Source organism: Corallococcus sp. M7 (genome assembly GCF_054512695.1).
The window spans coordinates 5,298,796-5,414,138 of record NZ_CM137252.1; the positions used below are offsets into that span (position 1 = coordinate 5,298,796).

Here is a 115,343-nt window from a genome sequence, read left to right on the forward strand (position 1 = left end):
TGGAACCGTCGTCATCCACGGGGGAGTGGCATCCGAGCGCCAGGAGCGCGGACAGCGACATCAGGTGGGCGCAGGTGTGGAGCTTCACATCGTCCTCCAGTGCGGGGACGCGCGCTCGCGCACCGCATCAGGCGTGAGAGGGGGCGAGCATGCCCCACCCCTTCGCCGGACGCGAGACTTCTGGGCCGTTACATAGAGGAGCGTCGTACAGCCGACGAGGCACGGAAATAACGCACATCGCGTTTGCCATGTCCCGTTTGGTTGTTACGTTGGTTCATCCGCCGCAGAAAACAACCGGATGGTTCACCGGCCCGGCCGCTTGCTGACCGGGTTCAAGCAAGGAAGAGGCCGAACTCCTATGTCTGACGAGAAGAAGAAGGGCACCGCGGCCAGCGCCATGCCCACCGCGATGGCCCCTCCGGGGCTCATCAACAAGGAAGACATCCCGCAGGTGCTGCCCATCCTGCCGCTGCGCAACAGTGTCTTCTTCCCCGGCGGTGTGCTGCCCCTGGCCGTCGGCCGCCAGAAGACGATCGCGCTGATCAAGGACGCCGTCCGTGACGACCAGGTCATCGGCGTCGTGACGCAGCGCCGCGCCGAGGAAGAGGATCCGGGCGCGTCCGACCTGTACACGATGGGCACCGTCGCCCGCATCGTGAAGCTCCTTAAGATGGGCGAGGACAACTACTCGCTCGTGGTCCAGGGCCTCGCGCGCTTCCGCGTGATGGAGCTGGTCCAGGAAGCCCCCTACCTCAAGGCCCGCGTCGACGCGGTGGAGGACAAGACCTCCAGCGAGAACGTCGAAGTGGAGGCCCTGGGCATCAACCTGAAGAAGCTGGCGCGCGAGGTCATCGAGCTGATGCCCGAGCTGCCGGCCGCCGCCACCGAGCTGGTGGAGAGCATCACGCATCCGGGCCACCTGGCGGACCTCATCGCCGCCAACGTGGACGTGCCCATCGAGGAGAAGCAGGCCGTGCTGGAGACGGTCGACCTCAAGGCGCGCATGAAGCTCGTCCTGGAGCTGCTCAACCGCAAGCGCGAGATCCTCAAGCTCTCCAACAAGATCGACTCCGCCGTGAAGGGCGAGATGTCGAAGACCCAGCGCGAGTACTACCTGCGCCAGCAGCTCAAGGCGATCAAGGAAGAGCTCGGCGAGATGGGCGAGGAGGAGGAGGAGCTTGACGAGCTGCAGGAGCGCCTGAAGAAGGCCGCCCTGCCCCCCGAGGTGGAGAAGGTCGCCCAGAAGGAGCTCAACCGCCTGAAGACGATCCCGGCGGCCTCCAGCGAGTACACCGTCGCGCGCACCTACCTGGACTGGATCGCGGACCTGCCGTGGTCGAAGGTGTCCGAGGACAACCTCGACATCGAGAACGCGCGCCAGCAGCTGGACAAGGATCACTTCGGCATCAAGAAGGTGAAGAAGCGCATCCTGGAGTACCTGGCCGTCCGCAAGCTCAAGAACGACATGCGCGGGCCCATCCTGTGCCTCGTCGGTCCCCCGGGCGTCGGCAAGACGTCGCTGGGCCAGAGCGTGGCCAAGGCCACCGGCCGCAAGTTCGTGCGCCTGTCCCTGGGCGGCGTGCGTGACGAGGCGGAAATCCGTGGCCACCGCCGCACGTACGTGGGCGCGCTGCCGGGCCGCTTCATCCAGAGCATGAAGAAGGCCGGGACGAAGAACCCGGTCATGATGCTGGACGAAATCGACAAGCTGGGCGCGGACTTCCGCGGCGACCCGAGCGCGGCGCTGCTGGAGGTGCTGGACCCGGAGCAGAACAGCACGTTCAGCGACCACTACCTGGACGTGGCGTTCGACCTGTCGAAGGTCATGTTCGTCGCCACGGCGAACCAGCTGGATCCCATTCCCGGGCCGCTCCGCGACCGCATGGAGATCATCGAGCTGACGGGCTACACGTTCGAGGAGAAGCAGGCCATCGCCCGCATCCACCTCGTGCCGAAGCAGCTCAAGGAGCACGGCCTCAACGGGGACCACATCGAGGTCCAGGACGACGCGCTGCTCATCCTCACCACGTCGTACACCCGCGAGGCGGGCGTGCGTAACCTGGAGCGCCGCATCGCGGACATCTGCCGCGCGGTGGCGGTGGAAGTGGCCGGTGGCAAGACGGAGAAGCAGACCATCGGCGCGGAGCGCGTGAAGGAGATCCTCGGGCCCGAGACGTTCTACTCGGAGGTCGCGGAGCGCACGGAGGTTCCCGGTGTGGCGACGGGCCTCGCGTGGACCGCGGCGGGCGGCGATCTGCTCTTCATCGAAGCGACCAAGATGGCGGGCAAGGGCGGCATGACGCTCACCGGCCAGCTGGGCGACGTGATGAAGGAGTCCGCCACGGCGGCCCTGAGCTACCTGCGCAGCAAGGCGGAGGCGCTGGGCATCAACCCGAACTTCCTCGAGAAGACGGACATCCACCTGCACTTCCCCGCGGGCTCCATCCCCAAGGATGGTCCTTCGGCCGGCGTCACCATCCTGACCGCGCTCACCAGCCTGCTGACGGGCATCCGGGTGCGGCACGACACGGCGATGACGGGCGAGGCCACGCTGCGTGGCCTGGTGCTGCCGGTGGGCGGCATCAAGGAGAAGGTCCTGGCGGCGCACCGCGCGGGCATCAAGCGGGTCATCCTGCCCGAGCGTTGCCGCAAGGACCTGATCGACGTGCCGGATCAGGCGAAGAACGAGCTGGAGTTCATCTTCGCCACGAAGATGGACGAGGTCCTCGCCGCCGCGCTGGAGACGTCTCCGTTCAAGGAGGGCGCCGCGATCCCGGCGACCACCACGGACACGCCCCCGGCGGAAGTCCGGGCGTAAGGTCCCAGACGTGAAGCAGTGACGCGGGCAGGTTCCCTTCATCGGGGACCTGCCCGTCGTCTTTGCGGGGCTAATGCGGGTGCAGCACGAGCGGCAGCGTGGCGGGCCCGCGCACCACCAGCGTGCGGTGCCACGTCATGGGCTCCGGGCCGGCCTGCAGGTGGCGGAAGGCGTCCAGCATGGCCTCCAGCGCCAGGCGGCCCTCCAAGCGCGCCAGTTGCGCGCCCAGGCAGAAGTGGACGCCGTGGCCGAAGGGCAGGTTCTGCGGGCCGGGGCGGGACAGGTTGAAGCGGTCGCCGTCCGGGAAGTGCGCGTCGTCGTGCGCGGCGGAGCCCAGGAGCACCAGCACCGGGGCGCCCTTGGGCAGGCTCACCCCACCCAGCTCCACCGCCTCCGTGGTGAGGCGCGGCGCGGCCTGGGCGGGCGGCTCGTAGCGCAGCACCTCGTCGATGAAGGCCGGGATGCGCGAGCGGTCCGAGCGCAGCTGGGCCCAGATCTCCGGGTGCTCCCGCAGCACGACGAGCGACGCGCCCAACAGGTGCACCACCGTCTCGATGCCGCCCACCAGCAGGAGCGCCATGAAGGCGATGAGCTCGTCCTTCGACAGGGCCTCGCCGTCCACGCGGGCCTGTTGCAGCTCGCTGACCAGGTCCGTGCCGGGCTCGCGGGCGCGGGCGTCCAGCACCTCGCCGAAGTACTGGCGCAGCTCCGCCACCGCGTCGCGGGCCTTCTGCTTGCGGTCCTCCTCCTCCGGGCGGACGGTGGTGACGCCGCCCGTGATCAGGTCCGCCCACTGCTTCAGGCGCGTGGCGCGCGAGGGGTCCAGGCCCAACAGCTCGCTGATGACGGCGGCCGGGATGCGCAGCGCGTACGGCGGCATCAGGTCCACGGGCACGCCCCGGGGCAGCTCCGCCACCGCCTGCCGGCAGATGTCGCGCACGCGGGGCTCCAGCCGGGCCATGGCGCCAGCGCCGAACGCCTTCTGCACCAGCACCCGCAGGCGGCCGTGCTGGGGCGGGTCCATGGTGAGCATGGACTCGGAGAAGGGATTGCCGCCCAGCCAGGGCGGGTTGGTGGCCACGCGGAAGCCCTGCGAGGAGAAGCGCTGGGGGTCCTTGAGGACGCGCAGCACGTCCTCATGGCGCGACACGGCCCACATGCCACCGGGCTCCACCTGACACACGGGGGCCTCGCGGCGCATGCGGGCGTAGGTGGGATAGGGGTTGGCCTTCACTTCCGGCGACAGGAGGTTGAAGCGCTCGCTCATGCCGGGCAATACGCAAGCAACGAACGTCTCTGGCACTCAAGACGAAGGAGCGGACCGATGAAGTACGCCAACCTGGGACACACGGGCCTGCGGGTCTCCCGCATCTGCCTGGGCTGCATGAGCTACGGCACCCCGAAGTGGCGCCCGTGGGTGCTGGACGAGGAGGCGGCGCAGCCCTTCTTCCGCCGCGCGGTGGAGCTGGGCGTCACCTTCTTCGACACCGCGAACATGTACTCGGACGGCGTCAGCGAGGAGGTGACGGGCCGCGCGCTGCGCAAGTACGCGAAGATGGATGAGGTGGTGCTGGCCACGAAGGTCTACTTCCCCACGGGCAGCGGCCAGAACGAGCGCGGCCTGTCGCGCAAGGCCATCACGCAGGCGTGCGAGGCGAGCCTCAAGCGGCTGGGCGTGGAGACCATCGACCTCTATCAAATCCACCGGATGGACCCGAACACGCCCATCGAGGAGACGCTGTCCGCGTTGGATCAGCTCGTGCGCCAGGGCAAGGTGCGCTACCTGGGCGCGAGCTCCGCGTACGCGTGGCAGTTCATGCGCGCGCTCAGCGTGTCCGAGCGCAACGGCTGGGCGCGCTTCGTGTCCATGCAGAACCACTACAACCTCGTCTACCGCGAGGAGGAGCGGGAGATGCTGCCCCTCTGCGAGGCGGAGGGCGTGGGCGTCATCCCGTGGTCGCCGCTGGCGCGAGGCCTGCTCGCGGGCTCGCGCAAGTCGCTGGACGACAAGGAGGCCACGACGCGCGCGGGCTCCGACACGCTGTCGCCGGTGCTCTACAACCAGCCCGGGGACTGGGACGTGGTGGAGGCGGTGAAGCAGGTGGCGGAGGCGCGCAAGGCCCCGCCCGCGCAGGTGGCCCTGGCGTGGCTGCTGTCCAAGCCCGTCGTCACCGCGCCCATCATCGGCGCGACGAAGCCCGAGCACCTGGAGGACGCGGTGAAGGCCGTGAGCCTCAAGCTGGCGCCCGAAGAGGTGAAGGCGCTGGAGGCCCCCTACAAGCCGCACGCGGTGCGCGGCATGTAGAGCGGCACCAGGGTGGACGCGTCTCAGCGCTCCTTCACGAGCGCGTCCACCTTCTTCTCCAGCGGCTTCACGTCCTCGAAGAACGAGTCCATGGAGTGCGCCGGGGCCACGCGCAGCACCGGCGGCAGCAGCGAGCGGGGGAACTCCAGCTCCTCGCTGAAGGGCTCATTGCCCAGGAGCTCCGACACGTTGGTCAGCGCCAGCACGCCCAGCGACGCGATGACGAGCCCGCGCACCAGCCGCTTCGAGCTCCAGCGCGTCACGTAGCGCAGGTGCCAGTAGATCCCCCACCCCACCAGCCCCAGCACCGCCAGCGTGCGCACGAAGCCCAGCCACGCGCCCAGCGAGAAGCTGAAGCTCAGGAGCGCGAACAGGGGCGGCGCCACCGCGAAGCCCAGGAGCAGCAGCGAGCCGATGGTGGCGTGCACCCGGAAGTGGAAGCTGCGCCGGGCGATGCGGCTCGCCAGCGACCAGCCTCCAGCCCACAGGAGCGCCAGTCCCAGCGGCAGCACGCTGGACAGGAGCAGGTCGCCCCAGTCCGTCTTCCCGAACTGGGTCGCCCTCTCGGAGATGAAGGAGATGACCACCAGCGCCTGCATCGCCAGCGCGAAGGCGCGGGGACGCTCGAAGAGGCGCTCCCGAGGCGAGGCCGGGGCTTCGTTGACGACGGTGTCCTCCACCACGAAGGAGCGCGGCCGGAAGCGCAGCACCGTGTCCCCCACGGATACGCGCGCGTCCGGGGTGAGGACCAGATCCTTCAGCGCCGCCCACGGCTCCACGCTGAAGGTGCCGTTGACGCTGCCCACGTCGTGCAGCACCACCGCGCCGTCCTCGCGCCGCTCCAGGCGCAGGTGCTCGGCGGAGACCTTCGGGTCATCCAGGATGATGTCGTTGGCGTAGCCGCGCCCCACCGTCACCGGCAGCTTGTCCAGCCGGTGGCGCGACTGGACGGCGTCCCCTTCCAGCACCTCCAGGAAGATCACTTCGTCCACGACAGCCCCTCCAGGTAGCGGCGCGCCAGCTTGCGAGCGTTCTCCGCGGAGAAGCCGCCCAGCGTGAGGCTGGTGTCCACGCCGTGCGTGGACGCGTTCAGCGTGGCCGCGCGCAGCACCAGGTCGTAGAGGCCCGGGAAGCGGCGGTAGGCGCGCAGGCAGATGGCGGCGCGCACCGTGAGGCCGTTCACGTCCACGAACTCCGACTTGCAGCGGAAGTTGGTGACGTCCTCGCGCGTGGCGGCCACCGCGTCCGGGTCCTGGGAGAAGAGCGTGCTGTAGAGCGCGGAGAAGCGCATGGCGCCCAGCTTCTGGCTCTCGACGTGCTGGTGCAGGTAGGCCACCACGCCCGTGCGGTGGCTGGAGGACAGGAAGATGTCCTCCTCGGAGGAGCACTGGTAGCTCGTCACCGTATAGGGCGTCTCCGGATCATGCGGCGTGTCGCCCCAGCACTTGAGGAAGGGGCTCCAGCGGCCGGGGACGCGGTAGCCGCCCAGCGACTGCTTCGGCAGGTCCGTGGCCATCAGCCGGTCGGTGATGCGCTGCTGGTTGGCCATCAACTGCTCGTTCACGGACGTCATCAGCGCGGCCGGCTCCGGCGGAGCGCCCTGCTCCAGCGCCTTGTCCAGCAGCGCCCGCGCGCGGGCCACCGGCACCAGGAAGCCCACCTGGTTGCCCATGGTGGCCACGTTGACGCCCACGACGCCGCCCTCGCCGCTGAGCGTGGGCCCGCCGCTCATGCCGGGGTTGATGGCGCCGGTGAAGTGCACGCGCTCGTAGAGGGCGTCGCGCACCAGGCCGTTGTAGGTGCCCTCCACGATGGTGGTGCCCAGGTCGCGCGGGTTGCCCATGGCGAACAGGCGCGTGCCCTGCGGCGGCTCGTGCTCCTCCAGCTTGAAGTAGTCGCTGACGGGCGCGTCCACCTGGATGACGGCCAGGTCGCTCGCCACGTCCACCGCGAGCAGGCGCACCGGCACCGTCGCGTCGCCGCGGTCCAGCTCCGCGGTGTAGTCCTCCGGGTGGAGCACCAGGTCGGAGACGACGTGGTAGTTCGTGAGGGCGTGGCCCTTCGCGCTCACGAAGAACGCGGAGCCGATGGAGGACTTCGTCCCGGAGCGGCGCTCGATGATGCGCACCTGGGAGACGCGGCCCTGGATGCGGCGGAACAGCTCGTGCGTGGCCGGAGGCAGCGACGCCACCGGCAGGGGCGGCACCACCGCGTCCGCGACGCCAGCGTCCGGCGCCGGAAGGACCGGCGGAGGGGCCGGGGACGCCGAAGGCTCCAGAGGAGCCGAGGGCCCCTGCGCGAGCACGGCGACAAGGAGAAGGGAGAACATGGGCGGCGGCACCGTATCCCACCGCGAGCCCCACCGGGGGACGCCTTGGCGCCCCTGTCAGCCTCCACTACGGAGCGGCCGGTCCCTCCCCCTGCCGGCGGCGGCGCCAGGCCGCGTACGACACCAGCAAGGCCCCGGCCAGGGTGCCCGCCAGCGCCCCCGCGAGCCGCCGGGAGACGACGCCCGCCACCGGGGCCTCCATGCGGAAGGTCTCCAGCGAGGCGCGCACCCCGGGAGCCAGGGCGTCCCAGCGGGCGGCGGGCGCGCTGACCGTCACCACGGCGTGGCGGCCCTCGGAGGCCAGCCCCGTCACCAGCACCGTGCGCACCTGCCCTGCCTCGCGCAGCGTCCCCAGCACCTCCACCCGGGGCACGGGCCCGCCCACGCGGTCCACCCGCTCCGGCGTCAGCGCCACGCCCAGCTCCCGCTGGAAGTGCTGGACCACTGCGGTGGAGAAGGAATCGCGCTCGGAAGGACTGGCGGAGAAGCCCCCGTCCACCACGGCGATGAGGAACGTGGCCGCGTCCGGGCCCTCCCCATCCGCCAGCGCCGCGGACAGGTTGCGCGTGCGCACGCCGTCCTCCGACACCGCGCCCACCTGCGAGCCGGTGTAGCGCTCCCAGCGCGCCATCCGGAACGTGTCTGGAGGCCGGAAGCTGTAGCCGTCCCGCCGCAGCTCCGTGCCGAGCGCACCGGACAGCGACAGCCAGACACCGGTGAGGACGGACAAGAACATGCTCCCATCCTAGCGCGTCTCATGTTGCCGCGGAGTCCACATCCCGCCGTCAGCGCCCGCCCCGGCAATATGAACAATGATTACCGCCGTGGCGCGCACGTAACAGCGATGTTCTCGGATTATTTCATATTCCCAGTCTCCTGTTTTTACTTGACCCGATATGGATGAAGAAGTCACTGTCGGTGCGGGGAATGCAGCATGAGCTTGCAGGTGACACCTCTCACGGTGAGCCTGCGAATGGGGATGCTCGGATGCTTGGGACCGACACGGCTGTGTCTCGATGGCCGCTGACCGCAGCACAACGTGGCGTGTGGGTCGCCCAGAAGCTGGATCCCTCGAATCCCCGTTACAACTGCGGCGCCTGGCTTGAAATCCATGGACCCGTGGATGTCTCGCTTCTGAGGCAGGCGGTCCAGGAGACTGTCTGGGAAAGCGAAACCCTGCGGGTTTGTTTCACCGAGACGGATGACGGTCCCTGGCAGGTGCTGTCACCGCTCGGAGACGTCCCCATGGACGTGGTGGACGTGAGCGCGGAGGCCGATCCCCGGCAGGCCGCCGAGTCGTGGATGCGGGCCGACCTCTTGCGTCCGGTGGACCTGACCCGCGCTCCCCTCTTCAACCATGCGTTCTTCCAGGCGGGGCCGGCGCGCGGCTTCTTCTACGTCCGCTACCACCACATCCTGATGGACGGCTTCGGCCAGACGCTCCACTGGCGGCGGGTGGCCCAGCGCTACTCCGCGCTCGCGGGCCTGCCGGAGGAGGAGCTGCCCGCGTTCGCGCCGCTGTCCACGCTGCTGGACGAGGAGGCCTCCTATCTCGCCTCGCCGCAGGCCGGCCGCGACCGGAGCTACTGGCTGGACGCGTTCGCCTCGCCTCCGGAGCCGGGCCGCCTGACGACGCCCGCGACGCTGGCATCCCGGGGGCTCTTGCGCCGGACCGCGCACCTGTCCCCGGGCACGCTGGAGGCCCTGCGCGCGGCGGCCACGCGCGAGCAGACGCGCTGGTCGGTGATCGCCATCGCGGCGACGGCGGCGTACCTGCACCGGATGACGGGCGCGGAGGACGTGGTGCTCGCGCTGCCCGTCACCAGCCGGCTCACGGCCGCGTCGCGCGCCACGCCCTGCATGCTCGCCAACGAGCTGCCCCTGCGCCTGACGGTGCCCGCCGGCTCCAGCCTCCAGGCCCTGGTGCGGCAGGTGTCCTCCCAGGTGGGCCGGCTGCTGCTGCACCAGCGCTATCGGGGAGAGGACCTCCAGCACGCGCTGCGGATGAAGGGCCACGAGGCCAGCGCCACGGGCCCGGTGGTCAACGTGGTGTCCTTCGACCACGCGGTGCGCTTCGGCCCGCACGCCACGACCGCGCACTACCTGTCCTCCGGGCCGGTGAAGGACCTGCTGCTCGGGTTCTACGGCCGCACGGACGGCTCCGACGTGCAGCTCTACCTGGACGCCAACCCGGAGCTGTACAGCGCGGACGACATCGCCGGGCACCAGCGCCGCTTCCTCGCCTTCCTGGAGCGGTTCGCGCTCGCGGAGCCCTCCCAGCCCGTGGACCGCCTGGACCTGCTGCTCGACGGTGAGCGCCAGCACCTGGTGGAGGGCCTCAACGCCACGAAGCGCCCGCACGACCTGACGCGTCCGCTGCACGAGCTCATCGACGCGCAGGCCCGCCGGACTCCCGACGCGGTGGCCGCCGCAGTGGCCGGGAGCGCCCTGACGTACCGGGAGCTGATTGCGCGGGCGGACCGGCTGGCCGCGCACCTGCGCGAGCGCGGCGTCACGGGCGGCCAGCACGTGGGCGTGTTCGAAGAGCGCTCGCTGGAGCTGATGGTGGGCCTGCTGGCCATCCTCAAGGCCGGTGGCGCCTACGTGCCGTTGGATCCGGACCTGCCGCGCGCCCGCCTGGAGTTCCAGGTGGAGGACGCGGGCCTGCGCGTGGTGCTCACCCGCTCCACGCTGGCGGCCCGGCTGGACGGCCTGCGCGTCGCGGCCCTGGCCGTGGACACGCTCTTGCCCACGCTGCCGCCTCCCTCCGCGCCGCTGGCCCGGACGGCCGGCCCGGAGGACACGGCCTACGTCATCTACACGTCCGGCTCCACGGGGCAGCCCAAGGGCGTCGCGGTGCCGCACCGGGGTGTCGTCAACCGGCTGCTGTGGATGCAGGACACCTACGGGCTGGGCCCGGACGACACGGTGTTGCAGAAGACGCCGTTCACGTTCGACGTGTCGGTGTGGGAGTTCTTCTGGCCGCTGCTCGTGGGCAGCCGGCTGTTCCTCGCGGCCCCCGGCGGCCACAAGGATCCGCGCTACCTGGCGAGGACGATCCGTGACGAGGCCGTCACCACGCTGCACTTCGTCCCACCCATGCTGGACCTGTTCCTGGCGGAGCCCGAAGCCGCCACCGTCACGGGCCTGCGGCGGGTGATGTGCAGCGGCGAGGCGCTCAAGCCGGAGACGGTCCGCGCCTTCTTCGACACCTTCCCTCGCGAGCGGTGCGGCATCGGGCTGCACAACCTGTACGGCCCCACGGAGGCGTCCATCGACGTGACGGCCTGGGCCTGCTCGCCCGAGGACGCCGCGGGGCCCATCCCCATCGGGCGCCCGGTGGACAACACGGCCATCTACCTGCTCGACCGGAGCGGCCAGCTCACGCCGCCCGGCGTGCCCGGCGAGCTGTACATCGGCGGCGTCCAGGTGGCGCGCGGCTACGTCAACCGCCCGGAGCTGACGCGCGAGCGCTTCGTCCCCGACCCCTTCTCCTCCGTGCCCGGCGCGCGCATGTACCGGACGGGGGACCTGGCGCGGCACCGTCCCGACGGCGCCATCGACTACCTGGGCCGGCTGGACTTCCAGGTGAAGCTGCGCGGCTTCCGCATCGAGCTGGGGGAGATTGAATCCGTCCTGCTGGCGCATCCGGCGCTGGAGCAGGCGGTCGTCACCACCTGGGAGCGCACGCGGGGAGATCGCCGGCTGGTGGCGCACGTGGTGGCGAAGCCGGGCGTCCACGTCCCCGCGCCCCGCGAGCTGACGGACTTCGTGGCCGGGCGGCTCCCGGAGTACATGGTGCCCGCGCACCTGCTCGTGCTGGACGCGCTGCCCCTGTCCTCGAACGGGAAGATCGACCGGCGCGCCCTGCCCGCTCCCGTCCTGGAGTCCTCCGGCCCCGGCGAGGCGCCCACCACGCCGCACGAGGTGCGGCTGCACGCCGTCTGGAAGGCCGTGCTGGGACGCGAGCAGGTGGGCCTGGACGACTCCTTCTTCGCGCTGGGCGGCGACTCCATGCTCAGCATCCGCGTGCGCGCGGCGCTGGAGAAGGAGGGGCTGACCTTCCACGTCCAGGACCTGTTCCGCCACCCGACGCTGCGCGAGCTGGCGAAGCAGCTCCATCCGCTGGACGGCACAGGCTACCGGCGCGAGCACGCGGCCCCCTTCTCCCTGCTGCGCGACGCGGACCGCGTCCGCCTGCAGCAGGGCCTGGAGGACGCCTACCCGCTGAGCGCGATGCAGGCGGGCATGCTCTTCCACGCGGAGTTCGACGACTCGACGGCCGTCTACCGCGTGGTGACCAGCCTCCACGTCGGCGCGCGGTTCGACGAGGCGGCCCTGCGCGGCGCGCTGACGGACACCTTCCGCCGCCACCCCGCGCTGCGAAGCTCGTTCGACCTGTCCACGTACTCGGAGCCGCTCCAGTTGGTGCACCCGGAGGTCGCGGTGCCGCTGCGCGTGGCGGAGGACTGGAGCGGGCTGGACGCGGAAGGACTGCGCGCGACGCTCCAGGCGTGGATCGACCGGGAGAAGTTCCGCCGCTTCGACCCCGCCTCGCCCCCACTGCTCGCGTTCACCGTGCACCCGCGCGGCGCGAACGGCTTCCAGCTCTCCGTCGTGGAGCACCACGTCGTGCTGGACGGATGGAGCGACGGGGCGATGCTGGAGGAGATCGTCACCCGCTACCGCGCCCGGCTCGCGGGCGAGGAGCTGTGGCTGCCCGCGGTGGCGTCGCGCTATCGGGACTTCGTGGCGGAGGAGCGCCGCACCGTCGCGAACCCCGAGTCCCGCCGCTTCTGGACGGACATGCTCCAGGGCGTCGAGCCCTGCCTGCTGCCCCGCCTGCCCACGCCCCCGGGCGCGGCGCCCGCCCCCAGGCAGCGGGCCCATGAAGTCCCGCTCCCGCCCCAGCTCGCGGAGCGGCTGCGCCTGCGCGCGGTGGCGGAGGCCCTTCCGCTCAAGTCGCTCCTGGCCACGGCGCATGTGGCGGTGCTGCGGCGCGTGTGCGGGGTGGACGAGGTCGTCACCGGCGTGGTGTCCAACGGCCGCCTGGAGGAGGAAGGCGGCGACGAGGCCATCGGCGTGTTCCTCAACACGCTCCCGCTGCGCGTCGACACGCGCACGGCCACCCTGCGCGACGCGGCCCACGCCGTCTTCGCCCACGAGCGCGAGTCCGCGCCGCACCGCCGCTACCCGTACATGCGGATGCAGCGGGACCTGGGGGACGCGCTGTCACTGGACAGCTACGTCAACTTCATGGACTTCCGGCGCCAGTGGAAGGTCGCCGGTCCCACGGGCGCGCTCATCCTGGACGGCGTGGGCGTGGCGGAGACGAACTACCCGCTCGCGGTGAACTTCCTCTACGACCCGGTGCAGGGCGGCCTGCGCCTGTGGCTGGACTGCGACGAGTCCCGCCTGGACGCGGACCTGTGCGCGCGGCTCACCGGCTACTACCAGCGCGCGCTGGAGGCCGTCGCGGACATGCCCGGAGCGGGCTTCGCGGACGTGACGCTCGTGGACGCGGCGGAGCGTGCGCGGGTGGCGCGCTGGAACGACACGTCGGTGACGTATGACCGCGAGCAGACGGTCCACGCGCTCATCGAGCACCAGGCCCGTGTGGGCGGTCAGCGCGTCGCGCTCGTTCACCGTGGAGAGAGCGTGCGGTACGCGCAGTTGGAGGCGCGCGCGAACCAACTGGCCTCGCTCCTGAAGGACCGGGGCGTGCGCCGTGGGGGCCGCGTGGGCGTGAGCCTGCCGCGCGGGCCGGACCTGGTCATCGCCCTGCTCGCGGTGATGAAGGCGGGCGCCGCGTACGTGCCGCTCGACCCCGGCTATCCGCAGCAGCGCCTGGAGTTCATCGCGTCCGACGCGGACCTGGATGCGCTGGTCAGCCTGAGCACCGGGCCCGCGGGCCTTCCCGCGCGCGCGGTGGTGCACCTGGACACGGCCGACGTCGCGTCGCGGCCCACGGTCCCGGTGCGGGTGGGCTCAGACGGCCACGACACGGCCTACGTGCTCTACACGTCTGGCTCCACGGGCCGGCCCAAGGGCACCGGGGTGCGCCACCACAACGTGGTGAACTTCTTCCTGGGCATGGACGCGCGCATCGGCTGCGGGCCCGAGGACTCGGTGCTCGCGCTCACCAGCGTGTCCTTCGACATCTCCGTGCTGGAGCTGCTCTGGCCGCTCACCCACGGCGCGCGCGTGGTCATCGCCAACGAGGGGCTGATCAACAACCTGGTCCGTGCACCCGGCGCGGATGGGCCGGAGGGCGACGACGCCTTCTCGGAGCTGTGCCGCCGTCATGCCGTGACGCTCACCCAGAGCACCCCGTCCTTCCTCGCCGCCGTGGCCGCCGAGCCCGCGGCGCTGGCCGCGCTGGAGGGAGCACGCGCCGTGCTCGTCGGCGGCGAAATCCTTCCCGCGGGCCTCGTGGAGCGCGTGTGCTCGCGGCTTCCCCGGGTGCGGCTGTTCAACATGTACGGCCCCACGGAGACGACCGTGTGGTCCACCGTGCACGAGGTGGACGCGGCGAAGGATCCGCGCCAGGGCGTCATCCCCATTGGCCGGCCCATCGCGAACACGGACGTGCTGGTGCTGGATGCCGCGCGCGAGCCCACCCCCATTGGCGTGGCGGGCGAGCTGTGGATCGGCGGCGAGGGCGTCAGCCTGGGCTACCACCGCCGCCCGGAGCTGACGGCGGAGCGCTTCGTGCCGCACCCCACGCGGCCGGGGCGCATGTACCGCACCGGAGACCGCGCGCGCTGGCGCTCGGACGGCGTGCTGGAGTTCCTGGGCCGCGTGGACCGTCAGGTGAAGATCCGCGGCCACCGCATCGAACCCGACGAGGTGGAGGGCGTGCTGTCGCGCCATCCCCAGGTGGCGTCCGTCGCCGTGGTGGCGGCGGCTCGCGCCAACGGCGGCGCGGAGCTGGTCGCCTTCGTGTCGCCGGGTCCGGGCCTGCTGGACAAGGGCGCGGAGGACGCGCACGTGCGGCGATGGGGCGAGGTCTGGGAGGACGCGTACACCGACCCGGAGACGGGCGCGCGCGGACAGGACCTGGACCGGGACTTCTCCGGCTGGCTCAGCAGCTACACCGGAGAGCCCATCCCCCCGGCGCAGATGCGCGAGTGGCTGGGCCACACCGTGGAGCGCGTCCGCGCGCTGCATCCGCGCACGCTGGTGGACGTGGGCGTGGGCGTGGGCCTGGTGCTGCGCCACCTGGCGCCCCACGTGGAGCGCTACCTGGGCCTGGACGTGTCCGCCGCCGCGCTGCGCACCGCGGCCGCGTCGCTGGGCAGCGGCCCCCTCCCCTCGCACGTCACCCTGGTCCACGGCGACGCGGGCCACCTGTCCACGCTGCCGGCGGACGCGGGCCACACCGTGGTCATCAACTCCGTCATCCAATACTTCCCGGGCACGGACTACCTCACGCGCGTCCTGGATGAAGCCGCGCGCGTGTCCGGCACCACCGGCGCGGTCTTCGTGGGTGACGTGCGGGACCTGGATCTGCTGGAGGCCTTCCACGCCTCCGTGCAGCTGCACAAGGCCCCTGCGCTGATGCCCGCGCGAGACCTGGCCGCGGCGGTGGCCCGGCAGGTCGCCGCCGAACGCGAGCTGTGCCTGTCACCGTCCTTCTTCCGCGAACACGCGGCGCGGCTCCACCGGCCGGTGCGGCTGGAGCTCAAGCGCGGCCACGCCGTGAACGAGCTCACCTGCTTCCGTTACGACGTGACGCTGGCCCACGGCGTCCAGGACAACGTGCCCGCAGGCGGGTCCGTGGCCTGGGACACGCTCGAAGGGCTCGCGGCGCTGCTCCAGGCGCGGCGAGGAGCATTCCGCGTCACGGGCATTCCCAACCGGAGGCTCGTCAAGCCGCTGGCGCTCGTGAAGCTCTTGCACGAGGCCACGCCGGCCCAGACCGCCTGGGACGTGGAGCGCGCCCTCTGGGACGCGGATGAGACGCGGGCCGTGGATCCGGAGGCACTGGTCTCCCTGGCTGAAGCCCATGGCCTCACGGTGCGCCTGGAGGTGCCCTCCTCCGCGCGCACGGGAACGTTCGACGCGGTGTTCGAGCCGAAGGAGCAGACGCGATGAGTGACACACCCTCCCGCGCGGCGAACGCGCCGCTCCAGTCCACGTCCGTGGCCAGCCTGCGCGCCTCCCTGGGGACCTTCGCCCGGGAGCACCTGCCCGAGGCGATGGTGCCCACGCGCTTCGTCATCCTGGACACGCTGCCCAAGCTGCCCAACGGCAAGGTGGACCGAAGCCGCCTGCCGCTGGGCGATGGCTCCGAGTCCACCGCCGCCGCCGCGTACGTGGCGCCAGGGACACCCGACGAGGCCCGGATCGCCCTGCTCTGGCAGGAGGTCCTGGGCGCGGCGCGCGTCGGCGTGACGGACAGCTTCTTCGACCTGGGCGGAGACTCCGTGGCCGCCGCGCAGATGGCCGCGCGGGTGAAGGAGGCGTTCGGCGTCGCCCCCAACATGCGCCGCTTCTTCGAGCACCCCACCGTCTCTGAGCTGGCGCGGATGATCGGCGCGAAGACCGGAGGCGCGTCCACGAGCGGCCCCGCGTCACGCAGCCTGTCCCCGGAGGACCTGCTCACCGAGGCGACGCTCCCGGACGATGTCCGTCCCGCTCCGGATGCCCTGCCCGCGGCGACCGCGCCCTACCGCACGGTGCTGCTCACCGGAGGTACCGGCTACACCGGCGCGTACCTGGTGCGCGAGCTGCTCGACCGCTCCGACGCGCGCCTCTTCGTGCTGGCCCGCGCACGGGACGCCGCCCAGGCGCTGGAGCGCGTGCGCGACAACCTGCGCGGCTACGGGCTGTGGCGCGACGCGGACGCGGCCCGTCTCATCGGCGTGGCGGGCGACCTGGGCCGGCCCTACTTCGGCCTGTCTCGCGAGGACTACCTGACGCTGGCCCGTGAGGCGGAGGTCATCGTCCACAACGGCGCGCACTCCAGCTACGCGCTGCCGTACCACCGCCTCAAGGCCGTCAACGTGCTGGGCACCCTGGAGGTGCTGCGCCTGGCGTGCCGCTTCCGCGTGAAGCCCGTGCACTTCGTGTCGTCGCTGGCCGTCTTCCCCGGCCACCCGGGGCCCCAGAACTTCATGGAGGTGGAGCTCACGGATCCCTCCCACGTCATGGGGGGCTACCGGCAGACGAAGTGGGTGGGCGACAAGCTGGTGTCGCTGGCCGGGCACCGGGGGCTGCCGGTGTGCATCTACCGGCCGGGCCTCATCACCGGCTCGCAGGACACGGGCGCCTGCTCCACCGACACCTTCCTCAACGAGACGATGAAGGGCTGCATCCAGTTGGGCGCCGCGCTGGACTTCAACGTCCTGCTGGAGATGGTCCCGGTGGACTTCTGCGCGCGCGTCGTCGCGCACGTCGCGCTGGGCGGCAAGCACGCGGGCTCCGTGTTCAACCTGCCCGGGGGCCGCACGGTGCGCTGGAGCGAGCTGGTCCAGATGCTGGAGACGCTGGGCTATCCGCTTCGGCGCGTGCCGTACAGCGAGTGGTACCGCGAGCTGACCGCGGCGGTGGAGCGCGGCGACGACAACGCGCTCACCCGATTCCATCCCCTCTTCACCGAGGACACGCCGTCCGAGGACGTGGGCTATCCGGACAGCCTGCCGCGCTTCGACACCACCCGGCTGCACGCGGCCCTGGCGGGTTCGGGCATCGCGTGCCGCGAGGTGGACCTCGCGTTCCTGCGTCTCTACCTCGACTACTTCGTCTCCATTGGCTACCTGCCTCCGCCGAGCGCGGAGAGGAGCGGTTCCCATGCCCGCGTTTGAGCACGCCCCCCACATCACCGAGCTGCTGCGCGAGCACGCGCGCACGCGTCCGGACCAGGAGGCGGTGAGCCTGGTGCGCGACCTGGACCGCGCGGACGGCACCACCACGCTCACCTACCAGCGCCTGGACGCGGAGGCCCGCCGCATCGCCGTGTGGCTCCAGGAGCGCTTCGCTCCGGGCGAACGCGTGCTGATGCTCTACCCGGTGGGCGTGGACTTCGTGGCGGCCTTCTTCGGCTGCCTCTACGCCGGGATGATCACCGTCCCCGCGCCGCTGCCCGGGCAGTACCCGCACCAGCGGCGCCGCGTCCGCGCCATCGCCCGGGACGCGGGCGTGCGCGCCATCTTCACGGACAGCACCCACGCCGCGGCCGTCACGGAGTGGGCCGCCGCCGAAGGGCTGGAGGGCGTGACGGTCCTCGCCACGGACACTCAGGGCGAGGGAGACCCGGAGACGTGGCGGATGCCTCCCACGTCCCGCGACACGCTGCTGCTCCTGCAATACACGTCCGGGTCCACGGGCGATCCCAAGGGGGTGATGGTCTCCCATCACAACCTGCTGCACAACGTGGCCAGCTTCCAGCGCGCGCTCGGGTTCACGGACCGCACCCGCTTCGGTGGATGGATCCCGCTGTACCACGACATGGGGTTGATGGCGCAGCTGCTGCCCGCGCTGTTCCTGGGCAGCTCGTGCGTGTTGATGACGCCCAACGCCTTCGTCATGCGGCCGCACCTGTGGCTGCGGATGATCGACAAGCACGACATCGGGTACTCGGCGGCGCCGAACTTCGCGTTCGAGCTGTGCCGCCGCCGCGTGAGTGACGCGCAGCTGGCGGGCCTGGACCTGTCGCGGTGGGAGTTCGCGGCCAACGGCTCGGAGCCGGTCCAGGCCTCCACCCTGCGCGCCTTCGCGCAGCGCTTCGCCGCCGCGGGCTTCCGCGAGTCCGCCCTGTGCCCCTGCTACGGCATGGCGGAGGCGACGGTGTTCGTCTCCGGCCGGGCCCACCGTCCGCCCGTCGTGCACCGCGTGGTGGCGGAGGCGCTGGAGCAGCACGAGTACCGCCTGGCCACCGAGGGCCAGCAGGCCCGCGAGCTGGTGAGCTGCGGCGTCCCGGAGGGCTACGACGTGCGCGTGGTGGATCCGGCGACGCACGCGACGCTGCGGCCGGGTATGGTGGGCGAGCTGTGGCTGCGCGGTGACAGCGTGTCGCGCGGCTACTGGAACAACCCGCGCGCCACGTCCGCGAACTTCGGCGCGGCCACCGCCGAGGGCGAGCAGGGCTTCCTGCGCACGGGCGACCTGGGCCTGGTGCTGGATGGCGAGGTCTACGTCACCGGCCGCATCAAGGAGATGCTCATCACCCACGGCCGCAATCTCTATCCGCAGGACATCGAGCACGAGGTCCGCGCGCAGCATCCGGAGCTGGCCACGCGCTTCGGCGCGGTGTTCACGGTGTCGCCGCCGGACGAGGAGGAGACGGTCGTCGTCACCCACGAGGTGAAGGGCCGCTTCGACACGGAGGGCTACCGCCAGCTCGTCGCGCGCATCAAGGTCACCGTTTCGCGCGAGTTCGGCATCCGCGTGGGCGGCGTGGTGCTGCTCAAGCCCGGCTCCGTGCAGCGCACCACGAGCGGGAAGATCCAGCGCGCCGCCATGCGCACGCTGTTCCTGGCGAACGCGCTCCCCGTGCTGCACGAGGAGCTGGACGCCCAGGTGCTCCACGCGCGTCAGGCGCAGCCACAGGAACTCCCGCCCTCGCTCGTCGGTGCGGCACAGGGCTCGGAGGACTTCCCGGGATGACGCCCATGACCTCACCGGCCGCGGCGCTCGACGCGCGGCTGCGGCAACTGGACACGGGGGATGGCCCGTTCGCGCCCGCGAAGGTCGCGGAGATGGATCGCAAGGAAGCCTTCCCGGAAGCCGCCGTCGCGGCCCTGGACGACTTCGGCCTGTCGGCGCACTACGTGCCCGTGAAGCACGGAGGACGGCTCGCGCATTTCCCCGACCTCGTGGCGCTCTGGCGCACGGTGGCCCGCAGGGACCTGACCGCGGCCATCGGCCATGGGAAGACCTTCCTCGGCGGCGCTTGCACCTGGGTGGAGGGCAACGCATCGCAGGCCGCCGCCCTGGGCGCGGCGATGCTCAACGGCGCGCGCGTGTCCTGGGGCCTGACGGAGCGCCACCACGGCAGCGACCTGCTGGCCGGTGAGCTGTCCGCCACGCGCAACATCGCCGGAGGCTGGAAGCTCCACGGGGAGAAGTGGCTCATCAACAACGCCACCCGGGGCCAGCTGGTGAGCGTGCTCGCGCGCACCGACCCGGCGGGCGGTCCCCGGGGCTTCAGCGTGTTCATGGTGGACAAGCGCACCCTGCCGCCCACCGCCTTCCACTCCCTGCCCAAGGAGCGCACCCACGGCATCCGGGGCGCGGACATCAGCGGCATCGCCTTCACCGGCGCGGACGTGCCGGACACCGCGCTGGTGGGCCGTCAGGGCGGCGGCATCGAGCTGGTGCTCAAGGCCCTGCAACTGACCCGCACCGTCGCGGTCGCCATGTCGCTGGGCGCCGCGGACCACGCGCTGCGCCTGACGGTGGACTTCGCGAAGGCGCACCAGCTCTATGAACGCCGGCTGGTGGACCTGCCCCGGGCGCGCCGCCCTCTGGGCCAGGCCGCCACGCAACTGCTGCTCGCGGAGGCGGTGACGTGCGTGGGCAGCCGCTCCCTTCACGCGCTCACGAACGAGGCGAGCCTCACCTCCGCGCTCACCAAGGCGTTCGTCCCCTCCGCCATCAACGACATGATCGCGCAGCTGGCGGACCTGATGGGCGCGCGCTCGTTCCTCTCCGACGTGTACGCGCACGGCATGTTCCAGAAGCTGGAGCGTGACCACCGCATCATCGCCATCTTCGACGGCAGCACCCTGGTCAACCGCAACGCGGTCATCAACCAGTTCCCCGTGCTGGTCCGGGCCTGGCGCCAGGAGCGCCGCGACGCGGAGGGGCTCGCGACGGCGACGACGCTCACCGCTCCGCTCCCTGAACCCGACCTGTCTCGGCTGGCGCTGATAGCCCTGGGCGGGTGCAGCGTCGTGCAGGGGCTGCCCGCCGCGATCCAGCGGCTCCAGGCCCTGAACGAAGGCGGCGGCGTTCCGAAGAACATCGCGTACCTCGCGCGGGCCCTGGGTGCCGCCACCGCCGCCGTCCACGAGCGCATGGCCGCGCATCCGCCCTCCCCGCGCGACGTGCCTCCGGAGGCGTTCCACCTGGCCGAGCACTACGAGGCCTGCTTCGCGGGCGCGGCGTGCCTGCACCTCTGGCTGAACCATCAGGACCGGGCCACTGGCCCGCTCTGGAATGACGCGCTCTGGCTGGAGGCGTGTCTGGTGAACGTGCTGTCGCGTCTGGGCGTACAGACCGTGCCGGACGCGGCGGACGTCTTCGACCGGCTGGCCGCGGTCGTGGTGGACGCGCCCGGCCTCGTGTCCCTGCTGGACGCCGCGCGACAGGAAGGCACGCCATGACGAACCCCCACTCCGAGGAGGCGCTGGAGCAGCAACTCGGCGACCCGTGGGATGACTCCCAACCGGTGGGCTTCTCCCAGGTCCTCGCCGCGGACGAGCGCGGGGAGCTGCTGGACGCGGGAGAGCGGCTGCTGGACACCTTCGGCCTGAGCGCGGAGTTCGTGCCGGTGTCGGAGGGCGGCCGGCTCACCGGGTTGGACCGGTTGATCCGCATCATGCGCACGGTGTTCCGCCGCGACCCGTGCCTGGGCCTGGGCTACGGCGCCAGCTCGCTCATCGCCGCGGTCAACGTGTGGACCGCGGGCACGCCGGAGCAACGGCGCACGGTGGCGGACCTGCTCCTGCGCAAGCGCAAGCTCGCGTGCGGTTACTACGAGCTGGCGCACGGCAACGACCTGGCGCACGCGGAGTTCGAGGCGCTTCCCTCCGGCGACGGCCTGAGCCTGAACGGCACGAAGCAGGTCATCTCCAACATCCACCGCGCGGACGCGGTGGTCCTCTTCGCGCGCACCCAGGCGGGCATCGGCAGCCGCAACCACTCGCAGGTGCTGGTGGACCTGACGCGGCTTCCCCGCGAGCGCGTGACGCAACTGCCCCGCTTCCGCACCGTGGGCATGCGCGGCGTGCCTCTGGGTGGCGTGACGTTCCAGGACTGCCCCGTGCCTTCGGACGGCATCCTCGGCACGCCGGGCCAGGGGCTGGAGACGGCGCTCAAGTCCTTCCAGGTGACCCGCGTCGCGCTGCCCGGGATGTTCCTGGGCATCGTCGACACGGACCTGCGCGCGACGATCCGCGCGTCGCTGGACCGCACGGTGTATGGGCGCGCCGTCACCGACCTGCCCCAGACGCGCTCGGTGCTCGCGGACACCTTCGCGGACCTGCTGCTGTGTGACGCCTTCGCCACCGTGGCCGCGCGAGGCGTGCACCTGCTGCCGCGCGAGGCCAGTGTCACGACCGCCGCGGTGAAGTTCCTGGTGCCACGCGTGTTGATGGACGCCATGGGCCGGCTGTCCACGGTGCTGGGCGCCCGCTTCTACCTGCGCGGGGGCGACGCCGCCGTCTTCCAGAAGCTGATGCGGGACCTGCAACCCGTGGGCTTCGGACACCTGGCCCGCGTCGCCGGACAGATGACGCTGCTGCCCCAGCTCCCGCTGCTCGCGCGGCGCGGTTGGGCGAAGCCCACCCCGGCCCCCGCGGAGCTGTTCCGCCTGGACGCGCCCCTGCCCGCCCTGCCCTTCGAGTCCCTGGCCATCAGCGGCGGTGGACAGGACGGGCTCATGGGCTCGCTGCGGGACGGGCTGGAGTCCCTGGGCGACGCCGCGTCCGGACCGCTGCGCGAGGTGCGCCAGCGCATGGAGGCCTACGGGATGGACCTGGATGCCCTGCGAACCGCGGCCTCCCTGCTCCCGCCCCGCGAGCTGACCGTCACCGCCTCCCCGGCGTCCTACGAGCTGACGACGCAGGCCATCTCGCTCCAGGCCGCGAGCGCCTGCTTCAACGTGTGGCGGCAGCAGTCGGGAGATCCCTTCCTGGGAGATCCGGCGTGGCTCCTCGCCGCGCTCCACCGGCTGGACGTCTGGCGGGGCCGGGCCCAGGGCCCGCTTCCGGAAACCGTCCGCACCCGCCTCTTCACCGAGCTGATGGCGCGCCACGAGGACGTGCGCGCCTTCGACCTGAGCCGTTCACCCCTGACGGGCTGGCGTCCACCGCCGGCCTGATTGAAAGGAACCCTGATCATGCCATCCATCCCTTCCGCGGAGTCCCTCAGCGGCTGGCTGTCCTCGCGGATCGCCGCCTACGTGCAGCGCGAGCCCGATGAAATCCGCGCCGACGTGCCGCTGGCCGAGTACGGCCTGGACTCCGTCTACGCGCTCACCCTGGCCGGAGACCTGGAGGACCACCTGGGGCTGTCGCTGGACCCCACGCTCATGTGGGACCACCCGACCATCGCCGGCCTCACCCAGGCGCTGATCCAGGTGCTCTCGGCCGCCGCCTGAGCCCCGCCGCGTTCGTCTTCCACCGCCACCCCCGCTGGAACCCAACATGACCGCCCTTCCACCGCTGCCCACCGCACGGACCTGTCCCTTCGATCCGCCTCCCGAATACCGCCGCCTTCGCGTGGAGCAACCCATCAGCCGCGTCGTCACGCCGCGAGGCGACCCCGCCTGGCTGGTGACGCGCCATGAGGACATCCGCGCCGTCCTCACCGACCGTCGCTTCAGCTCCAACCCGCTGGCCCGCGGCTATCCGTCCTACGTCACGGGCGACGTGCCGCCTCCGCCGGGCTTCTTCATGCAGATGGACGCGCCGGACCACACGCGCCTGCGCGCGCTCGTCACGCGCGAGTTCATGGCCCGGCACATCGAATCCCTGCGCCCCCGGATGCAGGCCATCGTGGACCGCCGCGTGGACGCGCTCCTCCATGAGCCGCAGCCCGCGGACCTCATCAAGGCCTTCGCCCTGCCCACCGCGTCCGCCGTCATCTGCGAGCTCTTGGGTGTGCCCTTCGAGGACGCGGGCTTCGTGCAGAGCCGGACCGACGGCGTGCTGGACCGCAGCCGCACGGCGAAGGAGTCGGAGACGTCCGCCATCGAGCTGATGGGCTACTTCGACCGGCTGGTGAGCACGAAGGAGCAGGCCCCCGGGGACGACATCCTGGGCCGCCTCATCTCCGACAAGACGCGCAGCGAGCAGGTCACCCACGCGGAGCTGGTGGGCATCGCCGCGCTGCTGATGCTGGGCGGCTACGACACCATGGCGCAGGTGATTGGCCTGGGCACCGTCACGCTGCTCCAGCACCCGGAGCAGCTGGCGGACTTCCTGCGCGACCCCTCGCTGGCGGACGGCCTGGTGGAGGAGCTGGTGCGCTACCTCACGGTGAACCACGCGGGCCTGCCGCGCGCGGCCACCGCCGACGTGGAGGTGGGCGGCCAGCTCATCCGCGAGGGCGAGGGGCTCATCGTCATGCTCAGCTCCGGCAACCGCGACGAGCAGGCCTTCCCCAACGCGGACGCCTTCGACATCCGCCGCGACTGCCGGCACCAGGTGGGCTTCGGACACGGACTGCACCGCTGCATTGGCGCGACGTTCGCGCGCGCGGAGCTGGCCATCGTCTTCCGTTCGCTCTTCGAGCGCATCCCCTCGCTGCGCGTCGCCGTGCCCGTCGAGGAGTTGGCCTTCCGCCACGAGATGGTCCTGTATGGCCTGAAGCAACTGCCCGTGGCATGGTCCGCGGCTTCCCCGTCCGCCGGCCCGCAGGAGGCCGCCTGAGCACGCCATGAAGATCCTCGCCATTTCAGGAAGCCTTCGGAAGGTCTCCTCCAACACCCAGTTGCTGAGGGCCTGCCTGCGTCTGACGCCGCCGGGCGTGGAGATGACGCTCTATGACGCGCTGGGGGACGTCCCGCCCTTCAACCCGGACATCGACGACCTGGACAACGGCATCGCGCCCCCGGGCGTGCTGGCGTTGCGCGAGGCGCTCCGGGCCACCGACGCGCTGCTCATCTCCAGCCCGGAGTACGCGCACGGCGTCTCCGGCGTGATGAAGAACGCGCTGGACTGGCTGGTGGGCAGCGGGGAGATGTCCTCGCGGCCCACCGCGCTCATCAACGCCTCGCCGCGCTCCCTGCACGCGCACGGGCAGCTGATGGAGGTGCTGCGCACCGTCACCTTCGTCGACGTGATTGAAGGGCTGCTCACGGTGCCCCTGGCCGGCCGCAAGACGGACGAGGTGTCACTTGCGGCGGACCCGGACGTGGCGCCCGTGCTCGTGAAGACCATCGAGGCGCTGGTCCAGGCGGTGCGGAACACCGCGCCGCCGGAGCCCCTCACGCTGTCCCCGATTGGCGTCCGGTAGGCAGCGTGTCGAGCGGGCCCCGGAGCTGACTCCGGAGCCCGCTTCCCTGCCCCGCCGCTAGCCGATCTTCTTCTTCAGATCGTCCACCGGCGTCGTGTGCGTGACGATGCGGGACTGGAGCTCCCGCGCCACGTTGGTGATCAGCGGCTTGCGCATCATCGTCATGTGCGTGCCCGGCATGTCCACGATCTCCACGCCGCCGGTGACGAGGTCCTCCCAGCCGGTGTGCTCACGCGTGTCCGGACGCTGGCTGGCACGCAAGAGCACGAGCTTCCCGTCGAGCGGCTTCGCGTCGTACTGCGTGAAGGCGCGCGAGGTGGACTCGAACACCCGGTACAGGTTGCGCACGCGCTCCACGCCCACGTCGGCGATCTGCGTGTCACCCTGGCTGCCCACTTCGTAGAAGTAGTTCACGCGCTCCGCCTGCGTCATCTGGCTGATGCGCTCGCGCAGCTCCATGGGGTCGCGGCCGGTGGTGGCCGCCAGCATCATGGTGAGCTCGGACGTGAGCATGTCCTCCAGGACCTGCTCCGGCGTCTTGTCCGGCACCATGTGCTGCACGGTGTACGCGTCGATGCTCGCCAGCAGCGCCACCTCTTCGCCCACGGCGCGCAGCTGCCGCGCCATCTCGAAGGCGATGATGCCGCCCAGCGACCAGCCCGCCAGGTGGTAGGGCCCGTGCGGCTGCACCTCGCGCATGGCCGTCAGGTACAGCGCGGCCATCTCCGCCACGGTGCCCAGGGGCTCCTCGCCCTCGGTGCCCCGGGCCTGCAGGCCGTAGCACGGCTGATCCGCGTCCAGCTCACGCGCCAGGTCCACGTAGCAGAGGACGCCGCCGCCCGCCGGGTGGATGGCGAAGAGCGGAGGCTTCGTGCCCTCCGGCTTCAGCGCCACCAGCGGCGACCAGGCGCGGGAGCCGGCCTCCAGCAGCGCGGCCAGCTGCTCCACCGTCGACGCCTGGAACAGCGACGCCAGGGGCAGGTTCTTGCCGGTGAGCTGCTGGATGCGGCCCATGAGCTGCACCGCCAGCATGGAGTGGCCGCCCAGGTCGAAGAAGTCGTCGCGGATGCCAATGGGCGACATCCCCAGCGTCTCCTCCCAGACGCGGACCAGCTGCAGCTGGAGCGGCGTGCGAGCCACCACCAGCGTGGAGCCTTCCGCGCGCGTCGTGTCCGGAGCGGGCAGCGCGCGTCGGTCCACCTTGCCGTTGGACGTGAGCGGCAGCGAGTCCATCACCATGAAGGCGGACGGCACCATGTACTCCGGCAGCGTGCGCCGCAGCTGCTCGCGCAGTTCCTGAGGGCCCGCCACTGTCTGGCCCGGCGCGCCCACCAGGTACGCCACCAGGCGCTTGTCGCCCGGCGCGTCCTCGCGCACCAGCACCACGGCCTCGCGCACGCTCGGGTGCGAGAGCAGGCCCGCTTCGATTTCGCCCAGCTCGATGCGGAAGCCGCGCACCTTCACCTGGAAGTCCGCACGGCCCAGGTACTCCAGCGTGCCGTCGGGACGCCACCGCGCCAGGTCGCCGGAGCGGTAGAGCCGCGCGCCCGGAACGGTGCTGAACGGATCCGGGATGAAGCGCTGCGCGGTCAGCTCCGGGCGGCCCAGGTAGCCACGGCTGAGGCCGTCGCCGCCCACGTACATCTCACCCGTGACGCCCGGAGGCACCGGCTGTCCGTGCGCATCCAGCACGTACACCTGGAGGTCCGGGATCGCGAAGCCCACTTCGCTGCCGCGCCCGCCCTCCGCGTCCGCCGCCTTGAGTGCGCGGTAGGTCACGTGGACGGTCGTCTCGGTGATGCCGTACATGTTGACGAGCACCGGCGCGTTGTCCGCGTGGCGCGCGTACCAGGGACGCAGGCTGCCGAACTCCAGCGCCTCGCCGCCGAACACCACCGTGCGCAGGGACAGGCCCTCGTGGTCGCCCGTGCGCTCCTCGTGCTGGATGAGCTGACGGAACGCGGACGGCGTCTGGTTGAGCACCGTGACGCCCTCGCGCTTGAGCAGCGCGTGGAAGTCCGCGGGCGTGCGGCTGACCTCGTACGGCACCACCACCAGCTTGCCGCCGTACAGCAGCGCGCCCCACATCTCCCAGACGGAGAAGTCGAAGGCGTACGAGTGGAACAGCGTCCACACGTCCTTCGCGCCGAAGTTGAACCAGTGCTTCGTGCCGTCGAAGAGGCGCACCACCTGGGCGTGCTCGATCTGCGCGCCCTTGGGCCGGCCCGTGGAGCCGGACGTGTAGATGACGTACGCCAGGTGATGCGGCGCCACGCCGCTGTCCGGCGTCGTCGTGGGCGCGGAGGCCCAGGCGGCGGCATCCGAGTCCAGGCACAGGCGCTTCGCCGCGCCCGACGGCACCACGTCCAGCAGGTGCTGCTGCGTGAGCACCACCGGCACGCGAGCGTCCTCCACCATGAACTCCAGACGCTCCCGCGGGTACGCCGGATCCATGGGCAGGTACGCGCCGCCGGCCTTGAGGATGGCCAGCAGGCCCACCATCAGCTCCAGCGAGCGCTCCACCGCGAGGCCCACCAGCACCTCCGGCCCCACGCCCAGCGTGCGCAGGTGATGCGCCAACTGGTTCGCCCGCGTGTCCAGCTCGCGGTACGTGAGGCGCTGCTCGGCGTAGGTGACCGCGATGGCATCCGGGGTACGCGCCGCCTGACGCTCGAACAGCGTGTGCAGGCACGCGTCCACCGGGAAGCGGAAGGACGTGTTCCAGTCCGTCACCACCTGCGCGCGGTCGTCCTCCGTGAGCAGCGGCAACTGGTGCAGCCGCGCGTCGGGGTTCGTCCCGATGCCCGCCAGCAACACGCCCAGGTGACGGGCGAGCCGCTCGGCGGTGCTCGCGTCGAACAGGTCGGTGTTGAACTCCAGCCCGCCCTCGATGCCGTTCGCCGTCTCCGTGAGGCCCAGCGACAGGTCGAACTTCGCGGTGCGGTGCTCCACCTCCACGCCTTCCAGGGTGAGGCCGGTCAGGTTGAACGACCCTTCCGGCGCGTTCTGCAGCGTCATGGACACCTGGAACAGCGGCGTGCGGCTGGTATCGCGCGTGGGCGCCAGCTCCTCCACCAGCTTCTCGAACGGCACCTCCTGGTGCGCGTAGGCGCCCAGCGTCGTCTCCCGCACGCGGCCCAGCAGCTCGCGGAACGTGGGGTCGCCGCCCAGCTTCGTGCGCAGCACCAGCGTGTTGACGAAGAAGCCGATGAGGCCCTCCGTCTCCGCGCGCTGGCGGCCCGCGATGGGCGTGCCCACGCTGATGTCATCCTGTCCGGAGTAGCGCGACAGCAGCGTCTGCCACGCGGCCAAGAGGACCATGAAGGGCGTGGTGCCCTCCTTCAGCGCCAGGGCCTTGAGCGTCTCCGTCAGCTCGCGGCTGACCTTCACCGGGACGCTGGAGCCGTTGGACGTCTGCACCGCCGGACGCGGACGGTCCGTGGGCAGCTCCAGCGCGGAGGGCGCGCCGGTCAGCTGCTGCTTCCAGTAGCCGAGCTGCTTCTCCAGCACCTCGCCCTGGAGCCAGCCGCGCTGCCAGCCAGCGTAGTCCGCGTACTGCACCGGCAGCTCCGGCAGGGACGGCGTGCCGCCGTTGGAGAAGGCCTCGTAGGACGCGGCCATCTCGCGCACCAGCACGCCCATGGACCAACCGTCGGAGACGATGTGGTGCATGACGAGCAGGAGGATGTGCTCCTCCTCGTCCAGCTTGAGCAGCTTCACGCGCAAGAGCGGACCGGTGGCCAGCTGGAACGGGTGCACCGCTTCTTCATCCGCGAGCCGGCGGGCCTCGTCATGGCGCTCGGGGTCCGGGATGTCGGAGAGGTCCACCACCGGGAGCGGCAGCGACACCGCCGGGTGGATGACCTGCGTGGCCTGGCCGTTGTCCAGGTGGAACGACGTGCGCAGCGATTCGTGCCGGCGCACCAGCTCCGTGAAGCTCTGCTCCAGCGCCGTCACGTCCAGCGAGCCCTTCAGGCGAAGGACCATGGGCACGTTGTAGGCCGGGCTGGACGCGTCCAGCTGGTGCAGGAACCACAGGCGCTGCTGGGCGAACGACAGCGGCAGGCGGCCTTCGCGCGGCAGCGGGACGATGGCGGGCGCCTGGGTGCCCGCGCCGGCCTGGAGCGCCTGGTCGATGAGGACGGACAGCTTCTGCACCGTGGGCGCGTTGAAGACGTCCCGCAGCTGCAGGTCGATCCGGAAGATGCTCCGGACGCGCGACAGCACCTGCGTGGCCAGCAGCGAGTGTCCGCCCAGCTCGAAGAAGTCGTCCGTCGAGCCCACGCGGTCCACGTTGAGCAGCTCGCTCCACGCACCGGCGAGCAGCTGCTCCGTCGGGGTGCGCGGCGCGATGAACGCTTCGTCCTGCGCGCGCTCGTCGCTGGGGACGGGCAGCGCCTTGCGGTCCACCTTGCCGTTGGAGGTGACAGGCAGCGCCTCCATCACCACGAAGGCGGACGGCACCATGTACTCCGGCAGCGTGCGCTCCAGGTGCTCGCGCAGGCCCTTGCGATCCAGGACCTCCACGTCACCCGCGACGTAGGCCACCAGCCGCTTGTCCCCGGCCACGTCCTCGCGGACGACGACGACGGACTCGCGGACACCGTAGGCGCCCATGAGGGCGGATTCGATCTCCCCCAGCTCGATGCGGTAGCCGCGCACCTTCACCTGGTGGTCGACGCGGCCCATGTACTCCAGCGTGCCGTCGGCGCGCCAACGGGCCAGGTCGCCGGAGCGGTACAGCCGCGCGCCAGCGTCGGTGCTGAACGCATCCGGCACGAACTTCTCCGCCGTGAGCTCCGGGCGGCCCAGGTAGCCGCGGCCCACCTGCACGCCGCCGATGTACAGCTCACCCGGCACGCCCACCGGCACGGGCTGGAGCTGCGCATCCAGCACGTACATCCGCGTGTTGGGCAGCGGCTTGCCGATGCGCACCGCGCCGGAGGCGGAATCCTCCGGGGCCACGACGTGCACCGAGCAGCCCACCACCGTCTCCGTGGGACCGTACTCGTTGATGAGCCGCGTGGCCGGCGCGTGCTTGCGCCAGAACGCCAGCTCTTCCGAGAAGAGCGCCTCGCCGCCGATGACGAAGGCGCCCGTGCGCCCCGCCGCCGCGTCCGCGCCCAGCAGGTCCGACAACAGCCGCAGGTGGCTGGGCGTCAGCTTCACCAAGCTGAAGCCCGTGCCCTCACGCAGCACGTCCGCCAGGCCCTCCACGCCCCGCGTCTCCGACACCATCACCACGCCCCGGCCCGCGACGAGCGGCGCCAGCATGCTGGTGACCGTGAGGTCGAACGCGAGCGACGAGTGCACCGGCGCGCCCGCGCCCGTGTCCAGCCCGTACGCGGACAAGCACCACGTCAGGTAGTTGGACACGCCGCGGTGTTCGATGGCCACGCCCTTGGGCTTGCCCGTCGATCCGGACGTGTAGATGACGTAGGCCAGGTTGCCGGCAGACACCGCCGTCACGGGCGCGTCCTCGCGCTCGCGGGAGATGCTGCGCTTCCAGTCGCCATCCAGGCTGATGAGCTGCTGGGTGGTGACGGGCAGCTCGTCCGCCAGCGAGTCCTGCGTCAGCACCACCGGCACCTGCGTGTCCTCCAGCATGAAGGACAGGCGGTCCAGCGGGTACTTCGGGTCGAGCGGCACGTAGGCGCCGCCGGCCTTGAGCACGCCCATCACGGCGATGACCATCTCCAGCGAGCGCTCCAGGCACAGGGCGACCTTCACCTCGGGCCCCACGCCCAGCCGGCGCAGGTGGTGCGCAAGCTGATTCGCCTTCGCGTCCAACTGCCGGTACGTGAGCGTCTCACCCTCGAAGGTCGCGGCGATGGCGTCCGGGGTGCGGGCCACCTGCTCCTCGAAGCGCTGGTGGATGCAGGCGTCGCGCGGGAAGTCGGCCCGCGTGTCGTTCCACGTCGTGAGCAGCTGCGTCTTCTCACCGTCGGTGAGCAGCGGCAGGCGCTGCACGGGCACGTCCGGCTGGGACGCCACGCCCTCCAGCAGGATGCGGAGGTGCTCCAGCATCCGTGTCGCGGTGCCGGCGTCGAACAGGTCGGAGTTGTACTCCATGGCTCCGCGCAGCTCGCCGTCCACCTCCGACAGCGTCATGTTCAGGTCGAACTGCGCGGTGGCATGCTCCAGCGGCACGGCGCGCAGCGTGAGGCCCTTGACCTCCAGCTCCGGCACCGGCGCGTTCTGGAACGACAGCAGCACCTGGAACAGCGGCGTGCGGCTGGTGTCGCGCGTGGGCGCCAGTTCCTCGACCAGCTTCTCGAACGGGACCTCCTGGTGCGCGTACGCGCCCAGCGTCGTCTCCTTCACCTGGGCCAGCAGCGCGCGGAAGGACGGGTTGCCTTCCAGCTTCGTGCGCAGCACCAGCGTGTTGACGAAGAAGCCGATGAGGCCTTCCGTCTCCGTGCGGCCACGGCCCGCGATGGGCGTGCCCACGCTCACGTCATCCTGACCGGAGTAGCGCGCGAGCAGCACCTGCCACGCGGCCAGCAGCACCATGAAGGGCGTGGCGCCTTCCTTCAGGGCCAGGGCCTTCAGCGTGTCCGTCACCGGCTTGCCCACGCGCAGGTTCACGCTGGCGCCCCGGTACGTCTGCACCGCCGGACGCGGACGGTCCGTGGGCAGCTCCAGCGCGGCGGGCGCGCCGGACAGCTGCTGCTTCCAGTACGCCATCTGCTGGGCCAGCACGTCACCCTGGAGCCAGCCGCGCTGCCAGCCCGCGTAGTCCGCGTACTGCACCGGCAGCTCCGGCAGGGTCGGCGCGCGGCCGGAGGCGTAGGCCTCGTAGAGGGCCGCCATCTCCCGCACCAGCACGCCCATGGACCAGCCGTCGGAGACGATGTGGTGCATCGTCGCGAGCAGCACGTGCCGCTGGGCCTCCAGCTTGAGCAACTTCACGCGCAAGAGCGGGCCGTTCGCCAGGTGGAACGGACGCTGCGCCTCTTCGTTGGCCCGGCGCTGGGCCTCGGCCTCGCGGACGTCCTCGGGCTGACCGGACAGGTCCACCACCGGCAGCGCCACCGTCGTGGCAGGGTGGACGACCTGCGCGGGCTGGCCGTCACGCATGGGGAACGTGGTGCGCAGCGATTCGTGGCGGCGCACCAGCTCCGTGAAGGCGCGCTCCAGCGCGGACACGTCCAGCGTGCCCTCCAGCCGCACCGGCAGCGGGAGGTTGTAGAAGGCGCTGTCCGGCTCCAGCTGGTTGAGGAACCACAGGCGCTGCTGGGCGAACGACAACGGCATCCGCTCCGCGCGCGGCAGCGCCACGAGCGGCGGCGCCTTCACGCCCCTGCCCTGCGCCACGAGCGCGTCCACGCGCCGGGCCAGGTCCGTCACCGTGGGCGCCTCGAAGAGCGTGCGCAGCGGCAGCTCCACGTCGAAGGCCTCGCGGATGCGCGACGCCAGGCGCGTGGCCATGAGCGAGTGGCCGCCCATCTCGAAGAAGTGGTCCTCCACGCCCACGCGCTCCACGCCCAACAACTGCGCGAAGAGGGCCGCGAGCAGCTCCTCCGTCGGCGTGCGCGCGGCCACGAAGGCGCGCGTGCGCGAGACCTCGCCCGTCGGTGCGGGCAGGGCCTTGCGGTCGATCTTGCCCGCGGGCGTCAGCGGCAGGGCCTCCAGCACCACGAAGGCCGAGGGCACCATGTACTCCGGCACCTCCGTCTTCAGGTGGCGGCGCAGCTCCACCGCGTCCAGCGTGCCCACGGCCTGGGGCACGACGTACGCCACCAGGCGCTTGTCGCCCGGCGCGTCCTCGCGCACCACCACCGCCGCCTCACGCACCTCCGCGTGGTGCAGCAGCACGGACTCGACCTCGCCCAGCTCGATGCGGAAGCCGCGCACCTTCACCTGCGAGTCGATGCGGCCCAGGTACTCGAGCTCGGCCGAGGACGTCCACCGCACGCGGTCGCCGGTGCGGTACAGCCGCGCGCCCGGCTCCTGGCTGAACGGGTTCGGGATGAACCGCTCCGCCGTCAGGTCCGGCCGGCCCTGGTAGCCACGCGCCAGGCCCACGCCCGCCACGTACAGCTCGCCCGGGACGCCCGCCGGCTGCGGCCGGAGCGCGTCATCCAGCACGTACACCTGCACGTTCGCCCACGGCTTGCCGATGGTGAGCCGCTCCGGGTTCGCGCCGTTCTCGGTCAGCGTCGCGCAGACGGTGGCCTCCGTGGGGCCGTAGGCGTTGATCATCAAGCGCCCTTCGCCCCACTTGCGCGCCAGCTCCACGCTCAGCGCCTCGCCCGCGGAGATGACGGTGCGCAGGCCCTCCAGCCCTTCCGTGCCCAGCTGCGCGAGCACCGACGGCGTCAGGGTGATGGCGGTGATGCGCTGCTGCTGGAGCAGCGTGCGCAGCGGCTCATCCGGCAGCAGCCGGTCGCGCGGCGCGAGCACCAGCGTGGCCCCGGCGACGAGCGTGCCGAAGACTTCGCACACGCTCGCGTCGAAGCTGGACGCCGCGTACTGGAGCACGCGGCTGCCCGGCGCGTAGCGGTGCGCGCGGCCCGCCTGGATGGCCGTGTTCACCAGGCCCTGGTGCTGGAGCAGCGTGCCCTTGGGGCGGCCCGTGGAGCCGGACGTGTAGATGACGTACGCCAGGTTGGCGGAGGTCATGTTCACGGACGGCGCCGTGGTGGGCAGGGCCTGGAGGACGTCCCGGACGTCGTCCAGGTGCAGCCCCACGCGGTCCTCCGCGTGCAGGCCCGGCATGGGCTCGCCGCGCGTCACGAGCACCGTGGCGCCGCTGTCCTCCAGCATGTAGTCGAGCCGGTCGATGGGGTACGCCGGGTCGAGCGGCACGAACGCGCCGCCCGCCTTGAGCACGCCCAGCATGCCGACCACCAGGTCCAGCGAGCGGTCCAGGCAGAGCGCCACGCGGACTTCCGGCGCGACGCCCAGGGTGCGCAGGTGGTGCGCCAGCTGGTTCGCCTTCGCGTCCAGCTGCGCGAACGTGAGCGACGTGTCCTCGTAGACGAGCGCCACGGCGTCCGGCGTGAAGCGGGCATGCGCCTCGATGAACGACTGGATGCAGGCCTCACGCGGGAAGTCCACGCGGGTGTCGTTCCACACCACCAGCTCCTGCCGCGCCTCGTCCTCCGTCATGAGCGGCAGCGCCATCACGCGCTGGTCCATGTCCGCGGCGATGCCTTCCAGCATCATCACGAAGTGCTGCACCAGCCGCTCGGCGGTGACGCGGGAGTACAGGTCGGAGTTGTACGCGAGCCGGCCCAGGAAGCCCTCGGACGCGTCCGCCAGCGACAGGGACATGTCGAACTTCGCCGTGCGCGCCTCGGCCTCGAACGTCTTCAGCGTGAGGCCGGCCACGGACACCTGACCGGACAGCTCCTCCGCCTGGAGCACGAACATGGCCTGGAAGAGCGGCGAGCGGCTGGTGTCGCGCACCGGGTGCAGCTCCTCCACCAGCTTCTCGAAAGGCACCTCCTGGTGGACGTGCGCGGACAGCACCGTGTCACGCACCTGGGTGAGCACGTCGCGGAAGGACGGGTTGCCCTCCAGCTTCGCGCGCAGCACCAGCGTGTTGACGAAGAAGCCGATGATGCCCTCCGTCGACGAGTGCCCGCGGCCCGCGGCCGGCGAGCCCACGCTGATGTCGTCCTGGCCCGCGTGGCGCGCCAGGAGCACCTGCCACGCCGCCAGCAGGAACATGAACGGCGTCACGGCCTTCTCGCGGCACAGCGCCTTGATCCGCTGCGACAGCGCCTGCGGCACCTCCACCGCCACGCCGCCGCCCGAGTACGTCATCACCGCCGGGCGCGGGAAGTCCGTGGGCAGCTCCAGCGCGGAGGGCGCGCCGGCCAGCTGCTGCCGCCAGTACTCCACGTGCTTGCCCATCACGTCGCTGCGCAGCCAGTCGCGCTGCCAGCCCGCGTAGTCCGCGTACTGCACCGGCAGCTCCGGCAGGGGCGACGGCTTGTCCTCGCGGAAGGCCGCGTAGATGGCGGCGATCTCCCGGACGAGCAGGCTCATGGACCAGCCGTCCGTGATGATGTGGTGCAGCGACAGGAGCAGCACGTGCTCCGTCTGGGACATGCGCAGGATGAGGGCGCGCATGAGCGGCCCCGTGGCCAGCTTGAAGCCCCGGTTGGTCTCCGCGTCGGCCAGGCGCTTCGCCTCGGCCTCGCGCTCCGCGTCCGGCAGGCCGCTCAGGTCCACGACGTTGAGCGACGCCGGTGCGGGCGCGTGGATGCGCTGCACGGGCTGGTCGCCTTCCGCGTGGAAGGTGGTGCGCAGCGATTCGTGCCGCCGCACCAGCTCCGTGAAGGTCCGCTCCAGCACGCCCAGGTCCAGCTCACCCTCCAGACGGACGGGCAGCACGATGTTGTAGAACGCGCTGTCCGGCTCCATCTGGTCCAGGAACCACAGGCGCTGCTGGGCCAGCCCCAGGGGCAGCGAGCCCTCGCGCGGCAGCGGCACGATGGGCGGCGCCTGGAGTCCCTGCTCCGAACGCACGGACTGATCCACGCGCTGGGCCAGGTCCGCGATGGTGGGCGCCTCGAAGAGCGCGCGCAGCGGCAGCTCCACGCCGAACGCCTCGCGGATGCGCGAGGCGACCTGCGTGGCCAGCAGCGAGTGCCCGCCCAAATCGAAGAAGTTGTCGCGCACCCCCACCCGCTTCACGTCCAGGACCTCCGTCCAGACCGTGGCGAGCATCTCCTCCGTCGGCGTGCGCGGCGCGGCGAACTCCGCCTCGCTGCGCTCCGTGCGGGCGTCGGACGGCGCGGGCAGCGCCTTGCGGTCCACCTTGCCCGCGGGCGTCATCGGCAGCGCCTCCAGCACCACGAAGGCGGACGGCACCATGTACTCCGGCACCTCGCCCTTCAGGTGGCGCCGCAGCTCCGCGACATCCAGCTCGGTGTCCTCCTGCGCGACGACGTAGGCCACCAGGCGCTTGTCGCCCGGCACGTCCTCGCGCACGACCACCGCGGCCTCACGGATGTCCGTGTGGTGCAGCAGCACGGACTCGACCTCGCCCAGCTCGATGCGGAAGCCGCGCACCTTCACCTGGAAGTCGATGCGGCCCAGGTACTCCAGCTCGCCCGTGGCCAGCCAGCGCACGCGGTCACCCGTGCGGTACACGCGGGCGCCCGGCTCCTGGCTGAACGGATGCGGCACGAACTTCTCCGCCGTCAGGTCCGGCCGGCCCTGGTAGCCGCGCGCCAGCGCCACGCCGCCGATGTACAGCTCACCGGCCACGCCCACCGGCACCGGCCGCTGCGACGCGTCCAGCACGTACACCTGCGCGTTCGCCCACGGCTTGCCGATGGTGATGCGCTCCGGGTTCACGCCGCCTTCGGTCAGCGTCGCGCAGACCGTGGCCTCCGTGGGGCCGTAGGCGTTGATCATGAGGCGCCCGGCGCCCCACTTGCGCGCCAGCTCCACGCTCAGCGCCTCACCGGCGGACACCACGCTGCGCAGGCCCTCCAGCCCTTCCGTGCTCAGCTGCGCGAGCACCGACGGCGTCAGGGTGGCGGTGGTGATGCCCTGCTCCTTCAGCAGCGCGCGCAGCGGCTCGTCCGGCATCAGCCGGTCGCGCGGCGCGAGCACCAGCGTGGCGCCCGCGGCCAGGGTGCTGAAGATCTCCCAGACGCTGGCATCGAAGCTGGACGCCGCGTACTGGAGCACGCGGCTGCCCGGCGCCACCCGCTTCGCCGCGGCGGCGCGCAGGGCCGTGTTCACCAGGCCCTCGTGCTGCAAGAGCGTGCCCTTGGGACGGCCCGTGGAGCCGGACGTGTAGATGACGTACGCCAGGCTGTGGGCGGACACGCCCGTGCGCGGCGCCTCCTCCGGCATCCGCTCGATGGCGTCCACGTCCATGTCCAGCTGGATGGTCAGGCGGCCGTCGGTGGGCAGCGAGTCCATCAGCGACTCCTGCGTCACCAGCACCGGCGCGCCCGAGTCCGACAGCATGTAGTCGAGCCGCTCCACCGGGTACGACGGATCCAACGGGATGAACGCGCCGCCGGCCTTGAGGATGCCGAGCATGCCCACCACGAGATCCAGCGAGCGCTCCAGGCAGAGCGCCACGCGCACTTCGGGTCCGACGTAGCGGCGGCGCAGGTGGTGCGCCAGCTGGTTCGCCTTCGTGTCCAGCTCCGCGTACGTGAGCGACTGATCCTCGTACACGAGGGCCACCGCGTCCGGCGTGGCCTCCGCGTGCGCCGCGATGAGCGAGTGGATGGTCGCCTCGCGCGGCAGCTCCGCGCGCACGCTGTTCCAGCCCACCAGCACCTGGTGCCGCTCCTCGGCGGACAGCAGGGGCAGCCCGCCCACGGCCGACTCGGGCTTCGCCACGATGCCCGCGAGCAGCACGTGCAGGCGCGCCATCATCCGCTCCGCGGTCGCGCGGGCGAACAGGTCGGAGTTGTACTCCAGGCGGCCCACGAAGCCGTCCGCCGCGTCCAGCATGGACAGGGCCAGGTCGAACTTCGCGGTGCGCGCCTCCGCCTCGTAGGCGCTCAGGGTGAGGCCCGGCACGGACAGCTTCGCCGCCAGCTCCTGGTGCAGCACGAACCACACCTGGAAGAGCGGCGAGCGGCTGGTGTCGCGCACCGGCTGCAGCTCCTCCACCAGCTTCTCGAAGGGCACTTCCTGGTGCGCGTGCGCGCCCAGCACCGACTCCCGCACCCGCGCGAGCACCTGGCGGAACGAGGGGTCCCCTTCCAGCCGCGTGCGCAGCACGAGCGTGTTGATGAAGAAGCCGATGAGGCCTTCGGTCTCCATGCGGCCACGGCCCGCCACGGGCGATCCCACCGTGACGTCGTCCTGGCCCGCGTGGCGCGCCAGCAGCACCTGCCACGCGGTGAGCAGCAGCATGTACGGCGTGACGCCTTCCTTCAGCGCCAGGGCGCGCAGGGCGTCCGACAGCTCGCGCGGCAGCGTGAAGGGCAGCGTCTCACCGCGGTACGTCTGCACCGCCGGGCGCGGGAAGTCCGTGGGCAGCTCCAGCGCGGAGGGCGCGCCGGAGAGCTGCTGCTTCCAGTAACCGACCTGCTTCTTCAGCACGTCGCCCTGGAGCCAGCCGCGCTGCCAGCCCGAGTAGTCCGCGTACTGCACCGGCAGCTCCGGCAGCGGCGACGGCTTGCCCTGACGGAAGGCCTCGTAGAGCGCGGCCACTTCGCGAACGAGCACGCCGCGCGACCAGCCGTCGGACACGATGTGGTGCACCGTGAGCAACAGCATGTGGCGCACGTCGGAGATGCGCACCAGCGTGGCGCGCAGCAGCGGGCCCGTGGCCAGGTTGAACGGCCTGCCCGCGTCCTCGTCCGCCAGACGCTGCGCCTTCGCCTCGCGCTCGGCCTCCGGCAGGTGGGTGAGGTCCACGAGCGGCAGCGGCATGGGAGCCGCCGGGTGGACGACCTGCACCGGGTTGCCACCCTCCGCGCGGAAGGTGGTGCGCAGCACTTCGTGACGGCGCACCAGCTCCGTGAAGGCCTGCTCCAGCGGGGCCACTTCCAGCGAGCCGTCCAGCATCACCGGCGCGGCGATGTTGTAGAACGCGCTGTCCGGCTCCAGCTGATCCAGGAACCACAGGCGCTGCTGCGCGAACGACAGAGGCAGCGTGTGCTCACGCGACAGCGGCACGATGGCCGGCGCCTCCAGGCCGAAGCCCTGGCGGACCGCCTCGTCCACGCGGGCGGAGAGCGTCTCCACCGTGGTCGCCTCGAAGAGCGCGCGCAGGGGCAGCTCCACGCGGAACGCGCTCCGGATGCGGGAGATCATCTGCGTCGCCAGCAGCGAGTGGCCGCCGAGCGCGAAGAAGTCGTCCTTCACGCCCACGCGCTCCACGCCCAGCAGCTTGGACCACAGGCCCGCGATGAGCTCCTCGGTGGGAGTGCGCGGGGCCACGTGGGCGCGGCCGGCTTCGGTCTCCTTCTCCGGCGCGGGCAGCGCGCGGCGGTCCACCTTGCCGTTGGACGTGAGCGGCAGCGCGTCCAGCATGACGAAGGCGGACGGCACCATGTAGTCCGGCAGCCGCGACTTCAGGCCCTGGCGAAGCGCCCCGGCCTCCAGCGTGTGGCCGGGCACCGCGACGACGTAGGCCACCAGGCGCTTGTCGCCCGGCACGTCCTCGCGCGCCAGCACGACGACTTCCGCGACACCGGGCAGGCCGCTCATCGCGGCTTCAATCTCCGGCAACTCGATGCGGAAGCCGCGCACCTTCACCTGGAAGTCGACGCGGCCCAGGAACTCCAGCGCGCCGTCCGGCAGGTAGCGGACGCGATCGCCCGTGCGGTACACGCGCGCGCCCGGCTCCGCGTGGAACGGATCCGCGAGGAAGCGCTCCATCGTCAGGTCCGGCCGGCCCAGGTAGCCCCGGGCCACGCCCGCGCCGCCGATGAAGAGCTCGCCGGGCACCCCCACGGGGACGGGTTGCAGCGCCGCGTCCAGCACGTACATCCGGGCGTTGGGCAGCGGCCGGCCCAGCGGCACGGAGGCCGTGGCGGACAACTGCGTGCCGCGCTCCACCTTCCACGTGAGCACGCCGACCGTGGTCTCGGTGGGGCCGTAGTGGTTGAAGACTTCGAGCCCGGGCACGAGCGCATGCACGCGCGCCACGAGCGCCGGATCGGACGCCTCACCGCCCAGCACCAGCCGCTTGCGAGGCAGGACGCGCTCGGGCGACGGCGACGACAGGAGCGCCGTCAGGTGCGAGGGGACGATCTTCAAGCAGTCCACCGCGTGGCGCTGGAAGTAGTCGCCCAACGCGGCCGGATCGGACGCCCGGTCGCGGGAGATGAGGTGCAGCGTGCCGCCGCCGCTCAGCGTCGGGAAGACGGCGGTGTGGCCCAGGTCCGCGGCCAGCGTGGACACCGACGCGAAGCTCGCCGCCGGGGGCAGCTCCAGGCGCAGCGTCACGCCCTCCACGTAGTGGTTGAGCTGACGGTGCTCGATGGCCACGCCTTTGGGCCGGCCCGTGGAGCCGGACGTGAAGATGACGTAGGCCAGCGAGCTCGCGTCACCCAGGCGCTGCGGGTCGTCCTCACGCTCGCGCGAGAGCAGCCCGGCGTCGGAGTCCAGGCACACGTGTCCCCTGGAGGCGTCCGCCACGTTCGCGGCGAGCGAGGCCTGCGTCACGACGAGTGAAGCCGACGCGTCCTCCAGCACCGTGCGCAGGCGCTCCGGCGGATGCGACGGATCCAGCGGCACGTACGCGCCGCCGGCCTTGAGGATGCCCATCATGCCGACGATGGCATCCGGGGTGCGCTCGGTGAGCAGGCCCACGCGCGCATCCGGGCCCACGCCGCGCGCGCGCAGCCAGTGCGCGAGCTGGTTGGCCCGGCGGTTCAGCTCGCCGTAGGTGAGCTGGCCGTCGTCGCAGACCACCGCCACGGCGTCCGGCGTGCGGGCCGCGTGGACGGCGAAGCGCTCGTGGACGCAGGTGTCACCCGCGGGCTGCGTGCCCGTGGCGTTCCACTCCACCAGCAGCTTCTGGCGCTCCGCGTCCGGCAGCAGCCGTGCGTGCTCGTGACGCGCGTGCGGGTTGGCGGCCATCGCTTCGAGGGCGCGGAAGTAGTAGCCCGCCAGCGCCTCCGTCTGGTCCGCGTCGCGCTGCGTGCCGTTGGTGCGCAGCACGAGCATCAGCGCGCCGGTGTCCGGGCGCTGGAGGAACAGCGTGCTCAGCGGCAGCTCCATCCACGCGGTGGACGGCGTCTCCTCCAAGAGGCGCACGCCTTCGAGCTGCGACAGGCCTCCGGCCACGTGGAAGTGGACGAAGTTGAAGATGGTCTCGAACAGCCGCTGGCCGCCCAGCTGCTGCTGCAACCGGCCCATGGGGTAGCGGCGGTGCGGCCAGATGTCGCCGTCCGCCTTCGACACCTGGCGCACCAGGTCCAGCCACGTGCCGTCCTCCAGCGTCACCGGGAACGGGATGCTGTTGAGGAACAGGCCCACCATGCGCTCACTGTCGGCCGTCTCCGGACGGCCGTTGGAGACCACGCCCGTCACCACCGAGCGCTGTCCCTCCATGAGCGCGCGCACGCGCAGGTGCGCCGCCAGCAGCACGGTCTTCAGCGGCACGTTGGCCGCCTGCGCCACGCGCTGGAGGCCTTCCTGGAGCGCGGCGGGCACGTCCACCTGCCGCATGCTCAGCACCGGCTCCTGGCCCGCGGGCAGCGGCGCGCGGGGAGCAGGACGGTCCACTTCCGACAGGCGCGACTTCCAGAACCGCTCGCCCTCGCCGGAGGTGAGCGACTGGTGCTCCAGCGCGACGAACTGGCGGTAGGTGACGGCCAGCGGCGCCGCCTCCGGGGCCGGCGTGCCGCGCAGCAGGTTCACGTAGCCGCGGAACAGCTCGGACAGCAGCGTCGCGAGGCTCCAGCCATCCAGGATGGCGTGGTGGAAGATGAGCGAGAACTGGAGCGTCTTCTCCGTGCGCCGGTAGATCGCGAAGCGCAGGAGCGGCGCGCGGCTCCAGTCGAACGGACGGCAGCGGTCCTCTTCCACGAGCTTGCGCAAGAGCGCGTCCTGCTCCGAGGCAGGGACGTGGCGCACGTCGTGGAGCTCCAGCGGCACCTGGGCCTCGCGGTGCACGAGCTGCAACGGCTGCTCGTAACCGGTGAGGTCGAACGATGTGCGCAGGATGGCGTGGCGGCGGGCCAGCTCGGCCAGCAGCTGGCGCATCTTCGCCTCATCCAGCGCCATCTCCAGGTGGTAGCTGGTGGCGTCGTGGTACATGCCGGACGCCTGGTCCAGCTCGCTCTGGAAGAGCATGCCGGCCTGGAGCACGGCGACCGGGTACGCGTCCTCCACGTCCGAGGGCAGGCGCGCGCGGTCCGCGTCGGACAGCAGGCTGAACGGCTCCGAGCCCGGGACGGCCTGAGCCGCGGCCTTCGACGGGGCCGCGTGCACCAGGTTCCCCAGCGCGCGGATGGTGGGCTGACGCAGCAGCTCCACCATGGGCAGATCCAAGCCGCGCTCACGCAGCTTCGCGATGAGCTGGATGCTGCGGATGGAGTCACCGCCCAGGTCGTAGAAGCTGTCGTCGATACCGACGCGCTCCACGCCCAGGACCTCCGCCCAGACCTCGCACAGCGCGGTCTCTTCCGGCGTGCGGGGCGCGGCGTACGCGGTGGACATCTGCGGACGCTCGCTGCCGGGCACGGGCAGCGCGCGGCGGTCCACCTTGCCGTTGGGCGTGAGCGGCAGCGCGTCCAGCGCCATCAGCGCCGTGGGCACCATGTACGCGGGCAGCTTGTCGTGGAGGAACGAGCGCATCGTGTCCACGCCCAGCGGCTCCGCGCCCTCCTCCGTGACGACGTAGGCCACCAGGGCCTTCTCGCCCGCGACCTCCTGCACGGCGACGGTGACGTCGAGCACGGACGGGTGTCCGCGCAGCGCCGTCTCGATCTCTCCCGGCTCGATGCGGAAGCCGCGCACCTTCACCTGCTGGTCGATGCGGCCCAGGAACTCCAGCGCGCCGTCCGCGCGGAAGCGGACCTGGTCGCCGGTGCGGTACAGCCGCGCGCCCGGCACGGTGCTGAACGGATCCGGGATGAACTTCTCCGCCGTCAGCTCCGGCTGGTTCAGGTAGCCGTGCGCCAGGCCGTCGCCGCCCGCGAACAGCTCGCCGGGAGCCCCCAGGGGCACGGGCTCCAGGGACGCGTTGAGGACATGCACGCGCGTGCCGTTGATGGGACGGCCGATGGGCACGGAGATGCCCAGCGCGCCCGCGTCCTCCACCGGGTAGCACGCGGTGAACGTCGTGTTCTCCGTGGGGCCGTAGCCGTTGATGACGCGGCAGCCCGGCAGTTGCTCCATCACGCGCAGCACGTGCGCGGGAGACAGCACGTCACCACCCGCCAGGAGCTGGCGCACGGGACGCAGTCCGTCCAGGTTGCCGTCCACCATCTGGTGGAACAGACCGGCGGTGAGCCACAGCGTGCTCACGCCCTCCCGGGTGATGACCTGGCCCAGCTCGTCCAGGGTGGGCGCGCGCGGCGGGAACACGGCGAGCTTCGCGCCGTTGAGCATCGCGCCCCACAGCTCGAAGGTGGACGCGTCGAACGCGAGCGGCGCCAGTTGGAGGAAGACCTCCTTCGACGACAGGCTCACCCACTCCGGACCGCACACCAGGCGCACCACGGCGCGGTGGGGCACGGACACGCCCTTGGGCCGGCCCGTGGAGCCGGAGGTGTAGAGGACGTACAGCTCGTCCTCGCCCGTGGGCGCGGTGTCGAGGTTGGACTCCGGACGCTTCGCGAGCGCGGCCGCGTCGTCATCCAGGCAGACCACCTGGAGCCACTGCGCGGGCAGCTCGTCCGCGATGGCGGAGACGCTCACGAGCGCGGACAGGCCCGCGTCCTCGATGAGCATCGAGAGGCGCTCGGTGGGGAAGCTGGGGTCGAGCGGCACGTACGCGCCGCCCGCCTTGGCGATGCCCAGCACCGCCACGACGAGCTCCAGCGAGCGCTCCAGGGACACGCCCACGCGCTTGCCGGGCCTGACGCCCAGGGCACGCAGGTGGTGCGCGAGCTGGTTGGCGCGCGCGTTGAGCTGGCCGGCGGTGAGCGTCTCACCCTCGAAGCTCACGGCGACCGCGTCCGGGGCGCGAGCGGCCTGCGCCTCGAAGACGCGCGACACGGGCTGACCGTGCGGGTACGTCCGCGGGCGGTCGTTCCACGCGGCGAGCGTGGTGCGCTCCTCCGGCGTGAGCAGCGGCAGCGTGCCGATGCGCTGCTCGGGGTCGTCCACGACGACGCGCAGCAGCGTCTCGAAGTGGGCGAACAGGCGCTCCACCGACGCGCGGTCGAGCACGTCCGTGTTGTGCTCCACCGTGACGGTGAGCCCGCCCTGCCACGGGAACACGACGACGAGCAGGTCCCACTTCGCGGTCCCGTTCGTCTCCGCGTCCAGGAGGCTGAGCTCCAGGCCGGGGAGCTGGAGCGGCGGCAGCGGCGCGTTCTCCAGCACGAACTTCACGTTGAAGAGCTGGCCACCCGGCTCGCGCGGCGGCTTGAGCGCCTGCACCAGGGTGCCGAAGGGCAGGTCCTGGTGCTCGTAGGCGTCCAGGGTCCCCTTGCGCACGCGATCCAACAGCGAGCGGAAGGACAGGTCGCCCGACACCTGCGTGCGCAGGACGAGCTGGTTGGTGAAGAAGCCGACCAGCGACTCCAGCTCCTCGCGGGCGCGGTTCGCGATGTCCGTGCCCACGACGATGTCGTCCTGGCCCGTGCGGCGGTGCAGGAGCGCGTCGAACGCGGCGAGCAGCACCATGAACAGCGTGGCGCCCTCCCCTCGCCCCAGCGCCTCGATGCGGGACGTGAGGTCCGGGGACAGGTGGAAGCGGCGGCTGTCACCGTGGAAGCGGTCGCCCGCGGGGCGTGGCGCGTCCGTGCGCAGCGCGATGCGGGGCGCTCCGGCGAGCTGCTTCTTCCACCAGGAAATCTGCTGCTCCAGCACGTCGCCGCTCAGCCACTGGCGGTGCCAGAGGGTGTAGTCCGCGTACTGCACGGGCAGCACGGGCAGCGGCGAGGACTCTCCGCGCGAGAACGCGGTGTAGAGCGCCTGGAGCTCGTGCATGAACACGCCCACGGCCCAGCCATCCACCACGATGTGGTGCATGGCGAGGCACAGCACGTGCTCACGCGCGCTCAGCTTCAGGAGCTGGGCGCGCAGGAGCGGGCCCTGCACCAGGTCGAACGGCCGGGCGGCCTCCGCGTTCAGGTGCTTGCGGGCCTCGGCCTCCGACTGGTCGGCGGGCAGCGAGGACAGGTCCACCACGGGCAGCACGAACGGCTTCGCCGGCAGGACGACCTGCACGGGCGCGCCGGACGCGTCCTGCTGGAAGACGGTGCGCAGCGCCTCGTGGCGCCGGACGATCTCCTCCAGGCCGCGGCGGAGCACGTCGACGTCCAGGTCGCCGCTCAAACGCGCCGCGCTGGGCACGTTGTAGATGGGCGTGCCCGGCGTGAGCTGCTCGAAGAGCCAGAGGCGCTCCTGGTCGAAGGACAGCGGCAGCGAGCCCTCGCGCGACGCGGGCTTGAGCGGCGGCGTCTTGAACTTCCGCTCGGCGCCCGTGGCCTCATCCACGCGGGCGGCCAGGGCGGCCACCGTCGGGGACTCGAAGAGCGCGCGCAGGGGCAGCTCCACCTGGAACTCGCCGCGCAGGCGCGACACCAACTGCGTGGCCATCAGCGAGTGGCCGCCCAGTTCGAAGAACGAATCCTCCGCGCCCACGCGCTCCACGGTGAGCACGCGCGCGAAGAGGGCCGCCACGCGCGTCTCCGTCGGCGTGCGCGGGGCCACGTAGGCGTCCGGACGCGTGAGCGCGCCGGTGGGGGCCGGCAGGGCCTTGCGGTCCACCTTGCCGGCAGGGGTCATCGGCAGCGCGTCCAGCACCACGAAGGCCGACGGCACCATGTATTCCGGCACGCCGTCCTTCAGGTGCTTGCGCAGCGAGGCCGCGTCCACCGTCCGGCCCGGCTGCGACACGACGTAGCCGACCAGCCGCTTGTCGCCCGGGACGTCCTCGCGAACCACGACCGCCGCCTCACGCACGTCCGCGTGGCGCAGCAGCACGGCCTCGATCTCACCCAGCTCGATGCGGAAGCCGCGCACCTTCACCTGGTGGTCGATGCGGCCCAGGTATTCGATCTCGCCCTCGGCCAGCCAGCGCACGCGGTCGCCGGTGCGGTACAGCCGCGCGCCAGGCTCGTTGCTGAACGGGTTGGGGACGAACTTCTCGGCCGTCATGTCCGGCCGGCCCTGGTAGCCACGCGCCAGTCCTTCGCCCGCGACGTACAGCTCACCGGCCACGCCCACGGGCACCGGGTGGTGCAGGGCATCCAGCACGTACACCTGCACGTTCGCCAGCGGCTTGCCGATGGTCAGGCGCTCCGCGCGGACGCCGCCGTGCGTGAGGGTCGCGCAGACCGTGGTCTCGGTGGGGCCGTACGCGTTGATCAGCGTCCTCCCCTGCCCCCACTTGCGAGCCATCTCAACGCTCAGCGCCTCACCGGCGGAGACGATGGTGGACAGGCCATCCAGCCCGTCCGTGCTCAGTTGCGCGAGCACCGACGGCGTCAGCGTCACGGTGGTGATGCGCTGCTGCTGAAGCAGCGTGCGCAGCGGTTCATCCGGCAGCAGCCGGTCGCGAGGCGCGAGCACCAGCGTGGCCCCGGACACGAGCGTGCTGAACACCTCCCACACGCTGGCGTCGAAGCTGGACGCCGCGTACTGCAACGCGCGGCGGCCCGAGCCCAGGCCCTTCGCCGCGGCGGCCTGCCGGGCGGTGTTGTTGAGGCCGCGGTGCGGCAGCAGCGTGCCCTTGGGACGGCCCGTGGAGCCGGACGTGTAGATGACGTACGCCAGGGTGTCCGCGTTGGCGCTGGAGGCCGGAGCGGACTCCGGCAGCGTCCGGAGGTGCGCCGCCTCCACGTCCATGCGCACCACGCGCAGGCCGTCGGTGGGCAGTTGCTGGCTCAGCGACTCCTGCGTCACCAGCACGGGCGCGCCGCTGTCCTCCAGCATGAAGGACAGGCGCTCACGCGGGTAGGACGGATCCAGCGGCACGAAGGCGCCACTGGCCTTCTGGATGCCGAGCATCGCGACCGCGAGTTCCAGCGAGCGCTCCACGCAGAGCGCCACGCGCACCTCGGGCCCAACGCCCAGCGTACGCAGGTGGTGCGCCAACTGGTTCGCCCGCGCGTCCAGCTGCGCGTACGTCAGCGAGGCATCCTCGAACACCAGCGCCTGCGAGTCCGGCGCGCGACGCACCTGGGCCTCGAAGAGCGTCGGGAACGTCACGTCACCCGCGACATCGCCGCGCGTGTCGTTCCACGCCACCAGCACCTGGTGACGCTCCTGCTCGCCCATCAGCGCGAGCTGGGACAGCTTCGCCATGGGCCGCACCGCCACGGACTCCAGCAGTACGCGCAGATGCTCCGTCATCCGGCGAGCCGTCGCCGCCGTGAACAGGTCGGTGTTGTACTCGAGCGTGCCTTCCAGCCCGCCCGCCGTCTCCGTCAGCGACAGCGTCAGGTCGAACTTCGCGGACTTCGACTCCACGTCGTACGGCGACAGCTCCACGCCCGACAGCTTCAGGTGCGGCAGCACGTCCTGCTGGAGTGCGAACATCACCTGGAACAGCGGCGCATGGCTCAGGCTGCGCTGCGGCTGGAGCTCCTCCACCAGCTTCTCGAACGGCACGTCCTGGTGCGCGTACGCGCCCAGCGTCGTCTCCTTCACCTGCTTGAGCACCTGCTGGAAGCTCGGGTTGCCCGACAGCTTCGTGCGCAGCACCAGCGTGTTGACGAAGAAGCCGATGAGCCCTTCCGTCTCCGCCTGCGTGCGGCCCGCGATGGGCGAGCCCACCGAGATGTCGTCCTGGCCGCTGTAGCGGGACAGCAGCACCTGGAACGCAGCCAGCAGCAGTTGGTACGGCGTCACGCCTTCCTGCTTCGCCAGCGCGTTGAGCGTGCGGCTCAGGTCCGCGCCCAGCTTCACCGGCACCGTGGCGCCGCGATACGTCTGCACGGCAGGACGCGCGAAGTCCGTCGGCAGCTCCAGGACGGCAGGCGCCCCGGCCAGCTGCTGCTTCCAGTAGCCGACCTGCTTCTCCAGCACCCCGCCCAGCAGCCATTCACGCTGCCACTGCGCGAAGTCCGCGTACTGCACCGTCAGCTCCGGCAGCGGGGACTTCTGGTTGAGGACCTGGGCCTCGTAGAGCGCGGCGACCTCGCGCACGAGGACGCCCAGGGACCAACCGTCGGAGACGATGTGGTGCATCGTCACCAGCAGCACGTGCTTCGCTTCACCTAGCTTCAGCAGCTTCGCGCGGAAGAGCGGACCCGTGCCCAGGTCGAACGGGCGCGCGGCTTCTTCCTCCGCCAGCCGCCGCGCTTCCGTGTCCTGCGCACCGGAGACGTCCACCACCGGCAGCTCGAAGGCCTTCGCCGGGTGGATGACCTGCACGGCCTGACCGTTCTCATCGCGGAAGGTCGTGCGCAGCGACTCATGCCGCCGGACGATCTCTTCCAGGGCCCGCCGCATGGCTTCCACATGCAGCGTGCCCTCCAGCTTCACGCCGCCCGCCACGTTGTAGAAGGCGCTGCCCTGCTCCAACTGGTCCAGGAACCACAGACGCTGCTGCGCGAACGACAGCGACTCCGTGGCGCTCCGGGGCCGAGGCGTGATCGCCGGGGCCTTGGACGCATCACGGCCCGAAACGGCCGCATCCACGAACGCCGCGAGCGAAGCCACCGTGCTCAGCTCGAAGAGCGAACGCAGCGGGACCTCGGCGCCGAAGGCCGTGCGCAGCCGGGAGACCAGCTGCATCGCCAGCAGCGAGTGGCCGCCCAGCTCGAAGAACGAGTCCTCCGCGCCCACGCGCTCCACGCGCAACAACTGCGCGAAGAGCATCGCGACCTGCTCTTCCGTCGCCGTGCGCGGCGCCACGTACTGGCCCTGCGAGGACTGGGCCTCCGGCACCGGCAACGCCTTGCGGTCCACCTTGCCGTTCGGGTTGAGCGGCAGCGCGTTCAGCACCACGAACGCCGACGGCACCATGTACTCCGGCAGCCGCGCCTTCAGCCCCTTGCGCAGCTCCGCCACGTCCAGCGACGCGCCCGCCACGTACGCCACCAGGCGCTTGTCGCCCGGGACGTCCTCACGCACCACCACCACGGACTCGCGCACACCGGGCTGCGTGGACAGCACCGACTGCACTTCACCCAGCTCGATGCGGAAACCACGCACCTTCACCTGGAAGTCGAAGCGGCCGAAGTACTCCAGCTCGCCATTCGGCAGCCACCGCACGCGGTCGCCCGTGCGGTACATCCGCGCGCCGGGCTCGTCGCTGAAGGGATTGGGAACGTAGCGCTCCGCCGTCAGCGCCGGCTTGCCCAGGTAGCCTCGCGAGAGGCCCGCACCCGCGATGTACAGCTCGCCCGGCACGCCCTGCGGCACCGGACGCAGCCACGCATCCAGCACGTATCCGCGCGAGCCCGTCAGGAGACGGCCCACCGTCGGCTCCCGCGTCGCGCCCTTCTCCACTCGCAAGTACGTCGAGTACGTCGTGTCTTCCGTCGGGCCGTAGAAGTTGTAGACGGCCTCCACATTCTTGAGCCCGTACGCCGCCTGCGCCAGCCGGTTCAGCAGCGGCTCGCCCGCGAGGTTCACCGTGCGCACCGTCTCCGGCACACCCTGGCTGCGCAGCAACTCCGCCATCGCGGAGGGCACCGTGTTCACCAGTGTCACCCGGGCCGCGTCCTTCATCGTCGGGAGCGCCAGTGCGTTCTCCGCGACGATGACGGCGCCACCGACGCTCAGCGGCGCGAAGACCTCGAACACCGAGATGTCGAAGTTCAGCGACGTCGAGGCCAACATGCCCGACAACTGCTGTGGCGTGAAGAACGCCGTCGCCCAGTGCAGGAACGCAATCACGCTGCGCTGCTCGATGGCCACGCCCTTCGGACGGCCCGTCGAACCCGACGTGTACAGCACGTACGCCAGGTTCCTCAGGCCCGTGCGCGCATCGACGCGCGAAACAGGGTTCTTGGAGATGGTCTCCCAATCCGTATCCAGGAACACGTTGCGCGCCGAGTGCTCGGGCAACACGCCCAGCAGCTTCTGCTGCGTCAGCACCACCGGTGCCTGCGCGTCCTCCAACATCCAGCCCAGGCGATCACGCGGGTACGCCGGATCCAGCGGCACGTACGCGCCACCGGCCTTCAGCACGCCCAGCAGCGCCACCACCATCCGTGCGGAGCGCTCCAGGCTCACGCCCACCAGCGTGTCCGGGCCCACGCCCATTCCGCGCAGGTGGTGCGCCAGCTGGTTCGCCTGCGCCTCCAGCTGCGCGTACGTCAGCACCTGACCGTCGAAGTAGACGGCCGCCGCGTCCGGCGTGCGCGCGACCTGCGCCTCGAAGAGCGCCTGCATCGTCCCGGTCACCGGGGCCGGCAGGTCCGTCCCCGACACGTCCATCAGCAGCGTCTGCTTCTCCTGCGCGCTCATCAGCGCAAGGTCAAACACCTTCGCCATGGGCCGCACCGCCACGGACTCCAGCAGCACCCGCAGGTGCTCCGTCATCCGCCGCGCCGTATGCGCAGTGAACAGGTCGGTGTTGTACTCGAGCGTTCCTTCCAGCCCGTTCGCCGTCTCCGTCAGGAAGAGTGTCAGGTCGAACTTCGCGGACTTCGACTCCACCTCGTACGGCGACAGCTCCATGCCCGACAGCTTCAGGTGCGGCAGCACGTCCTGCTGGAGTGCGAACATCACCTGGAACAGCGGCGCATGGCTCAGGCTGCGCTGCGGCTGGAGCTCCTCCACCAGCTTCTCGAACGGCACGTCCTGGTGCGCGTACGCGCCCAGCGTCGTCTCCTTCACCTGCTTGAGCACCTGCTGGAAGCTCGGGTTGCCCGACAGCTTCGTGCGCAGCACCAGCGTGTTGACGAAGAAGCCGATGAGCCCTTCCGTCTCCGCCTGCGTGCGGCCCGCGATGGGCGAGCCCACCGAGATGTCGTCCTGGCCGCTGTAGCGGGACAGCAGCACCTGGAACGCAGCCAGCAGCAGTTGGTACGGCGTCACGCCTTCCTGCTTCGCCAGCGCGTTGAGCGTGCGGCTCAGGTCCGTGCCCAGCTTCACCGGCACCGTGGCGCCGCGATACGTCTGCACGGCAGGACGCGCGAAGTCCGTCGGCAGCTCCAGGACGGCAGGCGCTCCGGCCAACTGCTGCTTCCAGTAGCCGACCTGCTTCTCCAGCGCTCCGCCCAGCAGCCATTCACGCTGCCACTGCGCGAAGTCCGCGTACTGCACCGCCAGCTCCGGCATGGGCATGGCGCGGCCCTGCGAGTGCGCCTCGTAGAGCGCGGCCATCTCGCGCACGAGGACACCCAGGGACCAACCGTCGGAGACGATGTGGTGCATCGTCACCAGCAGCACGTGCTTCGCTTCACCCAGCTTCAGCAGCTTCGCGCGGAAGAGCGGACCCGTGCCCAGGTCGAAGGGCCGCACGGCCTCCTCGTTGACCACGCGCTGGGTCTCCGCTTCGGCCACGGCCGACAGATCCACCACGGGCAGGTCCATCCGGCCCGCGGCGTGGATGAGCTGCACGGCCTCGCCGTTCTCCTCACGGAACGTCGTGCGCAGCGACTCGTGCCGCGCGACGATCTCCTGGAGCGTCAGCCGCAGGGCCTCCACATCCAGCGCGCCCTCCAGCCGCACCGCGCCCGGGATGTTGTAGAGCGCGCTCCCCTGCTCCAACCGGTCCAGGAACCACAGGCGCTGCTGCGCGAACGACAGCGGCAACGCGCCCTCGCGCGACACCCGCTTCAGCGGCGGCAGGTTCGCGCCTTCCGCCTGCTGCTTCCTCCCGTCGATGAACGCCGCGAGCGAAGCCACCGTGCTCAGCTCGAAGAGCGAACGCAGCGGGACCTCAATGCTGAAGGCCGTGCGCAGCCGGGAGACCAGCTGCATCGCCAGCAGCGAGTGGCCACCCAGCTCGAAGAACGAGTCCTCCGCGCCCACGCGCTCGACACGCAGCAACTGCGCGAAGAGCGTCGCGACCTGCTCTTCCGTCGCCGTGCGCGGCGCCACGTACCGGGCCTGGGCCTGCGTCTCCGGAACCGGCAGCGCCTTGCGGTCCACCTTCCCGTTCGGCGTCAGCGGCAGCGCGTTCAGCACCACGAACGCCGACGGCACCATGTACTCCGGCAGCCGCGCCTTCAGGCCCTTGCGCAGCTCCGCCACGTCCAGCGACGCGCCTGCCACGTACGCCACCAGGCGCTTGTCTCCCGGCACGTCCTCACGCACCACGACCACGGACTCGCGCACGCCGGGCTGAGACGCCAGCGCCGACTCCACCTCGCCCAGTTCGATGCGGAAGCCGCGCACCTTCACCTGGAAGTCGATGCGGCCCAGGTACTCCAACTCGCCCGTCGCCAGCCACCGGACGCGGTCGCCCGTGCGGTACATCCTCGCGCCCGGCTCCACCGAGAACGGGTTGGGCACGAAGCGCTCCGCCGTCAGCGACGGCTTGCCCAGGTAGCCGCGAGCGAGACCCGCGCCCGCCAGGTACAGCTCGCCCGGCACGCCCTGCGGCACCGGACGCAGCCACGCATCCAGCACGTACGCACGCGAGCCCGTCAGCGGACGGCCAATCGTCGGCTCTCGCGCGCCGTCCTTCTCCACGCGCGTGTACGTCGAATACGTCGTGTCTTCCGTCGGGCCGTAGAGGTTGTAGACGCCCTCCACGTTCTTCAGGCCGTAGAGCGCCTGGGCCAGCCGGTTCAGCAACGGCTCACCGGCGAGGTTCACCGTGCGCACCGACTCCGGCACGCCCTGGCTGCGCACCAGTTCCGCCATCGCGGAGGGCACCGTGTTCACCAGCGTCACGCGGCCCGCGTCCTTCAGCGTCGGCAACGCCAGCGCGTTCTCCGCGACGATGACGGCACCACCGCTGGTGAGCGGCGCGAAGACCTCGAACACGGACAGGTCGAAGTTCAGCGACGTCGCCGCCAGCACACCCGCGAGCTGCTGCGAAGTGAAGGCCGCCGTGGCCCAATGCAGGAAGGCCACCACGCTGCGCTGCTCGATGGCCACGCCCTTCGGACGACCCGTGGAGCCCGACGTGTAAAGCACGTACGCCAGGTTCCCCACGCCCGTGCTCGTCACGACAGGCGTCGTCGGCTGCCGCGAGATCACGGCCCAGTCCGCGTCCACGCAGACGGCCTTCGCGGAGTGCTCGGGCAGCACGCCCAGCAGGTTCTGCTGCGTCAGCAGCACCGGCGCCTGCGCGTCCTCCAGCATCCAGCCCAGACGCTCACGCGGGTACGCCGGATCCAGCGGCACGTACGCGCCACCGGCCTTCAGCACGCCCAGCAGCGCCACGACCATGCGCGCCGAACGCTCCAGGCTCACGCCCACCAGCGTGTCCGGGCCCACGCCCATGCCACGCAGGTGATGCGCCAACTGGTTCGCCTGCGCGTCCAACTGCGCGTACGTCAGCGTCTGCCCGTCGAAGTGGACTGCGGGCGCGTCCGGCGTGCGCGCCGCCTGCGCCTCGAAGAGCGCCTGCATCGTCCCGCGCACCGGGGCCGACAGGTCCGTCCCCGACGTGTCCTTCAGCAGCGACTGCTTCTCCTGCGCGCCCATCAGCGACAGGTCGGACAGCTTCGCGCCCGGATCCGTGAGCAGCGACTCCAGCAGCACCCGCAGGTGCTCCATCATCCGCCGCGCCGTCGCCGCCGCGAACAGGTCGGTGTTGTACTCCAGCGTTCCTTCCAGTCCGCCCGCCGTCTCCGTCAGGTAGAGCGTCAGGTCGAACTTCGCCGTCTTCGACTCCACGTCGTACGGCGACAGCTCCACGCCCGGCAGGCGGAAGTGCGGCAGCACGTCCTGCTGCAACACGAACATCACCTGGAACAACGGCGCGTGGCTCAGGCTGCGCTGCGGCTGGAGTTCCTCCACCAGCTTCTCGAACGGCACGTCCTGGTGCGCGTACGCCCCCAGCGTCGTCTCCTTCACCTGGGCCAGCAGCGCGCGGAAGGACGGGTTGCCTTCCAGCTTCGTGCGCAGCACCAGCGTGTTGACGAAGAAGCCGATGAGGCCCTCCGTCTCCGCGCGCGAGCGGCCCGTGATGGGCGAGCCGACCGAGATGTCCTCCTGCCCCGAGTAGCGCCCCAGCAGCACCTGGAACGCCGCCAGCAGCAGCATGTACGGCGTGACGCCTTCCTTCTTCGCCAGCGCGCCCAGCGCCTTGCTCAACTCCGCGCCCAGCTTCACCGGCACCGTCGCGCCGCGGTACGTCTGCGACGCCGGACGCGCGAAGTCCGTCGGCAGCTCCAGCACCGCCGGAGCCCCCGCCAGCCGCTGCTTCCAGTAGCCGACCTGCTTCTCCAACACGCCGCCCAGCAGCCACTCCCGCTGCCACTGCGCGAAGTCCGCGTACTGCACGCGCAGCGCCGGCAGCGGAGAGCCCCGTCCGCCACGGAACGCGTCGTAGAGCGCGGCGACCTCGCGCACGAGCACGCCCATGGACCAGCCGTCGGAGACGATGTGGTGCATCGTCACCAGCAGCACGTGCTTCGCGTCACCCAGCTTGAGCAACCGCGCGCGCATCAGCGGACCCGTGCCCAGGTCGAACGGACGCACGGCCTCTTCATCCACGCACCGCCGCGCCTCCGCCTCGCGCGACGCCTCCGGGAAGCCCGTCAGGTCCACCACCGGCAGCTCGAAGGCCTTCGCCGGGTGGATGATCTGCACCGCCTCGCCGTTCTCCTCGCGGAACGTCGTGCGCAGCGACTCGTGCCGGCGGACGATCTCCTCCAGGCTCCGCCGCAGCGATTCGGCATCCAGCGCGCCGTCCAGCCGCACCGCGCCCGGGATGCTGTAGAGCGCGCTTCCCTGCTCCAGCCGGTCCAGGAACCACAGGCGCTGCTGCGCGAACGACAAGGGCTGCGTGGCCCCACGCGGCCGGGGCGCGAGCACCGCCGCCTTCGGCTCCTGCTTCGACGCCGTGATGCGCTTCGCCAGCTCCACCAGGCTCGGGCCCTGGAGCAGCAGCTCCATGGGCAGCGCGATCCCCAGCCCCTTCTCCACCGCGTGCGCCAGCTCCACCGCGCTCAGCGAATCCAGGCCGTAGCGCGTGATGGGCTCACGCACGTCCACCGTCTTCGCCGGCACCTTCAACTGCTCCGCCACGCGCTCCACCAGCCACGTCAGCGTGGCCCGCGCGGCCTCCGGCACGTCCTCACGCACCGGCGCCTGGGCGGGCTCCGAGGACTCGGCGGCTTCCGTCTCCTCCGCCTCCTCGAACCCCGGCTCGCGCCACACCAGCACCGTGCGCAGCTCGTCCGCGAGGAACTGCGCCTTGCTCGCGTGCCGCTGGATCTTCCCGCTGGAGGTCTTCGGGATGCTGCCGGGCTCGATCAGCGCCACGGCGTGCACCTGCACCTCATGCCGCTCGGCGACGCGCTGGCGGATCTCCTTCACCGCCGCCTCCGCCATGTCCACCTGCTTGCGCAGGTTGCCCGCCTTGCGCAGGTCGATCTCCTGCACCACCACCAGGCGCTCCTCGCCCGCCACCTCCAGCGACACCGCCGCCACGCTGCCGGCGCGCAGCGCGGGGTGGCTCTCCTCCACCGTCTGCTCGATGTCCTGCGGGTAGTGGTTGCGGCCACGGATGATGATCAGGTCCTTGGCCCGGCCGGTGACGAACAGCTCACCGTCCCGCATGAAGCCCAGGTCGCCCGTGCGCAGGAACGGCCCTTCGTCCGTGCCCTTCACTCGCGCATGGAACGCCTCCGCCGTCGCCTCCGGCTTGTTCCAGTAGCCCAGCGCCACGCTGGGGCCGCGCACCCAGATCTCACCCACGCCGCCGGGCGCGCACGCCTCGCGCGTCTGCGGATCCACGATGACCACCGGGTGCCCCGGGCGCTCCTCGCCGCATCCCACCAGCAGGCGCGCCTCCGGCTTCGACGCGTCCACCAGCACCGCGCGGCGCTGCTCCAGCGCCTGGGCATCCAGCGCGGTGCGCACCGGCGGCGCCTCCACGCGCCCGCCCGACACCAGCAGCGTCGCCTCCGCCAGGCCGTAGCACGGGAAGAAGAACTCACGCGTGAAGCCGTGCGGCCCGAACGCCTGCTCGAAGCGGTCCAGCGTCGCCGTACGGATGGGCTCCGCGCCGGTGAACGCCACCTTCCACGAGCTCAGGTCCAGCGACTGCCGCTCCTCCGCCGGGATGCGCCGGATGCACAGGTCGAACGCGAAGTTCGGCCCGCCGCTGATGGTGGCCTTGTAGCGGGTGATGGCCTCCAGCCACACGCGCGGGTTCTTCAGCATCGTCAGCGGCGACATCAGCGCCGCGTGGAACGTCGCGTACAGCGGCGTGAGGATGCCGCCGATGAGCCCCATGTCGTGGTACGGCGGCAGCCAGATGACGGCCGAGCTGCTGGGGACCAGCTCGAACGCGTCGGTGATCAGCGCCAGGTTGTGCGCCAGGTTGCCGTGGCTCAGCATCACGCCCTTGGGCGAGCCCGTGGACCCGGACGTGTACTGGAGGAACGCCAGCGTGGACGCGTCCACGTCCGGCGGCGTCCAGTCCGCTTCCCCACCCGCCGGGATCTCGTCCGTCCCCACCCAGTGCAGCGAACGCAGGTCCGGCGCCTGCTCGAAGACGAACTCCGTCATGGACAGGATGCCGGACGTGGTGAGCACCACCGTCGCGTTCGCGTCCTGGATGATCGCGCGCAGGCGCGGCAGCGTGCGCTCCAGCCGCATCGGATCCGGCGGGTACGCCGGCACCGCGATGAGCCCCGCGTAGAGGCACCCGAAGAACCCCGCCACGTACTCCAGGCCGGGCGGATACAGCAGCATCACGCGCTCGCCCGGCTTCGCTACCTTCCGCAGCGCCACCGCGATCCGCCGCGCCCGCGCGTCCAGCCCCGCGTAGCTCAGCGTTCCGTCTTCCTGACCCGCGTCATCCAGGAAGGTGTACAGCGGCTGATCGGGCCGCGATTGGGCCCGGCTCCGCAAGATTTCGACGAGGGTGGAATTCGAAGGCGTCAGCTCAGGGGAACGCGACAAGGAAGAACCCATGTGGAAGGCCGGAGAACGCAGCAAGGGCTTCAGTGGGCCGACTTCCTGTGGGACGCACGCACACGATGTGCGTGGCACAGGCGCCCTTGCAATGAGTCCGGCGGAGCAGAACTGGATACGAGAATACCACTAGGACTGGGTTCTACCGAACTTGAACAATTTGCTCGAATCGCTCACATTCGCTCGTCAGCCCTGCTTCCTGGTCTTCAGCTCTCACCCCGCCCTCCCTTGACTCCGCGAGTTCCCTTCCGGGAACCGCCGTGAATCGAGTCCGGGTGCGGGGGTCTTCTCGATCGCACACCCCATGACTGCTCCTCTGTATCGCCTCGCGGATGCCACCCTCGTCGAACCGCTCGTCCAGGACTTCCAGGCCTGGTGGATGACGGTGGCGCCCATGCCCGCGAGCCTGCATCTGCAGGCCTACCTGCTGCCGCTGCTGAAGGCCTACCTGCAGACGCCGGACTTCCACGCGAAGGCGGCGAAGGATCCGGAGCTCAGCGGCAGCTCCTTCGTAGGCATCGCGCCGGAGCGCGCGGAAGAGGTGCGGGCGCTCATGACGCGGATGACCACCGCGCAGGAGGACAACATCAAGCTGGCGGAGGCGTTCGACGAGTTCCAGACGCAGCTCTTGGCGGAGGCCAAGGGGCAGTCCCTGGAGCCGCTGTACGCGCGGCTGCCGGAGCCGCTCAAGGGCGTGGTGGAGCTGGTGTACGACTACGTGAACCGCCCGTCGATGCGCGTGCACGAAGGCCTGCTGTACCGCGGCCGTCACTACAAGTCGGACCTCCAATCGATGCGGCTGCGCCGGCTGAAGGCGGACGCGGAGCGCGACTCGCTGCTCACCACGCCGCGCCTGATGGAGGCGGGGCAGCTGGACTGGAAGGTGCCCTTCCACGACGAGCGCCTGGACAAGCTGTTCAGCCTGGACCTGGAGCCCAAGCCGCTGGAGTGGATCCGCGACGTGCTGGGCGACGCGGTGAAGTCCGACGCGGACCTGATGCCCCTGCTCACGGAGGCGCCGCAGACCCTTCCCGAGACGTGGAACGGGCCGGGGGTGCGCATCCGCTACGTGGGCCACGCGTGCGTGCTGGTGGAGTGGAAGGGCACCTCCATCCTCATCGACGCGGTGGTGCCGGTGCGGCCGGAGAAGATGGGCCCGCTGGCGCGCATGTCCTTCGCGGACCTGCCGCGCCGCATTGACTACGTGGTCATCACCCACAGCCACCCGGATCACCTGGACATCGAGACGCTGCTGCGTCTGCGCCACCGCGTCGGCACGCTGATGGTGCCGCGCGCGAGCGGCGCCCTGGCGGGTGACTACTCGCCGCGGCTGTTGGGCAAGGCGCTCGGCTTCAAGAACGTGCTGGAGCCCTACTTCTACGAGTCCCTGCCCATCCCGGACGGCGAGATCATCGCCGCGCCGTTCATGGGCGAGCACGGCGACGTGGCCCACGCCAAGACGGCGTGGATCATCCGCACGGGCGAGGAGCGGCTCTTCTTCGCCGCCGACTCCATGTGCGTGGACGAGACGACGTACCGCGACCTGCGCAGCACCGTGGGCGACCTGCACACGGTCTTCATGAACACGGAGATCGTCGGCGCGCCGCACACGTGGATGCTGGAGGGCTTCTTCCCCAAGAAGCGCGACCGCAAGCTGGAGAAGAACCGCCGCTGCCGCGGCAGCAACTCCACCGAGGGCCTGCGCCTGCTGGAGCTCGTGGGCGCGAAGCGGCTCTTCAACTACGCCATGGGCCTGGAGCCCTGGATGGAGCACATCATCGGGCCGGCCGCCACGCCGGAGACGCCCCGCATGAAGGAGTCGGATCTGCTGCTCAACACCGCCCGTGAGCGCGGCATGCAGGCCGAGCGGCTCGAGGGTGCGCGCGAGGTCCAGCTCAAGAGCTGAAGTGCACACGGGCGCAGGGCGGCCTGTCCGCCCTCCCCTCGTACGTCGGGCTCGACGGGACGGGTCCAACCGGTATGCTCCGGAACATGAGGAATCCCCGGAAAGAAACCCTCACGTTCATCGCGGTGACGCTCGCCGTGAGCTGGACGATGGCCGTCCTGTTCATCACGGGCGGCGAGACGCGCGAGTCCGTGTGGCTGATGCGCTGGATGATGTGCGTGCCCGGCATCGTGGGACTGGCGTGCTCGTGGTTCTTCCGTCGCGAGGCCCCGTCCGCGGTGGGCTTCTCCTTCCCCGGCTGGAAGTGGTGGTTCCTGGGACTGGCGCTGCCCCTGGCCTACGCCGCCGTCATCACGCCGCTGGCCTATGCCATCCGGTTCGTCACCGGAGACGCGTCCTTCATCACGTACCAGCCGGAGCTGCTCAAGGGCCCGTTCGGAGTGACGGGCGTGGCGACGGTGCCGGTGATGATCCTCCTGTTCTGGGCGATGACGGTGACGTGGTGGCTGGCCGCCGCGTCCGTGCGCTGGCGCTGGGTGGAGAAGCTGGGCGCGAAGCTGCCCGAGCGCTGGCGCTGGCTGCGCCATGGCTTGTTCGCGCTGGTGTGGTCGCCCGTCGTGGGCTTCGGTGTCCCCAGCGAGCTGGGTGAGGAGGTGGGCTGGCGCGGGACGCTGACGCGCTGGTGGATGCACCGGCCGGCGCTGGCCGCGGCCATCACCATGCCGGTGTGGGCCGCGTTCCACCTGCCCCTCATCTTCTCCAAGGCGCAGCGCGGGAACGTGGGGCAGAACGTGACGTTCCTGCTGTCCATCGCCGTGGCCGCGGTGGTGTTCGCGCAGCTCTACATGGCGTCGCGCTCCATCTGGCCGCCCGCCCTCTTCCACATCAGCTGGAACCTCATCAACCCGCAGCTCTTCGGCAGCGTCTACAACGGCCGGCCGGGGCTCTTCGGCGGTCAGGTCTGGGTCTTCAACGGCGAGGGCGTCTTCGGCGTGCTGCTCCACGGGGTGGTGGCCGTGTGGCTCTTCCGCCATTGGAGGCGGAGCGCCCGGGCCGAGGAAAACGCGGTATTGCCGGAGTCGTCCGCCACGCCCGCCTGAGAGGCCTTGCGGCCTGCCGAGCGCAGGCTTTTCCGCATGTGACATCCCGGGTGGGCAACAGTTACTCTGCCGCGCGAGATGACCCCTGCCGCCCGGGCCGACATGGAAGCACGTGCCGACCGCGCCCTACGCCGGGGTGAGCTGGCGGAGGCGTTCGAGCTCTTCGAGCACCTGCTCGCCGCCTTTCCGCGCGAGGAGGCCCTGGCCGCGAAGCTGGCCCACCTGCGCGACAGCCTCCAGCCGGAGGAGCTTCAGCTCCTGAAGAACCGCGTGCGCGAGCCCCAGCGGCTGCCGCTGGGCCCGCCCTCGCCCATGCAGGAGGGCGAGCGGCTCTTCACGTTGGGTGACTACGTGGGCGCCGCCGCCGCCTACCGCCGGGCCCTCCAGGAGCGCCCCGGCAACGAGCTGGTGCTGGAGCGGCTGGAGGAGCTGTACCGGATGGCCCGCGAGATGCCCGTGCAGTCCCCCACGGACCGGGCTCTTCCCGCGCAGAAGGAGGATCGCCTCCAGGCCCTCCTGGACCGGCTGGCCTCCCGGCGTCGCCTCAAGCGCGACTGAGGGGCCGCCCCCGCGTCCCTGCGAGCGCGGATCCGACGTCAGCGCTGATTCGCGCGTTGCACCCCCCTGGGGTGGCACCTACAATCCGCACCGACGTTGCTGTCATAGTGTCGCCCGTTCCCACTGACACCCGCGTCCGACTTTCATCGTTCCTATGGCTCGACCTCTTCGACTCGGCGTCCTCACCGGCGGTGGTGATTGCCCGGGACTCAATGCGCTCATCCGGGGCCTCGTGCGACGGGGTGTGCACGAGTTCGGCCATTCGTTCGTCGGCATCGAGAACGGCTACATGGGCCTGGTGGAGCCGGAGCTCGTCCGCCCGCTCGGTGTGGAGGACACGCGCGGCATCCTGCCCAAGGGCGGCACCATCCTCGGCACGTCCAACAAGGCGAACCCGTTCTCCTACCCCGTGCGTGAGGGCGACGCCTGGGTGGATCGGGACGTGTCGGATCAGGTCCTGCGCCGCTGCGAGGAATTGCGGCTGGACGGACTGGTCGCGATTGGCGGGGACGGCACGCTGTCCATCGCGCACCAGCTGGCGGAGAAGGGGCTGAAGGTCGTCGGGTGTCCGAAGACCATCGACAATGACCTGTCCGGCACGGACCAGACGTTCGGGTTCGACACCGCGCGGCTCATCGTCACGGAGGCGCTGGACCGGCTGCACTCCACCGCGGAGGCGCATGACCGCGTGATGGTGGTGGAGATCATGGGCCGCCACGCGGGCTTCCTCACGCTGGAGAGCGGCATCGCCGGCGGCGCGGACCTCATCCTCATCCCGGAGATTCCGTACCGCGTGGAGTCCCTGCTGGAGACGCTGAAGCGGCGGGCCACGCGGCGGCGCAGCTTCTCCATCATCGCGATTTCGGAGGGTGCGTATCCGGAGGGCGGCACGCTGTCCGTGCTGGCGGAGGCCGCGGACATCCCGGGCCGGGGCGTGGTGCGGTTGGGCGGCTCCGGCAAGGTGTGCGCGGATCTGCTGGCGCGCCACATCGACGCGGAGATCCGCGTGACGGTGCTGGGCCACCTGCAGCGCGGCGGCAGCCCGAGCGCGGCGGACCGGGTGCTGGCCACGCGCTACGGCTGCAAGGTGCTGGACCTGGTGCGGGACGGACAGTGGGGGCACATGGTGGCGCTCAGGAACAACGACGTCATCCCCGTGCCGCTGAGTGAGTCTCGCAAGGAGCGACGCGTGGACGTCCAGGGGGACCTGGTGCGGTTCGCGCGGAGCATGGGCATCGGGTTCGGGGACTGAGGGGAGCGCGCGCACGCACGCCATGACGCTCGTCGGCCGCCATATCGGTCGCTATCGCATCCTGGAGGAGCTGGGCTCCGGGGGCATGAGCGTCGTGTACAAGGGCCTGGACACGGCCCTGGACCGCGAGGTCGCGGTGAAGGTGCTGCATCCGCACCTGGCCGGCAAGGACGAGTCTCGGCGGCGCCTGGCGCGCGAGGTCCGCGCGGTGGCGAAGCTGCACCACCCGAACATCCTGGAGGTGTTCGACTTCTCCTCGGCGGAGGCGCACGACGCCTTCATCGTCACGGAGTACATCCGGGGCCGCACGCTCAAGACGTACCTGGACGAGGGCCCGCTGGAGCCGCCGGAGCTGGCGGCGATGATCATCCACGAGCTGGCGGCGGCGCTGGCGCACGCGCACGAGGCGGGCGTCATCCACCGCGACCTGAAGCCGGAGAACGTCATGGTGCGCGAGGACGGGGTCCTCAAGCTCATGGACTTCGGCATCGCGCGGCTGCTGGACATCGAGGACCGGATGACGGTGACGGGCGCGCTGGTGGGCTCGCCCGCGCACATGTCGCCGGAGATCATCGAGGGCCTGGAGGCAGGGCCGGAGGCGGACGTCTTCAGCCTGGGGATCATGTTCTACGCGCTGATGACGGGCCGGCTGCCCTTCACCGCGTCGAACACCACGGCGACGCTCAAGCGCATCCTGGACGGGGCGTATGAGGACCCGCGCCGCCGCGTGCCCACGCTGTCGGACGAGTTGGCGGAGATCTGCGCGACGTGCCTCCAGCGCGATCCGGCGCGGCGCTATCCCAACGCGGGGAAGCTGCGCGACGCGCTGGCGGATGCGCTCGCGGGGCTGGGCTTCTCCCGCGTGGGCGAGGAGCTGATCTCCTTCTTCGCGGATCCGCCGTCGTACCAGCGGCTCGCGCGTCAGCGCATCGTCGCGGCGCTGCTGGAGCGCGGGGAGCGGCAGCTCGCGGAGAAGCGGACGCCGCGCGCGCTGGCGTGCCTCAACCACGTGCTCGCGCTGGACGCGACGAATGAACGGGCGCTGGGGCTGCTCAAGGGCATCCAGCGTCAGCAGCGGCGGCGCACGTGGCGCAGGCGCGGCATCCGCGTGGGCATCGGGGCGGGCGTGGCGCTCGCGTTGGGGCTGGGCGGCTGGCAGGCGTACCGGATGAACGCGAGCACGCCCGAGACCCCGAATGTGCGGACGGCGGATCCGCGCGCGGATGGCTCGAAGGCCCCGGGTGCGCAGGTCGCGGCTGGCGCCGCTGCGTCCGATGGAACGCAGGGCACGAGGGGCACGGGTAGCCCGAACGGCACGCAGGGCACGGGTGGCACGGCGAATTCGCCCGACGGCACAGGCACGGGGAGCATGGCGGCTTCGCCCGATGGCACTACGGGTTCTCCCGACGGCATGGGCACGCTTCAGGGCGCGCAGGCCACGGGCTCGCGTCCCGCCGGTGCTCAGGGCACGGGCGGCACGGGCACTCCCGGCCGGGACGCACTCCTGCCTCCTCCCGACCTCAACCCTCGCGTCCCCTCCCCTCCGGATCGCACGCCGTCGCGCCCCATGGTGGTCGCCAGCCTCGACCCGCAGGACGACTCCAAGCCCGCGCGCAACGGGAAGATCCCCGTGTCCATCCTCGTGCGCCCCTACGGCTCCATCCGCGTGGACGGCGGCCCCGCGGGCACGCAGCAGCTCGCGCAGCACGACGTGCACCTGTCCCCCGGCGAGCACACCGTCACCGTCTCCTGCGGCTACTGCGAGGACGCCACGGAGACCATCCACGTGAAGCCGGACGGCGAGAACGTCTTCCGCCTGCGTGCCCTCTTGAAGGCCTCGCAGCTCGCCATGGACTACCAGCCGCCGGACGCCACCGTGCGCGTGGGCGACGTGGAGCGCGCCGCGAACGAAAGCCTCCAGCACCCCTTCGACATCCGCTCCCCCCGCGGCCCCGCCAGCTTCCAGCACCGCGTGGAGGTGGAGATCTCCTCCCCCGGTTACAAGACCGAGAAGCGCGTCGTCCTGCTGGAGCCCGGCAAGCCCACCACCCTGCGCGGGAGCCTGGCGCCCGAATGAGCCGAGGCCCGCTGCTGCTCACGTTCCTCCTGCTGGCCGCCCTGCTCGGCCCCGCGTCCGCGCGCGCCCAGACGCCCCTGGGCGCGGATCCGGAGGTCGCCGCGCTGCGCTCGTCGTTCGAATACGGCAAGTACGCGGAGGTGCTGGAGCGCGCCGGCCAGCGCATCGACCGGGGCGACCTGCCGGAAGAGGACCTCGTGGAGCTGCACAAGCTCGCGGGCCTGTCCGCGTTCAACCTCAACAAGACGGACGAGGCCGAGCGCCACCTGCGCGCCGTGCTCCGGCTGGACCCCGACTTCAGCCTGGACCCCTTCGTCGTCCCGCCCCCGGCCGTCGCCTACTTCGAGGACCTCAAGAACCAGATGTCCGGCGAGCGCGAGTTCCTCCGCCAGGAGCAGCGCCTGCGCCTGGAGCGCGAGAAGACCGAACAGGAGCGCCGGGAACAGGAGCGCGTGGCCCTGGAGACGCAGCGCCGCCGCGCGGAGGAGCTGGCCCGCCAGGTCACCGTGCGCACCCTGGAGAAGCGCAGCTTCCTGGTCAACTTCGTCCCCTTCGGCGCCGGCCAGTTCCAACAGGGCCGCAACGGCATGGGCATCGCCTTCGCCGCCACCGAAGGCGTCATGGCCATCACCAGCATCATCGCGTTCTTCGCGTACGACTCGCTCTTCGAGGAGCGGCTCATCAACCTGGACAACGTGCTGGATGAAGATGGCCGCGCGTCCATCCCGGTGCGCTACATCCCCACGGACCGCGCACGGCAGGCGGACACCTGGCAGTTTCTCAGGCTCGCCTCCGCCACCGGCTTCTACACCGTCTACGCCCTGGGCGTGGTGGACGCCGTCTACCACCACGAGGACCAGGTGGTGACGAGCACCACCGTCGAGTCCCGCCCCGAACCGAAGCCTTCTCCTTCCGTCTCCCAGGCCGCACCGCCGCGCGTGCGGCTGTACTCCACCCGTGGTGGGCTGGGCGCCGGCGTCTCCCTCACGTTCTAGCCCCGAACCACAAAGTCCGCCCATGGCCAGCCTCACCGTCCGCACCCCCGATGGAAAGGTCCGCACGGTCTCCCTGCTCAAGCGCATCACCAGCCTGGGGCGGGGCACCGACAACGACGTGCCGCTGGAGGATTCGAGCGTCCCCGCCAGCGCCCTGCACGTCACCTTCGACGGCACCCGCTACGAAGTGGGCAGCCTGGGCGCCACCTTCCACGTCAATGGCAAGCGCCGGGACAACCACGCGCTCGCCACCGGCGACGTGGTCAAGGTCGGCGGCACCGAGCTGACCTTCTCCCGCGAGGACGCACCCCGCGAGCCCGTGCGCCGCGAGGTGCCCGAGCGCGAGGTGTCCCTCCCCTCCGCCGCCACCGCGTCGTCGGACTCACACACGGCGGAGCTGCCCGGCGTAGTGGGCCGTGAGCTCGTCCTGCTCAAGCGGCTCACCGCGTTCAGCGAGCGGCTCTTCGGCAGCTACGACGTGGACCGCATCCTGGAGAGCCTGCTGGACGAGGCCATCGAGGTCACCCGCGCCGACAAGGGCTTCCTCATCCTGATGGAGAGCGGCGAGCCGCGCGTGAAGGCCGCGCGCAACGTGGCCCGGGAGAACATCGAGGACGCGGTGGAGAAGCTGTCCGACTCCATCATCGCCAAGGTGGTGAAGGATCAGAAGGCCATCATCGTCGCGGATGCGCTGGACGCGCCGGAGTTCAAGGCCAGCGAGTCCGTGGTGAACCTCAAGGTCCACTCCGTCATGTGCGTGCCCGTCATGCACAAGGGCGACCTGTTCGGCGTGCTCTACGTGGGCAATGACCGGCTGGTGAACCGCTTCGAGCCCAAGAGCCTGGACATGCTCACGGTGTTCGCGGCGCAGGCGTCCCTGCTCTTGCAGAACGCGCTGCTCGTGAACGACCTGAAGCTCGACAACACGGAACTGCGCCGCAAGCTGGAGGACCAGCGCTACGGCGACATCGTGGGCGCGTGCCAGGGCATGCGGGACGTGTACAAGCGCATCGACAAGATCGCGCCCACGGACATCTCCGTCCTCATCACCGGTGAGACGGGCACGGGCAAGGAGCTCATCGCCCGGGAGATCCACCGCCGCTCGCCGCGCACCAAGGGCCCGTTCATCACGGTGAACTGCGGCGCCATCCCGGAGAACCTGCTGGAGAGCGAGCTGTTCGGCCACGCCAAGGGCGCCTTCACCGGCGCGGTGGCCACGCGGCCCGGCAAGTTCCAGGCGGCCATCGGCGGCACGCTCTTCCTGGACGAAATCGGCGAGATGCCGCTCCAGCTCCAGGTGAAGCTGCTTCGCGCGCTCCAGGACAAGGTCGTCTACAAGGTCGGCGAGAACCGCGGCGAGCCGGTGGACATCCGCGTGGTGGCCGCGACGAACAAGATCCTGGAAGAAGAGGTGAAGCGGAACACGTTCCGCGAGGACCTCTACTACCGGCTCAACGTCGTCACCGTGAAGCTGCCGCCCCTGCGCGAGCGCGGCGAGGACGTCATCGTCCTGGGCCGCTTCTTCCTCCAGAAGTACGCGCGTGAGTTCAACTCCAAGGCGCGCGGCTTCACGCCCGCGGCCGCCGTGTCCATGAAGAAGTACGGCTGGCCGGGCAACATCCGCGAGTTGGAGAACCGCCTGAAGAAGGCGGTGGTGCTGGCGGACAAGCCGCTCCTGGGCGCGGACGACCTGGACCTCAAGCCGGAGAACCTGGAGCCCATCATGCCGCTGCTCCAGGCGAAGGAAGAGTTCCAGAAGCGTTACATCAACGAGGTCCTGGCCCGGAACAACGGCAACCGCACCAAGACGGCTAAGGACCTGGGCGTGGACCCCCGCACCATCTTCCGCCACCTGGAGAAGCTGGAGGCGGAGAAGACAGGCGGTCCGCTTCCTCCCGACGAGAACGAGGAACTGCTATAGCGTTCCCTCCAAGCCACGCCATGCACCGTCACGCGACGCGACAGTCCCGGGGCATCCTCCAGCCGCTGGTGGCGGCCCTGGGGCTCGCGGCGATCGCGACGGGCTCCGGGTGCCTTATCCCCCAGGACGTGGCGCTCTTGGAGAGCCTGCCCGAGTTCAGGAACCGGCCGCCGCGCATCCTGGAGGAGCAGGTGGAGCCCTCCGAGCGCATCCTGCGCGCCTTCGGCGTGGGCAGCTGCACCCAGGACTTCAACGTGGTGGTGGAGGACCTGGACGTCGACGACCGCATCACCGTGGAGTGGTACGTGGACTACAACCCGTCCAACCCCACGGGCTACTACCGGCAGATCGTCCTCGCCAACACCGGCCAGCCGCGCCGCGACGACCGGGGCACGCTGCGCATGGACCTGCGCTCGGCCAACAACCCGCTGGCCCCGCCGGGCATCCACCTGGTGGAGGCGTTCGTCACCGACCGGCACCTCACCAACCGCCAGCCGGATCCGCCGGACGAGGTCATCCTCGCGGACGGCGGCGTGGTGAAGAACCCGGGCTTCGTCACCTCGTACTCGTGGGTGGTGAACACGGTGGCGGGGGACTGCCAGTGAGGCGCGCGCTCCGGGCCCTGGCGCTGGCGCTCGGGCTGACCGGGGCCGGGTGCGGCTTCTTCGAGGAGGAGCCACCCCCGGAGCAGCTGGTGTGCCGCTCCGACGCGGAGTGCGCCGCCGGCCAGGTGTGCTTCGTGGATGGCTGCGGCAACCCCGGCGGCGACATCGTCGTGGAGGTGCAGCCCCATCCCAAGGCGGGCCTGCTCGCGCAGGACTTCCCGGTGGACCGGCTGCGGGCGGAGCAGAACCTGGAGCTCTTCAGCCCCGTGCGCCTGATGGGCACCGTCACGCGCGGCACCACCGCCACGCCGGACGGCGGCACGGCCCCCATCCCCTACCGCGCCCCCATCCACCTGCTGGCCACGGGCGACAGCCGCCTCATCCCGGGCGTGGCGCGGCGCTTCGAGACGACGCTCACCCCGGATGACGGCGCGTGGGTGCTGCCCGTGGGCAGTGGCCAGTACACCGTGACGCTCACGCCGGTGGACCCGGCCCTGCCGCCCTTGTCGCGCGACGCCTTCGTGGATCCGTCCTCGGGCGGCATGGTGGCCTTCGAGCTGCCCATCGCGGCGCGCGTGGTGACGCTGACGGGGACGCTGGTGCTCCAGGGGACGAAGCGGGTGGACGCGGACATGGAGGTGCAGGCGCTGGATGAGTCCCTGCGCCCGCTGTCCCAGCGCGCCCGCGTGGCCCGCGACACGGGCGCGTTCCAGCTGGTGCTGGGCGCGGAGGATGCCCGGCGCGCCACGGTGCTCGTGCGCGCGACGCCCGTGAACGCCGCGGACCTGGTGCCCTGGAAGACCTTCGTGGTGGACCCGTCCACCACCTTCCCCATCCCGCTGGAGCTGGGCGACCCCGGCGCGGCCGTGAAGGTGGAGGGCCGCGTGCTGGAGATGGACGGCCAGACGCCCATGGCCGGCGCGCGCGTGTCGCTCCAGGGCCGCGTGGCCGGCGGGGGCACCTTCAAGGGCATGCCGGTGCTGACGGACGCTCAGGGGCGCTACCAGCTTCAGTCCCTGCCCGGCGTGGCGGAGGCCCCGCTCACGCTGGTCGTCGTCCCGCCGCCCAGCTCGCTGTCGCGCCTGACGCCCGTGACCGTGACGGTGGCGGCGGTGGACACGGTGCTGCCGGACGTGACGTGCCCGGAGCGCATGACCGTGGTGGGCAGCGTGAGGAACCCGGAGGGCACCGGCCCCGCGTCGGGCGTGCGCGTCGTGGTGGAGCCGGTGGGGGCCCTGGAGGGCTACCCGCAGCCGCCCCTGGGCTTCGAGTCGCCCCTCACCACCAACAGCGACGGCAACTTCGCGCTGGCGCTGGACCCGGGCGAGTACCGGCTGGACTTCCTGCCCGGGGAGAACCTGCCGCGCGTCAGCCGCTTCGTCACCGTGCCGGCCGGCACCGCCGACTCGGAGGTGATGACGCTGGCCGCCTTCACGCTGTCACGGGGCCGTTCTCTGAGCGGCCGCATCACCCTGCCCCCGGACCCGGCGCTGGCGCCGGACGGAATCGCGGCGAACGCGTCCGTGCGCTTCTTCCGCGTGGTGACGGTGGGGGGACGGCCGGAGTCCATCCTGCTCGCGCAGACCGTGTCCGACAGCACGGGGCGCTACTCCACCGTGCTGCCCACGCGCTGAAAGCGAGCGTGTCTACCGGCCGCTGTCCTTGCGGCGCGCGGTGTCGAAGGCGGCGTGCAGCGCGTCCACCGCGCCGCCCACCTCGCCCGCGTACTGCACCGCGTGGATGGTGTAGAGGTCCTGCACCCGCGTGAGGTGGCGGTACACCGAGCGCAGCTCCACGCGCGCCGGATCCCTCGACTCCAGGGCGCACTCGGACTCGGACTTGCGCACGCGCGTCAGCCAGTCCGTGCGGAAGCGCATCCACTCCTGGTCGACCTTGCGGGCGGGGAGGACGTGCACGAGCTTCTCGCGCTCGGACTCCAGGTCCTTCCAGTGGGCATCCGCGGCGTCCAGGCACTCGCGCACGGTGAGCGGCGGCGTCACCGACGGGGGCCTGGAGGGCGTCATCGCCGCGACGGAGTGCCCCACGTTCCAGAGCATCCACAGCGAGACCAGCGTGGCCAGCGTGATGTGGACCGCGTACGCGGCGCCACGGTAGCGGCGGAAGCGGGGGTCTTTCTGCGAGTCGGGAGCGGACACGGGGCCCAGGTCTTACGACCCTGGACCCCGGGTGGCAATGCTTCCCTTGCACACCGTCCGGAAGGCGAACCCTCCGACCGGACGGCGGCGGTGTGGGGACTACTGGCCCGCGGCGGGGGCGGCCACGGCCGGAGCGGCCTGGGGCGCGGCGGCCGGAGCGGCGGCGGGCACCGCGGCGGCGTCACCACCGGCGGCGGCGCGCTTGGCGGAGCTCAGGCGGCCGCGGAACTGCGACAGGTACTGGGTGGCCGGGTACGTGGCCAGCGCGTCGCGCACCGTGTCCGCCGCCTTATCGAACGCGCCCGTCTCCTGGTACGACTGGGCCAGCAGCAGCATGGCGTAGTCACGCGTCTTGGACTTCTTGTCGCCTTCCACGAAGCGGGCCAGCAGCGGCACGGCCTTGTCGTGCTGACGCAGCTGGTTGTAGGCGGTGCCCAGGAAGAAGGACGCGTCCAGCGCCTCCGCCTCCGCCGGGTTCATGGCCAGGAAGCGCGACAGCTCCTCCACCACGGCGGGCATCTCGTTCTTGCGGAAGGCGATCTTCCCGCGCTCGAAGGCCGCGTCGCCCGTCTCGCGGCGCAGGATGGCGGCGCGGTCGTTGAGGGCCTGTCGCTCCAGCGAGGACAGCTTCTGCGTGTCCAGCTTCACCAGCGCGTCGATGCCCTTGAGCCGCTCGTCACCCGGCAGCGTGGTCATCATCTTGTAGACCTCACCCGCGGCGCGCTGGGCCGTCAGGTGCGCGGTGGTGTCCGCGCGCTGCTTCTCCAGCTGCGTGGAGAGGTCCGCCACCTGCTTCTCCAGCCGCTCGCGCTCGTTGGTGTTGCTGGAGCTGCGCGCGCCGTTCACCAGCACCGCGCCGCCGACCGCCAGGATCGCGAAGAGCGCGTAGGCCACCGCCGAGGAGATCCACTGCCGCTTCTGGAAGTCCTCGTGACGCTTGCCAACCGCCTTCACCTCCGCGTGGAGGTTCTTCAGCAGGTTGTCCGTCTTGATGACGAGGTTGCGCGACTCGATGACCTCGCGGCGGAGCTCGGAGAGTTCCTTCTCGACGTCGGTCTTCGGCTGTTCAGAGGGGGGCATGGACATCTTCCTGGGACCGGAAATGACTTCGGCCGACTCACGCATGCTAGGGGACTCTCCGGGATGAGGGGCGGGTTCTTTTTCCGCTCCCCAACAGGGCCCTTGGTGCCCACCATTCCCCGGAAGTCCCTGCTCCGCGTGCTCGCCTGCTCTCGTGTTGGAACTTTCCGCGCGACTAGAAGTTGGTCAGCGGCCGGGAGGGATCTGGCGGGAACGTGTAGGTGATGCCGAGCGCGAACCAGTTGCCGCCGTGGCTGAAGCTGAAGGGCCCGGGCCACTTCGCCGTGTCCGGAGACTCCACGGGGCCGCGCAGGAACATGAAGCGGTACTCGGCGGTGATGCCCCACTTCGCGGACAGGCGGAGCGTGGCGCCGAGCGAGCCCACCCAGGCCTGGGAGACCTGCTCCTTGATGGACGAGCCCTCGCGCGTCGAGGAGACGACCGTGGGCCCCGTGAGCACGCCCGCGAAGGGCACCAGGCCCTGCGGCCCGATGTCGAGCACGCCCTGGAAGCGGACGCCGAGCAGGATGCCGTACGACAGGGTGCTGACCTTGCGGGACACGGTGGTGCCGTCGGGCCCGGGCTCGGACAGGCGCAGGGTCTGCGCGGAGCCGAGCAGGTCGATGCCGATCTCCACCAGGTCCGACATCGCGTACGCGAACGTGGCCACGCCCACGGGCCCACCCGGGGACTTCGGCGCGAGCTCCAGGCCGTTGCCCGGTCCCTTGGTGCCGTACCAGGAGTCGTAGAGCGTGTTGTTGGAGGTGAGCCGGTAGCCGGCCTGCACGGTGATGCGGCCCACGCCATTCAGGTCGGTGGGCGCCTGATTCGCGCTCCAGTCCCCTTCCTCCTGGGCAAGGGCGGAGGCGGGCGCGGTGGCGAGGGCGAAGACGAGCGGCAGACGGCGGAGCATCAAGGCGCGGATCCCGGGGCTTTCTGCCGGCACGGGCGCTCGCGGCCCGGTGCTACAGGCGTGTCGCACACCGTAGCCGGGGATGTTTCCGCGTCAACTTTCCGGTCCGTCCCCCGCCGTGTCGATTTCGCGCCCTACCATTCGTCGCCATTTTGAACCCGACGTTCCAGGAGAACTCCCCATGCGCTTCATGATGATCGTCAAGGCCACCCAGGACAGCGAGACCGGCCGCCTCCCCTCCACGGAGGAGCTGACCCAGATGGGCAAGTACAACGAGGAGCTGGTGAAGGCCGGCATCCTGCTCGCGGGCGAAGGGCTGCACCCCAGCTCCAGGGGCACCCGGGTGACGTTCTCCAAGACGGGCTCGACGGTGACGGATGGCCCCTTCTCGGAGACGAAGGAGCTGATCGCCGGCTTCTGGATCATCGAGGTGAAGTCGCGCGAGGAGGCCATCGCCTGGGCGCGCCGCATCCCCTTCCAGGACGGCCAGGTGGAGATCCGCCAGGTGGCCTCCGCGGAGGACTTCGCGCCCAGCGACCCCACCGGCGAGCTGCGCGCGAAGGAGGAGGCGCTGCGCGTGCAGGTCGAGGCGAAGGCCAAGGCCTGAGCCGTCAGCGAGCGCGCCGCTCCAGCTCCAACAGCGGCATCTCCAGCACCACCACCGTGCCGTGCGTGCACGGGGGTGTGAAGTCCGCGCGATCCAACTCGCCCAGGAGCGCGCGCAGCTGCGCGTCGGTGAGCGGAGAAGAGGACGCGCGGCGCGCGGCGTGACAGGCCATCACGCGCACGGCCTCCGCCAGGCTCGTCACGTCCAGCGGAGCGCTGCGCGGAGGCAACGCGCGCGACAGGGCCTCCAGGAGCGCGCGGGGGTCCACCCCCTCCAGGCCGGCCGGCACCGACTTGAGCGCGAGCGCCGTGCCGCCAAAGGGCTCCACGTCCACGCCCAGCTTGAGCAGCGCCTCGCGGCCGTCCACCAGCGCCTTCACCGCCGCCAGCGACAGGTCCACCGTGGTGCCGAACAGCGACGGCGGCGGCGCCTTCGTGTCGTCCTCCAGCCGGCGCATGTACGCGGTGAGGCGCGCGCGCTCCAGCGCGGCGTGCGGATCCAGCACCACCAGCGTGCCGCCGGGTCCTTCACACACGTGGAAGCGGCTGCCCAGCAGGCCCATGGGGCGCAGGGCCGCGAAGTAGCCCGGAGGCGGCGCCTCGTTGAGCTGCGGCTGCGCCTCGCCGAACCCGAGTGAGCGGCCCGGAACCTGGGGCGCCTGGAACGGACCGGGGAACGCGCTGCCCTGGGCACCACCATTGGGCCCGAAGTAGGACGGCGTCAGCGGGCGCGCGGGCGTGGAGCCTCCCGGTGCGTCCATCGCGGTGGGCAGCGGCGCACCCCAGGTGGCCTCCTGCGCGCGGGTGAGGAAGCGCTCCACGGCGTGCGCGTAGTGCGCGGCGTCCCGGGGCTGCGGGTTCGCGGCCTGCTCTTCCGGTGAGCCCAGCCACGGGGCCGCGCGCAGCACGCGTGAGAGGGCGGCGCTGATCGCGTCCTGCACGCCCCGGGCGTCCGCGAAGCGCACCTCCATCTTCTGCGGGTGCACGTTGACGTCCACCGCGGCGGGCTCCACGTCGATGTGCAGCACCACCACCGGCTGGCGGCCCGCGGGCAGGAAGTCCTGGAACGCGCGCTGCACGGTGCTGATGAGGCCGCGGTCGCGGATGTAGCGGCGGTTGACGAAGGTGTAGAGGCCGCGCGCGTTGGGCAGCGTGTACTCCGGCGACGCGAGGTAGCCCGTGACGACGACGCCCAGCCGGCGCTCCTCCACCGGGAACAGGTGCGGGAAGGACGCGGGGCCCAGGGCCGCAGCGATGCGCTCGCGCGGATCATGCTCGCTGGCGGGGCTGGAGAAGAGCTCGTTGCCCTCGTGCGAGGCGAAGAAGCCGACCTCCGGATGCGCGAGCGCCAGGCGCACCACGGCCTCCTCGCAGTGCTTGAGCTCGGTGGCGCCCTGGCGCATGAACTTGCGGCGCGCGGGCACGTTGAAGAACAGGTCCTCCACGGTGATGACCGTTCCCACGCGGGGCGGCGCGTCCTCCACCGTCGGCGGGCCGCCGCCCTCCACCGTGACCTTCGTGCCCTCGTGCGCGTCCGGCTCCGCGGTGTGCAGCGTGAAGCGGGACACGGAGGCGATGGCGGGGATGGCCTCGCCCCGGAACCCCATGGAGTCGATGTGGAAGAGGTCGTCCAGCTCCCGCAGCTTGCTGGTGGCGTGGCGCTCCAGGCAGAGCGTGGCGTCCTCGCGGCTCATGCCGTGGCCATCGTCGGAGATGGTGATGCGCCCCACTCCACCGGCTTCCAGCTCCACGCGCACGGTGCGGGCGCCAGCGTCGAGCGAGTTCTCGCACAGCTCCTTCACCACGGAGGCGGGGCGCTCCACCACCTCACCGGCGGCGATCTTGTTGATGAGCACGTCGCTCAGGCGCGCGATTCGGGACATGGCGATCAGCCACCCTCCGCCACCTGGATGACGTTGTCCAGAACATCACGGGCGCACTCGGCTGACATTCCTGGACGGCTGGGCTAACACCCGCCCCTGCGAATGGAAGTGATCCGAGCAGGCAAGGGCCCGATGCGCATCGCGGTGACAGGCGCCAATGGCGACTACGGCAGGCTGCTGCTGCCGAGGCTGGAAGCGGACCCCGGCGTGGAGAGCATCCTCGTGCTGGACACGAAGGAGCCCCAGGGGATGGGCAAGGTGGAGTTCCACCGTGTGGACCTCACCCGCTACGACGCGGAAGGCGAGCTGACGGACGCGCTCACCGAGCGCCCCGTGGACGCCCTCTTCCACCTGGCGTTCCTCTTCGGGCCCATCCTCAACGGCCCGCTGGCGCACGAACTGGAAGTCATTGGCACCATGAACGTGCTGACGGCGGTGGGCCGCGCGCGGCTGCCCCGGCTGGTGGTGCCATCGCTCACGGTGACCTACGGCGCGCGGGGCAACAACCCGGCGCTCCTGCGCGAGGGCTCGCCGCTGTTCGGCTGTCCGCACAGCCGCTTCGTGAACGACAAGGTGGAGGTGGAGGGACAGGTGCGGGCGTTCCGCGAGCGCAATCCGGACACCCGCACGCTGGTGTTGCGCTTCGCTCCCCTGCTCGGCCCGAGCCTGGACAATCCGGCGACGCGGTTGCTGTCGCACGCGGTGGTGCCCACGCTCATGGGATTCGACCCGCTCTGGCAGGCGATCCACGAGGAGGACGCGGGCCGGGCGCTGCATCTGGCCCTGAGGGCGGACGCGGCGGGAGAATTCAACGTCGTGGGGCGCGGAGTGTTGCCCCTCTCAGGACTCATCCGCCAGGCGGGCGCGCAACCGCTCCCCCTGCCGGGGCCGTTGTTTCGTGGAGCACTTCGCGCGCTCGGCGTAGTGGGGGCGGGCACGTTGCCGGTGGCCCTGCTCGACTACATGCATTACTCCTGGGTCGCGGACGGGGAGCGCGCCGAGTCCGCGCTGGGGTTCGTGCCCCTCCACCATGTCAGGGACGCCGCCTCGGCGCTCAGAAGGAGCCAGTCATGACCAAGGGTGTCCTCGGGAATGATCCCTTCCAGCGGGGCGCCGCGCCTCGCACGGGCGAGGTGAAGGACGACGCGGCCAACCCGAAGGCCGCGAAGAAGTCCGCGGCGTCGAAGTCCGCGAAGGGTGCGAAGTCAGCGGGCAAGGCGAAGAGCGCAAAGGGTGGCGCGTCGAAGTCCGGCGCCCAGGCGAAGGCGCCCAAGGGCGGCAAGGCCGCGGAGGCGAAGAAGGCCGCCGCGACGCCCAGGACGCCCGCCGCCAAGGTCCACATGTTCGAGGCCCGCACCAACGGACGCGGCAGCACGAAGCACGAACAGGACGCGCGCGAGGTGGAGCACGCGTCGGACCAGCATCCGGCTGGCGAGGAGGTCTCGCCCCTGCGCGAGCCGTCCGTGCCGGGCCCCGCCGCCGGGCCCCGGCCGTCGCGGCCCCAGGTGCTGGCGGACGAGGTGCGCGGCGCGCGGCCCCAGGAGCGCAAGGTGGACCGCGCCCTGACGGAGGCGCTGGCGTCGGAGGCGGCGGAGACCGCGGCGAAGACGGCCGTGGACGAGCTGTTCGAGGGACAGAAGGGCCCGGACCGCGACATCGAGCGCATCCTGGCGACGGAGCTCGTCGCGGAGGTGGCCGAGTCCGCCGTGCGGCAGGTGCTGGACGACGGCAATGGCGACGCCTCCGAGCGCGAGGTCGCCACCGCTGTCGCCACCCAGGTGGCCGAGGCCACCGCGGGCGTCGCCGTGGACGAGGTGCTGGAGCGCCACGCCAACGGCCCCGAGGAGCGCGCCCTGTCCTCCGCCGAGGACCGCGACGCGCGGGACCTGGACGAAGACGGCGAGGAGGTCTGGCCCACCGACGCCTGGATCCGCGACCCGAAGGACCTGCCTCCTCCCGAGGACACCGGGGACACCTGGACCGCGGATGCCTGGCGCCGCGACCCGGAGGGGATGTCCGCGCCGGAAGACCCGGACGAGGCCGACGACCTGTTCTCCGGCGTCGAGCGCGTCGAGGAGAACGGCGTGCACATCTCCGTCTCCATCATCGAGGGCGCCGCCCCCACGGACGTGGAGCCGGAGGTGGAGCTGCCCGACGAGACCCACGACGAGCTGCCCCCCAGCCGCCGGCCCCTGTCGCTCGTGAGCGACCCCGGCGAGTCGCCCCTCCCGGAGGAAGCGGAGCGGGATGCGCAGGGCTACGACCGTCCGGAGGAGCCGGCCCCGCCGTCCGGCTTCGCGGGCCGCGCCGCGGGCATGTTCTCGCTGGCGAAGGAGATCGCCGGCCAGGCGCTCGCGAGCGAAGCGCCTGGGCCGCGCCGTGGGCGCCATGCACGGCCTGATGGAGGCCATGCGCACCAGCCTGGGCGCGGGCGGCGGCAGCCGGCTGGACGACTACGGCAAGGACGCGGGCCTGGTGGAGAGCCTCCAGCCCGTCCTCGACTTCCTCTACGAGCAGTACTGGCGCGTCTCCGTGGAGGGCGTGGATCAGGTGCCGCGCGGCGCCTCCATCCTCGTCGCCAACCACTCCGGCGCCCTGCCCTACGACGGCCTCGTGATGGCGCAGGCGCTGCTGCGGGAGCGCCCGGATCTGCCCGAGGCCCGCTGGCTGGTGGAGGATCAGGTCTTCCACGCGCCCATGCTCGGCACCCTCTTCAACCGCCTGGGCGCCGTGCGCGCCTCGCCGGAGAACGCGCTGCGGCTGCTCGACGAGCACCGGCCGCTCGTCGTGTTCCCGGAGGGCTACCAGGGCGCGAGCAAGCCGTTCGCGGAGCGCTACCGCCTCAAGCGCTTCGGCCGCGGCGGCTTCGTGAAGCTGGCCCTGCGCACCGGCGCGCCCATCGTCCCGGTGGCCATCGTCGGCGCGGAGGAGACGTCCCCGCTCTTGGGCCGCCTCCCCGGTGGCTTCCTCGGGTTCCCGTCGCTGCCGCTCACCGCGCCCGGCCCGCTGCCCGCCAAGTGGACCATCCGCTTCGGCGAGCCCCTCACCATGGAAGGCCTGGCGCCGGAGGCCGCGGACGACCTGGGCGAGGTGCAGCGGCTCACCGAGCGCACCCGCGAGTCCATCCAGGGCATGCTCCAGGCCCTGCTGCGCGAGCGCCGCTCCGTCTTCACGGGCTAGCGCTTCGAGCGGTGCTCCGGGGGCGTCAGCCGCAGATGCGGTTGCGCCCCTGGCTCTTCGCCGCGAAGAGGTGCTCGTCCGCCGTGCGCACCAGCTCCGCGGGCTCGCGGTGGTGCGGCTCCAGCGTGGCCACGCCCATGGACAGCGTGACGGGGATGACCTGCTTGTCGAACTCGAAGCGCTGCCGCTCCACCAGCTTGCGCACCTTCTCCGCGAGCTGCCGGGCCCCAGCCAGGTGGATCTCCGGCAAGAGCAGCGCGAACTCCTCACCGCCGTAGCGGGCGAAGACGTCCTCGCGCCGGATGCGCGTGCGCACCGTGGACGCCAACTGCTTGAGCACCGAGTCCCCGGCCAGGTGCCCGTAGGTGTCGTTCACGTCCTTGAAGTGATCCAGGTCGAACATCACCAGCGACAGCACGCGCTCGTAGCGGCGGCTGCGGGAGACTTCGCGGTCCAGCTGCTCGTCGAAGTAGCGGCGGTTGTAGATCTGCGTGAGGCCGTCCATGGTGGTCAGCCGGTAGATCTCGTCGTGGTACGCCGCCTCGATGTTGCCGCCCGCGATGAACTTGAAGATGGTGCGGCCAATCTTCACCAGGTCGCCGTTCTGCAGCGACCGCGCCGACGACGCGACGTCGTCGTTGACGAACGTGCCGTTGGTGGACCCCAGGTCCTCGATGCGCACGCCCTTGGTGGTGTTGGTGATGCGCGCGTGGTTGCGGCTCACCGCCTCCTGATCAATCTGGATGTCCGACTTGGACGACCGGCCGATCAGCGTCTCCTCACGCGCCAGGTCGTATTTGCGTCCCAGGTCCAGGCCGTAGATGACCACCAGCGCCGCGTCCAGGTTGACGGGGCGCTCGGAGATCTTCGAGATGACGGTGACGACCGTCTCCTTCTGGCCCATGAAGCCAAACGTATCACCGCGCAATTCGCGAAAGCGAATTCACGGCCGGAACGGGTACCCCGCCAGGTCGTAGACGCACTGACACCCCAGCACGTCAGGGCACCCGCACCGTGCGGGTGGCGTTGACGGCGGGCCGCAGCGGCAGCCCGAGCCCGTCCACCAGCGACGCCACCAGCGTCACCTCCGCCCCGGAGCAGGCGCCAGGCAGGGAGAGCGCCACCTCGCCCGACCGCGTGGCCACGTCGCCGCGCACCACCGAGAGATCACAGCCCGGGCCGCCATCGCGCACGGTGAGCAGCACCCCACCCTCGTCGCCGTTGGCGGCGTCCATCCCCACCTGGAAGCCGTCCACCCGCACGCGCACGGTGGCGCCGCGAGCCAGCGACGCGCCCTCGGTGGGCGACAGCCAGGTCACCAGGGGCCGGCCCTGGTTCAGCGTGGACACGGCGAGCACCGATTCGGCGAGCCGCTCGGGCGCCATGCCTCCGGTCTCCGCCAGAGCGGAGAGGTTCATCACCCGGCCCTCGGACATGGCCACGTTCAGCGCCTCCACCGACAGCGACGCGCGCGAGCCCTCCGTGTCGCCCTGGAACATGCGGTCCTCCAGGCCCGAGGGAGGCACGGGCAGGCGCACGCCGTTGGCGACGCGGCGGCCGTCCACCCAGACCGTCCAGCGCCGGCCGGCCGCGTTGGTGAAGGTCGCACGCACGAGCGTCGCGCCTGGCGGGGCGCCGTCCATGCGCCACTCGCGCGGCAGCAGGCCGTGCCACGGCGACGCGTCCGGGTTGAAGCGGGCGCCCTCCGGGATGCCGAGGAACACGTCGCCGAGCGTCACCGGCTGGATGCCCTCCGGATCGAAGCGGAGCGCGTCCAGCGTGGACATCACCGCGCTGGTGGCCCGGCCCACGGGATCCTCGCCGCCCAGCGCTCCGGACGACGCGACCGCGACCAGCCGGTACGCCTGCCCCTCCAGGCCGTGATGGGCCGGCGCCATGCGCACGCGCACGAGGCCCGGCGAGGACAACAAGGGCTGCGTGTCCGTGTTCGGATCCACCGGGTTGGCGTTGACGGCGGCGCCCAGGCCCAGCGGCACCGTGCCCCGTCCGGGCGCGGTCACCGAGCCCACCACCAGCGCGCGCGCCAGGTAGCTGTCGCGGAAGCGCGGAAGCGGCGGGACGCGCACCACGAACGGGAAGGCCAGCGGCACCTGCTGGAAGTCCAGCGACGTGAGCGGCCCGGCCGGCGGGTTCGTCCCGTCGATGGGCGCATACAGGGGGAAGCGCACGTCGCGCTGGACGGCCGAGGAGAACCGCCCCGACTGCGGCAGCGCGCGCGCCAGGAGCAGCAGCGGATCCGTGCTCGGATCCATCATCCCCGCGGGAAGCTCGCCGGACGGGACCTGCGCGGTGAGCGCCCAGGCGGTGCGCGTGCCACAGGTCCCCGCGCGCGTGGCCGTCTCCGGATCCGTTCCGTCCGCGAGCGGCGCGTCGCACACGCCGGGGATGCCCGGCACGTCCACGGACTCCGACGGAAGGACGCCCAGCCCGTTCACCCAGACGTTGGTGGGAATCTGGAACGGGCGCGTCAACCCGCGAAGCGAGAGGTCCACGTCCCGGTCAGGCCCCTGCACCTGGGCGGAGGCCGACTCGGACAGGAGCCCCGGCACGGACAGCCCCGCCATGCCCAGGGCCAGCGCGCCGCCCACGCCCACGGGCGCCAGGTGGGTGAACCGGGCGCGCACTCCGCCCACGCGGTCCGCCGGGTTGCGGCGCAGCGGCAGCCGCAGGTCCCGCGTGCCGGTCATGTCGTAGTTCGCCACGGTGAGGTAGCCGAAGTCCGGGTGGAAGACGGACACCGACGCATCGCTCCGGCCCTCCAGCACGGCCACGCCCTGCGCGTCCGTGGACTCGCTCGCCGTCACGCCGCCCAGCGTGTCCGCCACCACCACGGAGGCGTCCTCCACGGGGTAGCCCGTGAGCGCGTCCGTCACCACCACCCGCACCTTCCCGGAGGCCGTGTGCGGCGGCAGCACGGTGACGCGCGCACGGCACGTCACGTTGCCCAGCCGGGCCTCCACCGCCTCCACCTCCGCGCCCGCCGACTCCAGCGTGAACGTGGCGCCGGTGCCGGTGCCTCCGCCCTTCACGCGCGCCGACACGGAGGACCAGGTGAGCCCGCTGCGAGGGACAACGGGCTGGCCCTCGGCATCGGACACCCAGGCCTCGAAGCGCAGGGTGGTGCCCACGGGCGCGATGATGCGCTCGGGCACCACGCGGCAGCCCGCCAGGGTGGACGCTGGTGGAGGCGCCCCACAGGTGCCGTCGCGGCAGAGCTCCCCGTCCTCGCAGTCACTGTCTCCGGTGCAGAGGGCGGGGACGCAGCGGCTGGCGTCACAGCGGCAGCCCAGCGACTGGGACTCACAAGCCGCGATGGCGTTCAGCTCTCCGCGGCGCTTCACCGAACAGTCGAGGTCCGTCCGGCACGAGGGCTCACAGCGCGACAGGGCGGTGTTGCAGAAGAACAGCGCCGGGTCTCCGCAGTCCTGATCCACCGTGCAGAAAGCGTCCGCCTTGCCCCCATGGATGAACGGCGCATCCATGTCGGACATCGCGCAGCCCATGGCGCACGCCAGCAGGCATGCGAGCACGAGGCCGGGGGACCGGACCGGATGGGGGATGGAACGCATGGGAACTCCGAGGGGGACCGGCCTTGCCCCGACCTTACAGGGGGAAGGGCCGCGACGCGACCGGCGATGGCGCCGGGGGCCCGGGAAATTCAGACGGCCGGGCAGGCAAGTGTCAGTTGGCTTCCGTCGCCAGGGGTTCCAGAATCGGACCGACGATGGCGCGTGGTGAACCGAAGACCTTGGAGAGCCTGCTGCCCCGGGTGCTGGCGCGCCTGGCGGGAGAGTCGGGCCGCGCGTCGTCGCTGATGCCGCTCTGGACCGCCGCGGTGGGAGAGAACATCGCGCGCCACAGCCGGCCGCACCAGCTGGACGGAAGCACGCTGATCATCACCGTGGAGAGCGCCGAGTGGGCCCAGGTCCTCTCCCGTCAGGCCGACTCCCTGCGCGAGCGCTTCAACGAGAAGCTGGGCGCTGGCACCGTGAAGGCGCTCGTCTTCCAGTTGGAGTCGCGATGAAGCGCGCGCTCCTGGGCCTGCTGCTCGCGGGCGCCTCCGTCCTGCCCGCGTCCGCCGCGCAGTCCCCGGAGGTGGCCTCCGTCGCCAGCCCCGTCCCGGAGGAGACGCCCCAGGCCCAGGAGGCCCGGGCCCGGCTGCACGTGCAGCGCGAGTTCGAGCGCGTGGGCCGCCGCGCCCCCACGAGTGACAAGGCGCTGGAGGCCGCGGCCCGGAGGCTCGCGCGCGAGGCGCTGACCAAATTCACCACCGGGGCCCCGGACCTGCTCACGTTGACGGAGGCGGTCAGCGACTCGGGCGCGGCGGATCCGTCCCCGAAGGCGCTGGTCATCCGCGCCTGGGTGCACGCGCACGCCATCGAGACGTTCCTCGCCCGCACGGACTTCAACGACGAGCGCGTGAGCCACTTCGGCGTGGGCGTGGCCTTCCTGGGCGAGCGCGCCGCGCTGGTGCTGCTCGTCGCGGACCGCAAGGCGGAGGTGCTCCCCTTCTCCCGCACCATCGCCAAGGCCGGGACGGAGAAGCGCGTGTGCGGCCGGCTCGTGCCGCCGCTGCGCAGCCCGCAGGTCTTCGTCACCCGGCCGGACGGCGAGGTGGAGGCCGTGGCCCTGAGCCGAGCGCCCTCCGGCACGAATGGCTTCTGCGCCCTGGTGGGCTTCGACACTCCCGGCAACTACACCGTGGAGGTGGTGGGCCAGGCGAACGCGGGGCCGGAGGTGGCGTCGCTGTTCCTGGTGCAGGTGGGGGCCCGTTCCACGCGCGGCGGACAGGAGTCCCAGCGCGAACCCACCACGCTGGCCGAGGCCCGCACCGCCCTCTACGAGCGCATCAACACCCTGCGCCGCGCGCACAAGGTGCCGGAGCTGACGCCGGACCCGACGCTGGAGGACGTGTCGCTGCGCTACAGCACGCGCATGGCGACGGAGGGCTTCTTCGCGCACATCGCGCCGGACGGCTCCACGCTCACCCGCCGCCTCCCGGAGGGCACGCGTTACGTGCGCGCTGGAGAGAACCTGGGGCTGGCGGCGGGCCCGCTCGCGGCGCACTTCGGCATCGAGCACAGCCCCGGCCACCGCAAGAACCTGCTGGACCCCGCGTTCCGCTTCATGGGCGTGGGCGTGGCCTTCCAGAAGGTGGACGGCCGCGACCAGGCCATCGTCACGGAGGTCTTCACCGCGGCCTCGCCCGGCGCGGCGCTCCTGTCGGACCCGGTGACGGACGTGTACGACGCCCTGAGCCGGCACCGCGCCACGCTCAAGCTGCCGCCCCTGGTGCGAAGCGAGGCGCTGGAGCGGCTGGCGCGAGACCACGCCCGCCGCGCGCTGGCGCAGGACGAGCCCACCGCTGGAGACGGAGACCCGTCCCCGCTGCACGAGCGTGTGTTCTCCGCGCTGCCGGACGCGGGCACCGCTTCGGTGGACTTCTTCGTGGTGGGAGACCCGGGCGCCGTACCGGAGTCACGCAGCCTGGCCACCGCCACCTACACCCGGGTGGGTGTGGGGCTGGTGCGGGGCAACTCCAAGCGCTTCGGCCAGGGCCAGTACTGGGTGGCCGTCATCTACGCCGCCGTCCCCTGAAGCGCTGGCTTCGAAAGAGGAACGCCGACGCGGACGCCGGCCACGACCGGGCTTCGGGCGTGACCGGGTGCGAGCTCGCGCGGGCCCGGTGCGACGGGCCCCATGTCAGACGTCCCGGTTAGACAGGACGACGCTGCGTGGCGTACGCCTCCAGCCCCATCTGCGGAGGAGCGAGGTTGGCGTACATCGGGCACTTCATGCACGTGAACGACTGCCAGCCGCGACGGACGGCCTCATCGAGGCAGTTGTCGTAGTGGTTGCAGTTCAGGTTGCGATGCGTCTCGACGCCTGCCCGCTTCGGGCCGGCTTCGGGATTGATGGTCTGCGGCAGATCGGATGGACACGGCTTCATGGAGCCTCCCCTATGAGCTGTTTCCCCCCCCGAGGTCTGTGAACGAGCAGGTGCTACCGACGACAGGTCTTCCTGCGACGACAGGTCTTCCTGACACGACAGCGGTCCGGAGTAGCGCTCAACGGCGGCGCAACGTAAGGATTCCCTCCGGATAGCGCAACGGGCCGACAACCCCGCGGGACCAGCCCGTGGGCGCGGGATCTAGGACTTGTCGGGCCGACTGTCAAACCGACCCCCGCCCACCTGGTGGGGAATGTCAGCTGCAAACCTCTCGTTCCGAAGCCGCAAGGCCGCGAAGTGAAAGGAAGAATCCCATGAGTTGGACCGGCTGGGTGGCGGGTTGGGTGACGGGGGTGGCGCTGGGGCAGTCCCCGGCGACGCTGGAGGCCGTCCGCCTGCACCGGTCCGACGCGGCGGCGCTCGCCCGGGCGGAGCTCACCGCCTGTGAGCAGGCGAAGTGCCCGGACGCGGGCCGCCTGGGCCTGCTCGCCGGGACTCTCGTCCTTTCGGACGGGGACGCCGCCCAGGCGCGGGACCTGCTCACCCGCCACGCGCCTCCCGCGCCCCTGGAGGCCTTCCACGCCTTCTACCTGGGCCAGGCGCGCTTCTACGCGGGCGACCCCAACGGCGCGGCGAAGGACTTCGAGCGGGCCCTGGAGAAGGCCTCCCCGGCCCTGGCCGTGCGCGCCCGCGCCCGCCTGGGCGAGTCGCTCCTGGACGCACACCGGCCCAAGGACGCGGCCCCGGTGCTGGAGTCCGCGGCGGCGGCGCAGCCCACCCCGGAGCTGCTCTTCCAACGCGCCCGGACGCGCGCGGCCACCGGTAACGCGGCGGGCCTGCGGGCGGACCTGAAGACGGTGGCGCTGCGCTTCCCCACCCACCCCTACGCGGACGAGGCGCTGGAGCAGCTGGCCGCGCTGAAGCCCGCGGTGAAGCTCACCCTGCCCGAACACCTCCAGCGCGCCCGGGGCCTCCTCTCCGACGACGCGGCGCGGGCGGAGGAAGAGCTCCAGACGGCGGAGAAGCGCGGGCTGGTGAAGGGCGCGCCCGCCGTGGCGCAGGTGGCGCTCCTGCGCGCGCAGGTGCTCTTCGCGCGAGGCAAGCGCGAGGAGGCGGAGAAGGCGCTCGCGGTGGCGCGCAAGGGGCCGCCGGCCATCGCCGCGGAGGCCGCGCTGGTGGTCGCGCGCCGGGCGCTGAAGTCGGACGACAACGAGAAGGCGCGCAAGCTGATGGCCGCGCTGGACAAGGCCTATCCCTCCCAAGCCGCGGGTGAGGAGGGCGCGTTCTTCGCCGCGTGGTTGGATTTGCAGGGCGGCCGCTTCGAGGACGCGGCGAAGTCCTTCGCGGACTACGAGAAGCGCTACAAGGGCTCGCGCCGCCGCGACGAGGCGATGTGGTTCCGCGCCCTCTCGCACATCCGGCTGGAGCAGTACGCGAAGGCGCGCCAGGCGCTGGACGACCTGGTGACGGCCTATCCGAAGACGAGCATGGCGCCGCAGGCGCGCTACTGGCAGGCGCGCACGGAGGAGCTGGGCGGGGGCAAGCCGGCGACGGTGGGGCCCGCCTATGAAGCCGTCATCAGCGCGGCGCCCGCGTCGTTCTACGCGCTGCTCGCCACGGAGCGGCTGCGCGAGCTGGGGCGCACGCCGCCCGCGGCCTTCCCGCAGCCTCCGAAGCAGCTCACCCTCCCCCGCCCGCCGGAGCTGGAGCTGGCGGTGGCGCTGACGCGCGCGGGCCTCTTCCGCGACGCGGCGGACGAGGTGCAGTCGCGCGTGTCCAGCCTGCGCGGCGCGGACCAGGCGCTGCCGTTCGCGCACGCGCTCTTGCAGTTGGGCGAGTTCGGCCACGCGCATGTCGTGGCGGCGCGCCACCTGTGGGGCCGGGCCTTCGGGGCGAAGGCACCGGACGCACTGGCCGCGTTCTACCCGCGCGCGTTCGCCCAGGCGGTGGAGACGGAGGCCACGCGGCAGGCGCTGGATCCGTTCCTCGTGTGGGCCATCATGCGGCGGGAGAGCGCCTTCCGCCCGGAGGTCATGAGCGCGGCGGACGCGCGCGGCCTGATGCAGATCATCCCGCCCACGGCGACGGAGATCGCCCAGAAGATGGCGGAGCCCGCGCCCGCGCCGGCGGACCTGTTCGCCCCGGAGCGCAACATCCGCTACGGCGCGTGGTACCTGGCGCAGCTGATGAAGCGCTTCGCGCACCCGGCGCTCGCGGCGGCGGCCTACAACGCGGGCCCGAAGGCGGCCGTGCGCTGGACGCAGGAGCGAGGCACCCTGCCCCTGGACCTGTTCGTGGAGTCCATCCCGTACCGGGAGACGCGCGGCTACGTGAAGCAGGTGGTGGCGGACCTGTACCTCTACCACCGCTTCTACGAAAAGGACGGCACCCAGGCCCGGCTGGCCATGACGGTGCCCGCCCCCAGCACGGACGGCGTCAGCTTCTAGGGGACGACCTCAGGCGCCGCGCGAGGCCCGGCGGCGCTCGATTTCCTGCTCCAACGACTGCACCACCTCCGACAGCGGCATGCTGCTGGAGTCCACGTGCACCGCGTCGTCGGCGGGCTTCAGGGGCGCGACCTCGCGGCCGGAGTCCGCGGCGTCCCGGCGCGTCTGGTCCTGGAGGACGCCCTCCAGGCTGCTGTCCACGCCCTTCTGGAACAGCTCCTCGAAGCGGCGGCGCGCGCGCACCTCCGGGTTCGCCTGGAGGAAGAACTTCACGTCCGCGTCCGGGAACACCACCGTGCCGATGTCCCGGCCCTCCAGGATGGCGCCCGACGCCGCCTCCAGCGCCAGCCGCCGCTGGAGCGCGAGCAGCCCCGCGCGCACCACCGGCCGCCCGGACACCTGCGACGCGCCCATGGAGATGGGCGGCGTGCGGATCTCCGACGACACGTCCTCGCCGCCCAGGAAGACGTGGTTCTCCTCGCCCACCACCTGGAAGTGGATGCGCACGCGCCCGAGCAGCTCGCCCAGCTTCGCGTCGTCGTCGAACGCGATGCCCTCGCGCGAGGCCATCAGCGCCACGCAGCGGTAGATGGCGCCGGTGTCCACCAGCGCGAAGCCCAGCCGCCGCGCGAGCAGCTTGGACACGGAGGACTTGCCCGCCCCGGCCGGCCCGTCGATGGCGACGATGAACGGACGCGCGCTCATGACAGGGCCTCCTTCAGCGCGGCCACGCAGCGCGCGTTCTCCTGGGGCGTGCCCACGGAGATACGCAGGCAGTTCGGGTGGCCGTTGCCCGCCATGGGCCGCACGATGACGCCCCGGCGCAACAGCTGCTCATACACCTCGGCGGACGGACGGTGGCAGTCCACGAAGACGAAGTTCGCGTGGCTGTCCGTCAGCGTGAGCCCCAGCTTCGGCAGCTCCTCCGCGTAGAAGCGCAGGCCCACGCGGTTGTTCTCACGCGTGCGCTCCACGTGCTCTTTATCCTCCAGCGCGGCCATGCCCGCCGCCTGCGCCACCGTCGTCAGGTTGAACGGCATGCGCGTGCGGTGCACGTAGCCCGCGAGCTTTGCGTCCATCACCGCGCAGCCCAGCCGGATGCCGGCCAGCCCGTGGATCTTGCTGAAGGTGCGCAGCCCCACCAGGTTCGGGTGCGCGTGGAACAGCTCCACGGCGCTCGCATAGTCGGGCCAGTCCACGAACTCGGCGTAGGCCTCGTCGTGGATGACGAGCACGTCCTTCGGCACGGCCGCGAGGAACGCCTCCAGGTCCTTGCGCCCGAACGTGGTGCCCGTGGGGTTGTCCGGGTTGGCCAGGAACACCATGCGCGTGCGCGGCGTGACGGCGCGGGCCATGGCGTCCAGGTCGTAGCGGAAGCCCTCGCGCATGGGGACCTCCACGAACGCACGGCCGTGCGCCTGCGCGGAGATGCGGTACGCGGGGAACGAGCCCTTGCACAGGAGGATCTCCTCCTCGGGCGTCGTGAACGTGCGCATGAGCAGCTCGATGAGCTCGTTGGAGCCGCTGCCCAGCACCACCTCTTCCGGCTTCACGCCCAGGTGCGCGGCGAGCCGGCGCACCAGGTGGAAGCTGGTGGCGTCCGGGTACAGGTTCACCTGCGCGACGGCGTTGCGCATGGCCTCCACCGCGCGGGGCGACGGGCCCAGCGGGTTCTCGTTGGAGGCCAGCTTGATGACGCCCTTGAGGCCGTACTCCCGCTCGGTCTCCTCGATGGGCTTGCCCGGAACGTAGGCCTTGAGCGTCTCGACGTAGGGAGGAACAAGCGGTCGCATGGGGTGTGAACCTCTACTTGCCGGAGAACATGCCGAGCGCGCGGAACTTGTCGTAGCGGTCGCGCACCAGCGCGTCCGGCCGCAGCTCCGCCAACTGGCCCAGGTGCTTGCGCAGCGCCTTGCCCAGGGACTCCGCCGCCTTGGCCGGGTCGCGGTGCGCGCCGCCCGGAGGCTCCGGAATCACCTCGTCGATGATCTTCATCTCCAGCAGGTCCTGCGCCGTGGGGCGCATCGCGTCCGCGGCCTTGTCCGCCTTCGTCGCGTCGCGGAAGAGGATGGAGGCGCAGCCCTCCGGGGAGATGACGGAGTAGACGCTGTTCTGGAACATCAGCACGCGGTTGCCCACGCCAATGGCCAGCGCGCCGCCGGAGCCGCCCTCGCCCACCACGGTGGAGATGATGGGCACGCGCAGCCGGCTCATCACCTCCAGGTTCATGGCGATGGCCTCCGCCTGGCCGCGCTCCTCCGCGCCGATGCCCGGGTACGCGCCCGGCGTGTCCACGAAGGTGAGGATGGGCTTCTCCATCCGCTCGGCCAGCTCCATCAGCCGGCGCGCCTTGCGGTAGCCCTCCGGGCGCGGCATGCCGAAGTTGCGCGCCATGTTCTCCTTGGTGTTGCGCCCCTTCTGATGGCCAATGACCATCACCGTCTTGCCGTCGAAGCGCGCGAAGCCACCGACGATGGACGGGTCCTCGCCGAAGTGCCGGTCGCCGCACATCTCGAAGAAGTCCGTGAAGAGGTACTGGACGTAGTCCAGGAAGTACGGGCGCGCGTTGTGGCGCGACAGCTGCACCACCTGCCAGCGGGTCAGGTCGCTGAAGATCTCCGACTGGAGCTTCTTCGCCTTCTTCTCCAGCTTGGAGATTTCAGAGGAGAAATCCACGGTGCCGCTGGTGGAGAGGGCCTTCAGCTCCTCGATCTTCTTCTCCAGCTCGATGAGCGGGCGCTCGAAGTCGAGCGCGTAGCCAATGCCGGTTGCCATGGCGCCGAACTAGCACCAGGGTTCAGACCGATCAACGCGCAAGCGGTTACGCACCCCCCTGGAATGTCCGGGGGGACCGCCCGTCTGGAGCAACATGGTCCTCGCCCTCTCCCTGCTGGCCCTGACGCTGTCCGCCGCTCCGGCCGCGCCTCCTTCCGGCCGGGCCCTCAACACGCAGGGGTTCCGGCTCTACCAGTCCGGCCGCTATCCAGAGGCCCTGGAGAAGTTCCAGGCAGCCGCACAGGCCACCCCAGACTACGCCCTGGCTCACTACAACGCCGCCGCCACCCTGGGCGTCCTGCGCAAGCAGGGCAAGGTGTGCGAGTACAGCGCCCACCGCGACGTCATCCTGGAGAAGCTGGCCACCGCCGTGCGCCTGGACGCGCGCCGCCTCCAGCGGGCGAAGGAGGACCGGGACCTGGACGTCATCCGGGACACACTCGGCTGGCAGAAGCTGCTGGGCCGCACGCCCGAAAAGGAGGCCGACGTGCCGGCCCTCCTGCGGGCGGTGTCCTGGTACGGCCCCGGCGTGGGCGTCTACGGCACCGTCCGGGCCCTGAAGTTCCAGGACGGAGGCCGCGTGGAGCTCTGGAGGCGGGACGTGGACGACTCCGGCACGCCCCGCGAGTCCCGGACCGCGGGCACGTACACCGTCAAGGGCCGCACGGTGGAGGTGAAGCTCCCCAAAGCCGCGCCCGTCACCGGCACCCTCAGCGAGGCGGGCGCCCTCACCTTCCCGGAGCCCCTGGGCGGCTTCACCGACAGCCCGTCGGAGTGCGACGCCTGACGTGAAGTGACGCCCCGTGCACGCCTACCCGCGCCCCAGGGGACACCGCCCTGGCGCGCCTGCCTGCCGGTGCCCACCTTCCTCCCGTAGCCGAAGGGGGAAGCCGTGCACCGACTCAACGCCAGACACTGGGGGCTGGCCGCCATCATCGCGGTCGCGCCCTTCGTCCTCGCCTTCGTGCTGGGAGCCCTGGCGCCTCCGCTGCTGGAGCCGGTGCTCGGAACACCGGTGGGAGGGCTGAGCTGGGGACTGGCCACGGTGCTGGGGCTCGTGGGCGGCGCCCTCTTCGCGCGCATCCTCGCGGCCCTGCAGCGCCCGCGCATCCAGGCATCCCCGGTGCTGCGTGTGCTGGGTACGGTGGGTGGCGCCAGCGCGGTGGTGACCCTGTGCATCGTGCCGGCGGTGGCGCTGATGCTCCTGGGGCCGGGCTGGGTGCTCCATCAGCACCTGAACGTGCCGGCGGCCCCGACGGCGCGCTCACTCAAGGCGACCGCGGTGGACCTGCTGGGCCAGGCGCGCCGGGCGGTTCCCCACCGGCTGCCGCTGTCCCAGCTCGTGCCGGGCCCCCACTGAGAGGAGCCCGGCGCGGCGGAAAACCTCAGGCCGCCTTGATCTTCGCCGGAGGCGCGGACAGCGCGTACCAGGCGGTGCGGAACGCCTTCAGCTCACGGAGCCCCGCGGGGTGACGGCCCAGCGCGGGCGCCATCGTCACGGGCAGGCCAATCTTCTTCTCCATGGCCTTGGCCGCGTTCAGCTCCAGCTTGCGGCGGTTCTCGCACTTCTCGCAGGTGGACTTGGGGCCCACGCGGTTGACGAGCACCCGCTCCACCTGGAGCTTCTTCTCCTTGAGGTACTCCACCAGCCGCTCCGTGCGGGACGACGCCAGGTCCTCGCCGCGCGTGACGACCACGAAGCGCGACTCGCTGGGGGACGCCAGCGCGTCCTCGAAGCGCTTCACGTGCTTGAGCATCGCCGCCAGGTCATCCGCCAGCTCGCCCAGGCCCTTGGCGCGGTGCTTGTTGAGGATGCCGTGCAGCGCGCCCAGCCACGTCTTCGCCGTGTCCGCCAGCTCCACCACGCGCACGTTCGTCACCTGCGGCGACGAGTCCACCACGATGCGCTTGAACCGCTCCTGCACCAGCGCGTCCGTCAGCACGGACATGGCCGCCAGCTCGTCGATGCCCGGGGGCGCGCACTCCAGCAGGTTGCGCAGGTAGAGCAGGTCCGCCGGCACGTCGTTGCCCGCCTTGGGCGCGCCCTCGAACGCCTTCTCCGCCTTCTCCTTCAGCCGCTTGCGCAGGGCGTTGAACCAGCCCGCCATGTCCAGCTCGCGCGCGTACAGGCCCTTGGTGCCCTTCACCTGGGTCTCGGTGTCCGTCAGGCGGCTCTGCAGCACGTCCGACAGCGAGTGCGCGGGATCCGTGGAGATGAGGAGCACCGGCCCCTCCTTCTCCGTCAGCGTCACCGCCGCGGCGGCCGCGCAGGAGGACTTGCCCACCCCGCCCTGCCCCACGAAGAAGATGAGCCGCGTGGGCGGCAGCGGAGGCGCCGCGATGGGAGGCATGGACGGGGCGCGCACCAGCGCCGGAGGCCCTTCGGCCGCGCTGAACTCCAGCGCCTTGGTCTCCTTGCCCGCCGCCCACTCCTTGGCGAACTCCTTCAGCCCGTCCAGCCCCCGGGGCGCCACCTCGCGGCGGCCCAGCAGGTTCACGGGCACGGTCTTGTCCAGCGCCTGGTACTTGCGCACGTGCGGCGCCTGAAGGCCGCGGCGGCCCTGACACGCGGGGCAACCCTGGTGGTCCTCCACCTGGTTGACCACCACCTCCGTCACCGGCAGCCCGCGCTCGCGCAGCTGGGTGAAGTACATGCGCGTCTGCGCCTCGGGCACCGGCTCCGCCAGCGCCACCAGGTGGAAGGCCGTGCGCGCCGGATCCTTCAGCAGCGCGAGCAGCTTCTCCGCCTTCTGGCCCACCTGCTCCAGGAAGCCGCCGGAACCCTCCGCGGCGGCGGCGGCAGCGGCCGCCTTCTTGCCCTTGCCGCTGGGGGCCGGGGCGGCGCGGTCCTGGCCCGCCTTCACGAAGCCCAGGAACTTGCGCAGCTGCGCGGGCAGGTCGAACAGGCGCAGCGTGTGGCTGGTGGGCGCCGTGTCCACCACGATGCGGTCGTAGTCGCCGGACTCCAGCAGGTCCACCACGTGGAAGAGGGCCACCAGCTCCTCCAGCCCCGGTACCGCCTGCTGGTAGAGCTTGCCCATCTCCTCGTCCGACAGGTGCGTGCCCTTCACGGCTGCCTTCGCCAGCGCCGGCAGGTACTCCGCCAGGAACGGCTTGAGCAGCGCGGGAGGATTGAGCTCCGCGCCGAAGAGGCCGCCCTCGCCCTTGCCCGCCTGGAGCTTGGTGGGCTTCGCCGGCAGCTTCTTCTTCACGAGGTCCGACAGGGACTGGACCGGATCCAACGAGACGACCAGCACCCGGTGCTTGGGCGCTTCTTCGGAGAGCCTCACCGCGTACGCTGCCGCAAGCGTGGTCTTGCCGACCCCGCCCTTGCCGCCGAAGAAGTGAAGAACTCGCGCGTCGCTCATTGCGTTGTGGCCTTCCTTGTGCCCCCCCGGCGGCACCCCAGATGACTCACGTCGGACGACCGCACCATGGGGGGCGGACGTGGCCCGAATTGAGACGTCCCGGCCGGGCCCTCACCAACGGGTGGGAGAGGCCCGGAGGATCCCCCGTCCAGGGGGGAAAAGTCAAGAATTGACAGGGGTTTTCGAGACCTCCCCCGCCCCTTTAAACCGGCTTGGGGAGGCCCCGTGCGTGCCCTCCAGGAGCCCTGCCAAGGGCCCGGAATCCGGGCCTTCTTGCCTACCCGTCAGGTCAGCGGCAGGCGAACTGCCGGGCCCGGACGGGGCGCGGATCAGCGGGTCAGGAAGCTGCTGGCGCTCATGGGGCCGTCATTGCCCTGGCCTCCCAGGGGGCTGCCGCCACCCGGGGTGCCCTGCGCGCGGTTCTCGGCCGCGTAGCGGTTGAGCTTGTTGTAGAGCGTCTTCTCGCTCACCCCCAGCACCTCCGCCGTGCGGGCCTTGTTGTTCCCGTTCCGCTGGAGGCTGCCCAGGATGTACTCGCGCTCCACGGCGTCCAGGCTCAGGCCGAACGGCAGCTTGAACGTGTGGCGCTCCGGGCTCTTGCCGGCCATGTCGGGCGGCAGGTGCTCGCGGGTGATCAGCTCCCCATCGCAGAGGATGACGGCGCGCTCCACGGCGTTGCGCAGCTCGCGGATGTTGCCCGGCCAGTCGTAGTTCTTGAGCACCTCCATGGCGTCCGGGTGCACGCCGGAGACACGCTTGGCGGAGTCCCCGCGGAACTTGTCCACGAAGTGCTGGACCAGGATGGGCACGTCGTCCCGGCGCTCGCGCAGGGGCGGCAGGTGCAACTGGAACACGTTGAGGCGGAAGTAGAGGTCCTCGCGGAAGCGCTGGTTCTTGATCTCCTGCTTCAGGTCGCGGTTCGTGGCGGACAGCACGCGCACGTCCACTTCGATCTCCACCTTGCCGCCCAGACGGCGCAGGCGGCCCTCCTCCAGCACGCGCAGCAGCTTGGCCTGGAGATCGATGGGGATCTCACCCAACTCGTCCAGGAAGAGCGTGCCGCCGTGGGCCATCTCGAACACGCCCGGGCGGCGCTGATCCGCGCCGGTGAAGGCGCCGCGCTCGTGGCCGAAGAGCTCGGATTCAATCAGCGTCGCGGGGATGGACGCGCAGTTGATGGCGATGAAGGGCTTGTCGCGGCGCAGGGACAGGTTGTGCACCGTGCGGGCCACCACTTCCTTGCCCGTGCCGGACTCGCCGCTGATGGAGACAGAGGCCTTGGAGGGGGCCACCTTCTCGATCATCTCGATGACCTTGCGCATCCCGGTGGAGCCGGCGATGAGGTCCGTGGAGCCCAGCTGCTTGAGGCGGCGCCGGAGCGTCTGCACCTCGCGCATGGTCTCCTTCTTCTCCAGCGCGCGGTCGATGCAGACCTTGAGCCGCGCGGTGTCCAGCGGCTTCACGATGAAGTCGTAGGCGCCCTCGCGGATGGACTCCACGGCGGTGTCGATGGTGCCGCGGCCGGTGAGGAACACCACCGGGCAATCCGGCAGCTCGTCGCGCAGGTTGCGCAACAGCCACAGGCCGTCCGTCTCCGGCATGGCGAGATCCGACAGGACGACGTCGGGCCGGAACTCACCGGCCTTGCGGAGGGCGTCATGCCCGTCGAACGCGGTCTCGACCTTGTGACCCCAGGCGGACAGCATCTCCGCCAGGGCCTCGCAGGTCTCACGTTCGTCATCCACGGCCAGGATTCGTGCGCTGCCCAAGGTGAAAACCTCCACTGCGATGAAGCGTGATGAAACCGGATGGAAGACCGACAGCGCCTGAAGGGGGGAACCTCAGGCGCGCGGAAACACGAGGCGGCACGTGCCCGCCTCCACGACGAATTCGATGCCCAGCTGGGCCGCGCGGAGCGTCAGCGCCGCCACGGTGTCCGTCGCCCGCTCGGGCGCCGAGGAACCGTCCGACACCTCCAGCACCGCGCTCGGCCCTTCCGCGCGGACCGAGACGACGACGGTGGCGCCGGACTCCGCGCGCTGGAAGGCGCGCATCAGCACCTGCACCAGGAAGAACCCCAGCTCGGTGGTGTCCTCCAGGTGGGCCTGCACGTCCGGCTCGATGAGGCGCTGGACCTGGAGGCGGCGCCGGCGGCTCTCGTGGCCCAGCACGTCCAGGGCCTTACCGGTGGCGTCCGACAGCGGCGCGTCCCCGGAGGGATCGCCCCGCGAAACACCATGAAGTCGGAGAAGAGCTTGAGCAGGCCATCCACGCGGGCGATCTGCTCGCGCATCGCCTTGAGGTTCTTCTCCTGCGTGGCCGGCACCTGGCCGGACTCGCCCTTGAGCTTCTCGGAGAGCACCTCGAGATGGATGGCGAGCGCGTTGAGCGGGTTGCGCACGTCGTGCAGCAGGCTGTCCATCAAGGGCGGAACCGCGTCGTAGCGGGCCGCGCCCACCACAGGGTCCGACACTTCCTGGACAGAAGGCACACTGCTGGCCATGACAGATGAGTTAACCACCTGGAACTCCTAGGAATTTCCGTCTCCCCACCCCCGCCGCCGCCCTACCGAGGCCAGGATTTAGGGAGCACCCCTGGGATCGTCAACCCTGGGTCGGTAATTCTTGCCGGAGTTCTAAAATTCCCGTGTCGGAACAGCCACTTAGGACCACTCAGAAGTGTCATTCAACGAACGGGAACCCCATCCCGGGCGATCAGCGTGTCCAGGGGTTGTCCACCCCCGGACAGCGCGTCCGCCCTCAGGTGCCGGTAGCCGGCGACGGCGGCTGCGCGGCGGCGCCCAGGCCCACGAGCTGGAGGCCCAGCCGGGCCGCGTACTCGAAGATGCGCGGGTCCCGGTAGAACTCGCCAAAGACGATGCGGGTGCAGCCGCTGTTGGCGATCAGCTTGAAGCACGGCCAGCAGGGGCTGGCGGTGGTGTAGATGGTCGCCCCATCGATTCCGACGCCGTTCTTCGCGGCCTGGATGATGGCGTTGGCCTCCGCGTGGACGGTGGCCACGCAGTGGCCGTTCTCCATCATGTGGCCCACTTCATCGCAGTGGGGCAGGCCGCGGATGGCGCCGTTGTAGCCGGTGGACAGGATGGTCTTGTCCCGCACCAGCACCGCGCCCACGTGCTTGCGGTCGCAGGTGGCGCGCGTGGCCACCTGCTGGGCGATGTCCATGAAGTACTGATCCCAATTGCCCCGAGCGGACATGCGCGTGAACCCTCCAGCGAAAGAGCCCGCAGCTCTAACGCTGGATCAGGCCCGCACCAATTTCTCGGTCCGGGGCTGTTGGCTCAACGACTGGCGGTCTTCTGGGGCCCCGCACCCTCCGCGTCCGCGGAGCGCTCCAGGAGCCGGCCGAAGCCCTTCGCCTGGAGGAAGCCGCGCACCTTGGCGCTGGGCGCGGCGAACGTCTCGCCGGGCATGGGCACGTCGAAGCTGAAGTTCTGGGAGGCGACCTCGAAGTCCACCTTCGCGGTGCGGTAGCCCTCCACGATGGCCAGGAGCCGCCCCGTCTCCATGCTGAAGATGCCACCGCCGGAGGCCCCGTAGCCGATGGGCGCGTCCGTCTTCAGCATGCGCGGGTGCTTCGTCTCCTTGTCCCACTCCACCTGGGACACCATGCCGCCGGAAATGGACAGCGCGCGGCCGTACGGGGACGCCGCCACCACCACGTCCTCGCCGGGCTCCGGCTCATCGTCCGCGGCCAATTCCGCCACGGGCCACGTCACCCCCGTCACGCGCAACAGCGCCAGGTCCACGTCCGGCACCTGGCCCATGGCCACCACCTCCGCGGCGTACTCGTGCGTCTCCGCGCGCCGGTCCAACACGACCTTGAGCACGGGGTCCGTCAAATCACCCTGCTCCACCGCGTGCGCGTTGGTGAGCACGTAGCTGACGGGCCCGGCATCGCCGGCCTCCGTGCCAATGACGACGCCCGACGCCGAGCGGCGCACCTTGCCGCCCTCCGTCGTCACCAGCCGCACGTTGAGCGGGAGGATGCGCCGCACCATCGCCTTGCGCGTGGGCTGCGGCGTGGGCTCGGGCCGGGACAGCGCCCGCTCCACCCGGAGCGGAGCCTGCGTGTGCGTCGCGACCGGAGTGTCCGCGGAGGACTGCGACGGAGCACTGGCGCACGACACGAGGGCCCACAGGAGGGGGGTGCCCAACAGCAACCGGTTCATCAACACTCCAGGCGCAAGGATGGGGAGGGACGAAAGACGACGACACACGCGCTAACTCGGTGTGAGGTCCCATCATCCCGAGCCCCGGCCCGGAATGAAAAGCAGGCGAGCAGGCATCGGCTTAGCGGATGCCTGCCCTCCCCCACCCGTCAGGTGTAGCGCTGGCGCATCAGGAACAGGATGGCGTCCTTCGCGCAGAACTCGCAGTAGCCGTAGCGCTCCGCCATCGTCTTGAGCGTGTCCTGCACCTGGGTCTGCTCGCGCGCGGAGAGCTGGTTGCGGTCCTCGGAGAGGTACTTGAGGACGTTCTCCTTGTTCTTGCGCAGCACGCGCTTGCGCTCCTCGAAGTAGTGGTCGCGCAGGCGCTTGAACATGTCCGGGAAGATGCGCGGGTAGTCCATGGCGCCGTCCGGGTTGTCCAGCCGGTGCGCGCCAATGCTGGCGATCAGCCCGCGGCGGAAGTCCGGAGGCGCCTCGCCCTGCGGCATCACGATGGCCTCCACCTCCGCCATGCGCGCCTCGTCGGGCTTCTCCATCTCGCCGGTCACGCGGTTGCGCATCTTCTCCCCGCGCACCCAGTGGCTGACGCTCTGGATGTAGCGCTCCACCAGCTCGCGGTACTGCCCTTCCGACACCAGGCCCATGGAGTCGCGCACCTCCGAGTCCACGCGGTCCAGGTACTCGCCCTCCACCACGCGCACGAAGGTCTCGTGGTCGTGGTAGCCGTCCATCACCTCCTGGAGGAGGAACTCGTAGACGCTCTTGTCCTTGCAGAGCGCGTGCAGCTCCTCCAGCACCGCCAGCGCGTGGAGGCACTTGTAGTCGGGGTTCTGCGCGGCGTTGAAGAGAGCCGTCTTGATTTCACGCGCGCTCGCGCCGGAGCGCCCCTCGTAGTTGGGGTACGCGTCGGACTCCTCGTACATCTCCTCGCGCAGCTTGAGCAGTTCCTTGGTGTTCGCGGAGGACAGCCGCGCGGGCACGCCCGCCTCCTGGTACAGGTGCAGCTTCTCCACCGGGGCCACCTGATCCACCAGTGGCTTCACGTTGGCCGGGTAGCGGTCCGGGATGGGCTTCTTCAGGCGCGTGAGCACCGCCCACATCGCGGCCACCTCCGTCGCGTGCGGCGCCACGTGCTTGCCCACGGACGTCGCGGTGATCTGCGCGTCGTAGATCTCCTGCTCGACCTTGTAGCGGCGCAGGTACGGCACGCGCACCAGCTCGATGCGGCCCTTGAACGACGCGAAGTCCGGCAGTTCCTTGAAGGCCCCTAGGTGCTTCTCGTTGGAGGACGCGATGAGCACCTCGTCCAATTGGAGCACGAAGGGCTCCAGGGGCACCTCGCCCGTCTCACTGAAGCCGAGCAGATACTTGAAGGCCTCCAGCGGGCGCTTGAGCAGGTCCGCGTACTCGATGAGGCCGCGGTTGGCGTGCACCAGCGGGCCGTGCGGCTCGAAGAGCACCGTGCTGTGCAGCGCGGCGGGCATGTTGAGCTGGGTGCGGTCCGCTGAAATCTGCTGCGCGGCGGCGTCCACGCTCATCTGCGGCTCCACCGTCACCGTGCCCACCTGGTAGCGGCGCGACACGTAGAAGCGCTCCACCTGCACGTGGCGCAGGACCTTGAGGTAGTCCCCGCCGTAGGCGTTGAGCAGTGCCGTGTAGATGCGGCGGCACTTGGCGCACAGCTCGCCTTCGCGCACGTAGTCGGACAACAGGAAGTCCCCTGTCGCCCCGTCGCCGTTGCCCAGGCCCTTCTTCTTGAGCGCCCCTTCCAGGAGGCCCTTGCGCTCCGCCGGAGGCACCGCGAACAGCGGATGGTCGCGCAGCTCACAGGGCATGCGCAGGTCCAGGGCCTCCGCGTCCAGGTGGGCGTACGTGGTGAGCTCGCCTTCGGCGGTCTTCGCGCCCGCGCGCTCACCGAAGCCGATGGAGCCCTTGATCAGCTTCTCCGACGGGAAGACCCACGCGATGCGGTAGAGGGCGCCTTGAGGCTGGCGGGAGTAGTCCTCCATGCCCTGCTTCAGCGCGTTGACCAGGCTGGACTTCGCGCTGCCGTTGGGGCCGTGCAGCATGATGAGCTTGTTGATGCGGCCGGCGCGCACGAAGTTGCCCAGGATGCGGTAGAGGGCGTTCTGCACCTCCTCCTGCCCGGCGACGCGGCCGTCGTGTTCGGCGGACGGGACGTCGAAGACCTTGAAGCGCCGGATGGTGCCGGTGGGGTGCGGCACCATCTCCGTGCCGTAGTGGTCCATCACGTCCCGCAGGTACTGCGCCGCGTTGCGCGACTGCCCCTTCGGGTCCGTGAAGAAGAGCGACAGGTACTCCTCGAAGGACAGGATGGAGCGGTTCTTGACGAAGTCGGCGCTGACCTGTGCGCCCACCTCCTGCAGATAGCCCTTCGCTTCCACGGCGGCTCCCCTCTGTGGATGGGTGGTCTCTCGGATGTAGCCACGGCGCTTCGCCGTCGCATGTGAACCCCCGGGGCTGACCTTCGTTCCCGGCCCTTGGGATGTAAAGCGACCCGCCCTGCCCTGGCGGGCGGTGTGTTCGGGGTCGCGCGCTTGGACGCCGGCCGTGTCCCACCCGGCCAGGCGGGCGGCCCGGGGGTGGAAGGTTCAGGGGCGCTGGAAGTTTGAGGGCGTCCGTCGGATGACGGATGGTTCGCGATTCGCGCACCCGGGACGGGTGAGATACGGTCCCGGGAAGCCACACCCCATCCAGCCGCAGCGCCTCACCCGGAGCCCACACGCGATGCACAAGGAGCCCATCATCGGCATCGACCTCGGCACGACGAACTCGTGCGCGGCGATCGTCGAGGAAAGCGGGAACGTCAAGCTCATCCCCTACAAGGGCGGCGAGTACACCATCCCCTCCATCTTCGCCATCGACGACAAGGGCAATGAGCTCATCGGCTTCGAGGCGAAGCGCCAGTGGCAGCTCAACCCGCGCAACACCGTCTATGGCTCCAAGCGCCTGGTCGGGGTGAACTACAGCAGTGACGTCGTCGGCACGATGAAGAAGGCCGTCGCGTACAACATGCGCGCCGGCACCAAGAACGACGTCACCCTGGACGTCGGCAAGAAGGAGTTCTCCCTCCAGGAGATCAGCGCCAAGATCCTGGGGAAGATCCGCGACGTCGCCTCCAACTACCTGAAGACGCCCATCAAGCGCGCGGTGGTGACGGTGCCCGCGTACTTCAACGACCGGCAGCGCCAGTCGGTGAAGGACGCCGGCAAGCTCATCGACCTGGAGGTGGTGCGCATCATCAACGAGCCCACCGCGGCGGCGCTCGCCTACGGCGTGGGCAAGACGCTCAAGGAGAAGGTCGTCATCTACGACCTGGGCGGCGGCACCTTCGACGTCTCCATCATCGAGATCCGCGACCGCGTCTTCGAGGTGAAGGCCACCGGCGGCGACGTGTTCCTGGGCGGCATCGACTTCGACAACGCCATCATCCACCACGTCCTCAAGGACTTCGCGGCCAAGACGGGCATCGACCTGGCCACGGACCCGGTGGCCATGCAGCGCATCAAGGACCTGGCCGAGCGCACGAAGATCGACCTGTCCGCGCGCGAGGAGGTCCCCTTCAACATCCCCTTCATCACGATGACGGCGCAGGGCCAGCCGCTGAACATCGAGATGAAGTTCACGCGCAAGATGCTGGAGCAGCTGACGAACCAGCTGGTGGACCGCACCCTCCAGATGGTCGCGCGCGTGCTGGTGGACTCGGGCCTGTCCACCAAGGACATCGACGAGGTCATGCTCGTGGGCGGCCAGACGCGCATGCCCGTCGTGCAGGACCGGCTCACCAAGTTCTTCGGCAAGCCGCCCAGCAAGGGCGTGCACCCGGACGAGGCGGTGGCCATTGGCGCGGCGCTCTACGCGCACTCGCTCGAGGACAACACCAACCTGCGCATCCAGCTCTTGGACGTGATTCCCATGGCCATTGGCCTGGAGCGCGGCGACGGCGGCTTCCACGTCGTCTTCCCGCGCAACGCGTCCATCCCCAACGCGAAGCAGCTCCTGGCCACGACGAGCATCGACAATCAGACCGAGCTCGCCATGCGCATCTACCAGGGCGACCACGACACGGTGGCGCGCAACGACTTGCTGGGCGAGTTCACCTTCTCCGGGATCATGCCCGCCAAGGCCGGCACGGTGAACGTGGAGATCATCTTCGACGTGAGCGTGGAGGGCATCCTCACCATGCGCGCGAAGGACCCCGCCACCGGCCGCGAGATGAAGACCACGGTGCGCGTCACGCAGAGCTGACGCGGTACCCGGCGCCAGAAACACCACGGCGCCCCTGCCTGCTGGAGGCGAGGGGCGCCGGATGGAACCACCGACCGTCTGGGGGAAACCTCAGGCGGTCTTCTTTTCCTTCTCCATGACGATCTGCGGAGGCTCGTGCTTGGTGATCACCTGCTCGGTGATCTTGCACTCCTTGACGCCCTCGCGGAACGGCACGTCGTACATGATCTCCAGCATGGCGTCCTCCATGATGGCGCGCAGGCCGCGCGCTCCGGAGTGACGGCGCATCGCCTCGCGAGCGATGGCGCGCAGCGCTTCCTTGGTGAAGGTGAGCTTCACCTTCTCGATCTCGAACATCTTCTGGTACTGCTTCACCAGGGCGTTCTTCGGGATCGTGAGGATGGTGACGAGGTCATCCTCCTTCAGGTCGTTGAGCGTCGCGATCATCGGCAGACGGCCGATGAACTCCGGAATCATTCCGAACTTCATCAGGTCTTCCGGCTCGGTCATCGCCAGGAGCTCACCCACGCTGCGCTCTTCCTTGTGGGTGATCTTCGCGCCGAAGCCCAGGCCCTTCTCACCCACGCGGCGCTTGATCACGCCGTCGATGCCGTGGAAGGCACCGCCGCAGATGAAGAGGATGTTCGTCGTGTCGACCTGGACGTACTCCTGCTGGTTGTACTTCTTGCCGCCGCGCGGGGTGACGTTGGCGCGAGTGCCTTCGATGATCTTCAGCAGGGCCTGCTGCACGCCCTCGCCGCCCACGTCGCGGGTGGCGCTGGGCATGTCACCCTTGCGCGCGATCTTGTCGATCTCGTCGATGTAGACGATGCCGCGCGCGGCCTTCTCCACGTCGTAGTCGGCGTTGTGGAGGAGGTTCTGGATGATGTTCTCGACGTCCTCACCCACGTAGCCGGCCTCGGTGAGGCTGGTGGCGTCCGCGATGGTGAAGGGGACGTTGAGGAAGCGCGCCAGGGACTGCGCGAGCAGCGTCTTGCCGGAGCCCGTGGGGCCAATCAGCAGGATGTTGCTCTTCTGCAGCTCCACGTCCTCGCCGCCAGGGGCCTTCACCCCGGGGCGCGGCCGGGCGGCCGGCTTCTTCTGGTAGATGCGCTTGTAGTGGTTGTAGACCGCGACCGAGAGGACCTTCTTCGCCTGGTCCTGACCGATGACGTAGTCGTCGAGGAACGCCTTGATCTCCAGCGGCGTGGGCAGACTGACCTGCGGCTTGCCCTCCTCGCGTTCGTTCTCGTCCGCGATGATGTCGTTACACAGCTTGATGCACTCGTCGCAGATGTAGACCGTGGGTCCGGCGATGAGCTTCCGGACCTCGCGCTGCGACTTGCCGCAGAACGAGCAGGACAGGTTGACGTGGTGCTCCTTCTTCACTGCCGCCTCCGAGTTCGCCGGTCCCGGTTCGGGACCTTCTCCGCCGACCACCGCACTCCAACACCCGCGAAGCCGCCCACGTCTTTACGACGGCTCCAGGCCCACCTGCTACAGGCCCTGAACCCACTATAGGGCCCTCCCCCTCGGGCAGGAAGCCCGGTGGAAGCGCCCTTTCATGGGAGCGTTCAGCCCAGGTCAACGGGTCGACCTTGGATAACAGCGACTCAGGCGTCCGTCACGCTCGACGCGAGTTCTTCGACATCGTCCGCCAGGGCGGCCGCCCGCTCGGCGACAGCGTTGGGGACTCGACGGCTTCCCGCCAGCTCGGAGGCGAGCTTTCGCGCCAGCTGCGCCAGTTTCCGCACCTGGAGGCTCTCCGGGGGCGGCTCCGGCGGGGGCCGGGGGAAACGCTCGGCGAATTCCTTCTTGAGCTCCGTGGGGGACTTCTCCGGGCTCCAGATGCTGTCGCGCAGCGACTTGTATTCCGTGGGGGAAAGCTGACCCCGCTCCTCGGCGTCGGCCAGGACTTCCACCACCTCGAAGGCGGGGACCTTCTCCGGGAACTCCTGCTGCTGGAGCTCTTCCGGGGCCTCGTGCTTGGCCAGGAAGCTGAACGAGCGCGTGAGCTTGAGCGCCGTCTGCTTCTTGATGTGCAGCTCCTTGAGGCAGTAGGCCTCGAAGGAGGCGTGGCCCCACTCCTCGTACTTGGCTTCGTCCCGGACCTGGACGAGCAGCTTGCCCAGCTCCGCCCAGGTGGACTTGAAGCGCTTGGCGGCGAGCAGGACGGTGTGGCGGAACGTCCCCGGGGGGACGCTCATGGCCTTCTTGGCGATTTCGACTTCGGCGACAGAGGCGGACATGCCTGTTGTATCGGGCACGTCCGGAGGGTGGGCAAGAAAGTCGCCCTACCCCCGCTTGCCGATATTGAACGAAAGCCCCACGGTGGCGCGCTCGCCCTCGTAGGCCTTGAAGGGCCACTTCTTCAGCTCCGAGAACAAGCACTCGTAGAGCGGGCCCTGCTTGAACTGGGGGTTGTCCACCCAGAGTTTGTTCACGCGGCCGTCGTTCCCGATGACGAACTCCATGGGGATCTTTGCGGCCAGGCCAGGGGTGCGCTCGGCCTCTTCCTTGAAGCAGCGGAAGAGCTTGGACTGGTTGCCCGCGACGACGCGGTTGATGGCGCCCTGGTCGAACTGCTGGGCCATCTCCAGGCCGTCCGGATCCGTGGAGACGCTGCCCGAGCGGGGCGGCGGCCGGTTGCCCGCGACGGCGGCGGTGGCCACCGCGCCACTTCCGCTTGTCTTGGTGCCACCACTGCCCTGCCCCGCGGGGCGATCCGGGCGGCGCGGGTCGTTGGACGGATAGGCGAAGAGGTCCTCGTCGTCCCCGCGCGCCTGGGCCAGGCGGATGGTGGGCGGGTCCATGGTGATGCCGTCGCTCTCCTCCGAGGCGCCGAACAGGCCGTACACGGCGGCGTTGCGCGCCAGGTACCAGCCGGTGACGCCCAACAAGAGCGCCACGCCCGCGGCGACGCCGGCCAGCAACTTCACCCGCTTCTGGTTGCGGGCCTGCTCCACGAGCATCGTCTGGGCGACGCGGCCCTGCGCCTCGAAGCGCGCGATGTGCACCTGGAAGGCGGCGGTGTCGCGGAGGTTGCGGAACTCCCGCTCACCGGCCGGGGCCACCGGGCTGTCAGGGGTCAACTCCCCCGTGTAGAGCTTCTCCACCACCTGGGACGCGGTGATGGGCCCCAGCACCAGGTCGCCCTGTCGGAAAAGCCACTGCCCATCACTGTCCATCGCGAGTTCTTGAGCGGCCAGCATTCGCGCGGGAGTATCGTGTTTCTCCCGTCGACACCGCAACGCTGTGGCCAGGTCCTCCCCCAGACGAATTCCCGCCGTACTGTGGACTTGGTATCGCGGTGGAAACTTCCGCGGCTTCCAGCGCCAGGTGGAAGGTCCCACCGTCCAGGACGCGCTCGAAGACGCCCTGGAGCAGGCAGGCTCACCGGCCACGGTGATGCCGTCCGGGCGCACCGACCGGGGCGTGCACGCGCGGATGCAGGTCATCAGTCTGCGCCTCGATGAGGACGTGCCCCTGGAGTCGCTGCCCGCGAGGCTCGCGCCGCACCTGTCCCCGGACGTAGGGCTGTGCATCGCGAAGCGGCCGCCGGGCGCGTTCCACGCCCAGTGGAGCGCGAGCGGCAAGGAGTACCGCTACCACCTGACGCTGGGCGCTCCGCCTCCGGAAGCCTGGCGGCCGTACGCCCTGGATGTGGCGGCGGACGAGACCCTCCAGGCGGGCCAGCGGGTGACGCCCCAGAAGCTGGAGGCACTGCTCTCCCGCGCCGTGGGGACGCGGGACTTCACCGCGTTCCACGAACGCTCCAGTCCCCAGAAGCCGCGCACGTTGCGGTCCGCCACCCTGCGGGAGCTGGGCGGAGGGCTCTTCGAGGCGCGGCTGGAAGGAGACGGCTTCGCGCGCTACCAGGTGCGGTACCTGGTGGGCAGCGCGCTGAAGGTGGCCGCGGGGCTCCTGTCCGAGGAGCAGTGGCACGCGGCGCTGGATTCGGGAACCGCCCTGGCCGGCTTCAAGGCCCCGGCGCATGGGCTGGTGTTGTGGGAGGTCCGCTACCCTTCCGCGGTGGACCCTTTCGGGCCCGGCGAGCGCCTCCACCCGCCCGGTCTGCCCGACGCGCCACCCTTCACGGGAGCGCCGCCGGGCTGACGTGGCGCTTCAGTCCACGAAGCGCGCTTCGTACTTCGCCAGCAGATCCGAGATGGCCTCCCGGAGGTACTCGCTCTGACGGATGCGCGTGGTGCGCGACAGCTCCTTCAGGGCGTCCAGCTTCTCGCGGTTGAGACGAAACACGACCGAGGTGAGGCGGGGATTCATGTCCAAGTGCGTGGCCTCCGACAGATGCACACACCCTCTCACAATGTCGGACAACCTCAAGAAAACAACCTACGAGGCCGAACCCACCGGGATGATCCACTGCAACCCGGTGAAGAGCTCGGTGTCCGCGCGCAGTCCGGAGCCGAACCCGAACGTGAAGCCGAGCCCGCCGTACAGCGCGAAATGATCCGAGAGGGTGTGTCTGGCGCCGAACCCTATGCGAGGCCCCAGCCACGGCCCAGAAATCGGACGCACGGAAACGCCGAGATCAAAGAAGGTCCGCCACGACTCGGATCCGAAGAGGCTGCGGTAGCCGGTGATCAGCGCCAGCTCCTCCCCCGGGCGGCCGGTGCTGCCGCGCGCGAGGAGGAACACCTCGTCCCCCTCGTAACCCACGGTGATCGCGGCCCCCAGGTCCAGTTGCCCGGCGAGTCCGGACACGGCCGCGTCCCCGCTGATCCGTTCGGAGTACGTGGCCCCGGGGCCCACCGTGAGGATCAGCGAGCGCCGACGCGCGTAGGGGCTGTCATCCAGGTACTCCACGGCCGCGGCAGGGGTGGCCACGACCAGGGCCAGCGGGATCAGGAAACCCTTCACCCCACCACCGGGAGCTTGAAGCCCTCGGACTTCCCCTGCCCTGCCCCGGCCGCGGGGGCGATGCCGGCGGCTTCATTGAGGCGGCCGGAGCGGAAGGGCTCCAGATCCAGGGCCACGAACTTGAAGCCCAGGGACTTGAAGGCGCCGTTGATCCGCTCGCGGATGCCCGCCTCGAAGAAGCGGGGGTACTCCTCGCTGGCCAGCTCGATGCGCGCCACGTCCTGGTGGTAGCGGACGCGGAACTGCTTGAAGTCCAGCGCGCGCAGCTCCGACTCCGCGGCGGCGATCTGCAGGAGCCGGTCGCGCGTCACGGACGTGCCGTAGGGGATGCGCGACGCCAGGCACGCCATCTGCGGCTTGTCCCAGGTGGGCAGCCCCAGCTTGCGGCTCCACGCGCGGATCTCATCCTTGGTGAGCCCGGCCTGCGCCAGGGGGGAGCTCACCTGGTGCTCCTTCGCGGCCTTGTGGCCGGGGCGGTGATCCTTGAAGTCGTCCGCGTTGAAGCCGTCCAGCACCACGGCGAGGCCCAGCTCCGCGCGCTTCGCCTCGCAGAGGTCGTACAGCTCCGTCTTGCAGAAGTAGCAGCGGTTGGTGGGGTTGGCGGCGTAGTTGGGGTTCGCCAGCTCGTTGCTGGAGACGACGACGTGCCGGGCGCCCAGGCGGTCCGCCAGCTCACGGGCCTCGCGCTCCTCTTCCGGGGCGACGGAGGCGGACAGCGCGGTGAGCGCCAGGGCGCGCTCGCCCAGCACCTCCGCCGCGATGGCGAGGACGAAGGTGGAGTCCACGCCACCGGAGAACGCCACCAGCGCGCTGCCGTGGGCGCGCAGGGCTTCGCGCATCGCCTCCAGCTTGGGGCGGGACGCTTCACACAGGGCTTCAATCCGCTCAGGGCTCAGCATGGGGGACTCCTAAAACGGAAGGGCCCCGGATTGCACGCGCATCGCGCGGGCAACCTGGAGCCCTTCGACAGACGGGACGACGGTGGGAATTACCGGGCCTTGCTCTTGGCGGCCTTCTTCTTCGCGGCCGGAGCCGGCTTGCCCACGCGGGCGGCGCGGGTGGCCGGACGCGCCTTGGCGCCCTTGGAGCCCTTGTCCGCCTTGGGGACCTTGGCGGCCTTCACGGCGGCGACGCGGGCCGGGGCCTCCTCCTCGTCGCGGCGCGCCTTCTTCGGCGGCGGCAGCGGGTTGGCCTTCATCTTCTTGCCGGTGATGGTCTTCAGCTCGTCCGTGGACATCAGGCCCAGGTCCAGCAGCGCCTGGAAGATCTTCGTCCCGCCATCCTCCACCGACTCGGTGTCGGAGTAGATGGTCACCTCGGGAGATGTGGGCGGCTCGTACGGCTCCGTGATGCCGATGAAGTTGGGGATCTCCCCGTTGAGCGCCTTCTTGTACTTGCCGGTGGTGTCGCGCTCGATGAGCTTCTCCGTGGGGCAGTCCACGTAGACCTCCACGTACTTGCCCACCGAGCGGCGCACCTCCTCGCGGCTCGACTTGTAGGGGCTCACGCAGGGGACGAGCACCGCCGTGCCGTTGCGGGCCAGCAGGCCGGCGACGAAGCCCAGGCGGCGCACCACCATGTTGCGCTCGTCCTTGGTGTCGCCAATGCCGGCCCACAGGTCGTTCTGGAGTTCGCCCTCGTCGAGGACCTCCACGTTGCGTCCGACCTGGCGGAGCCGGGCCGCGATGTAGGCGGCCGTGGTGGTCTTCCCGGTTCCGGACATGCCGGTGAGCCAGAGGGTGAATCCAGTGTTGGTGGCCATAAGGGTTCTAACTCCCTGCGTCCGGAGCGCTTCTTGCACGCGGCGTGGGACGCGGCAGATCCAATAGACCGCCGCTTTATAGACGAAAACCCAGTGACTTGACAATTCGGACCCACCTTTCCGCAGGTGGGGTCGGCTGCAGGGCAAGTTCCCGCCCTTACACGGGTTTTTCAAACCTGAAATCCGCCAATGCAAGCGGAACAGTCTGAAAATCCCCTGCACGCCAAACAGACCGGGAGGCGGAGGCGGCACGGCCTCCGCGTATGGCGACCACCACGTACGACACCTGAGGCAGCAGTGGGATTCCCGAGGGAGCGGCCTGGCGTCGGTCTTCCGCGGAGAACACGGCGGGCGCGTCCACGTGCGAGTGGAAGACGCAGGCCACCTCCTCCTGTCGCGCGTCCGCGTCCAGGCACACCTGGAGCCACGCCTCCGGCGCGAAGGCGTAGGCGATGTGTGGCGTGGGGGAGACGTTGGGCAGCGGGACGACCCGCCAGGAGCCGCCCTCCCCCGCCCCGCTCCGGAGGAGCACGCCGCAGCCCTCCTGGGGCCACGCGGCCTCCAGGTGCTGGATCATCCGGGTGAGGACCTCCGGCGGGATCAGGGCTTTGCTTCCGCCGCGGCGCAGCGCGAGCACCGGCGCGGCTCCAGGTCCGTCATCGAGCCCGGGGCGCTCAGCCATTTGCCGCCCAGGGATGGGCCCAGGCCCAGCCGCAGCCGCTGGAACACGAGCGCCCCCAGGGCCCCCAGGGCCACGCCCATGGCTCCATCCGGCGGCGTGCCCAGGTGGCGCACCGTCTCACCGAAGCACCAGACGCAGCCGTCCTGGCCCCGGAACACCACAGCGCCGCGCACGCCGTCGCCGCCCAGCGCGACCCAGGGGGCCTCACCGCTCCAGGCCGCCGGCAATTCCGCGAGCAGCCCTCCGCCGGGCGTGCCCACCGCGTCCGGGTTCACCTCCGGAATCACGCGCGCCAGCACCTCCGCCACGGGCTGGCCCACGTCGTGCGCGGACGCGAGGAACCCCGGCGACCAGGGCCCCATGGTCAGCGAGCCCACGCCCGTCACCGGGGTGCCGCCGCCCGCCAGGTACGCGGTGGCCGTGAGGCCGGACGCGCCCAGGCCGTCCACGCGCGCGCCACCGGCCAGCAGCGCCTCCTGCCCGCGCCCGCCCACGTCCCGCAGGAGGATCTGCCGGGAGTAGCGGAGAATCTGATCCTCGCGCAGCGCCATGAGGCCCTCTTTCAGCCTCCCGCCATGGCGGGGATGAGGGTGATGCGGTCCGCTTCCTTCACGGGCGTGTCCAGGGCCTTGAGCGCGCGCACGTCCTCGTCGTTGAGGAAGACGTTCACGTACCGGCGCACGGCGCCCTTGTCGTCGAAGAGGCGCGCGCCCATGCCGGGGTAGCGCGCGTCCAGGTCGCGCAGCACTTCGCCCACGGTGGAGCCGGTGGCCTGGACCTCGGACTTGTTGCCCGTCAGCGTCCTCATGGGTGTCGGAATGCGAATCGTGGCCATGCGCTCATTTCCCCCGCTTGCGGATGATCAACCGGTGCGTGCCGTCCCCGCGTGGATCCAGGGACACGACGTCGTGGCCCTCGTCCTTCGCGCTGCGGGGCACGTTCTTCAGGGGCTCGTCGCCCTTGAGCAGCACCTCCAGCAGCGTGTCCGGGGGCAGCGACTCCAGCTTCAGCTTGGTGCGCACGTAGGTCATCGGACACACCTCGCGGGTGATGTCCAACGTCGCCGTCACGTCGGGCATGCGGTGTCCTCCTGGGACGAAGGGAACGGGGGCAGCGTCTGGATGGCGCACCCCGGGCAGTCGGGCGCGCGCGTCACCTTCACGGTGCGCCCCTCCAGCGTCTCGCCGTCGAGCACGTGCAATGTGGCCTGGCCTCGGGGGCCCGTGGCCGCGCCCGCCAGCAGCTCCAGCGCGAGCAGCGCCTGCACCGCGCCGATGAGCCCCGCCATCGCGCCCAGCACGCCCGCCTGCGCGCAGGTGGGCACCGCGTCCGGGGGCGGCACGTCCTCGTAGAGGCAGCGCAGGCACGGGCCGCCGGGGTCGATCCGCAGGGCCTGGCCACTCATGCGCAGCACGCCGCCGTACACGAGCGGCACGCCGGTGAGCACCGCCACGTCCGACAGGAAGAACTTGGTCGCGACGCCGTCGGTGGCGTCCACCACCAGGTCGTGCTCGCGGAAGAGCGCCTCGGCGTTGTTGTCGTCCAGCCGCTCCGGCAGGGCCTCCACGCTCAGGCCGGGGAAGGCGCGCAGGAGGCCGGCGGCGGCGGACTCCGCCTTGAAGCGGCCCACGTCCTGGGTGCGGTGCCAGAGCTGCCGGGGCAGGTTCGTCACGTCCACCCGGTCCGGATCCACCAACGTCAGGTGGCCCACACCGCCCTGCGCCAGCGCGAGCGACGCCGGGCAGCCGAGGCCGCCCGCTCCCACCACCAGCACCCTCGCGCGCTCGATGCGGGTGGCGTGGGGAATGCGTTCGTGGTGGTCGGTATCCGGGGAACCGTGCATGGGGCTGGTGCTCCGCGAGGAACGAACGAATATGGTGCGGCGGCTCCACGTCTCGTCTTCAAACCGCCGCCGTCACAAGCGGCCCTCACCTGCCAGGACATATGAAAAACCTGACCGGCGCGCTCGTGTTTTCCACCCTGCTGTCCCTGGCTGTCGGCTGCCACAAGAACACCGGGGAGAGCCCCGACGCCGCCACGCAGACCGGCACCGTCAAGGAGGAGCTCCAGTCGGGCCGCGAGGCCGCTCCCCCGGAGGCCACCGCCACCGCCGAGGCCGGCACCAAGGACGCGAGCTCCGTGAGCTATGACTCGGGCGCCAGCGACCGCCTGGCCCTGGAGGCCTGCGTGGACGGCTGGCTCAAGTCCCACAACCTGGACAAGTACGGCAGCCAGAAGGGCACCATGTACGCGGGCGGCACGCCCCTGTTCGACGAGCGCACGGGCGAGACGAAGGACCGCCTGGACTTCGTCCTGGAGCGCCAGCCCGAGGCCAAGAAGGCGTGCGTGGACGAAGGCGCCCCCAAGTAGCGGCGCGCGGTTTCACCCCTTCCGCACCCGCCAGGATGCTCACCTGGCGGCTTGCCGGGAATTCCGCTCCCCGGGAAGGTCCCGTAAGCTGCCGCTCGAATGGACAGCGACCCCCGACCCGGCGACGACCATCCGGCCCATGACCTGAAGGCCCGCGTCCGCGCCGTGCTGGAGCGCCGCAACCTCACGGACAACGTGTCCGCGGAGCAGGCGGCGGCCTCCTGGGAGCAGGACCGCTTCGTCGCCCGGGCCCGCGCGCTGTTCTACGCGCGGATGATGTTCCTCACGTTGGGCCTGCTCATCCTCGCGGTGCCCGCGTGGAGCGGCTACTTCGGCTTCAACGGGCCCATCTCCTTCCTGGGCTACTTCGCGATGCTCATCTACAGCGTCGCGAACCTGCTCGTCATCGACCACCCGAAGGCGGGCCGGTGGGTGACGTACCTGTCGCTGTGCTTCGACCTGCTGATCACCGTGGTGCTCATCGCCCGGCCGCAGGTGGGCGGCGGTCTCCAGAGCCCGCTGCTGGCGACGCAGCTGCTCTTCACCACGCTCTTCGCCATCCTCTTCCCCAAGCCGCTGGCCATCCTGCCGCCGCTCCTGGCGCTGCCCATCACCACGCGCCTGGACCTCTTGCTCAACCGCTCCGTGACGGCGGTGGAGCTGCTCACGCTGCTCTGGTACCTGGGGCTCAACTTCATCATCGTCTACGTGCTCGTGTACCTGAACGAGCGCGAGGCCACCGCGCACCGCGAGGTGGTATCCCTGCAGGGCGACCTGAAGGAATTGGCGGTGGTGGAGGAGCGCAACCGGCTGGCGCGTGAAATCCATGACGGCCTGGGCGCGTCCCTGTCCTCGATGATCATCCAGGCGGAGTACATCCTGAACCTCGCGCGCGAGGACGGGCTGCGCACGGAGATCCGCGAGATGAAGGCCACCGCGGAGGAGTCCATCGAAGAGCTGCGCCGCAACCTGCGGATGATGCGCGACGACTTCGAGCTGGCGCAGGGCCTGGAGGACTACGTCAAGACGTTCCGCGACCGCACCGGGCAGGACATCCGCTTCGAGCGCACGGGCCTGGCGCGCAAGCTGCCCCCGGACGCGCAGCTGGCGCTCTTCCGCATCCTCCAGGAGTGCCTGTCCAACGCCGCGAAGCACGCCGAGGCGAAGGAGGTCCAGGTGCGCCTGGACTTCAGCCCGGAGGGCGTGCACCTGGTGGTCCGTGACAACGGCAAGGGCTTCGACCCGGGCCGCACGCCGCGCGGACATTACGGCCTGCTCAACATGCGTGAGCGGGCCATGAAGCTCGGGGGTTCCATCGTGGTGGACTCGGCGCCCGGCGCCGGGGCCCAGGTGGCCTTCTCCCTTCCCTGTCTTTCCGCCTGACACGCACCGGAGATCCGCCCCGTGGACCCGACCCCGAATGCCGCCGCCCTCCCCATCCGCGTGTTCGTCGTGGAGGACCAGACCAAGATTTTGAAGAACCAGCTGCGCCTCTTCGAGGGCCACCCGGACATCGACATCGTGGGCACCGCGCTGTCCGGCGAGGCCGCGTTGGCGGAGGTGGAGCGCGATCAGCCGGACGTGCTGCTCCTGGACCTGGGGCTGCCGCGCATGAGCGGCATCGACGTCACCCGCGAGGTGAAGGCCCGCTTCCCGAAGGTGGAGATCCTGATCTTCACCATCTTCGACGAGGAGGACAAAGTCCTCGAAGCCGTGAAGGCGGGCGCGTCCGGCTACCTGCTCAAGGGCGCCACGGTGGACAAGATCGTGGAGGCCATCAAGGAGGTGCGCGCGGGCGGTACGGTCATCCAGCCGAACCTCGCGCGTCGGCTGTTGCGCCACTTCCGCGTGGAGCCGGACACCGCGCCCGTACCCACGGAGCCGCTGGCCGTGGCGGAGTCCACGCCAGCGGATGAAGAAGCGTCCGCGCACGAACCGCTGCTCAAGCCGCTGTCGGACCGCGAGCGGGAAATCCTCCAGCTCATCGCCAAGGGCGTGTCCAACAGCGAGGCGGCCCGGCTGCTGTCGCTCTCCAAGGCGACCATCCGCACGCACCTGGAGCACATCTACCGGAAGCTCGAGGTGACGAACCGTGTGGAGGCCGTCACCGAGGGCATCCGCAAGGGCCTCATCTCCGTCTAGTAGCGGGCCCTGATGGGTCGGCCCGCTTCTTTTCACGGACGACGCGGTGCGTGGCCTCTATGGTGGGGAGTCTTAGTTCCCCACTGACAGGAGCCCCAACATGGACGTCCGCGCCGCCGTCGCCTTCGAGGCCGGCAAGCCCCTGAGCATCGAAACCGTGCACCTGGAGGGCCCCAAGGCGGGCGAGGTGCTGATCGAGCTGAAGGCCACCGGCCTGTGCCACACCGACGAGTTCACCCGCTCCGGCGCGGACCCGGAAGGTCTGTTCCCCGCCATCTTCGGCCACGAGGGCGCGGGCATCGTCGTGGACGTGGGCCCGGGCGTCACCAGCGTGAAGAAGGGCGACCACGTCATCCCGCTCTACACGCCGGAGTGCCGCGGCTGTAAGTCGTGCCTGTCCCAGAAGACGAACCTGTGCACGGCCATCCGCGCCACGCAGGGCAAGGGCCTGATGCCGGATGGCACCAGCCGCTTCCGCCTGGGCAAGCAGATGATCCACCACTACATGGGCTGCTCCACGTTCGCGAACTACACGGTGCTGCCGGAGATCGCGGTGGCGAAGATCCGCGAGGACGCCCCCTTCGAGAAGGTCTGCTACATCGGCTGCGGCGTCACCACGGGCGTGGGCGCTGTCGTCTACACCGCGAAGGTGGAGGCCGGCGCGAAGGTCGTCGTCTTCGGCCTGGGCGGCATCGGCCTGAACGTCGTGCAGGCCGCGCGCATGGTGGGCGCGGACATGATCGTCGGCGTGGACCTGAACCCCGCTCGCAAGGAGATCGCGGAGAAGTTCGGGATGACGCACTTCGTGAACCCGAAGGAGGTGGAAGGCGACCTCGTCCCCTACCTCGTGAACCTCACCGGCGGCGGCGCGGACTACAGCTTCGAGTGCATCGGCAACGTGAAGACGATGCGCCAGGCCCTGGAGTGCTGCCACCGCGGCTGGGGCGAGAGCATCATCATCGGCGTGGCGGGCGCGGGTCAGGAGATCAGCACCCGTCCGTTCCAGTTGGTCACCGGCCGCGTGTGGAAGGGCAGCGCGTTCGGCGGCGCCCGGGGCCGCACGGACGTGCCGAAGATCGTCGACTGGTACATGGACGGGAAGATCCAGGTCGACCCGCTGATCACCCACACGCTGAAGCTGGAGGAGATCAACCACGGCTTCGACCTGATGCACGAGGGCAAGTCCATCCGCAGCGTGGTGAAGTACGGATGAGCGCCGTGACTCCCACGCTCGTCAGCGAGCACGTGTGCTTCGGGGGGACGCAGTCCTTCTGGAAGCACCCGTCCGAGGCCTGCGGCGGTGAGATGCGCTTCAGCGTCTACACCCCGCCCCAGGCGAAGCACGGCAAGGTGCCCGTGCTGTACTACCTGGCGGGCCTCACCTGCACGGAAGAGACCTTCGTCATCAAGGGGGGCGCGCAGCGCGTGGCGGCGGAGCTGGGGCTGATGCTCGTGGCGCCGGACACCAGTCCGCGCGGCGCGGGCATCCCGGGCGAGGACGCGGACTGGGACTTCGGCACCGGCGCGGGCTTCTACCTGGACGCCACCCAGGAGCCGTGGAAGGCGCGCTACCGCATGGGCACGTACATCACGCAGGAGCTGCCCGGCATCATCGGCGCGCACTTCCCCGCGCGCATGGACCGCGAGGGCATCTTCGGGCACTCGATGGGCGGGCACGGCGCGCTGGTGACGGCGCTGCGCAACCCGGGCCGGTACAAGTCCGTGTCCGCGTTCGCTCCCATTGGCGCTCCCATCCGCAGCCCCTGGGGCAAGAAGGCCTTTGGCGGCTACCTGGGGCCGGATGAGGCGACGTGGCGCGAGTACGACGCCACGGAGCTCCTCAAGGCCGGCCGGCGCGTGCCGGCGCTGCTGGTGGACCAGGGGACGAAGGACAAGTTCCTGCCGGACCAGCTGCACCCGCACTTCCTCAAGGAAGCCTGCGAGGCGGCGGGCCAGCCCCTCACCCTGCGCATGCAGGAGGGGTACGACCACGGCTACTACTTCGTCTCCACGTTCATGGAAGACCACCTGCGCCACCATGGCGCGGCGCTGAACGCGGGCTGAAGCCGCGGCCCGGGCACTCATGCCCCTCAATCCCCTTCCCTCCCCGGCCCGAAACGTGGGAGGCGTGGGGCATGAGTGCTTCCTTCAAGTCCCTGGGCCTGTCCCCCGAAACGCTGGGCGCGGTGAAGCGTGCCCGCTTCGGTACCCCCACGCCCATCCAGGCGCAGGCCATCCCACCCGCGTTGTCCGGCCGTGACGTCATCGGCTGCGCGGCCACCGGCACCGGCAAGACGGCCGCCTACCTGCTCCCCATGATTGAGCGCTTCGCGGGCGAGAAGGGCACGCGCGGCCTCATCCTCACCCCCACGCGCGAACTGGCGCAGCAGGTGACGGAGCAGGCCCGCTTCTTCGGCGAGCCCCTGGGCGTCCTGCCCGTCCTCATCGTCGGCGGCGAGGACATGAACGCGCAGGTGGATGCGCTGCGCGAGCGCCCCACCCTCATCGTCGCCACACCGGGCCGGCTCGTGGACCTGCTGGGCGTGAAGGCCGTGAACCTGTCGCGCATCCAGACCCTGGTGCTGGATGAGGCGGACCGGATGCTCGACATGGGCTTCCTGCCGCAGATCAATCAAATCCTTCACGCGCTGCCCCGCGAGCGCCAGACGCTGCTGTTCTCCGCCACCCTGGGCGCGGACGTGACGCGCTTCGGACAGCGCGCCCTGCACAAGCCCGTGCGCGTGGAGGTCACCCCCAGCGGCACGCCCGCGCCCCGCGCCGAACAGCACCTCTACATCGTGAAGCCCGAGGAGAAGTGGCCCCTGCTCCTCACGCTGCTCTCACAGGATCAGGCCAGCGCGCTCGTGTTCGTGCGCACCCAGCAGCGCGCGGACAAGATGAAGGAATTGCTCGCCGCCGCGGGCCACAAGTCCGCCGCCCTGCACGCGGGCCGCACGCAGGCCCAGCGGCGTCAGGCGTTGGAGGGCTTCCGCCGGGGGCAGTACCGCTGCCTCGTGGCCACCGACCTGGCGGCGCGCGGTCTGGACGTGGATGACATCGGCCACGTCATCAGCCTGGACGTGCCGCACGGGCCGGAGGACTACGTGCACCGCATCGGCCGCACCGCTCGCGCGGCGGCCAGTGGGCGGGCGTCGTTGTTCGCGTTGGAGGTGGAGCGCCGGACGCTCCAGGACATCGAGCGCATCATCCGCCAGGAGCTTCCCCGCACGGAGGTTCCCCGGAGGGACCCCATCTTCAAGCGGGAGATGGAGGCGTTCCTGGCGAAGCAGCGCGACCCGGGTCCGCCCCAGGCCGACCACGGGCGCTCCAAGCGGCCCGAGGGCGCGGCGCCCGGGCGGCATGCCCGGACGCACGGCAAGGGCCGGCCAAAGGGCCCCAGCGGTCAGTGATCGTGGTCCTCACCAGGGCCGTGCGCGTGGCCGTGCTCGAGCTCCTCGGGCGTGGCGGCGCGCACTTCCTTGATGGTGACCTCGAAGTGCAGCTCCTTGCCGGCGAACGGGTGGTTGAAGTCAACCAGCACCGTGTCCTTGCGCACTTCCTTCACCAGGAAGTCGACCTCGTCGCCCTCCGGATCCGTGGCGCTCAGGATGCCGCCGGCCTTGATCTCCAGGTCCTCGGGGAACTCGGTCCGGGGGACCTCCTCCACGCCTTCCGGATCGTAGTCGCCGTAGCCGTCCGCCGCGGAGACGACCGTCTTCAGCGACTCGCCCGCGGACTTGCCCTCCAGCGCCTTCTCCAGGCCGGGGACGATCTCCTCGTAGCCGTGCAGGTAGACGAGCGGCTCGCCTGCCTCGCTCTCGTCCACGATCTTCCCGTCACCGAGGTGCAGTTTGTAGTCAATGGCGACAACGCTGTCCTTGCCGATTTTCATGGGGCCCTCATAGCGCATTCAGTCATGTCGCGGTGGAAGGATGATGATCACCGTTACGGCGTGCACAGGGACGTCCTACCAGCGCATGTGCAGCTCGAAGCGGCCGTGGCCGTCATCGGACTCCAGGACGGCGCTGGGGTTGGCGGCCCCGGCCTGACGCAGGGCTTCCTCGC

Annotated in this window: 73 protein-coding genes (2 of these 73 only partly in view); 35 read left to right on the forward strand and 38 right to left on the reverse strand. The window is 70.8% G+C overall.

The window, feature by feature from the left end; all coding sequences use genetic code 11:
- Positions 1-88, reverse strand: the beginning of a protein-coding gene (locus tag ACX114_RS21095) for a vWA domain-containing protein (RefSeq protein ID WP_459287178.1). The gene continues 1,130 nt to the left of window position 1, outside the view; only the first 88 of its 1,218 coding nucleotides appear in the window; the start codon lies at positions 86-88; its stop codon lies off the left edge, out of view.
- 270 nt (positions 89-358) lie between these two features.
- Here ACX114_RS21095 and lon point away from each other — a divergent pair, with 270 nt between their 5' ends.
- On the forward strand, positions 359-2,818 hold the full coding sequence (gene lon, locus ACX114_RS21100; RefSeq protein ID WP_459287180.1) for an endopeptidase La: 2,460 nt from the start codon (positions 359-361) through the stop codon (positions 2,816-2,818).
- 70 nt (positions 2,819-2,888) lie between these two features.
- Here lon and ACX114_RS21105 read toward each other — a convergent pair whose 3' ends face one another.
- A complete protein-coding gene (locus ACX114_RS21105; RefSeq protein WP_459287182.1) occupies positions 2,889-4,085 on the reverse strand; it encodes a cytochrome P450 in 1,197 nt (398 codons plus the stop codon).
- Between the two features lie 57 nt (positions 4,086-4,142).
- On the opposite strand from ACX114_RS21105, the gene ACX114_RS21110 reads away from it, so the two are divergent.
- Complete coding sequence (locus ACX114_RS21110) at positions 4,143-5,123, forward strand: aldo/keto reductase (RefSeq protein WP_459287184.1); 981 nt, start codon at positions 4,143-4,145, stop codon at positions 5,121-5,123.
- Between the two features lie 23 nt (positions 5,124-5,146).
- Here ACX114_RS21110 and ACX114_RS21115 read toward each other — a convergent pair whose 3' ends face one another.
- From ACX114_RS21115 to ACX114_RS21125, 3 genes are all read right to left on the reverse strand, one after another.
- The gene (locus ACX114_RS21115; protein WP_459287186.1) at positions 5,147-6,115 is read right to left on the reverse strand and encodes an FHA domain-containing protein; all 969 of its coding nucleotides are present in this window, start codon (positions 6,113-6,115) and stop codon (positions 5,147-5,149) included.
- A complete protein-coding gene (locus ACX114_RS21120; RefSeq protein ID WP_459287188.1) occupies positions 6,103-7,452 on the reverse strand; it encodes a S1 family peptidase in 1,350 nt (449 codons plus the stop codon). The genes ACX114_RS21115 and ACX114_RS21120 overlap by 13 nt, the downstream gene beginning before the upstream one ends.
- 67 nt (positions 7,453-7,519) lie before the next feature.
- Complete coding sequence (locus tag ACX114_RS21125) at positions 7,520-8,188, reverse strand: hypothetical protein (RefSeq protein ID WP_459287190.1); 669 nt, start codon at positions 8,186-8,188, stop codon at positions 7,520-7,522.
- 251 nt (positions 8,189-8,439) lie between these two features.
- Between ACX114_RS21125 and ACX114_RS21130 the strand changes: the two genes are divergently transcribed.
- Genes ACX114_RS21130 through ACX114_RS21165 form a run of 8 tightly spaced genes read left to right on the forward strand, consistent with a single transcriptional unit; the run spans position 8,440 to position 24,639 of the window.
- Positions 8,440-15,549 (forward strand): amino acid adenylation domain-containing protein, encoded by a 7,110-nt coding sequence (locus ACX114_RS21130; RefSeq protein ID WP_459287192.1) that lies wholly within the window; start codon positions 8,440-8,442, stop codon positions 15,547-15,549.
- Positions 15,546-17,261 (forward strand): thioester reductase domain-containing protein, encoded by a 1,716-nt coding sequence (locus ACX114_RS21135; RefSeq protein WP_459287194.1) that lies wholly within the window; start codon positions 15,546-15,548, stop codon positions 17,259-17,261. The genes ACX114_RS21130 and ACX114_RS21135 overlap by 4 nt, the downstream gene beginning before the upstream one ends.
- Entirely contained in the window at positions 17,248-19,062 is a 1,815-nt protein-coding gene (locus ACX114_RS21140; RefSeq protein WP_459287196.1) for a fatty acyl-AMP ligase, read from the forward strand. Before ACX114_RS21135 ends, ACX114_RS21140 begins: the two co-directional genes overlap by 14 nt.
- A 5-nt stretch (positions 19,063-19,067) precedes the next feature.
- The gene (locus ACX114_RS21145; RefSeq protein ID WP_459287198.1) at positions 19,068-20,783 is read left to right on the forward strand and encodes an acyl-CoA dehydrogenase family protein; all 1,716 of its coding nucleotides are present in this window, start codon (positions 19,068-19,070) and stop codon (positions 20,781-20,783) included.
- Positions 20,780-22,501, forward strand: coding sequence for an acyl-CoA dehydrogenase (locus ACX114_RS21150; RefSeq protein WP_459287200.1), 1,722 nt, complete (start codon positions 20,780-20,782; stop codon positions 22,499-22,501). The genes ACX114_RS21145 and ACX114_RS21150 overlap by 4 nt, the downstream gene beginning before the upstream one ends.
- Positions 22,502-22,519: 18 nt before the next feature.
- Entirely contained in the window at positions 22,520-22,780 is a 261-nt protein-coding gene (locus tag ACX114_RS21155; protein ID WP_459287202.1) for an acyl carrier protein, read from the forward strand.
- Between the two features lie 46 nt (positions 22,781-22,826).
- Positions 22,827-24,053: a cytochrome P450 gene (locus ACX114_RS21160; protein ID WP_459287204.1), complete on the forward strand. Its 1,227-nt coding sequence runs from the start codon at positions 22,827-22,829 to the stop codon at positions 24,051-24,053.
- Between the two features lie 7 nt (positions 24,054-24,060).
- Positions 24,061-24,639, forward strand: a complete 579-nt coding sequence (locus ACX114_RS21165) for an NADPH-dependent FMN reductase (RefSeq protein ID WP_459287206.1) — start codon at positions 24,061-24,063, stop codon at positions 24,637-24,639.
- Between the two features lie 57 nt (positions 24,640-24,696).
- On the opposite strand, the gene ACX114_RS21170 is transcribed toward ACX114_RS21165, so the two are convergent.
- On the reverse strand, positions 24,697-56,196 hold the full coding sequence (locus tag ACX114_RS21170; protein WP_459287208.1) for a non-ribosomal peptide synthase/polyketide synthase: 31,500 nt from the start codon (positions 56,194-56,196) through the stop codon (positions 24,697-24,699).
- Between the two features lie 316 nt (positions 56,197-56,512).
- Between ACX114_RS21170 and ACX114_RS21175 the strand changes: the two genes are divergently transcribed.
- The 9 genes from ACX114_RS21175 (at position 56,513) to ACX114_RS21215 (ending at position 68,256) form a co-directional block, all read left to right on the forward strand.
- Positions 56,513-58,114: an MBL fold metallo-hydrolase gene (locus tag ACX114_RS21175; protein ID WP_459287210.1), complete on the forward strand. Its 1,602-nt coding sequence runs from the start codon at positions 56,513-56,515 to the stop codon at positions 58,112-58,114.
- Positions 58,115-58,200: 86 nt separating this feature from the next.
- On the forward strand, positions 58,201-59,214 hold the full coding sequence (locus ACX114_RS21180; protein ID WP_459287212.1) for a CPBP family intramembrane glutamic endopeptidase: 1,014 nt from the start codon (positions 58,201-58,203) through the stop codon (positions 59,212-59,214).
- Positions 59,215-59,292: 78 nt separating this feature from the next.
- Positions 59,293-59,772 carry a hypothetical protein gene (locus ACX114_RS21185; RefSeq protein ID WP_459287214.1) on the forward strand — a complete coding sequence of 160 codons (480 nt, stop codon included), beginning with the start codon at positions 59,293-59,295 and terminating at the stop codon, positions 59,770-59,772.
- 154 nt (positions 59,773-59,926) lie between these two features.
- On the forward strand, positions 59,927-61,024 hold the full coding sequence (locus tag ACX114_RS21190; protein WP_459287216.1) for a 6-phosphofructokinase: 1,098 nt from the start codon (positions 59,927-59,929) through the stop codon (positions 61,022-61,024).
- Positions 61,025-61,046: 22 nt separating this feature from the next.
- On the forward strand, positions 61,047-63,101 hold the full coding sequence (locus ACX114_RS21195) for a protein kinase domain-containing protein (RefSeq protein WP_459287218.1): 2,055 nt from the start codon (positions 61,047-61,049) through the stop codon (positions 63,099-63,101).
- Positions 63,098-64,096, forward strand: a complete 999-nt coding sequence (locus tag ACX114_RS21200; protein WP_459287220.1) for a tetratricopeptide repeat protein — start codon at positions 63,098-63,100, stop codon at positions 64,094-64,096. Before ACX114_RS21195 ends, ACX114_RS21200 begins: the two co-directional genes overlap by 4 nt.
- 22 nt (positions 64,097-64,118) lie before the next feature.
- Positions 64,119-66,017, forward strand: a complete 1,899-nt coding sequence (locus ACX114_RS21205; protein WP_459287222.1) for a sigma 54-interacting transcriptional regulator — start codon at positions 64,119-64,121, stop codon at positions 66,015-66,017.
- A gap of 20 nt (positions 66,018-66,037) precedes the next feature.
- Entirely contained in the window at positions 66,038-66,622 is a 585-nt protein-coding gene (locus ACX114_RS21210; RefSeq protein ID WP_459287224.1) for a hypothetical protein, read from the forward strand.
- On the forward strand, positions 66,619-68,256 hold the full coding sequence (locus ACX114_RS21215) for a carboxypeptidase regulatory-like domain-containing protein (RefSeq protein ID WP_459287226.1): 1,638 nt from the start codon (positions 66,619-66,621) through the stop codon (positions 68,254-68,256). Before ACX114_RS21210 ends, ACX114_RS21215 begins: the two co-directional genes overlap by 4 nt.
- A 12-nt stretch (positions 68,257-68,268) precedes the next feature.
- Here ACX114_RS21215 and ACX114_RS21220 read toward each other — a convergent pair whose 3' ends face one another.
- The 3 genes from ACX114_RS21220 to ACX114_RS21230 form a co-directional block, all read right to left on the reverse strand.
- Complete coding sequence (locus ACX114_RS21220; RefSeq protein WP_459287228.1) at positions 68,269-68,778, reverse strand: hypothetical protein; 510 nt, start codon at positions 68,776-68,778, stop codon at positions 68,269-68,271.
- A gap of 99 nt (positions 68,779-68,877) precedes the next feature.
- Positions 68,878-69,903, reverse strand: coding sequence for a tetratricopeptide repeat protein (locus ACX114_RS21225; protein WP_459287230.1), 1,026 nt, complete (start codon positions 69,901-69,903; stop codon positions 68,878-68,880).
- Positions 69,904-70,033: 130 nt separating this feature from the next.
- Positions 70,034-70,771, reverse strand: coding sequence for a hypothetical protein (locus ACX114_RS21230; RefSeq protein WP_459300223.1), 738 nt, complete (start codon positions 70,769-70,771; stop codon positions 70,034-70,036).
- A 181-nt stretch (positions 70,772-70,952) separates the two neighbouring features.
- Between ACX114_RS21230 and ACX114_RS21235 the strand changes: the two genes are divergently transcribed.
- Entirely contained in the window at positions 70,953-71,378 is a 426-nt protein-coding gene (locus ACX114_RS21235; protein ID WP_459287232.1) for a YciI family protein, read from the forward strand.
- A 4-nt stretch (positions 71,379-71,382) separates the two neighbouring features.
- Here ACX114_RS21235 and mutL read toward each other — a convergent pair whose 3' ends face one another.
- Complete coding sequence (gene mutL, locus ACX114_RS21240; RefSeq protein WP_459287234.1) at positions 71,383-73,260, reverse strand: DNA mismatch repair endonuclease MutL; 1,878 nt, start codon at positions 73,258-73,260, stop codon at positions 71,383-71,385.
- Positions 73,261-73,362: 102 nt separating this feature from the next.
- Here mutL and ACX114_RS21245 point away from each other — a divergent pair, with 102 nt between their 5' ends.
- Positions 73,363-74,334 carry an SDR family oxidoreductase gene (locus ACX114_RS21245; protein WP_459287236.1) on the forward strand — a complete coding sequence of 324 codons (972 nt, stop codon included), beginning with the start codon at positions 73,363-73,365 and terminating at the stop codon, positions 74,332-74,334.
- Here ACX114_RS21245 and ACX114_RS21250 read toward each other — a convergent pair.
- On the reverse strand, positions 74,315-75,367 hold the full coding sequence (locus ACX114_RS21250) for a hypothetical protein (RefSeq protein ID WP_459287238.1): 1,053 nt from the start codon (positions 75,365-75,367) through the stop codon (positions 74,315-74,317). The two genes, ACX114_RS21245 and ACX114_RS21250, sit on opposite strands and share 20 nt — an antisense overlap.
- Before the next feature lie 281 nt (positions 75,368-75,648).
- Between ACX114_RS21250 and ACX114_RS21255 the strand changes: the two genes are divergently transcribed.
- Positions 75,649-76,440, forward strand: coding sequence for a lysophospholipid acyltransferase family protein (locus tag ACX114_RS21255; RefSeq protein ID WP_459300225.1), 792 nt, complete (start codon positions 75,649-75,651; stop codon positions 76,438-76,440).
- Between the two features lie 25 nt (positions 76,441-76,465).
- On the opposite strand, the gene ACX114_RS21260 is transcribed toward ACX114_RS21255, so the two are convergent.
- Together ACX114_RS21260 and ACX114_RS21265 are read right to left on the reverse strand one after the other, a co-directional pair.
- Positions 76,466-77,344: a diguanylate cyclase gene (locus tag ACX114_RS21260; RefSeq protein WP_459287240.1), complete on the reverse strand. Its 879-nt coding sequence runs from the start codon at positions 77,342-77,344 to the stop codon at positions 76,466-76,468.
- A 94-nt stretch (positions 77,345-77,438) separates the two neighbouring features.
- Positions 77,439-80,030 carry a carboxypeptidase regulatory-like domain-containing protein gene (locus tag ACX114_RS21265; protein WP_459287242.1) on the reverse strand — a complete coding sequence of 864 codons (2,592 nt, stop codon included), beginning with the start codon at positions 80,028-80,030 and terminating at the stop codon, positions 77,439-77,441.
- A gap of 155 nt (positions 80,031-80,185) precedes the next feature.
- Here ACX114_RS21265 and ACX114_RS21270 point away from each other — a divergent pair, with 155 nt between their 5' ends.
- Together ACX114_RS21270 and ACX114_RS21275 are read left to right on the forward strand one after the other, a co-directional pair.
- On the forward strand, positions 80,186-80,485 hold the full coding sequence (locus ACX114_RS21270) for a DciA family protein (protein ID WP_459287243.1): 300 nt from the start codon (positions 80,186-80,188) through the stop codon (positions 80,483-80,485).
- A complete protein-coding gene (locus ACX114_RS21275) occupies positions 80,482-82,059 on the forward strand; it encodes a CAP domain-containing protein (RefSeq protein ID WP_459287245.1) in 1,578 nt (525 codons plus the stop codon). The genes ACX114_RS21270 and ACX114_RS21275 overlap by 4 nt, the downstream gene beginning before the upstream one ends.
- 118 nt (positions 82,060-82,177) lie before the next feature.
- On the opposite strand, the gene ACX114_RS21280 is transcribed toward ACX114_RS21275, so the two are convergent.
- Positions 82,178-82,411: a hypothetical protein gene (locus ACX114_RS21280; protein ID WP_014396719.1), complete on the reverse strand. Its 234-nt coding sequence runs from the start codon at positions 82,409-82,411 to the stop codon at positions 82,178-82,180.
- 314 nt (positions 82,412-82,725) lie between these two features.
- On the opposite strand from ACX114_RS21280, the gene ACX114_RS21285 reads away from it, so the two are divergent.
- Positions 82,726-84,858, forward strand: a complete 2,133-nt coding sequence (locus ACX114_RS21285) for a lytic transglycosylase domain-containing protein (protein WP_459287247.1) — start codon at positions 82,726-82,728, stop codon at positions 84,856-84,858.
- A 9-nt stretch (positions 84,859-84,867) separates the two neighbouring features.
- Here the strand turns inward: ACX114_RS21285 and cmk are convergent, their stop codons facing one another.
- Genes cmk through ACX114_RS21300 form a run of 3 tightly spaced genes read right to left on the reverse strand, consistent with a single transcriptional unit; the run spans position 84,868 to position 87,633 of the window.
- A complete protein-coding gene (gene cmk / locus ACX114_RS21290; protein ID WP_459287249.1) occupies positions 84,868-85,563 on the reverse strand; it encodes a (d)CMP kinase in 696 nt (231 codons plus the stop codon).
- Positions 85,560-86,651, reverse strand: coding sequence for a histidinol-phosphate transaminase (gene hisC / locus ACX114_RS21295; protein WP_459287251.1), 1,092 nt, complete (start codon positions 86,649-86,651; stop codon positions 85,560-85,562). Before hisC ends, cmk begins: the two co-directional genes overlap by 4 nt.
- Positions 86,652-86,664: 13 nt before the next feature.
- Positions 86,665-87,633 (reverse strand): acetyl-CoA carboxylase carboxyltransferase subunit alpha, encoded by a 969-nt coding sequence (locus ACX114_RS21300; protein ID WP_459287253.1) that lies wholly within the window; start codon positions 87,631-87,633, stop codon positions 86,665-86,667.
- A 94-nt stretch (positions 87,634-87,727) separates the two neighbouring features.
- Between ACX114_RS21300 and ACX114_RS21305 the strand changes: the two genes are divergently transcribed.
- Together ACX114_RS21305 and ACX114_RS21310 are read left to right on the forward strand one after the other, a co-directional pair.
- Complete coding sequence (locus ACX114_RS21305) at positions 87,728-88,420, forward strand: tetratricopeptide repeat protein (RefSeq protein ID WP_459287255.1); 693 nt, start codon at positions 87,728-87,730, stop codon at positions 88,418-88,420.
- 105 nt (positions 88,421-88,525) lie between these two features.
- The gene (locus ACX114_RS21310) at positions 88,526-88,993 is read left to right on the forward strand and encodes a hypothetical protein (protein WP_459287257.1); all 468 of its coding nucleotides are present in this window, start codon (positions 88,526-88,528) and stop codon (positions 88,991-88,993) included.
- 25 nt (positions 88,994-89,018) lie between these two features.
- Here ACX114_RS21310 and ACX114_RS21315 read toward each other — a convergent pair whose 3' ends face one another.
- The 7 genes from ACX114_RS21315 to ACX114_RS21345 form a co-directional block, all read right to left on the reverse strand.
- Positions 89,019-91,001: an ArsA family ATPase gene (locus tag ACX114_RS21315; protein WP_459287259.1), complete on the reverse strand. Its 1,983-nt coding sequence runs from the start codon at positions 90,999-91,001 to the stop codon at positions 89,019-89,021.
- 329 nt (positions 91,002-91,330) lie between these two features.
- Positions 91,331-92,770, reverse strand: coding sequence for an enhancer binding protein Nla6 (nla6, locus tag ACX114_RS21320; RefSeq protein ID WP_206794183.1), 1,440 nt, complete (start codon positions 92,768-92,770; stop codon positions 91,331-91,333).
- Between the two features lie 72 nt (positions 92,771-92,842).
- Entirely contained in the window at positions 92,843-93,172 is a 330-nt protein-coding gene (locus ACX114_RS21325) for a hypothetical protein (RefSeq protein WP_459300415.1), read from the reverse strand.
- On the reverse strand, positions 93,055-93,504 hold the full coding sequence (locus tag ACX114_RS21330) for a histidine kinase dimerization/phospho-acceptor domain-containing protein (protein WP_459287261.1): 450 nt from the start codon (positions 93,502-93,504) through the stop codon (positions 93,055-93,057). The genes ACX114_RS21325 and ACX114_RS21330 overlap by 118 nt, the downstream gene beginning before the upstream one ends.
- Positions 93,505-93,760: 256 nt before the next feature.
- Positions 93,761-94,219: a deoxycytidylate deaminase gene (locus ACX114_RS21335; protein ID WP_014396709.1), complete on the reverse strand. Its 459-nt coding sequence runs from the start codon at positions 94,217-94,219 to the stop codon at positions 93,761-93,763.
- Between the two features lie 83 nt (positions 94,220-94,302).
- Positions 94,303-95,193 carry a trypsin-like peptidase domain-containing protein gene (locus ACX114_RS21340; protein ID WP_459287263.1) on the reverse strand — a complete coding sequence of 297 codons (891 nt, stop codon included), beginning with the start codon at positions 95,191-95,193 and terminating at the stop codon, positions 94,303-94,305.
- A gap of 149 nt (positions 95,194-95,342) precedes the next feature.
- Positions 95,343-97,598 (reverse strand): PrkA family serine protein kinase, encoded by a 2,256-nt coding sequence (locus ACX114_RS21345; RefSeq protein ID WP_459287265.1) that lies wholly within the window; start codon positions 97,596-97,598, stop codon positions 95,343-95,345.
- 343 nt (positions 97,599-97,941) lie between these two features.
- Between ACX114_RS21345 and ACX114_RS21350 the strand changes: the two genes are divergently transcribed.
- A complete protein-coding gene (locus ACX114_RS21350; protein WP_459287267.1) occupies positions 97,942-99,462 on the forward strand; it encodes an Hsp70 family protein in 1,521 nt (506 codons plus the stop codon).
- A gap of 90 nt (positions 99,463-99,552) precedes the next feature.
- Here ACX114_RS21350 and clpX read toward each other — a convergent pair whose 3' ends face one another.
- From clpX to ACX114_RS21365, 3 genes are all read right to left on the reverse strand, one after another.
- Positions 99,553-100,830: an ATP-dependent Clp protease ATP-binding subunit ClpX gene (gene clpX, locus ACX114_RS21355; protein WP_014396705.1), complete on the reverse strand. Its 1,278-nt coding sequence runs from the start codon at positions 100,828-100,830 to the stop codon at positions 99,553-99,555.
- A 224-nt stretch (positions 100,831-101,054) separates the two neighbouring features.
- Entirely contained in the window at positions 101,055-101,708 is a 654-nt protein-coding gene (locus tag ACX114_RS21360) for a hypothetical protein (RefSeq protein ID WP_459287269.1), read from the reverse strand.
- Positions 101,709-101,735: 27 nt separating this feature from the next.
- Positions 101,736-102,653 carry an AgmX/PglI C-terminal domain-containing protein gene (locus ACX114_RS21365; RefSeq protein WP_459287271.1) on the reverse strand — a complete coding sequence of 306 codons (918 nt, stop codon included), beginning with the start codon at positions 102,651-102,653 and terminating at the stop codon, positions 101,736-101,738.
- A 43-nt stretch (positions 102,654-102,696) separates the two neighbouring features.
- Here ACX114_RS21365 and ACX114_RS21370 point away from each other — a divergent pair, with 43 nt between their 5' ends.
- Entirely contained in the window at positions 102,697-103,557 is an 861-nt protein-coding gene (locus ACX114_RS21370; RefSeq protein ID WP_459287273.1) for a tRNA pseudouridine synthase A, read from the forward strand.
- A 9-nt stretch (positions 103,558-103,566) separates the two neighbouring features.
- Here the strand turns inward: ACX114_RS21370 and ACX114_RS21375 are convergent, their stop codons facing one another.
- The 9 genes from ACX114_RS21375 to ACX114_RS21415 all read right to left on the reverse strand — a co-directional run bounded on the left by ACX114_RS21375 (position 103,567) and on the right by ACX114_RS21415 (position 108,609).
- Positions 103,567-103,731 (reverse strand): ribbon-helix-helix domain-containing protein, encoded by a 165-nt coding sequence (locus tag ACX114_RS21375; RefSeq protein WP_014396701.1) that lies wholly within the window; start codon positions 103,729-103,731, stop codon positions 103,567-103,569.
- 63 nt (positions 103,732-103,794) lie between these two features.
- Positions 103,795-104,322 (reverse strand): hypothetical protein, encoded by a 528-nt coding sequence (locus ACX114_RS21380; RefSeq protein ID WP_459287276.1) that lies wholly within the window; start codon positions 104,320-104,322, stop codon positions 103,795-103,797.
- Positions 104,319-105,221, reverse strand: coding sequence for an ATP-dependent sacrificial sulfur transferase LarE (gene larE / locus ACX114_RS21385; RefSeq protein WP_459287278.1), 903 nt, complete (start codon positions 105,219-105,221; stop codon positions 104,319-104,321). The genes ACX114_RS21380 and larE overlap by 4 nt, the downstream gene beginning before the upstream one ends.
- 89 nt (positions 105,222-105,310) lie before the next feature.
- Entirely contained in the window at positions 105,311-106,084 is a 774-nt protein-coding gene (cysC, locus tag ACX114_RS21390; protein ID WP_459287280.1) for an adenylyl-sulfate kinase, read from the reverse strand.
- Between the two features lie 157 nt (positions 106,085-106,241).
- The gene (locus tag ACX114_RS21395; protein WP_459287282.1) at positions 106,242-106,766 is read right to left on the reverse strand and encodes a M67 family metallopeptidase; all 525 of its coding nucleotides are present in this window, start codon (positions 106,764-106,766) and stop codon (positions 106,242-106,244) included.
- The gene (locus ACX114_RS21400; protein ID WP_459287284.1) at positions 106,685-107,317 is read right to left on the reverse strand and encodes a ThiF family adenylyltransferase; all 633 of its coding nucleotides are present in this window, start codon (positions 107,315-107,317) and stop codon (positions 106,685-106,687) included. The genes ACX114_RS21395 and ACX114_RS21400 overlap by 82 nt, the downstream gene beginning before the upstream one ends.
- Positions 107,318-107,328: 11 nt before the next feature.
- The gene (locus tag ACX114_RS21405) at positions 107,329-107,601 is read right to left on the reverse strand and encodes a ubiquitin-like small modifier protein 1 (protein ID WP_459287286.1); all 273 of its coding nucleotides are present in this window, start codon (positions 107,599-107,601) and stop codon (positions 107,329-107,331) included.
- Between the two features lie 4 nt (positions 107,602-107,605).
- A complete protein-coding gene (locus ACX114_RS21410; protein ID WP_014396694.1) occupies positions 107,606-107,845 on the reverse strand; it encodes a sulfurtransferase TusA family protein in 240 nt (79 codons plus the stop codon).
- Positions 107,833-108,609 (reverse strand): HesA/MoeB/ThiF family protein, encoded by a 777-nt coding sequence (locus ACX114_RS21415; protein WP_459287288.1) that lies wholly within the window; start codon positions 108,607-108,609, stop codon positions 107,833-107,835. Before ACX114_RS21415 ends, ACX114_RS21410 begins: the two co-directional genes overlap by 13 nt.
- Before the next feature lie 101 nt (positions 108,610-108,710).
- Between ACX114_RS21415 and ACX114_RS21420 the strand changes: the two genes are divergently transcribed.
- From ACX114_RS21420 to ACX114_RS21445, 6 genes are all read left to right on the forward strand, one after another.
- Positions 108,711-109,136 carry a hypothetical protein gene (locus ACX114_RS21420; protein ID WP_459287290.1) on the forward strand — a complete coding sequence of 142 codons (426 nt, stop codon included), beginning with the start codon at positions 108,711-108,713 and terminating at the stop codon, positions 109,134-109,136.
- Positions 109,137-109,235: 99 nt separating this feature from the next.
- Positions 109,236-110,519 (forward strand): sensor histidine kinase, encoded by a 1,284-nt coding sequence (locus ACX114_RS21425; protein ID WP_206794141.1) that lies wholly within the window; start codon positions 109,236-109,238, stop codon positions 110,517-110,519.
- Positions 110,520-110,540: 21 nt separating this feature from the next.
- Entirely contained in the window at positions 110,541-111,278 is a 738-nt protein-coding gene (locus tag ACX114_RS21430; RefSeq protein WP_459287292.1) for a response regulator, read from the forward strand.
- Positions 111,279-111,378: 100 nt separating this feature from the next.
- Complete coding sequence (locus ACX114_RS21435) at positions 111,379-112,491, forward strand: S-(hydroxymethyl)glutathione dehydrogenase/class III alcohol dehydrogenase (RefSeq protein WP_206794137.1); 1,113 nt, start codon at positions 111,379-111,381, stop codon at positions 112,489-112,491.
- Positions 112,488-113,342, forward strand: a complete 855-nt coding sequence (gene fghA / locus ACX114_RS21440) for an S-formylglutathione hydrolase (RefSeq protein ID WP_459287294.1) — start codon at positions 112,488-112,490, stop codon at positions 113,340-113,342. Before ACX114_RS21435 ends, fghA begins: the two co-directional genes overlap by 4 nt.
- A gap of 71 nt (positions 113,343-113,413) precedes the next feature.
- The gene (locus tag ACX114_RS21445) at positions 113,414-114,688 is read left to right on the forward strand and encodes a DEAD/DEAH box helicase (RefSeq protein ID WP_459287296.1); all 1,275 of its coding nucleotides are present in this window, start codon (positions 113,414-113,416) and stop codon (positions 114,686-114,688) included.
- Here the strand turns inward: ACX114_RS21445 and ACX114_RS21450 are convergent.
- Positions 114,682-115,170, reverse strand: a complete 489-nt coding sequence (locus ACX114_RS21450; RefSeq protein ID WP_459287298.1) for an FKBP-type peptidyl-prolyl cis-trans isomerase — start codon at positions 115,168-115,170, stop codon at positions 114,682-114,684. The two genes, ACX114_RS21445 and ACX114_RS21450, sit on opposite strands and share 7 nt — an antisense overlap.
- Positions 115,171-115,245: 75 nt before the next feature.
- On the reverse strand, positions 115,246-115,343 hold the 3' end of the coding sequence (locus ACX114_RS21455; protein ID WP_459287300.1) for a DUF2378 family protein. Its footprint extends 439 nt past the window's final position; the window shows 98 of its 537 coding nt (coding positions 440-537); its start codon lies beyond the right edge, outside the window; its stop codon occupies positions 115,246-115,248.

Bases quoted from the DNA above. Each gene is read 5' to 3' on its own strand.
- ACX114_RS21210 (WP_459287224.1), top strand. From the start codon at position 66,038: ATGCACCGTCACGCGACGCGACAGTCCCGGGGCATCCTCCAGCCGCTG.
- cmk (WP_459287249.1), bottom strand. From the start codon at position 85,563: ATGAGCGCGCGTCCGTTCATCGTCGCCATCGACGGGCCGGCCGGGGCG.
- ACX114_RS21420 (WP_459287290.1), top strand. From the start codon at position 108,711: ATGAAAAACCTGACCGGCGCGCTCGTGTTTTCCACCCTGCTGTCCCTG.
- ACX114_RS21130 (WP_459287192.1), top strand. From the start codon at position 8,440: ATGCTTGGGACCGACACGGCTGTGTCTCGATGGCCGCTGACCGCAGCA.
- ACX114_RS21120 (WP_459287188.1), bottom strand. From the start codon at position 7,452: ATGTTCTCCCTTCTCCTTGTCGCCGTGCTCGCGCAGGGGCCCTCGGCT.
- ACX114_RS21140 (WP_459287196.1), top strand. From the start codon at position 17,248: ATGCCCGCGTTTGAGCACGCCCCCCACATCACCGAGCTGCTGCGCGAG.
- ACX114_RS21160 (WP_459287204.1), top strand. From the start codon at position 22,827: ATGACCGCCCTTCCACCGCTGCCCACCGCACGGACCTGTCCCTTCGAT.
- ACX114_RS21155 (WP_459287202.1), top strand. From the start codon at position 22,520: ATGCCATCCATCCCTTCCGCGGAGTCCCTCAGCGGCTGGCTGTCCTCG.
- mutL (WP_459287234.1), bottom strand. From the start codon at position 73,260: ATGTCCCGAATCGCGCGCCTGAGCGACGTGCTCATCAACAAGATCGCC.
- ACX114_RS21245 (WP_459287236.1), top strand. From the start codon at position 73,363: ATGGAAGTGATCCGAGCAGGCAAGGGCCCGATGCGCATCGCGGTGACA.
- ACX114_RS21275 (WP_459287245.1), top strand. From the start codon at position 80,482: ATGAAGCGCGCGCTCCTGGGCCTGCTGCTCGCGGGCGCCTCCGTCCTG.
- fghA (WP_459287294.1), top strand. From the start codon at position 112,488: ATGAGCGCCGTGACTCCCACGCTCGTCAGCGAGCACGTGTGCTTCGGG.
- hisC (WP_459287251.1), bottom strand. From the start codon at position 86,651: ATGCGACCGCTTGTTCCTCCCTACGTCGAGACGCTCAAGGCCTACGTT.
- ACX114_RS21435 (WP_206794137.1), top strand. From the start codon at position 111,379: ATGGACGTCCGCGCCGCCGTCGCCTTCGAGGCCGGCAAGCCCCTGAGC.
- ACX114_RS21405 (WP_459287286.1), bottom strand. From the start codon at position 107,601: ATGGCCACGATTCGCATTCCGACACCCATGAGGACGCTGACGGGCAAC.
- ACX114_RS21255 (WP_459300225.1), top strand. From the start codon at position 75,649: ATGCACGGCCTGATGGAGGCCATGCGCACCAGCCTGGGCGCGGGCGGC.
- ACX114_RS21400 (WP_459287284.1), bottom strand. From the start codon at position 107,317: ATGGCGCTGCGCGAGGATCAGATTCTCCGCTACTCCCGGCAGATCCTC.
- ACX114_RS21330 (WP_459287261.1), bottom strand. From the start codon at position 93,504: ATGGCCAGCAGTGTGCCTTCTGTCCAGGAAGTGTCGGACCCTGTGGTG.
- lon (WP_459287180.1), top strand. From the start codon at position 359: ATGTCTGACGAGAAGAAGAAGGGCACCGCGGCCAGCGCCATGCCCACC.
- ACX114_RS21410 (WP_014396694.1), bottom strand. From the start codon at position 107,845: ATGCCCGACGTGACGGCGACGTTGGACATCACCCGCGAGGTGTGTCCG.
- ACX114_RS21350 (WP_459287267.1), top strand. From the start codon at position 97,942: ATGCACAAGGAGCCCATCATCGGCATCGACCTCGGCACGACGAACTCG.
- ACX114_RS21450 (WP_459287298.1), bottom strand. From the start codon at position 115,170: ATGAAAATCGGCAAGGACAGCGTTGTCGCCATTGACTACAAACTGCAC.
- ACX114_RS21135 (WP_459287194.1), top strand. From the start codon at position 15,546: ATGAGTGACACACCCTCCCGCGCGGCGAACGCGCCGCTCCAGTCCACG.
- ACX114_RS21180 (WP_459287212.1), top strand. From the start codon at position 58,201: ATGAGGAATCCCCGGAAAGAAACCCTCACGTTCATCGCGGTGACGCTC.
- ACX114_RS21225 (WP_459287230.1), bottom strand. From the start codon at position 69,903: ATGCGTGAGTCGGCCGAAGTCATTTCCGGTCCCAGGAAGATGTCCATG.
- ACX114_RS21425 (WP_206794141.1), top strand. From the start codon at position 109,236: ATGGACAGCGACCCCCGACCCGGCGACGACCATCCGGCCCATGACCTG.
- ACX114_RS21445 (WP_459287296.1), top strand. From the start codon at position 113,414: ATGAGTGCTTCCTTCAAGTCCCTGGGCCTGTCCCCCGAAACGCTGGGC.
- ACX114_RS21265 (WP_459287242.1), bottom strand. From the start codon at position 80,030: ATGCGTTCCATCCCCCATCCGGTCCGGTCCCCCGGCCTCGTGCTCGCA.
- ACX114_RS21185 (WP_459287214.1), top strand. From the start codon at position 59,293: ATGACCCCTGCCGCCCGGGCCGACATGGAAGCACGTGCCGACCGCGCC.
- ACX114_RS21365 (WP_459287271.1), bottom strand. From the start codon at position 102,653: ATGCTGGCCGCTCAAGAACTCGCGATGGACAGTGATGGGCAGTGGCTT.
- ACX114_RS21300 (WP_459287253.1), bottom strand. From the start codon at position 87,633: ATGGCAACCGGCATTGGCTACGCGCTCGACTTCGAGCGCCCGCTCATC.
- ACX114_RS21165 (WP_459287206.1), top strand. From the start codon at position 24,061: ATGAAGATCCTCGCCATTTCAGGAAGCCTTCGGAAGGTCTCCTCCAAC.
- ACX114_RS21125 (WP_459287190.1), bottom strand. From the start codon at position 8,188: ATGTTCTTGTCCGTCCTCACCGGTGTCTGGCTGTCGCTGTCCGGTGCG.
- ACX114_RS21190 (WP_459287216.1), top strand. From the start codon at position 59,927: ATGGCTCGACCTCTTCGACTCGGCGTCCTCACCGGCGGTGGTGATTGC.
- ACX114_RS21195 (WP_459287218.1), top strand. From the start codon at position 61,047: ATGACGCTCGTCGGCCGCCATATCGGTCGCTATCGCATCCTGGAGGAG.
- ACX114_RS21105 (WP_459287182.1), bottom strand. From the start codon at position 4,085: ATGAGCGAGCGCTTCAACCTCCTGTCGCCGGAAGTGAAGGCCAACCCC.
- ACX114_RS21395 (WP_459287282.1), bottom strand. From the start codon at position 106,766: ATGGCTGAGCGCCCCGGGCTCGATGACGGACCTGGAGCCGCGCCGGTG.
- ACX114_RS21150 (WP_459287200.1), top strand. From the start codon at position 20,780: ATGACGAACCCCCACTCCGAGGAGGCGCTGGAGCAGCAACTCGGCGAC.
- ACX114_RS21280 (WP_014396719.1), bottom strand. From the start codon at position 82,411: ATGAAGCCGTGTCCATCCGATCTGCCGCAGACCATCAATCCCGAAGCC.
- ACX114_RS21270 (WP_459287243.1), top strand. From the start codon at position 80,186: ATGGCGCGTGGTGAACCGAAGACCTTGGAGAGCCTGCTGCCCCGGGTG.
- cysC (WP_459287280.1), bottom strand. From the start codon at position 106,084: ATGGCCACCAACACTGGATTCACCCTCTGGCTCACCGGCATGTCCGGA.
- ACX114_RS21110 (WP_459287184.1), top strand. From the start codon at position 4,143: ATGAAGTACGCCAACCTGGGACACACGGGCCTGCGGGTCTCCCGCATC.
- ACX114_RS21415 (WP_459287288.1), bottom strand. From the start codon at position 108,609: ATGCACGGTTCCCCGGATACCGACCACCACGAACGCATTCCCCACGCC.
- ACX114_RS21205 (WP_459287222.1), top strand. From the start codon at position 64,119: ATGGCCAGCCTCACCGTCCGCACCCCCGATGGAAAGGTCCGCACGGTC.
- ACX114_RS21230 (WP_459300223.1), bottom strand. From the start codon at position 70,771: ATGCTCCGCCGTCTGCCGCTCGTCTTCGCCCTCGCCACCGCGCCCGCC.
- ACX114_RS21145 (WP_459287198.1), top strand. From the start codon at position 19,068: ATGACCTCACCGGCCGCGGCGCTCGACGCGCGGCTGCGGCAACTGGAC.
- ACX114_RS21340 (WP_459287263.1), bottom strand. From the start codon at position 95,193: ATGAACCGGTTGCTGTTGGGCACCCCCCTCCTGTGGGCCCTCGTGTCG.
- ACX114_RS21315 (WP_459287259.1), bottom strand. From the start codon at position 91,001: ATGAGCGACGCGCGAGTTCTTCACTTCTTCGGCGGCAAGGGCGGGGTC.
- ACX114_RS21260 (WP_459287240.1), bottom strand. From the start codon at position 77,344: ATGGGCCAGAAGGAGACGGTCGTCACCGTCATCTCGAAGATCTCCGAG.
- ACX114_RS21175 (WP_459287210.1), top strand. From the start codon at position 56,513: ATGACTGCTCCTCTGTATCGCCTCGCGGATGCCACCCTCGTCGAACCG.
- ACX114_RS21200 (WP_459287220.1), top strand. From the start codon at position 63,098: ATGAGCCGAGGCCCGCTGCTGCTCACGTTCCTCCTGCTGGCCGCCCTG.
- ACX114_RS21335 (WP_014396709.1), bottom strand. From the start codon at position 94,219: ATGTCCGCTCGGGGCAATTGGGATCAGTACTTCATGGACATCGCCCAG.
- ACX114_RS21305 (WP_459287255.1), top strand. From the start codon at position 87,728: ATGGTCCTCGCCCTCTCCCTGCTGGCCCTGACGCTGTCCGCCGCTCCG.
- larE (WP_459287278.1), bottom strand. From the start codon at position 105,221: ATGCTGAGCCCTGAGCGGATTGAAGCCCTGTGTGAAGCGTCCCGCCCC.
- ACX114_RS21250 (WP_459287238.1), bottom strand. From the start codon at position 75,367: ATGATGGAGACGGAGATGTGCACGCCGTTCTCCTCGACGCGCTCGACG.
- ACX114_RS21285 (WP_459287247.1), top strand. From the start codon at position 82,726: ATGAGTTGGACCGGCTGGGTGGCGGGTTGGGTGACGGGGGTGGCGCTG.
- ACX114_RS21235 (WP_459287232.1), top strand. From the start codon at position 70,953: ATGCGCTTCATGATGATCGTCAAGGCCACCCAGGACAGCGAGACCGGC.